Origin of the sequence: Paenibacillus sp. FSL W8-1187, assembly GCF_037965485.1 — a bacterium.
GTDB classification, from domain to species: Bacteria; Bacillota; Bacilli; order Paenibacillales; family Paenibacillaceae; genus Paenibacillus_O; species Paenibacillus_O pasadenensis.
This window is the reverse complement of the sequence record NZ_CP150181.1, coordinates 1,652,501-1,766,288: the sequence shown is the minus strand read 5'-3', so window position 1 is coordinate 1,766,288 and position 113,788 is coordinate 1,652,501. Positions and strand designations below refer to the sequence as shown.

At 63.4% G+C, this 113,788-nt stretch carries 99 protein-coding genes, 16 tRNA genes and 1 rRNA gene (2 of these 116 cut by a window edge); 24 read left to right on the top strand and 92 right to left on the bottom strand.

Annotated features, from left to right (window positions below; translation table 11 throughout):
* Positions 1–504, top strand: partial view of a type I phosphomannose isomerase catalytic subunit gene (locus NYE40_RS07705; protein WP_028599945.1) — the 3' portion only. The gene continues 471 nt to the left of window position 1, outside the view; the window shows 504 of its 975 coding nt (coding positions 472–975); its start codon lies off the left edge, out of view; the stop codon is at positions 502–504.
* 90 nt (positions 505–594) lie between these two features.
* Here NYE40_RS07705 and NYE40_RS07700 read toward each other — a convergent pair whose 3' ends face one another.
* On the bottom strand, positions 595–2,385 hold the full coding sequence (locus NYE40_RS07700; RefSeq protein WP_028599946.1) for a B12-binding domain-containing radical SAM protein: 1,791 nt from the start codon (positions 2,383–2,385) through the stop codon (positions 595–597).
* A 115-nt stretch (positions 2,386–2,500) separates the two neighbouring features.
* Positions 2,501–4,051, bottom strand: a complete 1,551-nt coding sequence (locus NYE40_RS07695; RefSeq protein ID WP_052333464.1) for a stalk domain-containing protein — start codon at positions 4,049–4,051, stop codon at positions 2,501–2,503.
* A 172-nt stretch (positions 4,052–4,223) separates the two neighbouring features.
* Here NYE40_RS07695 and NYE40_RS07690 point away from each other — a divergent pair, with 172 nt between their 5' ends.
* Positions 4,224–4,691, top strand: coding sequence for a cupin domain-containing protein (locus tag NYE40_RS07690; protein WP_028599947.1), 468 nt, complete (start codon positions 4,224–4,226; stop codon positions 4,689–4,691).
* Between the two features lie 115 nt (positions 4,692–4,806).
* On the opposite strand, the gene NYE40_RS07685 is transcribed toward NYE40_RS07690, so the two are convergent.
* Positions 4,807–5,916, bottom strand: coding sequence for a Xaa-Pro peptidase family protein (locus tag NYE40_RS07685; RefSeq protein ID WP_028599948.1), 1,110 nt, complete (start codon positions 5,914–5,916; stop codon positions 4,807–4,809).
* Positions 5,917–6,041: 125 nt separating this feature from the next.
* Here NYE40_RS07685 and NYE40_RS07680 point away from each other — a divergent pair, with 125 nt between their 5' ends.
* The 5 genes from NYE40_RS07680 (at position 6,042) to NYE40_RS07660 (ending at position 10,067) form a co-directional block, all read left to right on the top strand.
* Positions 6,042–6,245 (top strand): hypothetical protein, encoded by a 204-nt coding sequence (locus NYE40_RS07680; protein WP_146000521.1) that lies wholly within the window; start codon positions 6,042–6,044, stop codon positions 6,243–6,245.
* Positions 6,246–6,373: 128 nt separating this feature from the next.
* A complete protein-coding gene (map, locus tag NYE40_RS07675; protein ID WP_101808811.1) occupies positions 6,374–7,123 on the top strand; it encodes a type I methionyl aminopeptidase in 750 nt (249 codons plus the stop codon).
* 562 nt (positions 7,124–7,685) lie between these two features.
* Entirely contained in the window at positions 7,686–8,297 is a 612-nt protein-coding gene (locus NYE40_RS07670; RefSeq protein ID WP_101808810.1) for a methyltransferase domain-containing protein, read from the top strand.
* Positions 8,294–8,983 carry a response regulator transcription factor gene (locus NYE40_RS07665; protein WP_101808809.1) on the top strand — a complete coding sequence of 230 codons (690 nt, stop codon included), beginning with the start codon at positions 8,294–8,296 and terminating at the stop codon, positions 8,981–8,983. Before NYE40_RS07670 ends, NYE40_RS07665 begins: the two co-directional genes overlap by 4 nt.
* The gene (locus tag NYE40_RS07660; RefSeq protein WP_244912784.1) at positions 8,973–10,067 is read left to right on the top strand and encodes a HAMP domain-containing sensor histidine kinase; all 1,095 of its coding nucleotides are present in this window, start codon (positions 8,973–8,975) and stop codon (positions 10,065–10,067) included. Before NYE40_RS07665 ends, NYE40_RS07660 begins: the two co-directional genes overlap by 11 nt.
* 111 nt (positions 10,068–10,178) lie before the next feature.
* Here NYE40_RS07660 and NYE40_RS07655 read toward each other — a convergent pair whose 3' ends face one another.
* The gene (locus tag NYE40_RS07655; RefSeq protein WP_339279728.1) at positions 10,179–11,591 is read right to left on the bottom strand and encodes a S41 family peptidase; all 1,413 of its coding nucleotides are present in this window, start codon (positions 11,589–11,591) and stop codon (positions 10,179–10,181) included.
* Positions 11,592–11,769: 178 nt separating this feature from the next.
* On the opposite strand from NYE40_RS07655, the gene NYE40_RS07650 reads away from it, so the two are divergent.
* A complete protein-coding gene (locus NYE40_RS07650; protein WP_339279726.1) occupies positions 11,770–12,564 on the top strand; it encodes a Cof-type HAD-IIB family hydrolase in 795 nt (264 codons plus the stop codon).
* Positions 12,565–12,693: 129 nt separating this feature from the next.
* Here the strand turns inward: NYE40_RS07650 and NYE40_RS07645 are convergent, their stop codons facing one another.
* The 6 genes from NYE40_RS07645 to NYE40_RS07620 all read right to left on the bottom strand — a co-directional run bounded on the left by NYE40_RS07645 (position 12,694) and on the right by NYE40_RS07620 (position 18,729).
* A complete protein-coding gene (locus NYE40_RS07645) occupies positions 12,694–13,767 on the bottom strand; it encodes a sulfate ABC transporter substrate-binding protein (protein WP_028599952.1) in 1,074 nt (357 codons plus the stop codon).
* Between the two features lie 11 nt (positions 13,768–13,778).
* Complete coding sequence (locus NYE40_RS07640; RefSeq protein WP_028599953.1) at positions 13,779–14,843, bottom strand: ABC transporter ATP-binding protein; 1,065 nt, start codon at positions 14,841–14,843, stop codon at positions 13,779–13,781.
* A 1-nt stretch (position 14,844) separates the two neighbouring features.
* Positions 14,845–15,642 (bottom strand): sulfate ABC transporter permease subunit, encoded by a 798-nt coding sequence (locus NYE40_RS07635; protein WP_339279723.1) that lies wholly within the window; start codon positions 15,640–15,642, stop codon positions 14,845–14,847.
* Positions 15,639–16,454 (bottom strand): sulfate ABC transporter permease subunit CysT, encoded by an 816-nt coding sequence (cysT, locus tag NYE40_RS07630; RefSeq protein WP_101809446.1) that lies wholly within the window; start codon positions 16,452–16,454, stop codon positions 15,639–15,641. Before cysT ends, NYE40_RS07635 begins: the two co-directional genes overlap by 4 nt.
* A gap of 280 nt (positions 16,455–16,734) precedes the next feature.
* A complete protein-coding gene (locus NYE40_RS07625) occupies positions 16,735–17,367 on the bottom strand; it encodes a YigZ family protein (protein ID WP_339279721.1) in 633 nt (210 codons plus the stop codon).
* Between the two features lie 12 nt (positions 17,368–17,379).
* The gene (locus NYE40_RS07620) at positions 17,380–18,729 is read right to left on the bottom strand and encodes a glucose-6-phosphate isomerase (protein ID WP_101808802.1); all 1,350 of its coding nucleotides are present in this window, start codon (positions 18,727–18,729) and stop codon (positions 17,380–17,382) included.
* Between the two features lie 196 nt (positions 18,730–18,925).
* Here NYE40_RS07620 and NYE40_RS07615 point away from each other — a divergent pair, with 196 nt between their 5' ends.
* Complete coding sequence (locus tag NYE40_RS07615; RefSeq protein WP_127464401.1) at positions 18,926–19,861, top strand: NAD(P)-dependent oxidoreductase; 936 nt, start codon at positions 18,926–18,928, stop codon at positions 19,859–19,861.
* A 179-nt stretch (positions 19,862–20,040) separates the two neighbouring features.
* On the opposite strand, the gene NYE40_RS07610 is transcribed toward NYE40_RS07615, so the two are convergent.
* The 6 genes from NYE40_RS07610 to NYE40_RS07585 all read right to left on the bottom strand — a co-directional run bounded on the left by NYE40_RS07610 (position 20,041) and on the right by NYE40_RS07585 (position 26,671).
* The gene (locus NYE40_RS07610; RefSeq protein WP_028599959.1) at positions 20,041–21,006 is read right to left on the bottom strand and encodes a hypothetical protein; all 966 of its coding nucleotides are present in this window, start codon (positions 21,004–21,006) and stop codon (positions 20,041–20,043) included.
* Complete coding sequence (locus tag NYE40_RS07605; protein WP_043111629.1) at positions 20,996–21,529, bottom strand: sigma-70 family RNA polymerase sigma factor; 534 nt, start codon at positions 21,527–21,529, stop codon at positions 20,996–20,998. Before NYE40_RS07605 ends, NYE40_RS07610 begins: the two co-directional genes overlap by 11 nt.
* 246 nt (positions 21,530–21,775) lie before the next feature.
* Positions 21,776–22,093: a pyrimidine/purine nucleoside phosphorylase gene (locus tag NYE40_RS07600; protein WP_028599961.1), complete on the bottom strand. Its 318-nt coding sequence runs from the start codon at positions 22,091–22,093 to the stop codon at positions 21,776–21,778.
* A 174-nt stretch (positions 22,094–22,267) separates the two neighbouring features.
* The gene (gene tkt / locus NYE40_RS07595) at positions 22,268–24,286 is read right to left on the bottom strand and encodes a transketolase (protein ID WP_028599962.1); all 2,019 of its coding nucleotides are present in this window, start codon (positions 24,284–24,286) and stop codon (positions 22,268–22,270) included.
* A 137-nt stretch (positions 24,287–24,423) separates the two neighbouring features.
* Complete coding sequence (gene purU, locus NYE40_RS07590; RefSeq protein ID WP_028599963.1) at positions 24,424–25,323, bottom strand: formyltetrahydrofolate deformylase; 900 nt, start codon at positions 25,321–25,323, stop codon at positions 24,424–24,426.
* Positions 25,324–25,540: 217 nt separating this feature from the next.
* Positions 25,541–26,671: a deoxyribonuclease IV gene (locus NYE40_RS07585; RefSeq protein WP_028599964.1), complete on the bottom strand. Its 1,131-nt coding sequence runs from the start codon at positions 26,669–26,671 to the stop codon at positions 25,541–25,543.
* Between the two features lie 108 nt (positions 26,672–26,779).
* On the opposite strand from NYE40_RS07585, the gene NYE40_RS07580 reads away from it, so the two are divergent.
* The 3 genes from NYE40_RS07580 to NYE40_RS07570 all read left to right on the top strand — a co-directional run bounded on the left by NYE40_RS07580 (position 26,780) and on the right by NYE40_RS07570 (position 28,773).
* A complete protein-coding gene (locus NYE40_RS07580; RefSeq protein ID WP_028599965.1) occupies positions 26,780–27,217 on the top strand; it encodes a DUF2621 domain-containing protein in 438 nt (145 codons plus the stop codon).
* An 81-nt stretch (positions 27,218–27,298) separates the two neighbouring features.
* Positions 27,299–27,808: a hypothetical protein gene (locus NYE40_RS07575; RefSeq protein ID WP_127464402.1), complete on the top strand. Its 510-nt coding sequence runs from the start codon at positions 27,299–27,301 to the stop codon at positions 27,806–27,808.
* 56 nt (positions 27,809–27,864) lie between these two features.
* A complete protein-coding gene (locus tag NYE40_RS07570) occupies positions 27,865–28,773 on the top strand; it encodes a TIGR01777 family oxidoreductase (RefSeq protein ID WP_028599967.1) in 909 nt (302 codons plus the stop codon).
* On the opposite strand, the gene NYE40_RS07565 is transcribed toward NYE40_RS07570, so the two are convergent.
* The 12 genes from NYE40_RS07565 to NYE40_RS07510 form a co-directional block, all read right to left on the bottom strand.
* Positions 28,770–30,581 (bottom strand): DUF6382 domain-containing protein, encoded by a 1,812-nt coding sequence (locus NYE40_RS07565; protein ID WP_028599968.1) that lies wholly within the window; start codon positions 30,579–30,581, stop codon positions 28,770–28,772. The genes NYE40_RS07570 and NYE40_RS07565 overlap by 4 nt on opposite strands.
* Positions 30,582–30,644: 63 nt before the next feature.
* Positions 30,645–31,127 (bottom strand): A24 family peptidase, encoded by a 483-nt coding sequence (locus tag NYE40_RS07560; RefSeq protein WP_028599969.1) that lies wholly within the window; start codon positions 31,125–31,127, stop codon positions 30,645–30,647.
* A gap of 40 nt (positions 31,128–31,167) precedes the next feature.
* A complete protein-coding gene (locus NYE40_RS07555; protein WP_127464403.1) occupies positions 31,168–32,136 on the bottom strand; it encodes a hypothetical protein in 969 nt (322 codons plus the stop codon).
* A complete protein-coding gene (locus tag NYE40_RS07550) occupies positions 32,102–34,393 on the bottom strand; it encodes a hypothetical protein (protein WP_339279715.1) in 2,292 nt (763 codons plus the stop codon). The genes NYE40_RS07555 and NYE40_RS07550 overlap by 35 nt, the downstream gene beginning before the upstream one ends.
* 190 nt (positions 34,394–34,583) lie before the next feature.
* Positions 34,584–35,279 carry a hypothetical protein gene (locus NYE40_RS07545; RefSeq protein WP_339279714.1) on the bottom strand — a complete coding sequence of 232 codons (696 nt, stop codon included), beginning with the start codon at positions 35,277–35,279 and terminating at the stop codon, positions 34,584–34,586.
* Entirely contained in the window at positions 35,251–35,463 is a 213-nt protein-coding gene (locus NYE40_RS07540) for a Flp1 family type IVb pilin (RefSeq protein ID WP_101808789.1), read from the bottom strand. Before NYE40_RS07540 ends, NYE40_RS07545 begins: the two co-directional genes overlap by 29 nt.
* Before the next feature lie 35 nt (positions 35,464–35,498).
* Positions 35,499–36,389 carry a type II secretion system F family protein gene (locus NYE40_RS07535; RefSeq protein WP_052333468.1) on the bottom strand — a complete coding sequence of 297 codons (891 nt, stop codon included), beginning with the start codon at positions 36,387–36,389 and terminating at the stop codon, positions 35,499–35,501.
* Positions 36,390–36,402: 13 nt separating this feature from the next.
* Complete coding sequence (locus NYE40_RS07530) at positions 36,403–37,233, bottom strand: type II secretion system F family protein (RefSeq protein ID WP_339279711.1); 831 nt, start codon at positions 37,231–37,233, stop codon at positions 36,403–36,405.
* Positions 37,223–38,389: a CpaF family protein gene (locus NYE40_RS07525; RefSeq protein ID WP_339280030.1), complete on the bottom strand. Its 1,167-nt coding sequence runs from the start codon at positions 38,387–38,389 to the stop codon at positions 37,223–37,225. The genes NYE40_RS07530 and NYE40_RS07525 overlap by 11 nt, the downstream gene beginning before the upstream one ends.
* Positions 38,390–38,490: 101 nt before the next feature.
* Positions 38,491–39,618, bottom strand: a complete 1,128-nt coding sequence (locus tag NYE40_RS07520) for a hypothetical protein (RefSeq protein WP_339279710.1) — start codon at positions 39,616–39,618, stop codon at positions 38,491–38,493.
* 212 nt (positions 39,619–39,830) lie between these two features.
* Positions 39,831–40,490, bottom strand: a complete 660-nt coding sequence (gene fsa, locus NYE40_RS07515) for a fructose-6-phosphate aldolase (RefSeq protein ID WP_028599973.1) — start codon at positions 40,488–40,490, stop codon at positions 39,831–39,833.
* A gap of 173 nt (positions 40,491–40,663) precedes the next feature.
* A complete protein-coding gene (locus NYE40_RS07510; protein WP_028599974.1) occupies positions 40,664–42,457 on the bottom strand; it encodes a M3 family oligoendopeptidase in 1,794 nt (597 codons plus the stop codon).
* Positions 42,458–42,627: 170 nt separating this feature from the next.
* Here NYE40_RS07510 and NYE40_RS07505 point away from each other — a divergent pair, with 170 nt between their 5' ends.
* Both NYE40_RS07505 and NYE40_RS07500 read left to right on the top strand, forming a co-directional pair.
* Positions 42,628–42,852: a YycC family protein gene (locus tag NYE40_RS07505; RefSeq protein ID WP_028599975.1), complete on the top strand. Its 225-nt coding sequence runs from the start codon at positions 42,628–42,630 to the stop codon at positions 42,850–42,852.
* Entirely contained in the window at positions 42,849–43,082 is a 234-nt protein-coding gene (locus NYE40_RS07500) for a hypothetical protein (RefSeq protein ID WP_028599976.1), read from the top strand. The genes NYE40_RS07505 and NYE40_RS07500 overlap by 4 nt, the downstream gene beginning before the upstream one ends.
* Positions 43,083–43,160: 78 nt before the next feature.
* Here NYE40_RS07500 and NYE40_RS07495 read toward each other — a convergent pair whose 3' ends face one another.
* Entirely contained in the window at positions 43,161–43,880 is a 720-nt protein-coding gene (locus NYE40_RS07495; RefSeq protein ID WP_028599977.1) for a DUF2225 domain-containing protein, read from the bottom strand.
* Between the two features lie 33 nt (positions 43,881–43,913).
* Positions 43,914–44,309, bottom strand: coding sequence for a globin (locus NYE40_RS07490; protein ID WP_028599978.1), 396 nt, complete (start codon positions 44,307–44,309; stop codon positions 43,914–43,916).
* Between the two features lie 418 nt (positions 44,310–44,727).
* On the opposite strand from NYE40_RS07490, the gene NYE40_RS07485 reads away from it, so the two are divergent.
* Both NYE40_RS07485 and NYE40_RS07480 read left to right on the top strand, forming a co-directional pair.
* Positions 44,728–45,807, top strand: coding sequence for a nucleoside recognition domain-containing protein (locus tag NYE40_RS07485; RefSeq protein WP_028599979.1), 1,080 nt, complete (start codon positions 44,728–44,730; stop codon positions 45,805–45,807).
* A 94-nt stretch (positions 45,808–45,901) separates the two neighbouring features.
* Positions 45,902–46,729 carry an NAD kinase gene (locus NYE40_RS07480; protein WP_043111631.1) on the top strand — a complete coding sequence of 276 codons (828 nt, stop codon included), beginning with the start codon at positions 45,902–45,904 and terminating at the stop codon, positions 46,727–46,729.
* A gap of 136 nt (positions 46,730–46,865) precedes the next feature.
* On the opposite strand, the gene NYE40_RS07475 is transcribed toward NYE40_RS07480, so the two are convergent.
* Together NYE40_RS07475 and lipA are read right to left on the bottom strand one after the other, a co-directional pair.
* The gene (locus NYE40_RS07475) at positions 46,866–47,921 is read right to left on the bottom strand and encodes a YutD-like domain-containing protein (RefSeq protein ID WP_339279707.1); all 1,056 of its coding nucleotides are present in this window, start codon (positions 47,919–47,921) and stop codon (positions 46,866–46,868) included.
* Between the two features lie 31 nt (positions 47,922–47,952).
* Complete coding sequence (gene lipA, locus NYE40_RS07470; RefSeq protein ID WP_339279706.1) at positions 47,953–48,849, bottom strand: lipoyl synthase; 897 nt, start codon at positions 48,847–48,849, stop codon at positions 47,953–47,955.
* Between the two features lie 147 nt (positions 48,850–48,996).
* Between lipA and NYE40_RS07465 the strand changes: the two genes are divergently transcribed.
* The gene (locus NYE40_RS07465) at positions 48,997–50,022 is read left to right on the top strand and encodes a M23 family metallopeptidase (RefSeq protein ID WP_153783143.1); all 1,026 of its coding nucleotides are present in this window, start codon (positions 48,997–48,999) and stop codon (positions 50,020–50,022) included.
* A 144-nt stretch (positions 50,023–50,166) separates the two neighbouring features.
* Entirely contained in the window at positions 50,167–51,018 is an 852-nt protein-coding gene (locus NYE40_RS07460; protein ID WP_339279704.1) for an SDR family oxidoreductase, read from the top strand.
* 39 nt (positions 51,019–51,057) lie between these two features.
* Here NYE40_RS07460 and yunB read toward each other — a convergent pair whose 3' ends face one another.
* The 3 genes from yunB to NYE40_RS07445 all read right to left on the bottom strand — a co-directional run bounded on the left by yunB (position 51,058) and on the right by NYE40_RS07445 (position 52,997).
* Positions 51,058–51,798, bottom strand: coding sequence for a sporulation protein YunB (gene yunB / locus NYE40_RS07455; RefSeq protein ID WP_339279703.1), 741 nt, complete (start codon positions 51,796–51,798; stop codon positions 51,058–51,060).
* A gap of 365 nt (positions 51,799–52,163) precedes the next feature.
* Positions 52,164–52,541 (bottom strand): hypothetical protein, encoded by a 378-nt coding sequence (locus NYE40_RS07450; protein WP_052333472.1) that lies wholly within the window; start codon positions 52,539–52,541, stop codon positions 52,164–52,166.
* 27 nt (positions 52,542–52,568) lie between these two features.
* On the bottom strand, positions 52,569–52,997 hold the full coding sequence (locus tag NYE40_RS07445) for an Rrf2 family transcriptional regulator (protein WP_028599982.1): 429 nt from the start codon (positions 52,995–52,997) through the stop codon (positions 52,569–52,571).
* Positions 52,998–53,245: 248 nt separating this feature from the next.
* Between NYE40_RS07445 and NYE40_RS07440 the strand changes: the two genes are divergently transcribed.
* On the top strand, positions 53,246–54,685 hold the full coding sequence (locus tag NYE40_RS07440; protein ID WP_180968472.1) for a glycosyl hydrolase: 1,440 nt from the start codon (positions 53,246–53,248) through the stop codon (positions 54,683–54,685).
* A gap of 144 nt (positions 54,686–54,829) precedes the next feature.
* Here NYE40_RS07440 and NYE40_RS07435 read toward each other — a convergent pair whose 3' ends face one another.
* The 15 genes from NYE40_RS07435 to NYE40_RS07365 form a co-directional block, all read right to left on the bottom strand.
* On the bottom strand, positions 54,830–55,795 hold the full coding sequence (locus tag NYE40_RS07435) for an oligopeptide/dipeptide ABC transporter ATP-binding protein (RefSeq protein ID WP_028599983.1): 966 nt from the start codon (positions 55,793–55,795) through the stop codon (positions 54,830–54,832).
* A 1-nt stretch (position 55,796) separates the two neighbouring features.
* Complete coding sequence (locus tag NYE40_RS07430; RefSeq protein ID WP_028599984.1) at positions 55,797–56,771, bottom strand: ABC transporter ATP-binding protein; 975 nt, start codon at positions 56,769–56,771, stop codon at positions 55,797–55,799.
* Positions 56,772–56,780: 9 nt separating this feature from the next.
* Entirely contained in the window at positions 56,781–57,704 is a 924-nt protein-coding gene (gene opp4C / locus NYE40_RS07425; RefSeq protein WP_028599985.1) for an oligopeptide ABC transporter permease, read from the bottom strand.
* A gap of 18 nt (positions 57,705–57,722) precedes the next feature.
* Positions 57,723–58,676: an ABC transporter permease gene (locus NYE40_RS07420; RefSeq protein WP_028599986.1), complete on the bottom strand. Its 954-nt coding sequence runs from the start codon at positions 58,674–58,676 to the stop codon at positions 57,723–57,725.
* Between the two features lie 64 nt (positions 58,677–58,740).
* Complete coding sequence (locus NYE40_RS07415) at positions 58,741–60,501, bottom strand: ABC transporter substrate-binding protein (RefSeq protein WP_028599987.1); 1,761 nt, start codon at positions 60,499–60,501, stop codon at positions 58,741–58,743.
* A 192-nt stretch (positions 60,502–60,693) separates the two neighbouring features.
* Positions 60,694–61,602, bottom strand: a complete 909-nt coding sequence (locus tag NYE40_RS07410; protein WP_028599988.1) for a winged helix-turn-helix domain-containing protein — start codon at positions 61,600–61,602, stop codon at positions 60,694–60,696.
* A 157-nt stretch (positions 61,603–61,759) separates the two neighbouring features.
* Positions 61,760–63,511: an alpha-glucosidase gene (locus tag NYE40_RS07405; RefSeq protein ID WP_084137449.1), complete on the bottom strand. Its 1,752-nt coding sequence runs from the start codon at positions 63,509–63,511 to the stop codon at positions 61,760–61,762.
* 294 nt (positions 63,512–63,805) lie between these two features.
* Positions 63,806–64,657 carry a sugar phosphate isomerase/epimerase gene (locus NYE40_RS07400; protein ID WP_028599989.1) on the bottom strand — a complete coding sequence of 284 codons (852 nt, stop codon included), beginning with the start codon at positions 64,655–64,657 and terminating at the stop codon, positions 63,806–63,808.
* Positions 64,658–64,707: 50 nt separating this feature from the next.
* Entirely contained in the window at positions 64,708–65,742 is a 1,035-nt protein-coding gene (locus NYE40_RS07395) for a zinc-binding dehydrogenase (protein WP_240479047.1), read from the bottom strand.
* Between the two features lie 20 nt (positions 65,743–65,762).
* Positions 65,763–66,932 carry a Gfo/Idh/MocA family oxidoreductase gene (locus NYE40_RS07390; RefSeq protein ID WP_028599991.1) on the bottom strand — a complete coding sequence of 390 codons (1,170 nt, stop codon included), beginning with the start codon at positions 66,930–66,932 and terminating at the stop codon, positions 65,763–65,765.
* Entirely contained in the window at positions 66,929–67,912 is a 984-nt protein-coding gene (locus tag NYE40_RS07385; protein WP_028599992.1) for an ABC transporter permease, read from the bottom strand. The genes NYE40_RS07390 and NYE40_RS07385 overlap by 4 nt, the downstream gene beginning before the upstream one ends.
* On the bottom strand, positions 67,893–69,392 hold the full coding sequence (locus NYE40_RS07380; protein ID WP_028599993.1) for a sugar ABC transporter ATP-binding protein: 1,500 nt from the start codon (positions 69,390–69,392) through the stop codon (positions 67,893–67,895). The genes NYE40_RS07385 and NYE40_RS07380 overlap by 20 nt, the downstream gene beginning before the upstream one ends.
* A gap of 68 nt (positions 69,393–69,460) precedes the next feature.
* Positions 69,461–70,633, bottom strand: a complete 1,173-nt coding sequence (locus tag NYE40_RS07375; RefSeq protein ID WP_028599994.1) for a substrate-binding domain-containing protein — start codon at positions 70,631–70,633, stop codon at positions 69,461–69,463.
* A gap of 217 nt (positions 70,634–70,850) precedes the next feature.
* Positions 70,851–72,236 (bottom strand): extracellular solute-binding protein, encoded by a 1,386-nt coding sequence (locus NYE40_RS07370; protein WP_339279699.1) that lies wholly within the window; start codon positions 72,234–72,236, stop codon positions 70,851–70,853.
* Between the two features lie 58 nt (positions 72,237–72,294).
* Positions 72,295–73,728 (bottom strand): response regulator, encoded by a 1,434-nt coding sequence (locus tag NYE40_RS07365; protein ID WP_052333475.1) that lies wholly within the window; start codon positions 73,726–73,728, stop codon positions 72,295–72,297.
* 65 nt (positions 73,729–73,793) lie between these two features.
* Between NYE40_RS07365 and NYE40_RS07360 the strand changes: the two genes are divergently transcribed.
* A complete protein-coding gene (locus tag NYE40_RS07360; RefSeq protein WP_028599995.1) occupies positions 73,794–75,602 on the top strand; it encodes a sensor histidine kinase in 1,809 nt (602 codons plus the stop codon).
* A gap of 100 nt (positions 75,603–75,702) precedes the next feature.
* Here NYE40_RS07360 and NYE40_RS07355 read toward each other — a convergent pair whose 3' ends face one another.
* From NYE40_RS07355 to NYE40_RS07340, 4 genes are all read right to left on the bottom strand, one after another.
* Positions 75,703–76,869, bottom strand: a complete 1,167-nt coding sequence (locus tag NYE40_RS07355) for a Gfo/Idh/MocA family oxidoreductase (RefSeq protein WP_028599996.1) — start codon at positions 76,867–76,869, stop codon at positions 75,703–75,705.
* A gap of 68 nt (positions 76,870–76,937) precedes the next feature.
* On the bottom strand, positions 76,938–78,143 hold the full coding sequence (locus NYE40_RS07350) for a substrate-binding domain-containing protein (protein ID WP_028599997.1): 1,206 nt from the start codon (positions 78,141–78,143) through the stop codon (positions 76,938–76,940).
* Between the two features lie 487 nt (positions 78,144–78,630).
* Positions 78,631–79,434: an RNA methyltransferase gene (locus NYE40_RS07345; RefSeq protein ID WP_339279697.1), complete on the bottom strand. Its 804-nt coding sequence runs from the start codon at positions 79,432–79,434 to the stop codon at positions 78,631–78,633.
* Positions 79,431–80,114, bottom strand: coding sequence for a TrkA family potassium uptake protein (locus tag NYE40_RS07340; protein WP_028599999.1), 684 nt, complete (start codon positions 80,112–80,114; stop codon positions 79,431–79,433). Before NYE40_RS07340 ends, NYE40_RS07345 begins: the two co-directional genes overlap by 4 nt.
* A 133-nt stretch (positions 80,115–80,247) precedes the next feature.
* Here NYE40_RS07340 and sspI point away from each other — a divergent pair, with 133 nt between their 5' ends.
* Positions 80,248–80,472, top strand: a complete 225-nt coding sequence (gene sspI, locus NYE40_RS07335; RefSeq protein ID WP_028600000.1) for a small acid-soluble spore protein SspI — start codon at positions 80,248–80,250, stop codon at positions 80,470–80,472.
* Positions 80,473–80,583: 111 nt separating this feature from the next.
* Here sspI and NYE40_RS07330 read toward each other — a convergent pair whose 3' ends face one another.
* From NYE40_RS07330 to NYE40_RS07305, 6 genes are all read right to left on the bottom strand, one after another.
* Entirely contained in the window at positions 80,584–81,615 is a 1,032-nt protein-coding gene (locus NYE40_RS07330) for an aromatic ring-hydroxylating dioxygenase subunit alpha (RefSeq protein ID WP_228551350.1), read from the bottom strand.
* A gap of 12 nt (positions 81,616–81,627) precedes the next feature.
* Positions 81,628–82,710: a BMP family protein gene (locus tag NYE40_RS07325; RefSeq protein WP_339279696.1), complete on the bottom strand. Its 1,083-nt coding sequence runs from the start codon at positions 82,708–82,710 to the stop codon at positions 81,628–81,630.
* Between the two features lie 66 nt (positions 82,711–82,776).
* Positions 82,777–84,306 carry an ABC transporter ATP-binding protein gene (locus tag NYE40_RS07320; protein ID WP_101808772.1) on the bottom strand — a complete coding sequence of 510 codons (1,530 nt, stop codon included), beginning with the start codon at positions 84,304–84,306 and terminating at the stop codon, positions 82,777–82,779.
* A 33-nt stretch (positions 84,307–84,339) separates the two neighbouring features.
* Positions 84,340–85,275, bottom strand: coding sequence for an ABC transporter permease (locus tag NYE40_RS07315; protein ID WP_101808771.1), 936 nt, complete (start codon positions 85,273–85,275; stop codon positions 84,340–84,342).
* Complete coding sequence (locus tag NYE40_RS07310) at positions 85,272–86,435, bottom strand: ABC transporter permease (RefSeq protein WP_228551346.1); 1,164 nt, start codon at positions 86,433–86,435, stop codon at positions 85,272–85,274. Before NYE40_RS07310 ends, NYE40_RS07315 begins: the two co-directional genes overlap by 4 nt.
* Positions 86,436–86,487: 52 nt before the next feature.
* The gene (locus NYE40_RS07305; RefSeq protein WP_028600005.1) at positions 86,488–87,873 is read right to left on the bottom strand and encodes an amidohydrolase; all 1,386 of its coding nucleotides are present in this window, start codon (positions 87,871–87,873) and stop codon (positions 86,488–86,490) included.
* A 186-nt stretch (positions 87,874–88,059) separates the two neighbouring features.
* Between NYE40_RS07305 and NYE40_RS07300 the strand changes: the two genes are divergently transcribed.
* On the top strand, positions 88,060–89,754 hold the full coding sequence (locus tag NYE40_RS07300; RefSeq protein ID WP_194843299.1) for a PucR family transcriptional regulator: 1,695 nt from the start codon (positions 88,060–88,062) through the stop codon (positions 89,752–89,754).
* A 103-nt stretch (positions 89,755–89,857) separates the two neighbouring features.
* Here NYE40_RS07300 and NYE40_RS07295 read toward each other — a convergent pair whose 3' ends face one another.
* The 8 genes from NYE40_RS07295 to NYE40_RS07260 all read right to left on the bottom strand — a co-directional run bounded on the left by NYE40_RS07295 (position 89,858) and on the right by NYE40_RS07260 (position 99,062).
* The gene (locus NYE40_RS07295) at positions 89,858–90,967 is read right to left on the bottom strand and encodes a Gfo/Idh/MocA family oxidoreductase (protein WP_028600007.1); all 1,110 of its coding nucleotides are present in this window, start codon (positions 90,965–90,967) and stop codon (positions 89,858–89,860) included.
* An 8-nt stretch (positions 90,968–90,975) separates the two neighbouring features.
* The gene (locus NYE40_RS07290; RefSeq protein ID WP_028600008.1) at positions 90,976–91,659 is read right to left on the bottom strand and encodes a ThuA domain-containing protein; all 684 of its coding nucleotides are present in this window, start codon (positions 91,657–91,659) and stop codon (positions 90,976–90,978) included.
* 43 nt (positions 91,660–91,702) lie between these two features.
* Positions 91,703–92,899, bottom strand: coding sequence for a Gfo/Idh/MocA family oxidoreductase (locus NYE40_RS07285; protein ID WP_043111634.1), 1,197 nt, complete (start codon positions 92,897–92,899; stop codon positions 91,703–91,705).
* A 28-nt stretch (positions 92,900–92,927) separates the two neighbouring features.
* Positions 92,928–93,941, bottom strand: a complete 1,014-nt coding sequence (locus NYE40_RS07280) for a LacI family DNA-binding transcriptional regulator (RefSeq protein WP_028600010.1) — start codon at positions 93,939–93,941, stop codon at positions 92,928–92,930.
* A 135-nt stretch (positions 93,942–94,076) separates the two neighbouring features.
* On the bottom strand, positions 94,077–95,663 hold the full coding sequence (locus tag NYE40_RS07275) for a peptide chain release factor 3 (RefSeq protein WP_028600011.1): 1,587 nt from the start codon (positions 95,661–95,663) through the stop codon (positions 94,077–94,079).
* A 114-nt stretch (positions 95,664–95,777) separates the two neighbouring features.
* The gene (locus tag NYE40_RS07270) at positions 95,778–96,407 is read right to left on the bottom strand and encodes a cyclase family protein (RefSeq protein ID WP_028600012.1); all 630 of its coding nucleotides are present in this window, start codon (positions 96,405–96,407) and stop codon (positions 95,778–95,780) included.
* Between the two features lie 106 nt (positions 96,408–96,513).
* On the bottom strand, positions 96,514–98,070 hold the full coding sequence (gene zwf, locus NYE40_RS07265; RefSeq protein ID WP_101808769.1) for a glucose-6-phosphate dehydrogenase: 1,557 nt from the start codon (positions 98,068–98,070) through the stop codon (positions 96,514–96,516).
* 149 nt (positions 98,071–98,219) lie between these two features.
* Entirely contained in the window at positions 98,220–99,062 is an 843-nt protein-coding gene (locus tag NYE40_RS07260; RefSeq protein ID WP_339279690.1) for a hypothetical protein, read from the bottom strand.
* A 115-nt stretch (positions 99,063–99,177) separates the two neighbouring features.
* Here NYE40_RS07260 and NYE40_RS07255 point away from each other — a divergent pair, with 115 nt between their 5' ends.
* Together NYE40_RS07255 and NYE40_RS07250 are read left to right on the top strand one after the other, a co-directional pair.
* Complete coding sequence (locus NYE40_RS07255) at positions 99,178–99,639, top strand: hypothetical protein (RefSeq protein WP_339279688.1); 462 nt, start codon at positions 99,178–99,180, stop codon at positions 99,637–99,639.
* Positions 99,640–99,779: 140 nt separating this feature from the next.
* Positions 99,780–100,472 (top strand): hypothetical protein, encoded by a 693-nt coding sequence (locus NYE40_RS07250; protein ID WP_339279687.1) that lies wholly within the window; start codon positions 99,780–99,782, stop codon positions 100,470–100,472.
* Positions 100,473–100,576: 104 nt separating this feature from the next.
* On the opposite strand, the gene NYE40_RS07245 is transcribed toward NYE40_RS07250, so the two are convergent.
* The 24 genes from NYE40_RS07245 to NYE40_RS07130 form a co-directional block, all read right to left on the bottom strand.
* The gene (locus tag NYE40_RS07245; RefSeq protein ID WP_028600017.1) at positions 100,577–101,260 is read right to left on the bottom strand and encodes a response regulator transcription factor; all 684 of its coding nucleotides are present in this window, start codon (positions 101,258–101,260) and stop codon (positions 100,577–100,579) included.
* Positions 101,257–102,255, bottom strand: coding sequence for a sensor histidine kinase (locus NYE40_RS07240; RefSeq protein WP_028600018.1), 999 nt, complete (start codon positions 102,253–102,255; stop codon positions 101,257–101,259). Before NYE40_RS07240 ends, NYE40_RS07245 begins: the two co-directional genes overlap by 4 nt.
* A 178-nt stretch (positions 102,256–102,433) precedes the next feature.
* Complete coding sequence (locus NYE40_RS07235; RefSeq protein ID WP_028600019.1) at positions 102,434–103,141, bottom strand: PspA/IM30 family protein; 708 nt, start codon at positions 103,139–103,141, stop codon at positions 102,434–102,436.
* A gap of 4 nt (positions 103,142–103,145) precedes the next feature.
* A complete protein-coding gene (locus NYE40_RS07230) occupies positions 103,146–103,625 on the bottom strand; it encodes a PspC domain-containing protein (RefSeq protein WP_244912779.1) in 480 nt (159 codons plus the stop codon).
* 5 nt (positions 103,626–103,630) lie between these two features.
* Positions 103,631–104,302 carry a PspA/IM30 family protein gene (locus NYE40_RS07225; RefSeq protein ID WP_101808763.1) on the bottom strand — a complete coding sequence of 224 codons (672 nt, stop codon included), beginning with the start codon at positions 104,300–104,302 and terminating at the stop codon, positions 103,631–103,633.
* Between the two features lie 42 nt (positions 104,303–104,344).
* Positions 104,345–104,584, bottom strand: coding sequence for a hypothetical protein (locus tag NYE40_RS07220; RefSeq protein WP_244912778.1), 240 nt, complete (start codon positions 104,582–104,584; stop codon positions 104,345–104,347).
* 255 nt (positions 104,585–104,839) lie between these two features.
* Entirely contained in the window at positions 104,840–110,533 is a 5,694-nt protein-coding gene (locus NYE40_RS07215; protein WP_339279683.1) for a phosphodiester glycosidase family protein, read from the bottom strand.
* 708 nt (positions 110,534–111,241) lie between these two features.
* A tRNA-Leu gene (locus tag NYE40_RS07210) sits at positions 111,242–111,324 on the bottom strand.
* Positions 111,325–111,368: 44 nt separating this feature from the next.
* Positions 111,369–111,445: transfer RNA gene (locus tag NYE40_RS07205), tRNA-Arg, on the bottom strand.
* 18 nt (positions 111,446–111,463) lie between these two features.
* Positions 111,464–111,537 (bottom strand) — tRNA-Cys (locus tag NYE40_RS07200).
* 10 nt (positions 111,538–111,547) lie between these two features.
* A tRNA-Gly gene (locus NYE40_RS07195) sits at positions 111,548–111,622 on the bottom strand.
* Positions 111,623–111,625: 3 nt separating this feature from the next.
* A tRNA-Gln gene (locus NYE40_RS07190) sits at positions 111,626–111,700 on the bottom strand.
* Positions 111,701–111,709: 9 nt separating this feature from the next.
* A tRNA-His gene (locus NYE40_RS07185) sits at positions 111,710–111,785 on the bottom strand.
* A 5-nt stretch (positions 111,786–111,790) separates the two neighbouring features.
* Positions 111,791–111,864 (bottom strand) — tRNA-Trp (locus NYE40_RS07180).
* Positions 111,865–111,870: 6 nt separating this feature from the next.
* Positions 111,871–111,956: transfer RNA gene (locus NYE40_RS07175), tRNA-Tyr, on the bottom strand.
* Positions 111,957–111,966: 10 nt separating this feature from the next.
* Positions 111,967–112,042 (bottom strand) — tRNA-Thr (locus NYE40_RS07170).
* Positions 112,043–112,058: 16 nt separating this feature from the next.
* Positions 112,059–112,134: transfer RNA gene (locus NYE40_RS07165), tRNA-Phe, on the bottom strand.
* A 16-nt stretch (positions 112,135–112,150) separates the two neighbouring features.
* Positions 112,151–112,227, bottom strand: a tRNA-Asp gene (locus NYE40_RS07160).
* A 4-nt stretch (positions 112,228–112,231) separates the two neighbouring features.
* A tRNA-Met gene (locus NYE40_RS07155) sits at positions 112,232–112,308 on the bottom strand.
* Between the two features lie 8 nt (positions 112,309–112,316).
* A tRNA-Val gene (locus tag NYE40_RS07150) sits at positions 112,317–112,392 on the bottom strand.
* Positions 112,393–112,462: 70 nt separating this feature from the next.
* Positions 112,463–112,537, bottom strand: a tRNA-Glu gene (locus NYE40_RS07145).
* Between the two features lie 5 nt (positions 112,538–112,542).
* Positions 112,543–112,633, bottom strand: a tRNA-Ser gene (locus NYE40_RS07140).
* Between the two features lie 3 nt (positions 112,634–112,636).
* Positions 112,637–112,712, bottom strand: a tRNA-Asn gene (locus tag NYE40_RS07135).
* Between the two features lie 85 nt (positions 112,713–112,797).
* Positions 112,798–113,788 (bottom strand): 23S ribosomal RNA (locus tag NYE40_RS07130); it runs 1,951 nt beyond the window's last position.

Sequence of the window (113,788 nt, the reverse complement as noted above, 5' to 3'; positions counted from 1 at the left end):
GAGACGATGCAGGAGGTCGAGGTGAAGGCGGGCGACGCGTTCTACATCCCGGCCGGCACCGTGCATGCGCTGTGCGCCGGCGTCGTCGTCGCGGAGATCCAGCAGAACTCGGATACGACGTACCGCGTCTACGACTACAAGCGCCCGGGCCTGGACGGCCAGCTGCGCGAGCTTCATGTCGAGGACTCGCTCAACGTCATCGCCTACGAAGGCGCCGGAGCGACGCGCATGACGACGGACGGCGCGCAGCCGGGCAGCTGGCTGACGATCGCCGAGTCCCCCTACTTCCTCGTCGACAAAGGCGTCGTGCGCGGTCCGTGGGAGCTGACCGTATCGCCGGACAGCTTCGTCATCCTCGTCATCGCGGAAGGCTCCGGCTCCATCGCCTGGGGCGACGGGCAGTCGCAGGAGGTCAAGGCCGGCGAATGCTTCCTGCTGCCGGCGACGCTCGGCTCCTGCACGCTGGACGGCGAGCTGACCGTGCTGCGCAGCCTCGTGCCATAAGCTTTTGCGAATGCATGCCAAAAAGCGTGCCGGATGGAAATCCGGCACGCTTTTTTTATATATCCAGCTCGCTCGAATGCCGAGCAGGCGCTACAGAGCCGCAGCCGTCCCGCGAGGGAGCCGCAGGCTGAACGCGCGCCCTCCCCGCTTGCCCTCCGTCCCGTACAGGACGACGAGCAGCGTCTCCGCTTCGCGGCTGAGCGAGCCGTCGTGCAGATAGCGCTCCAGATCGAACGGCAGCCGCTCCACGACCGCGTGCTTCTGCAGCTCCTTTTCGCCGAGGCCGAGCCGCGCGAACTCCGCTCCCGCCTCCTCCGGCGCATCCGCGAGCCGCTTCATCCACCCCGCCAGCTCGGACTTGTCCATGCCGAACTCCCACCACACCTTGCGCGGCTTGTGGTTATGGCCCAGGAAATAATCCAGCTTCATTAGGCCGAGCACGACGTCCAGCTCCATGCCGCGCGGCGCCTCGTCCGAGAGCAGGAAAGCCCGCAGCCGCGCGAACAGGTCCTCCAGCTGATGGCCGATTCGCTCCCAGCCCTGGCGCTCCCAGAAGTCGCCGAACCGCTGGAAGAAGTCGAACGCGGAACCGAAGACGCGGTCGATCAGATGGAGCAGCGTATGATCCATGCGATGCGCGTTCCAGTATTTTTCCAGCACGTCCTCGACCCGCTTGATGCGAATCAGATCCGAGAACGGCATGAGGCTGTTGCCGAGAATCTCGTAGGGCGCCTGATCGGCGTACACATAGCCGTACTTGTCCGCGTCGCGCCGCAGCCCCGTTCCGCGCAGCATCTTGAGGAAGCCGAGCTGCAGCTCCTCCGGCCGCAGCGCGAACACGTCGTTGAACGTCTTGCGGAACGTGTCATAGTCCTCATGAGGCAGGCCGGCGATGAGGTCGAGATGCTGGTCGATCTTGCCGGAGTCCTTAACCTTGGTCACCGTGCGCACGAGCTTGTTCCAGTTTTGACGGCGCTCGACCGCCAGGTTGGTGACGTCGTTGGTCGACTGCACGCCGATCTCGAAGCGGAAGATGCCCGGCGGAGCGTGCTCCGCCAAATAATCGAGCACCTCCGGCCGCATGATGTCGGCCGTGATCTCGAACTGGAACACGCAGCCGCCGTGGTTCTCGATCAGGAACTTGAACATCTCCAGCGCGTAGTCGCGCTTGATGTTGAACGTGCGGTCGACGAACTTGATCGTCTTCGCTCCTGCCTCGATCAGATAAAGCAGGTCCGCCTTGGTCCGCTCGATGTCGAAGTACCGCACCCCGACCTCGATGCTCGACAGGCAGAACGAGCAGCTGAACGGACAGCCCCGGCTCGTCTCGAAGTAGACGACGCGGTTCGCGAGCGACTCCCGATCCTCGGGGAAGCGATGAGGGCTAGGCAGCTCCGCCAGGTTCAGCTTCGGCCGCGGCGGGTTGACGACCGTCTCCTGCGCGCCGTTCTTCACGCGCCGGTAAGCCGCACCGAAGACGAGATGGTACTTGCCCTCGCCCTCGATCTCCTGCAGCAGATGATGGAGCGTCTCCTCGCCTTCGCCGTGGATGATGAAATCGACCTCGGGCAGCTTGTCCAGCCACTCGCCCGTGTCGTAGCTGACCTCGGGACCGCCCATGACGATGCGCACGTCCGGCATGATCTTGCGCAGGACGCGGATCACCTTGATCGTCTCCTCGATGTTCCAGATGTAGACGGAAAAGCCGATGACCTGCGGCTGCTTGGCGTACAGGTCCGAGACGATGTTCATGACGGGATCCTTGATCGTATATTCCGCGATCTCGATCGGGAAGTCCTTCTCGCAGTAAGCCTTCAAGCAGCGCAAGGCGAGCGAGGTATGGATATATTTCGCGTTCAGCGTGGCTAGAACGACGTTCATGACGGCAACCTCCTTCAAATCAACGTTCATGATACCGCAATCCTCGCCGAAAAGAAACAGCCGCCCGGGAAGTCCCGGGCGGCTGAAAGAAAAATAAGTGCTCCAAGTCAAGAAGTCAAGGGTGAAGGCGGATCAGCAGCTCGTCCTGGAACTGCACGTCGAGAATCGAATACCGCACCTGCCATTTGCCGTCCGGCAGCGCGGAGACGGCGCCGGCCTCATAGTCGCGAGGCTCGAAGCCGACTTTTTTGGAATAGAACAGGTTCAGCCGGATCTTGTCCTTGGGCAGCATCCGATGCAGCTCATGCGCCGTATTGGCCGCCCAGATCTGCAGGTTCTTCTGCATCTTGGACCCGTAGTAGTCATAAAAATCGGTGTCGATGTCCGCCGACAGCTGCAGCCAGCCGTCCGCGTCCCGCTTTGCGGTCCAGCCCTTGAGCTTCAGCTCGCCGTCGCTCGCCGACACGCTGTCGAACTGCTTGGCCAGCAGGCTCGCGATCTCGTCCTCGGACGCGCCGACGAGCGTCTCCGGCAGCGTCGGCTTCAGGAAGCCGACCTTGGCCGGATCGATGGCGGCGGTTCGGATCAGCTCCACCGCATCCTCGGATGCCACGGCGAAGTTGAGGTCGGCCGCCGTATCCTCGTAGCCGGACGTCGTCAGGCCGATCAGCTCGCCGTACTGGTTGAACAGGCCGCCGCCGGAGCTGCCGTGGTCGATCGGGGCGCTGATCTGGTAATAGATGCTGCCGCCATCGTAGCCGAAGTTGCTGACGACGCCGACGGACACCGTGTTCTGGACGCCGAGCGGACTACCGATGGCGACGACCGGATCGCCCTTCTGCATGTCGTCGAAGCTGCCGAAGGTTACGGGATCGAGATCGAGCTCATCCTTGGTCAGCACGATCGCCAGATCGACCTTCTCGTCGTAGGCGGCGACGCCGACGATCGGCAGCGAGCGGCCGTCGTTGGTCTTGACGAAGCCGGACTTGGCATCCTGCATCACATGCAGGTTCGTCAGCACGTAGCGGTCGCCGACGACGACGCCGCTGCCCTGCCCGTAGTCGGTCTGGATGAGAACGACGCTGTCGTCGTTCTTCGCGACGATCTGGGCGGTCGTCAGGCGGCGCGCCTCGCGGGCCTTCTCTTCCCGCTGAAGCCGCTCCTCGAACTGCGCCTCCTCGGATTGGATGCGCACGACGCGCGCCGCGGCATCCCAGCGGACGGCGGCGCCGAACGCCTCCGAGACGAAGCGGATCGGCACGTACGTCACGCCGGAGCGCACCGTCGCCGGCGCGTCGAGCTTGACGCTCTTGCCGTTGACCGCCGCGTGGGAGGCGCCGATCTGGAGCGTCAGCGTCAGATAGCCGCCGCTGCTCGCGATGACGGTGCGGGTCGTCGGCTCCCAGGTGACCGTGGCGCCGAGCGCCTTGAACAGATCCTTCATCGGCACGAGGATCGTGCCCTTGCTCTGGATCGGCTGAGCCTGCAGGCTCAGCTTCTTGCCGTCGAGCGTGACGGAGATCGCGGCGGCCTTGGCTGCCGGCGCCTGGACGGCGGCAGGCTGGGCCGCCGCCGGGGAGGCTCCGGACGCGAGCAGGGCGACAGCCAGCACGGGCGCGGCCAGCGCGGACAGGCAGCGGACGGGACGAATCTTAAAGCTGGTCAATGGTCGGGATCCCTCTTTTCAAGTACAAGCCGAACGTACCGGTTTATACGAAACTTCCCGTATTCTACCATCCGTTTAGAAGAGTTGTCCACGGGAACAAGCCCGCGTTTGGAATCCTCGCGGCGCGCATGCTATAGTGAAGCGAGTCCAACGCGAAGAGGAGAATCCTGCCATGACCCAAACATCCAATCTGTCGCCGTATGTCGGGCTGCTCGGCATGGAGCGGCATATCGAAGGCGGCTGGTTCAAGGAAATGTGGAAAGCTTCCTACCAGATCCCGCATGAAGTGCTTGGCGCCCCTTATTCCGGCGCGCGCGCCGCTGCCAGCTCCGTCTATTTCCTGCTGCATCCCGGAGAGGAGTCGGCATGGCACAAGGTGCTGTCCGACGAGCTGTGGCTGTTCCACGCCGGCGGCCCGCTGGAGCTGACGCTCGGCGGCCACGGAGACAAGCCGGAGGAGCAGCAGAAGCTCATCCTCGGCCTCGACATCGCAGCCGGCCAGTCGCCGCAGGCGCTCGTGCCCGCCGGCGCTTGGCAGACGGCCCGTCCGCTCGGCGACGAGCCCGTATTCGTCACCTGCATCGTCGCCCCGGCGTTCCACTATGACGACTTCACGCTCGTCGTCGAGGCGGACAGCTAGCGCTTGCGCCGCAGACGGAGCGGATTTTCCGCCCCGACAACAAGGGACGACCCCGATTCTCCTATCGGGGCCGTCCCTTTTGGCATGCCGTCCCGCGCTCGCCTGCGCGCCCGGCCTAAAGCCGCGTCAGCTCCTTCGGATACGAGGTCAGCACCTGCGCCTCGCCGTCGTCGCCGATATAGATATCGTCCTCGATCCGCACCCCGCCCAGCTCGGGAATGTAGACGCCGGGCTCGACCGTGAACAGCATGCCGTGCTGGATCGGGTCCGAGTTCTCTCCGTGCACGGACGGCTGCTCGTGGATCTCCAGCCCCATCCCGTGGCCGGTGCGGTGGGTGAAATAATAGCCGAATCCTTCCTTCTCGATCGCGGCCCTCGCGGCCCGGTCGACTTCCTGGAGCGGCCTGCCGGCGCGCGCGGCGGCGATGCCGGCGAGGTTGGCTTGAAGCACGGCGTCGTAGATCCGAAGCTGCGACGCCGAGCCTTCGCCGAGGATGAAGGTCCTCGTAATGTCCGAGCAGTAGCCGTCCTTGAACACGCCCATGTCGATCAGGAGAAAGTCGTTCTCCTGCAGCTGGTAGCTGCTCGAGCGGCCATGCGGCAGCGCGCTGCGCACGCCCCCGAGCACGCTCGTCTCGAACGCCGGCCTGTCGCCGCCGAGCCCCCGCATGCGGTACTCGATCTCCGCGTTCAGCTCGAGCTCCGACACGCCGCGGCGCACCTTGGACACCGCCTCCTGCAGCACCTGCTCGGCGAGCGCGACAGCCGTCTTGACGCGCTCGATTTCGTCCGCGGACTTGAACAGCCTCAGGCTCATGATGAGCGGACCGGCGTCCACGAAGTCCGCCTGCGGGTAGACGGCGGCCATGCGGACGAAGCTCGCATGCGTCAGATGAGAGCTCTCGACGCCGATCCGCCGGGCAGCGGAAGCTCCGCAAAGGCGTTGCAGAAGCTCATACGGGCGATCCGTGTCGCCGACGGCCGCAAGCCGCTCCACGCTCGCCGCTCCGCGGGCGCTCTCCTCGTCGAGAGCGGGTACGAACAGCGTATAGCCGTCCATTCCCGGCTCCGCCACGAGCGCCATGAACCGCTCGTGCGGATCGCTGTAGAAGCCGGTCAAATAATAGATCGTCGCCGGCGAGGTGAAGATCGCCTTGTCGAAGCCGGCCGCCTTGACCGCTTCCTTCACGCGCAAATACCTCATTTTAAAGGGAGATTGGCTCATCGTCTCTCGGTTGCCTCCTGTCAGCCGCCCAGCGGCTGGGGTTGTCGCATTATTGTACCATATCGCCCCTGGGCGTGGAGTAGCCGTAGTCCGCTCAGGGCAAGGTAAACCAAGAGGTGATGGCGATGAACGATACGGCAAGGAATGGATTGCTGTTTTTGGGAGGCTTTCTGAATGTCGGGGTGATCGCGACGATCGTCGTCGTCGTGCTGCTCATCCTGTGGAGCCGCAAGCGCGGCGACCGCAAAGGGGAAAGCTACTTGAGCGACGACCATATGCGCAAGGTCGAGCCCGCGCCGGCGAAGGACGAGAGCCGGGACAGAGGCTGAGCGCGCAAAAGCTAGGGACAGTCCGGGCCGCAGACGCGGCCTTTTTTCATGCGGTCCGCCCCGCAGTTGACCGGAGCAAGGCTGGAGGAGTAACGTTAGAGGCAAGTCAACGAAAGCGAGGAACCGCCATGTCCATACCGATCCGAACGCCAGAAGAAATCGAGCAGATGCGCCGGGCCGGCCGTATCGTCGCCGAGTGCCATCGCCGCATCGGCGCCATGATCCGCCCCGGCGTGACGACGATGGAGATCGAGCGGATGGTCGACGCCTACATCCGCAGCCAGGACGCGATCCCCTATACCATCGGCTACAACGGCTATAAATACGCGACCTGCGCCTCCGTCAACGACGTCATCGCGCACGGCTTCCCGAGCGACGCGCCGCTCGCGGACGGCGACCTGGCGACGATCGACATCGTCGCCCAGGCGGACGGCTGGATCGCCGACTCCGCCTGGACGTACGCGGTCGGCACGCTGCCCGAGAGCTCGCGCAAGCTGATGCAGGTGACCAAGGAATGCCTCGACATCGGCGTCTCCCTCGCCCAGCCGGGCAACCGCATCGGCGACGTCATGCACGCGCTGCAGAAGCATGCCGAGCAGAACGGATTCTCGGTCGTGCGCGACCTGCTCGGCCACGGCGTCGGGCGGCAGCTGCACGAGGAGCCGAACTTCTCCCACGTCGGCAAGCCGGGCAAGGGCTTCCGCCTCAAGGAAGGCATGGTGCTGACGATCGAGCCGATGATCAACGAGGGCAAGCTCGAGATGTTCATCGAGACCGACGGCTGGACCTGCAGGACGATGGACGGCAAGCGCTCCGCGCAGTTCGAGCATACGATCGCGATCGTGGAGGGCGGGCCGATCGTCCTGACCGAGCAATGATCCGTCCGGCATCCCGCTCCACCCGAGCAAGCCGTCAACCGGCGTGTCCAGCGTGCAACGGAATGCAATCAGCTAAGGAAATATGCCCGATCAGGGAGCCGCGCGTCGCGCGGCTCTTTTTGTGCTGCCGCCGCAAGCGCCTGGCTCTCCCCTGACGTAGAGCTCAGAAATTCTTCAGAAAGCTCTCCGTTCGTTTCTAAGAACTCTTCGGTAAGATGAGTCTCGTCGAGCCCGGAAGAGGCCGATTGAAGCATTCGGGAGGGATGACGGATGATCAGCGCCGACCTGCCGGCGCCAGCGGCCGATCCTATGGCGAATTCGCCTTGTGGTCCTATGCCAGCGCCGCCGTCTGGACGGGTCTGATGTTTTCGATTGGCTACGCGGCAGGAGATACCTTCTGAGCCTGTCCGCCCGCATCCATGCGGAAACGGCAGCGATCGCGATCCTCGTCCTAGCGCTGATTTTCGTGCTCCGGAAGCTGCGTCGGACCGCTGCGGCGCGGCGCGGATGGCGGATGGACAGGCCGGAAAATGAGAACGATACGCGAAAGGGGAAGTTGCCTATGAGCGAACTAAGCGGATATCAGCAGACGCTGCATTTCATGCAGCAATTCTTTGAATCGCCGAAACAAGTCGGGAGTCTCGTGCCGAGCTCCCGCTTCCTGGCCCGCAAGATGGCGGAAGCCGTGCCGTGGGAAGAAATCGCGGCCATCGCGGAACTCGGAGCGGGAACAGGCGCGATTACGCGAGAAATTTCGCAGCGGTCCAAGCCTTCCGCGCAGGTGCTGCTGTTCGAGAAGGAGAAGGGGATGCGGGAGCGTCTGGCACGGCGGTTCCCGGATTATCGCGTATTCGAGGATGCCGGCCGCCTCGATTTCGCGATGGCGCAGGCCGGCATCGCATCGTTGGACGCCATCCTGAGCGGCCTGCCTTTCTTCAACTTTCCCCGGCAGATGCGCAAGGCTCTCCTGGACCAATGCTTCCAGGCGCTGAGGCCGGGCGGCTGGCTGATCGCGTTCCAGTACTCGCTTCAAATGCGCAAGCCGCTCGGCAGCCTGTTCGCCATGGATCGGATCGAATTCGAGCTCCGCAACTTTCCGCCCGCATTCGTCTATGTCTGCCGGAAGGAAGAGAATCTCCCGGATTCGGATAAGAGAGCGGGGGAAAGCGAATGAGCAACCGAATCCTGGTCGTCGATGACGATTCGGAAATCCGCGACGTCATCCACGTCTATCTGCGCAACGAAGGCTTCGAGGTGCTCGAGGCCGCTGACGGACGACAAGCGCTGGAGCTGCTGAAAACCAATGAAGTGGGGGTCATCATCCTCGACGTCATGATGCCGGTCCTGAACGGCATCCAGACCTGCATCCGGATCCGGGAGACTTCCATGACGCCGATCATCATGCTTTCCGCCAAGGAAGAGGACATTGATAAGATCAACGGGCTTTCGACCGGGGCGGACGATTACGTCACGAAGCCGTTCAGCCCGCTGGAGCTGCTGGCGCGGGTCAAGGCGCAGCTGCGCCGGCAGACGTTCCTGGCCAAGGATGCGTCCAGCTCTTCCGTGCTGACCGCGCAGGAGCTGTCCGTCGACAAGGACCGGCATGCCGTCACGCTGTCAGGCAGGGACATCGCCGTCACTCCGCTGGAATTCGCCATCCTGGAGCTGCTTCTCTCGCATCCCGGGCAAGTGTTCAGCGCGAACCGGATCTACGAACGGGTCTGGAACGAGCCGTCCGGACATTCCGAAAATACGGTCATGGTTCACATCCGCAACCTGCGCGAGAAGCTGGAGGATGATCCGCGCAAGCCGCGCTACATCAAGACGGTATGGGGAGTAGGATACAAAGTTGAAAAATAGCTTCTGGTCCCGCTTTCTCGGTCGCCGGACGTTCCGCATGAACCTGCTCTGGACGGTCGGGCTAAGCCTCGTCATCGCGCTCGCGGTCGGCATCGCCGTATCTTTCAAAGTCAATAGCCTGTCGAACGGATACAAGTACAACTATATTACGATGATCGTTCTGGTCTCCTCCTTCATGATCAGCTTCCACCTCATGACGAAACGGATCATCCGGGACTTCACCGCCATTTCCCAGGGCATCGAGCGGATGGCAGAGGGCGGCTTGAGCGTGCGCATCTCGATGGACCGGGAGGATGAGCTGGGACGCGTCGCATCCGGCATCAATGCCATGGCGCAGCGGCTGGAAGCGCAGATCAGCAAGGAACGGCAGCTGGAACAGTCCAAGATGGAGCTGATTACAGGCATCTCGCATGATCTGCGCACGCCGCTGACCAGCATCATCGGCTATGTGGACCTGCTGCGGAGCCGATCGTACCGGGACGCCGACGAGCAGCAGCGGTTCATCGACAATACCTACAGCAAAGCCGTTTACTTGAAGTCGCTTATCGACGATCTGTTCGAGTATACGCGTCTTTCAGGAGGAGCCGTGCCTCTGCGCCTGCAGAAGGTCAGCATCAGGGACCTCTTGGAACAGATGGCGTTCGAATTCGAGCCTATCGCCAAAGAGAACCGCGTGGAGCTTGCCTCCTCGCTTGGCCAGGCTGAAGCGTCCGCCACCATCGATATCGAGAAATTCGTCCGAGCGGTCGAGAATCTGCTCATGAACGCGCTGAAGTTCTCGCTCAAGCCCGGTACGATCAGGATTCGGTTGAAGGAAGAAGACGGCTTCATCTCGGTGATCGTGGAGAATCGGGGCGAGCCGATCACGGAGGAGCAGGAAAAGCATCTGTTCGACCGCTTCTACAAAGCCGACGACTCCCGCAGCACCCCGCGCATCCAAGCCGGAGCGGGCCTCGGCCTCTCCATCGCCCGGAGCATCGCGCAGCAGCACGGCGGGGACATCGCACTGAAGCATCAACGGGGCTTCTTTGCCTTCGAGCTCCGATTGCCGAGGGGAAAAGACCCCCGTTTCAAGACGCTCTGAACCTGAGCCTGCCGCTACGGACAAGTCGGCTAGATGCATCCGTGCAAAACCGCTTGGCCATGAAAAAAACACGTCCCGAGGGACGTGTTTTTTCATGGCTTCCGAGGCGCCTCAGCTGCCGCTCGCGGCCTTGAGCGCCGCCTTCATCTGCGGATCTTCCTGCTGCAGCTTGTCGCGCAGCTTGGCCATTATCGCGTGGGACGTCTTGTCGCCGACGACGCCTGTCGCCTCCAGACCGTTGTCCCGCTGGAAGCTGCGCACGGCCTCCGCCGTCTGCTTGCCGAACACGCCCGGAAGCGGGGCCGCCGGATAGCCGAGCGCCTGCAGCATCGTCTGCAGCGTCTTGACGTAATCGCCGTAGTCGCCCTGCTTGCTCTCCTCGCCCGCCGGCAGCATCGGCAGCGTCGCATAGGACGGCAGGTCCACCTTGACGTCCGGCTCGACGCCTTTTTTGTGGATCGACTGGCCGCTCGGCGTCTTCCACTGCGCCTCGGTCAGCTTGAGCACGGACTTGTCGTTGAACTGGCCGAAGCTCTGCACGATCCCCTTGCCGAAAGTCGTCATGCCGACGACCGTTGCTCCGGCCGATTCCTTCAGCGCCGCGGCGAGCACCTCGCCGGCGCTGGCGGTCTGGCCGTTGACGAGTACCGCGATCGGCAGCTCGAGCTTCGTCTTCTGCTTGGAGTAGTACTTCTGCACCTTCTTGTCGTCCTTGTAATCGACCTCGAGGATGAGCTTGTCCTTCGGAACGAGCCGGTTCGCGATCTCGATCGTCGGCGTCAGCAGTCCGCCCGGATTGGAGCGGAGGTCGAGCACGAGCCGGCTCATGCCCTTGTCCTGCAGCGCCTTGAGCGACGTCTCGAACTCCTTGGCCGTCGACTCCGCGAAGCGCGAGATCGTAATCCGGCCGACGCCGTCCTCCAGCAGCTCATGCGTCACCGTCGTCACCGGGATCGGCGCCCGCGTCAGCTCTACGGTCAGCTGCGGCCCGTCGGATCTGGCGAGCGTCACCTTGACCTTCGTGCCCTCCTCGCCTCGGAGCAGCGCGACCAGCTTGTCCATGCTGATGCCCTTGACCGGAGTCCCGTCGACCTGGACGATCTCGTCCCCGGTCAGCAGGCCGCCCTTCTCGGCCGGCGTATCCTTGATGACGGTATCGACCAGATAACGCCCCTCCTCCTGCCGCACCTGCACGCCGATGCCGACGAACTCCGGCTGGTAGCTCTGGACGAAGTCCTGGCCCTCGCTGCCCGGCAAGTAGACCGAATACGGATCGTCGAGCGAAGCGAGCATGCCCTTGGTCGCTCCGTTCAGCAGCGCCTCCGGCTCGGCTCCGAACAGGAAGTCCTTGTTGATTTCCTTATAGGAGGCGTTGAAATTGGCGAAAACCTTCTCCTTCAGCACCGGGTATTGGACGAGCATCGATATCCTGCCCGCTCCGAAGCCGACGATCAGCGCCGCCGCCGCTCCCAGTACGCACCATGTCGCCAGCCGCTGCCTAGCGGCCGTTCCGCGCTCTCTCATGACTGATCTCTCCGCTTCCGCCCGAAGGCCTCAGTTTCTGTATCCCTTCACTTTATCTCATTTGGCAGGCGCGTTCAATTTTGCCGGCTCGGCGCGGCTTGTCGCCCTGCGCCGGCGTCCGGTACAATGAGAGGGATCAAGCTCGCGGCCCGGCCGAATAGAGACAGGAGAGAAACCGATGTACAAGCTGATTGCAATCGATGTGGACGACACGCTGCTGAACGACGATCTGGAGGTGACGCCCGCGACGCGCGACGCCCTGGCCGCCGCTCTGGAGCGCGGCGTGACGGTGACGCTCGCGACGGGAAGGATGTTCGCCTCCGCCCGCCAGGTCGCCGAGGGACTGGCGCTCAACGTGCCGATCATCACGTACCAGGGCTCGCTCGTGAAGACGCTGCTGGACGGCCAGGTGCTCTATGAGCGCTATGTGCCGGCCGATGCGGCGGCCGAGCTGGACCGCTTCTGCACGGAAAGGGGACTGCATCTGCAGCTGTACGTGGACGACCGGCTGTACGTGCGCGAGGACAACGACAAGGTCAAGGCCTACGCGCGCCAGTCCAATATTCCTTATGTCGTCGAGCCGGACTTCGGCTCGCTGCTGAGCCGGTCGCTGCTCAAGATGCTCGTCATCGACGAGCCGGCGCTGCTCGATCGCATCGCCGCGGAGCTGCAGCCGCTGCTCGGCAGCCGCATGCACATCACCAAGTCCAAGCCGCATTACCTGGAGTTCATGCACAAGGAAGGCACCAAGGGCCATGCGCTGCGCTTCATGGCCGAGCATGTCGGCTGCTCGCTGGACGAGACGATCGCCATGGGCGACGCCTGGAACGACCGCGAGATGCTGATGGAGGCCGGCCTCGGCGTCGCCATGGCCAACGCGCAGCCCGCGCTCAAGGAGCTGGCCGATTACGTCACGCTGTCCAACAACGAGGACGGGGTCGCCCATGTCGTGGAGAAGTTCATCTTGAGCTGATAGGCTTCGGCAAATGAAAAATCCAGGCCAGCCGGAATCGTTCCGGCTGGCCTGGATTTTTTGCGGGTTCAGCGGGTTCGAGCCTCGCCTCGGGCTGGGCTCTGCAAGCCAGGCCCGGGGCCATGGCGATCAGATGCCGGCCAGCACCTGATACCAGATGCCGCGCTTGGAGTACAGCTCTTTTTTGACCTGCGGCCAGCCTCCGAGGTAATGGATGTCGAACAAGCCGGGCGGAGTCGTATAGCTCGCTGCCGCCTCCGCTGCGGCCTGCGGCTCGACGGGACGGAAGCCCTGGGTGCCCAGATACCGCTGCGTCTCCTCGCTGCGCAGGAATTCCAGGAACGCCTCCGCCACCTCGCGCGTCCCGCGCTTGTCGACGTTGCGGTCGACGACGGCCGCCGGATTCTCGATCAGGATCGTATCGTCCGGGATGACGATGTCGTAGTCGACGCCCTTGGCGATCCGGGCGAGCAGCTCGTTCTCGTAGGTGACGATCGCGTCGCCCACGCCATACTCGAACGCGGCCATCGACGCGCGCCCGCTTTTGTCGAGCGACTCGATGTTCGCATGCACGCGCTCCAGGTAGCCCTTCGCGTAGGCCGGATCCTTTTGGCCCGTCTCGCGCTCCGATTGCTTGAGCCCCGCCCCGTAGATGGCGTTGATGTCCCACTGGGCGCCGCCGCTCGTCTGCGGATTCGGATAGAGCACCTTGACGCCGGGCTTCATCAGATCCTCCCAGCCGCGGATGCCGAGCGGGTTGCCGGCGCGCGTGCCGATGACGGCGATCGACGTCGTGATGTTGCCCCGGTAAGGCCCCTCCCGCCAGTCATGCTCGATCAGCCCTGCGTCGCGGATGCGCTGCAGGTCGCCCTCCATCGCCAGCACGGCGACGTCGGCCTCGAAGCCGCCGATGATCGCGCGCGCCTGCGTGCCCGACGCCTCGTACGACTCCTGAAAGACGACCGTCTGTCCGGTCTGCTCCTTCCATTGCTCCTTGAACCTCGGCAGCAGCTCGGCGAACACGTCCTTGACGACCGAGTAGGCGCCGATGACGAGCGTCACATCTCCTTGCGCAGCCGCCGGATCGGCCTTCGGGGCGGCCGATCCGGAGCATCCGCTCAGCAGTCCCAGCAGAAGCAGCAGGCTGCCGGCTATCCCGCCCGCCCTGCGAAGGGAAGGGGTTCGGGTCCGATTCGTTGGCATCGCATTCTCCCTTAGATGATGACAGGCATCGGATCGACTTTGAGCTTGTTCTCCATGATCCAGCTGTCGGATTCGTTGAACAGATAGGCGCGGTGGATGAGGATGTCGACCGGATCGCCCGGCTTCAGCACATCCTTCTCCAGCGAGCGGTAGGTGATGAGGCGGATGTCGCCGATCTCGAGCTCGACCATCCACTCGCTGCCGCGGAAATGGATATGACGCACGACGCCGCGCATCGTCGCCGAGGCGAGCGTAATCTCGCCCGGCTTGCCGATCTCGATGTACTCCGGACGGATGAGGCCTCTCGTGCCGGTCCAGGCGGCCGCTTCCTCGAAGCCGTGCAGCGCGGCGACGTTGTCCACCGTCGTCGACTCGCCGATGAATTCGGCGACGAACTGCGTCTCCGGATTTTTGTATATCTCCCAAGGCGTGCCCTTCTGCTCCAGGCGGCCCTTGCTGATGATCATGATCTCGTCGGCGACCTCGATCGCCTCGTCCTGGTCATGCGTGACGAAGATCGACGTGATGCCGACGCGCTCGATCATCTCCTTGAGCCATGTGCGCAGCTCGGAGCGGATCTTGGCGTCGATCGCCGCGAACGGCTCGTCGAGCAGCAGCAGCTGCGGCTCCGGCGCGAGCGCGCGGGCGAACGCCACCCGCTGGCGCTGGCCGCCGGACAGCTGGGCCGGATAGCGATGCTCGAAGCCTTTGAGCCCGGTCAGCTCGATCAGGCTCTGCACGCGCTCGCGGATCGCATCCTTGGGCAGCTTCTTGACCTTGAGGCCAAAGGCGACGTTCTCGAACACGGTCATATGCTTGAACAGCGCATAGTTCTGGAAGACGAAGCCGATGCCCCGCTCCTGCGGCGGCAGGTCGTTGACGCGCTTGCCGTGGAAAAGGATGTCGCCGGCGGTCGGAGCCTCCAATCCCGCGAGCATGCGCAGGATCGACGTCTTGCCGCCGCCGCTCGGTCCGAGCAGGCCGATCAGATGGCCTTTCTTGATGCCGAAGCTTACGTCCTGGACCGCCTTGAAATCGCCGAACGACTTGCTCAGCCCCTTGACCTCGATATGCATGTCAATGCACTTCCTTTCGCTTTTTCGCCCATTCCATCAGCAGCAGCAGCCCGACGGAAAATGCCGCCAGCACGAGCGCCACGCCGTTCGCGGCCAGTACGTTGAAGTTCTCTACATCCTGATAGACGAGCGTCGTCGCCGTCTGCGTCAGGTTCATGATGTTGCCGGAGACGACGAGCACGGCTCCGAACTCGCCGAGCGTGCGGGCGACCGTCAGCACGACGCCGTAGATGACGCCCCAGCGGATCGACGGCCAGGTGACTTTCCAGAACGTGTACCACGAGTACGCGCCGAGCATCGTCGCGGCCTCCTCCTGCTGGCTCCCGATCTCCTGCAGCACCGGCATCACCTCGCGCACCATGAGCGGGAACGTGACGAACAGTGTCGCGATGACCATGCCCGGCAGGGCGTAGACGATCTTGATGCCCGCCCCTTCGAGCAGCGCTCCGAGCGCCGTGTCCGGTCCGACAAGCAGCACGATCATGAGGCCGCCGATGACCGGCGAGACGGCGTAGGGCAGGTCGACGATGCTGTTGAGCAGCCCCTTGATCCGCGGATGCAGCCACGCGGCCCGCACGAGGTAGATGGCCAGCATGACGCCGAAGACGGTGTTGATGAGCGTGACGAACACGACGATGATGCCGGTCATCATGAGCGCATGGAGCGCCTCCGGGCGCAGCAGCGCGTCCAGCAGGCCAGAGACGCCGTCCTCGAGGGAGCCTGTCGCGATCTTGACGAGCGGCACGACGATCAGCAGCGCGAAGACCGCATAGGTCAGTCCGATCCACAGCCTTCTCATGTGCGCTTCCTCCTTCCCTGCACGAGGTTGATACCCCACAGGATGAGGAAGCTGAGCGTCAGCAGCAGCACCGATACCGCCGCGGCCGCCTGGGTGTCGTCGCTCTCGATCTGGCCGAAGATGTACACCGAGGCGACGAGCGTGCGGCCGGGAATGTTGCCGGCGACGAGCACGACCGCGCCGAACTCCGCGAGCGCCCGCGAGAACGCCAGCATGCCGCCGCTGACGATGCCGGGCAGCATCGTCGGCAGGATGACCCGGAAGAAGGTGCGCGGCCGGGAAGCGCCCATCGTGTAGGCCGCCTCCTCCTCGGAGGCGTCCATCTCCTCCAGCAGCGGCTGCACGCCGCGGATGACGAACGGGAACGTGACGAACACCATCGCGATGACGATGGCCGGCTCGTGGAAGACGATCTCGAAGCCGAGCTTCTCCGCGGCGAGCCCCGCCCAGCTGTTCGGACCGAGCAGCAGCAGGATCATGAGGCCGCCGACGGCGGTCGGCAGGGCGAACGGCAGGTCGACCAGGCTGCCCAGCAGCCTGCGCCCGGGAAAGCGGTAGCGGATGAGCACCCAGCCGATCATCGTGCCGAGCGCGACGTTGATGAGCGCCGCAAGCACGGCCAGCCGGACCGTCAGCAGCACCGCCTTCCAGGCGATCGGATCCGCCACGCTGTCGGCGAAGGCGCCCCAGCCGAGCGAGAACGACTGGACGTAGATGCCGAAGATCGGAAGAATGACAAGAAGAAAGAAGTAGAGCAGGATCGCCGATCGAAAGCCGAAGCTCCACCAGCTGCTGCGAAGCCTGATGTTCACGTTGCCGGACAACCTCCTAAGCTCGTGCCCACGAAGGTACGATTCTTTGCGCTAATCGGATTTCAATATTCCCATTAAGTTACTTGGTATTAACGCTACTGTACCAGAGTCACCGCGATTCCGTCAATGCGAAAAAGGTCGGTTTACTCGGAATAAGGCCGCTTTCCGGCCCGACGCAAAAAAGCCGCTCCCTCGCCTGCGGGCAGACGGGGAACAGCTTATGGGGAGGACGGCGCAACGAGCGCCGCCCGATGCATGAATTCAAGCGCGGGACGGCCGGTCAGTCCTCGAGCGCGACATAGATCGTCTCGCCTGCGGAAATTGCGGCCTGTCCCTGGGTCAGGTCGGTCATCCAGTCGATGAAGCGATCCGACTCGGCGGCTGGCGGCAGGCAGCGGACGACGACGCGGTCGGTGAAGTCGACGCCGCCGACAAGCACGCCGCGGGCATGCAGCTCGTTTTCCAGCTTGCCGTACCAGGTATAGTCGACCTCGACGGCAATCTCGCGATGCAGCACGTTCGTGATCGCGCCGGCCGCCTCGATGGCGGCGACAGCGCCGTCCGTGTAGGCGCGGATCAAGCCGCCGGCGCCGAGCATGATGCCGCCGAAATAGCGGGTGACGACGATCGCGACGTTTTTGAGGCCCTGATGCTTGATGACCTCAAGAATCGGCTTGCCGGCGGTGCCGCTCGGCTCGCCGTCGTCGGACGCTTTTTGATGCTCGTCCCGCTCGCCGACGACATAGGCCGAGCAGTTGTGCGTCGCGTTCCAGTGGAGCTTCTTGATCTCCTCGATGAACGCGATCGCCTCGGCCTCGCTCTCCACCGGACGTCCGTAGCCGATGAAGCGGGACTTCTTGATGACGATCTCCTTGGAGCCGGGCTCCCGGAGCGTGCGGTAGCGGTCCAGCATCGAGCCGTCCGCCTACAGGCGGGCTTCCAGCTCGGCCTTCTCCTTCTCGTAGCCGGGCTTGCCGAGCAGGGCGAACATGTTCTTCTTGTACGCCTCGACGCCCGGCTGGTCGAACGGATTCACGCCGAGCAGGTAGCCGCTGATGCCGCATGCCTTCTCGAAGAAGTAGACGAGATAGCCGAACGTATACGGCGTCAGGTCGGCGATGTTCACGACGAGGTTCGGCACCTGGCCGTCCGTATGCGCGAGCAGCGTGCCCTCGAACGCCTTTTTGTTGACGAAGTCCATCGTCTTGCCGGCGAGGAAGTTCAGGCCGTCCAGATCGTCCGGATCGCTGCCGATCGTAATCTGCTCCAGCGGCTCTCCGACCTGGATGACCGTCTCGAACAGGTTGCGGTTGCCTTCCTGGATGAATTGGCCCATCGAGTGTAGGTCGGTGGAGAAGTCGACGGCCGCCGGGAAGATGCCCTTGTGGTCCTTGCCCTCGCTTTCGCCATACAGCTGCTTCCACCACTCCGAGACGAAGTGCAGGGACGGCTCGTAGTTGACGAGGATCTCCGTCGCCTTGCCCTTGCGGTACAGCGCGTTGCGCGCCGCGGCGTACTGGTACGCCTCGTTCTCCGCCACGTTCGGGTTGGCATATTCCTTGGAAGCGTCGGCCGCGCCCTGCATCATGGCGTCGATGTCGATGCCGGCCGCGGCGATCGGCAGCAGGCCGACCGCCGTCAGCACGGAGTAGCGTCCGCCGACGTCGTCCGGAATGACGAACGACTCGTAGCCTTCCTCCGTCGCGAGCTTCTTGAGCGCGCCGCGGGCCTTGTCCGTCGTCGCGTAGATACGGCCGCGCGCCTCTTCCTTGCCGTATTTCTTCTCCAGCTGCTCGCGGAATACGCGGAACGCCAGCGCCGGCTCCGTCGTCGTGCCGGACTTGGAGATGACGTTGATCGACCAGTTCTTGCCCTCGAGCGCCTGCAGCAGATGCGTCACGTACGTCGAGCTGATGTTGTTGCCGGCGAAGAACACCTGCGGTCCTTTGCGCTCGCCGCTGGGCAGCACGTTGTAGAACGAATGCGACAGCATCTCGATCGCGGCGCGCGCGCCGAGGTAGGAGCCGCCGATGCCGATTACGACAAGCGCTTCGGAGTCGGAGCGGATCTTGTCCGCCGCCTTTTTGATGCGGGCGAACTCTTCCTTGTCGTATGCGGTCGGCAGGTCGATCCAGCCGAGGTAGTCGGAACCGGCTCCGGTTCCGTTATGAAGCTGCTCGTGGGCCAGGCGGATCGGGCCCTCCAGGTTGTCGATCTCGTTTTGGCCCAGGAATCCGAGCGCCTTGCTGTAGTCGAAGCGGATCGTTTTGCTCATGACGAAAAATGCCTCCTTCAAGTTCGGGTGAGAGCACCCGTCCATACTCGCGTCCGGCCGCCGGGGCCGGTCCCGTTCGCCTTGCGGCATGTCCTAAGGATACTGGATGCGGCTGGCGAAAACAAGCAACCCCAGACCCCTTTCATGGAAGCTTCACGAACGCTATGGTAGACTGAAAGAGATGCTTCAGCGCTCGATGAACTTTCGAAGAAAGCAGGTGTTTCGCATGACTTTATCCATCGCTTTTATCGGCCTCGGCACGATGGGCTCGCCGATGGCCGCCAACCTCGTCCGCAAAGGCTTTTCCGTCGCCGTCTGGAACCGTACGCCGGGCAAGGCCGAGGACCTCAAGGAGCTTGGGGCCGCGGAAGCCGGATCGCCGGCCGAGGCGGTCCGCGCGGCCGACGTCGTCATCACGATGCTCAGCAACGACGATGTCGTGCGGGAGCTGTACCGCGGCGAGGGCGGCATCCTGTCCGCCGTGCGTCCCGGGACGGCTTTGATCGACCACAGCACGATCTCCCCCGCGCTGGCGCGCGAGCTCGCGTCCGCGGCGGCGGAGACGGGCTGCGGCTTCCTCGACTGCCCGGTGACGGGCAGCAAGCCGGCCGCCGTATCCGGCACCCTCGTCTTCATGGCCGGCGGCGAAGCGGAACTGCTGGAGCGCGTCCGCCCCGTGCTGGACGCGATGGGCACCAAAATCGTGCATCTCGGCCCGTCCGGCAGCGGCTCCGTCGCCAAGCTCGGCCATAATGCCATCGTCGCGATCAACAACCTGGCTCTGGCCGAGGGCTTGTCGATCGCGGTCAGCGGCGGCCTCGAGCCGGCCAAGTTCCTCGAAGTCGTGCGCGCCGGCGGCGCCGGCAGCAAGGCGGCCGAGCTCAAGTCGTCCAAGCTGCTGGAGGGCGACTACAGCGTGCAGTTCTCGCTGGCGCTCATGCTCAAGGACCTGCGGCTCGCCTCCTCCTTGTCGGACGGCCTGAACGTGCCGACGCCGATGCTCGAAGCCGCCAAGAGCCTGTTCCAGGCCGGCAGCGCGGCCGGCTACGACCAGGAGGACCTGATCGCGGTCGCCAAGCTGTACGAGCAGTGGATCGGCCAGCCTCTCGGCGAACGGCCGGAGAACGGCTGATTGCCATGACGAAGGGCTGAACGCTCCGTCCGGACATCCGGATCAGGCGCTCAGCCCTTTTTCTTTTCACCGATAGGAGGCCAGCGGCCCTTCGAAATAAACGATATGCGCGATGCGGACATGCAGCGAGCGGTCGGCCAGATGTGAGGGGAGGCGCGTCCCATGCATGCCGAGGCAAGTCACGGCTTTTCGGGCAGCAGCCTGATCTCCTTGCCGTCGGCTTCATAGCGGTAAGTCGTCCCCGTGCTCGGATCGGTGATCGCTCCCGTCCGTTCATCCAGCTCCAGCCGGAAGGTAGAGGACCTGTCCAGGGCATCCTGCACGCTGGCCGCCTTAGTTCCGTCCACATTGCGTTTGTAGATCATGATGCGGTTGGATGGTTCCGTCACGATCAGCTCCGGCTCCCCGTCGCCATCGATATCCGTCTCCTGCTCGAGCTTTTTCCCGACAGGGAAAAAGACGCGAATCTGTTCCTGGGAACGGTCGATCCAGAGCGAGCAGGGCTTTTTTTCCTCGCCCCATCCGCATTTGCCTTCCAGCTTGAATGCAGAGTCTCCATAAAAGGAGGTCGGTACGATGTCGAGCTCGTTGGAAGCATGCTTGCCGACCTCGAAAACCCTCTCCTCCGGCTCTCCGCCCGCCCCCATCAGCTGAAAGCCGTTCCCGCGGCTCGTATAGTCATTGACCGTCTGCTCGAACGCGATCGTCCTCGCTCCCTCCTGCCACTCGGAAGCCTCCGTGATCTTCACGGCTGACAGCGGGATGGGCTGGACGCTATGCGGCATGAAGACATTCAGGACAGCGCCCACTTCCGTCTCTTCCAATCCGCCCTGAAAATGAAGGGGCTTGCCCGCAGAGGAGGCGGAGCCCTCGGAAGCGGCTGCCTGCGGCTGCGCCTTCCCGTCTGCTTGCCAACGCTTCTCCAGCTGAAGCATGAGATCCGGCTGAACCGACAGCAGCACCAGCAAGGCTGTCATCGCTGCCAGCGCAGCTGCTCCCGCGACCGCAAAGAGGCTTGGCTGACGCCGCGCTGATGGCCGATCGGCTGCTTGCCGGAGCACCTGCTTCTTCATCTCCGCCGTGAACCGCCCCGAGGCGCCGCCGTCGGCAGCTTCCCCATACCAATCGGGAATGTCACTGTTCATCGTTCCTTCGCCTCCATTCGCTCTCTACCTTGCGCCTGGCACGGCTCAGGCGGGACTTGACCGTGCCGACGGACAATTCCAGCGTCGCTCCGATTTCCTTCAAGCTTAGACCGTGGTCCAGCTCCAGCAGCAGCGCTTCCTTGAGCTTGAACGGCAGCTTCAGCACGATCTGTCTCAGCTCTCCTGCCGCAGCCGCATCGAGATAGGAGGATTCTGCCGAACAGGCGCTTCCTCCGCCGTCAACCCGGGCGAACAAGATGATGCGTCTAAAATAGGCGGAGCGCAACTCGCTCAGCGCCGTATTCCGCGCGATCGCGAACAGCCAGGTGCGCATGGACGACTGGCCTCGATACCCGTGCAGGCTACGGTACGCCTTGAGGAACGTTTCCTGGGAAACATCGCCTGCCAGCGCATGGCTCCTCGTCAAGGCAAGCGCGTAGCCGAATACGGCGTCGCCATGCTCGTCCATCAGCTTGGCCAGCTTTTCTCGATTCTCTGCTTCATTCCGCTCCGACTCGCTCAAGCCCGATTCGGATGGAGGTTCGTTGCCAGGCTTGGCGCGAAGCCGGCTGTCATTGCCTTTTCGCCATGCGTAAGGACTTGCCGTGCCCTCTTTGCCGATTCTCCTCACCTCCTCGTCGCTTAGACTCGGCCCGATATCCAAAGGTTCCCTCGTAATCCAAAATAATTAAGCGAACGCCAAAAAGGCAAGCCGTCCGTAGACGGCCTGCCTTCGTTTTCAGAAGAGATCAGGGAAATGAGGGCGTTTCTACTCTTGGATATAGCTGCAGCAATAATCCGTCACGCGGCTCACGACGAGCTTGAACTTCGCATTTGCCGGCACGGTGAACTCGCCTTCGCCTTCGATCGCGATCCATTCCTCGCTGCCCGGCAGCTGGACCTTCAGGCCGCCGGCCAGAATCTCCATGATCTCCTTGCTGTCGGTACCGAACTCGTATTCGCCGGGCAGCATGATGCCGAGCGTTTTTTTCGTTCCGTCCGGGAACAGGACGGTACGGCTCGTCACCTTGCCGTCGAAGTAGATGTTCGCCTTTTTGACGGCGGTGACGTTTTCGAATTGGGACATGAATTCGTGCTCCTTCGGGTGGTAGTGGTTCGACTCTTTACCGCTTTAGCATACCACAACAATGGATCAAGAAAAAGCCGGAAAAGGCGGGGAGCCTTCTCCGGCATGTTGCAGCGGAACGCCGCTGATCTCCATGAATATCCGGGGGATCGTGCCGACGGAAAGGTCTGCCGCTTACAGCAGCTCTTTGACCTTGGCGACGACGTTCTCCACCGTGAAGCCGTATTCCTTGATGACGCGGTCGCCAGGGGCGGAAGCGCCGAACGTATCGATGCCGAGCACCGCGCCGCCGTCTCCCGTGTAGCGATGCCAGCCGAACGGATGCGCCATCTCGATCGCGAGACGGGCTTTGACGTCCGGCAGCAGGACGGAATCGCGGTACGCTTTGTCCTGGCTGTCGAACAGATCCCAGCTCGGCATGCTGATGACGCGGACCTGAATGCCTTCGGCCGCGAGCGCCTTTTGGGCGGCGACGGCCAGCTGCACCTCGGAGCCGGTCGCCAGCAGCTGCGCCTGCGGCTTGCCGCCCTGCGCGTCGGAGATGACGTAGGCGCCGCGCTTGATGCCCTCGCGAGCGTTCTCGGCCGTGCCTTCGAGGATCGGCAGGTTCTGGCGCGTCAGCACGAGCGCGACCGGATTCTTCTTGTTCTCGAGCGAGTACGCCCACGCGGCGGACGTCTCGTTGCCATCGGCCGGACGGATGACCGTCAGGTTCGGAATGACGCGGATGCTCGCCAGCTGCTCGACCGGCTCATGCGTCGGGCCGTCCTCGCCGACCGCGATGCTGTCATGCGTCAGCACGTAGGTGACCGGCAGGCCCATGAGCGCCGCCAGCCGTACCGCCGGACGCAGGTAGTCGGTGAAGACGAAGAACGTGCCTCCAAAAATCTTCATGCCGCCATGCAGCGCGATGCCGTTCATCGCGGCGGCCATGCCGAACTCGCGGATGCCGAAGTAGATGTTGCGGCCTGCATAGTTGCCCGGCTTATACACGTCGATGCCTTTGAGATGGGTCATCGTGGAGCTTTCCAGGTCGGCGGAGCCGCCGGCCAGGGCAGGAACGTTCTTGGCGAGGCCGTTCAGCGCGTTGCCGGAAGCGACGCGAGTCGAGACCGCCTTGTCGGACGGCGAGTAGGACGGCAGATCCGCGTCCCAGCCTTCCGGCAGGTCGCCGCTGACGGAGCGCTTGAACTGCGCGGCCAGCTCCGGATACGCCTGCTCGTACTTGGCGAACTTCTCGTCCCATGCGGCATTGGCCTGCTCGCCTTTTTGCTTCACTTCCGCGAAGTGCGCGCGGACTTCGTCCGGCACATAAAACGGCTCTTCGGAAGCCCACTCGTAGAACTTCTTGGTCAGCACCGTCTCTTCGGCGCCGAGCGGGGAGCCGTGCGTGCCGCCATGGCCGCCCTTGCCGCCCTTGTTCGGGCTGCCGAAGCCGATCATCGTCTTCACTTCGATCAGCGTCGGCTTGGACTTCTCGGCCTGGGCCGCGGCGATGGCCGCCGCCAGCGCGTTCAAGTCGTTGCCGTCCTCGACGCGCAGCACCTGCCAGCCGTAGCCGTCGAAGCGCTTGGCCACATTTTCGGAGAAGCTCAGGCTGAGCTCGCCGTCGAGCGAGATGTCGTTGGAATCGTACAGCATGATGAGCTTGCCGAGCTGCAGATGGCCGGCGAGCGAGGCGGCTTCATTGGAGATGCCCTCGGAAAGGTCGCCGTCGCCGCAGATTGCGTACGTGTAGTGGTCGACCAGCTCGAGGCCGTCCTGGTTGTAGACGGCGCCGAGATGAGCTTCCGCCATCGCCATGCCGACGGCCATGCCGACGCCTTGGCCGAGCGGTCCCGTCGTTGCGTCGACGCCTGCCGTATGGCCGAATTCCGGGTGGCCCGGCGTTCTGGAGCCCCACTGGCGGAAGCTCTTGAGGTCGTCGATGGAAAGATCGTACCCGGACAGATGGAGCAGGCTGTACAGCAGCATCGAGCCGTGTCCTGCGGACAGCACGAAGCGGTCGCGGTTGATCCAGGTCGGGTTGGAAGGGTTATGGGTCATCGTCTTGGCGAACAGCTGGTAGCCCATCGGCGCAGCGCCCATCGGCATGCCCGGGTGGCCGGAGTTGGCTTTTTCGACCGCGTCGATGGAAAGCGTGCGGATCGTCGTAACGGAAAGCTGGTCAATCGTAGCTTGGCTGATGGCCATGAAAGAATCTCCTCCTAGTTTCGGCGGTTCAAGCGTGTCGCTTCATGTGAAATATTGTACCACTGCCGCATGAGCAAATGCCATCATCCGGCCCGAGCGGCCGGATGAAGGTTTCATGAATGATGGCGCCGCTAGGGCTAGCCGTGGAAGACGACCGTCTTGTTCTGATGGACGAGGATGCGGTCCTCGGCATGCCATTTGACCGCGCGCGCCAGGACGACGCGCTCGATCGTGCGGCCGATCCGCTTGAGGCTCGGCACGTCGTCGCGATGGCTGACGCGCTGCACGTCCTGCTCGATGATCGGGCCTCCGTCCAGCTCCTCGGTCACATAATGCGCGGTCGCGCCGATGATCTTGACGCCGCGGTTGTAGGCTTGGGCGTACGGCTTGCCGCCGACGAACGCCGGCAGGAACGAGTGGTGGATGTTGATGATGCGGTTCGGAAACTGCTCGATCACCTTCGGCGACACGATCTGCATGTAGCGAGCCAGCACGATCAGGTCGGCGCTGCGGCCGATCGTCTCCAGCTGCTTGCGCTCCGCCTCCGCCTTGGTGTCGGGCGTAATCGGGATATGGTGGTAAGGGATGCCGAACGATTCGACAAGCCCGCGCATGTCGTCGTGATTGCTGATGACCATCGCGATCTCGACGTCGAGATCGCCGGCCTGCCATTGCCAGAGCAGCTCCAGCAGGCAGTGGTCCTCCTTGGAGACGAAGATCGCGAGGCGTTTCTTGCGGCTCGCGCGGAACGTATGCCACTTCATCTCGAAGCGGTCCGCCACGCGGCCGAAGTCCTCCTGCAGCACCGGCAGCTGGGCGTCCATGTCGGCCAGGTCGAACTCGAAGCGGATGAAGAACATGCCGCCTTCGGGATTCATCGTATACTGATCGGATTGGACGATGTTGGCTCCGTGCTCGTAGAGGAACTGGGACACAGCGGCGACGATGCCCGGCCGGTCCGGACAGGAGATAAGCATGCGGGCGCGACCGGATGAGGGCGCGTCTCCGGGCTGGAGGGATTGATAGGAATGAGGCATAGGGGTCGTTTCTTCCTTCCATGTTCAAAATAAGGGCTTGCAGATGCCGCCGCTGCGGCGGCCATGAAGCGCAAGCGAACTGCATAACGCCTCCGCGCTAAAGCGGGCGGCCGAAAGAGAGGCAGGTCCAGCCCGTCCGCATGGGACGGCTCCGGGCCTGCCGAGCAAGGTCTTCGGACTGGATGACGAGCTTGCAAGCTGCTGCCTTTGTTTGCGATCAGGCGTTGACGAGCGCCTGCTTGCCGGCGAACCAGTACGTGATCAGCTGGTTGAGCTCTTCCTCGGCCGTATCGCGGAAGTCCTCTCCCGCTTCGCGCACGAGGTCGTACAGCCGCTCCATCGGCTCGCGGGGATCGGCCTTGCGCGCCTTGGCGTCGCTTTTGATCGTATCCCATACCGACAGCACGTACGTGCGGCGGTCGATGTCCTGCTTGCCGAGGAAATGATGCAGCCGCTCCAGCTGGTCGAAGAAGCGCTCGCCGAACCGCTCCAGGCCGTCTCCGCGCAGCAGCGCGATCTCCGCCTCATACATCGGGCGCTGCTTCTTTGGATCCTTGCCGATCCACGGCGTCTCGAGGATGAACGGACGCCCGGCCAGCGCCTCGTGCCGCACGATCCGCTCGATCGCGTCGTAGCCGAGCCAGCCGGAGCCGATCGGCGTATGGCGGTCCTTGTGGGAGCCGATCGGATTTTTCGTATCGTTCACATGGACGACGGCCGCCTTGTCAAGGCCGACGATGCGGTCGAACTGCTGCAGCACGCCGTCCAGGTCTCCCGCCAGGTCGTACCCCGCGTCGTGCATGTGGCAAGTGTCCAGGCAGACGGTCAGGCGATCGTTGTTCGACACCTTGTCCATGATCGCGGCGAGCTCCTCGAACGTGCGGCCGATCTCCGTGCCTTTGCCGGCCATCGTCTCCAGCGCGATGTTGACGTCGGTCTCCTCGACGCCGGACAGCACCTCGTTCAGTCCTTCCGCGATGCGGTTGATGCCGAATTCCGCGTCCTTGTCGGTGTACGCGCCTGGATGGAGCACGATGTTGCGGACGCCGATCGCATGCGTGCGGCGGATTTCCTCCTGCAGGAAGCGCACGGCGAGCTCGAACGTGTCTTCCTTATAAGAGCCGAGATTGATGATGTAAGGAGCGTGGACGACGATCTCGCCGATCCCGGCGCCTTCCATCAGCTGCTTGCCTTCTTCGATATATAAGGATTCGATCGGCTTGCGCCGCGTGTTCTGAGGCGCGCCGGTGTAGATCATGAACGAGCTGGAGCCGTAGGAGATGGCCTCCTGAGCGGCGGTGACGAGCCCCTTGTCGCTGAAGGAGACGTGGGAACCGATTTTGAGCATGCTTCGTGGCCCCTTTCGGATGTGGTGAAAACAATTAGTCTTATTCTACAAGGTGCGTCGAAATAAATCTAGGAATCGGCTATAATTTGGAGTGAGGTGACACCGTTCATGCCCCACATTCCAGACTGGTTCATGTATTTCATCGTTTTTTGGGCTTTCGTCATGGTCGGCTCGATGGCCGTCGGAGGCTTCTTCATGTTCCGCAAGTTCCTCAAGGTGCTGCCTAAACGCGACGGCAAGTCCAAGCTCGACTGGCAAAACTATTGGGTCGAGCGCAGCCGGGACATGTGGACGGACGACTCCAAGGAGCTGCTCGACGAGCTGGTCTCGCCCGTTCCCGGTCCGTTCCGCGACATCGCCCGCCACTCCATCGCGGCGCGGATCGGACAAGTCGCCGTCGAGAGCGGCGCCAGCGAGGTGACGCGGAACCATTGCATCGAAGGCTACATCCGCGCGACGCCCAAGCGGGACTACCGCAGCCTCGTCACGTTCCTGGACAAGCGGGGCATCGACTACTCCGCCTACACCCATCTCCTGAACCGCTGAGCGTCCGTCGCCGGCAGATTGGCCGGCAGCTGGTCCGGGTAAGGAAAAGCACAGGAAAAGACGACCTTGGAGGTGCTTGCCATGAACCTGATGACAGCCCGCCGCTCCGGCGGCAAAAGAAAAGCCAGCCTCGCGCCCGCGAGCCTGGCCTTGATGTCGATGCTGATGATCGCCGCAGGATGCGGCGTGAAGGAAATGCCCGCGGACAACGCGGCCAACGCGACGACAGGAAGCGGCATCGTGGACAGCTCGTCCGACGTGTCTCCCGACTCCGTCGGCGAGCCGGTCGCCGAGGCGACGCCAACGCCCGGCAACTCCGAAAAAGCCGCTTCCAGCGGCGATCCTGTGACGCAATCCCAGGAGCAGCAGGCGTCCGGCACGTTCAACGGCCTCGCGGACGGCCATTCTGTCGAGATCAAAACCGATACCGATACCGTCGTATTCCAGGCCGGCTCCGAGCTTGTCCAGCAGATGCAGGCGTTCGATCAAGGAACGACCGTCGATTACACCTACATCGTGAAGGAAGTCGACGGAGGCACGGACGGCAAGATCAAGCAGCCGTGGCTCGTCTCCATTAAGGAAGCTTCCTGAGGCGAGCCGCCGTCGGCGCTTAAGACGCAACAGATCGAAGAACGGAGGAGTCAAGGATGAAGATCGTCATCACCGGAGGAACCGGCTTCATCGGCCGAGCGCTCGTCGAGCGCCTGTCCCGTGCCGGCCACTCCGGCTGGATCGTCTCCCGCAGCTCCGCGAAAGCTCCCGGCACCGCTCCGAACGGCGCTGGGAGCTTTCGCGTTGTCGGATGGGATCGGCTGGAAGAAGATCCGAGCGAGCTTGCCGGCGTCGAAGCCATCGTCAATCTGGCGGGGGAGCCGATCAGCCAGCGCTGGACGAATAGCGCCAAGAAGCGGATACGGGAATCGCGGATCGAGACGGCGGCCAAGCTGGGCGCGCTGCTGGAACGGGCCAAGGCGGATCCGCAGGTGCTCGTGCAGGCGTCCGGAGTGAATGCGTACGGGTTTTCGGAGTCGGCTTCGTTCACGGAGGATAGCCCGACGACCGACAGCGACTTCCTCTCCTCCGTCGTGCGGGACTGGGAGCAAGCCGCGAAGCGCATCCCAGCCCGGCGGCGAGCGCTGCTGCGCTTCGGCATCGTGCTCGGCAACGGAGGCGGAGCGCTGCCGAGCATGCTTCTCCCGTTCCGCGCGATGGCAGGAGGACCGGTCGGAAGCGGCCGGCAATGGATGTCATGGATCCATCTGCAAGACCTGACTCGCCTTATCGTCCACGCTTTGGAAAATGACAGCCTCTCGGGTCCGATCAACGCGGTGTCGCCTGAGCCGGCTCGCAACGAGCAGTTCGGCCGCGCGGCAGCCCGGGCGCTTGGCCGCCCCTACTGGCTGGTCGCCCCTTCGCTTCCGCTCAAGCTCGCGCTCGGAGAAATGTCCGAGCTGCTGCTTAAAGGCCAGCGGGTCCTCCCCGACAAGGCGCTGCAAAGCGGCTTCCGCTTCGACTTCCCTGAAATCCAGCCAGCGCTGGACGACCTGCTCCGCTAGCCGCGAGGAGAGTCCAGCCGCACCTCATATCGGGATCCGTCCCGCCCGGCAAGCTGGAGGACGTCGCCGTCCTCCAGCTTGTAGCTTTTATAAGGGATCATCGCTCGGCCATTAAGCGTCGTGCCGTTTCTCGAGCCGAGATCCTTGGCCTCGCAGGAGCCCGCCCGGCACTCCAGCTCGACATGGCGGCGAGAAACGCCGCTCGTCTCGTCCGTCCACTCTGCGGAATCCGAAGCGCGGCCGATCGTATGGCGTCCCGGCATCAGGGCGAAGCTGTCCTTCGCTCCGCCGCGAGTCCGATGGACGATGCCCGCCGAAACGGCGGCTCCGCCCTGCCGCTCCCGCTCTTCTGCCCCGCCGAGCCAAACGGTCGGCTCGGACGCGGGAGGCCGGGCCGGTGTCGGCCGAATCTCCTCCGAAGCTCGGTCCGAGACCGATCGAGGCGGATCCTGAAGCGCATCCTGAAGCGGGTTCGGATGGACGCTCCATCTCCACGGCTCCGCCTCGTCCGGCCCTGATCCGCCCGGCTCTGCCATCTCGAGCGCCCAGCGCTTGTCCCGCTTGAGCGCCAGCGGGCCGGAGTCCGGCTCGAATGCGGCTGGATGGCTTTGCTCCCAGGACGGTTCCTGCGGTCCGCCCTTCTTGCCCTTCCAGATCCAGACGATCGCGGCTGCTGCGAGTGCGAGCGTGCCGAGGCCGATCATCAGGTTGGAGCTCGTCGGCTCCTCCCAATAGAGCATCTTCCAGGGAAGCGCCGCCGCCGCCAGCACGGCGAGGATGACGATGCCCCGGTTCAGCGGTTTTGCCTCTTGGCCGGACGGCTCCGGTGGATGGAGCGATACGGGCTCCAGCTGCAAAGGCAGCAGCGCGTCCGAGGTATGAAGGCCGGGCTTGCGTCCGCCCGGGGATGCTCCCGGCTTCTCCGCCGGACGGATCCGCTCGTCCTGCTGGGTCAACCGCGCCGGAGCGGCGAGGAAAGGCGCAGAACTTGCGGTCGATGTCGATGGAGCGGCAGATGTCGATGGAGCGGCAACGGAAGTCGCTGGCGCGGCAGATGTGGATGGAGCGGCAACGGAAGTCGCTGGCGCCGAGAATGCCGGCGCCCTGGAAGCAGGCGGCTCCGCAAGCGTGGGCCGAACCGCCGCTCCCTTCAGACCGGCCGCGCTTCCCGCCGCATGCGGCGCAGGCGCCGCCACGCCGCCGTTCCCGGGTCCGATCATTTCTCCTGCCCCTTTGCCGCCGGCGCACAGTTCCAGCAGCGTCGCCTTCAAGCTGGCCATCGAGACTTGCTCGTCGCCGAGCGCCTTCAGCAATGCCGGCAATCCGGCATCGACCTCCCGGATCGCGCCTCCGCAAACGGCGGCCAAGGCAAGCAGCCGGCTGCGCAGCGGGAGCTCCGAAGGCCGATGCTCCGAACGCATCGGCATATAGACGAGGCCGCTATCCATCCATGTCTCGCCGACAAACAGATAGGACTCATCCAACAGAAGATTGTCCGGTTCGAGCAGGCAGGCGCGGCACTGCTCGATCGCCGAGACGACGCCATAGAGCAGCGAGTACAGCTCCTCCGGCCGCTCCATTCCGTCCGCAAGCCGCTGCTTCAGCATCTTGCGGCCCGTCAGCCGATATCTCAGCCTGACCTCCCCGTTCATCTCCTCCCAGCCGATCGGAAGCAGTCCCGGCACTTGAACCTCCTCCAGCATCGCCAGCTCGATCTCCTCCAGGTCGCCGCGCCCGATTCCGCCTGGTCGGGACAGCACGAGCTCATGCTCCCGATTCCATTCAAAGTCCGCTATGATCTGACGCATCGCGCGTCCTCCTTTTGCTTTGTTCCGAATCCAATTGCTTTTGAGCCGCAGGCGATCAAGCTTCTACTCGCCCAGCAGCAGCATCGCCAGCGCTCCCGGCACGACGGCCAGCATGAACGGAAACCGGGACGGCGCGCGGCTCGCCGGCTCGTTGTCCGGAGGGGCCTCATGACGCGCGCGCATGAAGCGGCGCGCGCGGACGGCCAGCAAGTATCCGGCTCCGCCGATTCCGCCGGCGAGCATCGAGTACAGCAGCAGCTCAAGCACGGCGGCCGCTCCCGTCCAGGCTCCGATCGCCGCGAACAGCTTGACGTCTCCGGCTCCGATGCCCTGCAGCAAATAGAGCAGCGCGAGCGGGATGAAGCCGGCGGCCGCCCCGAGCGCCGATTGGCCGAGTCCGGCTCCCCCTTCCGCCGCTGCGTGCGCCAGCAGCCCGGCGACGAAAAAGCCTCCGGTCAACGCGTTCGGAATGCGCATCGTACGGATATCGCTCCAAAAAGCGAGCGCGAGCAGCAGCCCGGTCGCAGCTCCAGTCCAAACCGGCATCGCTCTGCCTCCTTTCGCAAATGAAATCAACCCGATCCGGCTAAGGCTTCTTCTCGACATGGAAAGGCATCGTCGCGCTTCCTCCATCGGAGCTGGTGACGATCACCTCCCAAATGCCCGGCGTCGTATTGCCTGATACGAGCCAGGTCCAATCGACTCTGCCGAGCGAGTCGGCCGTCTTCGTGCCGACATGACGGGAGACGCTGCTTCCGCTTTTGTATCGGACCTCGAGCGTCACCTGCGCTCCGGGGGACGCGACAGCGGTCAGCGTTGCTTTCCTGCCCGGACGGGCCGGAACCGGCGTCAAGCCCGTAATCCGAACGGTTCCTTCCCCGGACTCGACATCGCCTCCGCCCATCGCGGCCACCGCATCTGGAATCCAGGCCCGTTCTTTCGCCCATCGCCGCAGCACGAGCCTTTCGTTCGTGAACGGCACCCGGATCGGAAACTCGTACTCGGCCTCCAGCAGCAGGAAGCCCTGCTCCCGAGTGTCGAGATCGGGCAAGCGGACCGCGGCCAGCCGGACATGTCCAGCGTCCAGCCCGGCCTTCTCCGCCTCCCGGAGAAGCAGCGGCTCCAGCGCCGTTCTTGCCGCCGCATCCGCAGCCTGCTGCATCACGGGCTTCCATTCGCCGCGCAATACGGATTCGGCGAGCGGTCCGGCCGGCTCCGGCAAGCGGCCGGCCACCGACGCCGCCGCCTCTCGCCAGCCGGGCAAAGCCGCATCGACGCCGCTCGGACTGGCCGCGCTTAACGCCGCCGACGCTTCCTGCTGCAGCAGCAGCGCCGGTCGTATATGGGAGGCGATCAGCCGGGCCGAGCTGTCCGCAGCCCGCTGCAGCGCCGTTTCTGCGGCAGACAGCTGCAGGAATACGGAGAGGAACACGAGCAGGAGCAGGAAAGCCGGAACGACGAGCGCCGCCTCCAGCACGATCGAGCCTTCGCGTCCGCGAAGCAGACGCTTGGCCGAGCCATCAATAAGACCAGCCGGCAATCGATGTCGCTTCATATTTCCCTCCTGTCACCTGACCGTCAATCGCTCCGGCTCGTCCGGCAAGGCGGACCAAGCCGGGCAAGAACCAGAGCGGGATCGAGCCGGTCAGCGCGACCGACATTCCCGTCGGAACCCGCTCCAGCCTCGCCCCCGTCCGATGCTCGATGACCGCCGCCATGCGGCTGAGCGGCTTGTCCCCCGTACCGTGCGTCAGCATGAACAATCGCAGGTAATCCAAATAGCCGAGCCGTACCGGCGCGTACTTGGACAGCTCCGCCTCTCCCGTCGCGCCGAGCTCGCGCAGATCGCCCAGCGCATGCTGCAAGCCGTAGACGCCGGCCATGGCGAGCACGAGCAGCGGATGGCCGGCCGCCCGGCTGGCGATCAGCCCCTCCATCGTGCGGATCGCCAGCCTCAGCGCGAACAGCTCGCCGTATGCGGCTCCGAGATTGGCCGCCGGATTGGCGAAGCCGTAAAGAATATATTCCAGTTCCTGATGATCCAGCGAAGTCAGCTCCGACGACGCTTCTTGCGAGCTCCCGCCGACGAGCAGCGTCTGCAGCCGTCTCGGATCCATCGAGGCGAAGCGCCTGGCGCCGTATTCCGCCATCAGCAGACGCTCGCCTCCGGCGGCCAGCAGCGATTCCAGTCCTCCCAGCACCCCGCCGCCCGTCTCCTGGGCACTGGCGATCGCCTCGTCCGCCGCATCGGCTTCATCGGAGGCTGCCGACCTCCCGCTTGCCGCTTCAGCCCCGGCGGCGGCCGATCCCTCCGTTGACGGCCGCTCCGATTTTTCCTGGCCGCCTGCAGCTCCCTCGCCCTGACCGCCGTCGTCCTGCTGCCGAAGCGACTCGTTGAACGCCCGATTCGCTTCGGCCAAGCGCTCCACCTGGGCGAATTCCTCCAGCTCGGCTTCCGCGGCCTTCATCCGTTCGAATCCGTCCAGCATCTCCTTAGCCTGCTTCCAAAGGCTGCCCGCCTTTTTCTTCTCGGCTTCCCGGAGCTTCTTGCTGCCGTCCGAAGCCTCCAGCTTCGCCTTCAGCCGCTGCAGCTCTTCGCCTGGGGAAACGTAGGCTTGCCAGTAAAGCTCCAGCTTGTCGGCGAGCAGGACGGCATCGCCCCGAAGCAGCGGCACATCCGCCAGCGACCGCCGCTGCACGGCCTGCTCCAGCCTTCTGCCTGCGACCGACGCTTCGGCCGCGAACGCGCGCAGCCGCTCTCCTTGCCTTCTCAGCGCCGCCTCGGTCTCTGCAAACCAGCTTCTGCCGAGCAGCAGTCCGGACAGATCCGCAGCAGCTCCCGCCTGAGGTTCCGATCCGGCCGGAGGCGAGGCAGCGGCCGGCGAGGCGGCCGCCAGCCGTTCCAGCTCCTGCTCCGCCTGCAAGGCAAGCTCGAGCTGCTGCAGCGCCTCTCCGATCAAGCGATCATGCTGATCCGCTGAGGCGGCGAGCCCGAGCAGGCGTCCCGCCGTCTCGGCTGCAGCCGCTTCGTAGTTCTGGATGGAAGCCGTGTTCAGCATCGGCGGAGTCGGCAGCGGAGCGGCCGGCATGCCTTCCTTGGCCGGAGGAACTGCCAGCAGCGCCGCTTGGTAGGCCGCTTGGGCGGCTTCATCGGCGGCCAGCCAAGCGAGGTACGAGCCGTAGCCGTCCGCCGACTCCTTGAACGTGGCTGCCTGGCCGCGTCCAGGCAGCGGGACGAGTCCGTCGCTGCCCGTTTCCCGGACCACCTTTGCGGCAGCCTCCCCTAGGCTCAGCATTTCGGCCAAGGCGCTTTGCCGCTTGTCGAAAACCTTTTCCGACTGCTGAAGCGTGCCGATCTCCTGCGCGGCCTGCTTCATCGAGCCGCCCACCGGCCGCAGCTTGTCGATCAGCTCCAGCGTCAGGTCGATCGGACCTTTGATCTTCATCTCCTGCTCGATCTGGCGTCGAAGCACAGGCCACTCGCCAAGCATGAGAGCCGGCTGCGCCGACGGCTCGCCGAGCTCAAGCTGGAGAAGATCGATTCGACGACTCAGGCCGTCTTTCTCGCTCGGCAGCAGATCGGAGAGCCCGCCTCGAGCGTCCGAGACGTCCAGCGCCTCGGCCGCGAGCTGCGCGGCATCGGTCCCTCCGCGGCCGAACAGCCCGTAGCGTTCGTACAAAGGCTCGTCATAAGCGGCCAGCACCGAGCGGACCGACGAGCCGGCAAGGCTGTCGAGCTTGTATTGGAAAGCGGCGATGCGGGAGTAGTCGATGAGGAGCGCCATCAGCAGCAGGACAGCCGACACCGTCATGCAGGTCCAGATCGTGACCGCTCCGTGCGCCGAGCGGAAGCCTGCTCGGCCAGCCTCCTGGACCGGCCGCTTCTGTCGCCAAGAGCAGCCGCAATGCGTGTCAGCCAGGTGCCTGCACCCGCTTATACCGCCTCCCCATCGTCGCCTGCCGGCTTCGCCGCCCGGCCGCTTGAACGCCGAAGCCAGCCGTCTATGGACGGCCCGAAGCATAGTCGGTCAGCGCCTTTCCCGCCGAAGAAGGCTGCACGTCGCGGGAGGAGCGGAATTTGGCCGTATAATAACGAGCCAAATCGACGCTGCGGATGAACTCGACCGGATCGGTGACGACAGCCGATGCCCGAACAGCGGGAACGAGTCCTTCCGCTGCCGCAATCGGCAAGCGCAGGCGGCTTTCCGTGCGCCGGTCCAGTCCATCCCTGCGATAGGCCATCTCGCCGACGAGCCGCGGGGACAGCCTGACCGCCGCCTTGCCGAGCTTGGCCGCGGCCAGCGAGCCGTCAGACGAAGGGCTTTGCGATGCCGGCAAGGCGATCGTTTCGACAGCCTCGTCCTCGCCTGCGCCAAGCCCGAGCAGCCCCTGCAGCAAGCTGTCCTGCGACAGCCGCCAGTACAAGCCGTCGTCTTGTCCGGCCGGAGGCAGGCCGGACTGCTCCCGCTTGCTGTTGTCCCAATGCAGGGAAGCCGCGTCCGCAGCGCGGGCCGCTCCGCTTTGCAGCACGCTGCCCTGGAAGACGAACAGCGCGGCGAGCATCCAAGCCAGCGTCGCGGCCAGCAGCAGCGGGAACACCGAGACCGCCTCCAGCGCGAAACTGCCCTCCGTTCCGCCTGCGAGCCGCTTCAGCAGCCGCGCGCTTCCGTCATTCGAAAATCTTGTTCGCCTGATCATCGGCTTTGCCCATGAGGTTGTTGATGAGATCGATGATCCATTCCTTGAAGATGAGGGCGATGATGATGACGACAGCGATAATGAGGATGATTTCCAGAGTGCCCAGTCCTTCTTCCGAACGTGCGAAGCGCTTCAGCGCGTCATGCAGACGGCCCTTCGGCTGCAGCCATGCGTTTCGTTTCATTGTCGATTCCTCCAGTAAAATAGATTTAGAATCGGCTACCCGCCCATGAAGAGGATAGCCGGCGCTCCGACCAGCATCATCAGGATGAAAAAGATGCCGACGAGCGGAAATACGAGTCTCGAGGAAGCCTCCTCGCCCCTGGCGCGCGCCGCGCTGCGGCGCTTGTCCCAGAGGGGGATGGAGATTTCCTTCAGCGCGAGGGAGAGCTGGTCGCCTCCCCGGCGGTGATTCAGCAGCAGCACGGTTGCGAATACCGAGGCCTCCTGCACCGAGCAGCGTCGGCTGAACGACTCGAGCGCCGCGCTGAACGGATGGCCGCTAGCCAGCAGCTGGACCGTCCTCGCCAGCTCCAGATGCAGCGGATCGTCCGCTCTGCCCCGAGGCGGCCGCTCGGCGCAGCGGGCGAGCGCCCTCTGCACCGTCTCGCCTGCGCCTACGAGCAGGGTGAGCTTGCCCAGCAGATCGGGCAGCCCGAGCAGCAGCTCCTGCTTCCGCCGCTTCGCCTTGGCCTTGATGTCGCGAATCTTGCCCGCCGGCAGCGCCAGGCCGGCGAAGACGCCGAGCCAGGCGATGAGCGGCTCGCCCGCCGCCGCGGCGACGAGCCAGCCTCCCGTCGCCGCGGCATAGCCTCCTGCAACGGCCGATGCGGCTAGACGCCTCGTATCCACCGCCGTCCAGCTCTCTCCTCGGAGCGGCACGAGCAGCGCATGCAGCGCCGCAATCCGATCCTCGGCCGCCTGCGGCATGCCGTGGCGCGCGGCGAGCCGTAGCAAGGCTTCCCCGCCAAACAAGCGGCCGATCCGCTCTCGGTCCCTCGTCCTCATTGCGGACCAGGCCGTATTCCATGCCTTGCGCCAGCCGAGCGTCGCCGCCGCCATCGCGATCCAGGCAAGCGCCATCGTCGCAAAACCCCATCCATATCCCATCCGCTCCACCTCCTCACAGCCGAATGTCCATGATTTTCAGCATCAGCCAGCCGCAAGCGGCGAACAGCAGCAGCGCGGCCGTGATGAGGACATACCCCGCTGCGCTGGCATAGAGCGGCGCCATGTAATCCGGAGCGGCCAGATGAAGAAAGCCGAGAAAAGCGAACGGCACGCCCAGCATAATGCGCGACTCGAATTTCTTTTGGGCGATCAGCACCTGAATCTCCTGATTGACCTCGATCCGCTCTCCGATCAGCTGGGAGGTGCGGCGCACGATCTCGACCAGGTCGCCTCCAGTGCGCTTGCAGGTCGTGAATACGTCTGTGAACTGCATGATCTCGTCGACGCCGGAACGGGCGGCAAAATCAAGCAGTCCCGACTCCAGCGTCTCTCCGTTCGCGCAGCGGCGGCGGATGCGCTCCAGCTCCAGCAGCAGATCCGTGCTGGCCCCCGTGTAGATGAGCCTGAGGTCGCCGATCGATGCGAACAGCGCATTTTCGACCGAACGGCCCGCCGCCAGCGAGGAGGAGAGGGAGAACAGCATTTCCTTGAAGTGGATCCGAAGCCTCTCCTGCCGCTTGACGCGGACATGCTCCCGATAGAGCGATGGCGCCTTGATGCCGGCGAGCGAGAATAGCAGGGCGATCAAAACATTCAGATAAAACAGATATGCCGCCGCAAAAACAAGCGCGGCTCCGGCCGCGAAGGCGAGCAGGAACTCGCGGCGGCTCAGCTCGTATCGGCTGTAGTCGGCGCCTGCTCCGGCGGATGCCGGCTGCGGCCGATCTCGGCCTGCCGGCCAGCCGATCCGCTCCAGCCAGAGCTGCGCGCGCTCAATCGCCATCGTCCCGTCCCTCCTTGGCGGAGGCGCCGCTGGCAGCGAAGGGTTCGCCGCCGGCGCGCTCCCACTTGTCGCACCGCCGCAGCTCCGCCGTCGTGCGCCGAAGCATCGCCGCGCCGTCCGGCCCCGCCTCGTAGCGGTAAAGCGGCTCCAGCCGAATCTCCCCGCCCTCGATGCCGGCCAGCTGGGAAATCTCCAGCACCTTGCGCGAATGGTCGCGCATCCTCGACAGATGCACGATGACGTCCACCGCCGACAGAATCTGCTGGCGGATGGCCGCTACCGGAAGCTCCGCCGCCGCAAGCACCATCGTCTCGAGTCGGCTGAGCATGTCCTTGGCGCTGTTCGCGTGGCCGGAGCTCATTGAACCGTCATGGCCGGTATTCATCGCCGCCAGCATGTCCGCCGCCTCCTCGCCCCGCACCTCGCCGACGATGATCCGATTGGGACGCATCCGCAGCGAAGCCCGGATGAGCTGACGCATCGGCAGCGCGCCCTTGCCCTCGGTGTTGGCGTTGCGCGTCTCGAGGCGCACGAGATTCGGCACCTGCAGCTGCAGCTCGGCGGAATCCTCGATCGTGACGACTCGTTCCTCGTCCGGGATGGAGCGGGACAGCGCGTTGAGGAAGGTCGTCTTGCCGCTGCCGGTGCCCCCGCTGATGAAGATGTTGAACCCCGCGCGCACGAGCGTGCGCAGAAATCCGGCCGCGTCTTCCGTGAGGCAGCCGCAGGCGACGAGTCCGTCCATCAGCAGCGGCCGCTTCGGAAATTTGCGGATCGTCACGACCGGTCCCGACAACGACGCCGGCGGAAGGACGATGTGCACCCGCGACCCGTCGGCGAGCCGCGCGTCTACGATCGGCGACGATTCGTTGACGACGCGGTTGACCTGAGCCACGATCGCCTGGATCAGGTCCTCCAGCCTCTCCCGGCTCTCGAACTGTTCGCGGAGCGGCTCGACGCGGCCCGCTCGCTCCGCGAACAGCTGACGATGCCCGTTGATCATGATTTCCGTGATTGAATCGTCCTTGAGCAGCGGCTCCAGCACATCCAAGCCGCGGAACGAATGGAAAAGCTGCCGCACGAGCCGCAGCCGCTCGCTGGAAACGAGGCGGACGCTGCCCTCCCAGCGGTCGACGGTCCGCTCCACCGTCCGCATCAGCTCGTCGTCGCCGATCTCGCCGCCGGCATCGATCGCGGCCCGGATCTGCTCGCGCAGGCTCGCAGCTATATGGCCTGCCGGCCTCGCCGCCGGTCCGCTCATGGCCGCACGCTCCTCTGAGCCGCGCAGCCGAGACGCTCCAGCAGCTCCCCCGCCGCCCGGATGTAAGCCGGCGAGGCCGACTCGGCGAAGCCGATGCCCGGATCGTAAGGAAGCTCCGCCGCATAGGGCGGCAGCAGATCGTCGTCGTCCCTGACCTCGTCCTCCTCCGTCAGCGCCCGCGGCCTGACCCGGCTCCGGACGCGAAGCATCCTGCTGCGCGCGGCGGAGGCCGCAGCAGGATGCCGCGCCGCGGCGGCCTCGAACGCCAGCCGGGACTTGCGCCTGGCGGCGGGCGAAGGCTCCGAGAGCCAAACGACTGCATCGCTCCGCTCCAGCACCGCTGCCGCCGCTTCGTCCAGCAAGCTGTCCATATCGGCGACGATGAGCTCGTACATGCCGCTGCCCGCCACCGCCTCCAGCAGGCGCGCGGCATCATCGCCGGTCATCGACTGCCGCTCCTCGGGACTCGGCGCCTCGCCGATGTAGTCCGTTCCCATTCGCCGGCTGTATCGGCGCACGCCCGCCAGCTGGGCGGGAAAGTCCGGCTTGTCCGCCTTGAGCGCGTACAGCAGCGCCTCGATCCCCTCCTCCGCGGGCTCTCCCGGCTCGCGCAGCTGCAGCCCGGAAGCGTCGAAGCGCTCCAGATTTAGATACAGCGCGCGATGCCCGCGCTCTCCGGCCAACCGCGCCAGCCAGAGCGAGCAGGTCGTCTTGCCCGCCCCTCCGGCAGGATCGCAGACGGCGATTACGGATGCCCGCCCGCCTCCTCCGCCCTGCAGCCGGACTGCGCCTCTGCCCGCATGCAGCGCCTCGATGGCGGCCAGCAGCTCCGGCACCGGCTGGTACTGGAGCAGCTCGGGCAATCCGCCGCCTTCGCCGCGGCGCCGGACGAATGCCGCGGCCGGAATGCCGGCGGGAAGCTCGCCCGCCTGCTCCAGCAGCGACGGCTGGGCCAGCACCAGATGGACGGCATAGCCTCCTTTCAAATAATGGCGCAGCGAATCGCCGGTCGTGCAAGCCGTCATTCGCCACCGGCTCCCGAACGGCGAATCCCTCACGCCGGCCGCCAGCCTCCGCATGTATTCCGATTCTGCCGCCGCGACGACAAGCTCAAGCCTGGCCATCAGGCCGATCCCTCCCTGGACGCGAAAAAGCACCGCAAACAAGCAGATGTTCTGCTCGTTTGCGGTGCTTCCGCAAGGTCATTCGATTGAATTGAGTCGACTATAGCATGGCCCGGAAGAGGCGGTCAAGCCTCATTTCTGGAATAAATGCCCTTTTTCCGAAAGGGACGTTAGGGAGATATCGACATCCAGAATCTGCTCTAGCGGCCGGATCAGCCCTTGGCCAAGGACGCCTGCATTTTGTTCCAATCGGCCGTGAAGCGCTCGATGCCGATGTCGGTGAGCGGGTGCTTCCAAAGCGTCGGCAGGAGCGAGCCCGGAATCGTGGCGATATGAGCGCCGGCGAGAGCCGCCTCCTTGACATGCTCCAGGCTGCGGATGCTGGCGACGATGATCTCCGTCTGGAAGCCGTAGATCTTGATGATGGCAGACAGATCGCGCACGAGATCCATGCCGGTCATGCCGATGTCGTCCAGACGGCCGACGAACGGACTGATGAACGTCGCGCCCGCTTTTGCGGCCATCAGGCCCTGGGCGACGGAGAAGACAAGCGTCACGTTCGTCTTGATGCCCTTCTGCGCGAGCGCGTGGGTGACGTACAGGCCGTCTTCGGTGAGCGGCACCTTGATGACGACGTTGGGCGCCCATTCGGCGATCTCGAGCGCTTCCTTGAGCATTTCGTCGCTGGTCGATCCGGTCACCTCGGCGCTTACTGGACCCGGCACGATCCGGCAGATTTCCTGCACGACTTCCTTGAAGACGCGGCCTTCCTTGGCGACGAGCGTCGGATTCGTCGTCACGCCGTCCACCAGGCCCAGCTTGGCGACGCGCTTGATTTCCTCTACATTGGCGGTATCCAGAAAGAATTTCATCGGCTCGCTCCTCCTCGATCATTTCCTAGGAAATAGATTCACTTGAAGCCCTTCCTGTCGACAGAATACGCTCCATGCCGACCGGTTTCAACCCTCTTTATGGAATCTTCATGTATCCTGGCCAAGCTTCATCCAACCTTCAGACGGCCGTCATCGCGAACTGTCGCCGAGGCTTATTCGGTCAGCTCGAGGAATTGCCGGATGTCGTCGCCCGTAAGCGCCACGGCGCTGCGCCAGAAATCCTCCTGCTGCAGGTTCGCGCCCAGATGCTTGAGCGCAAGCTCCTCCACCGACATGCTGCCCGTGTCGCGCAGCAGGCTGACGTACTGCTCGGCGAAGCCGGGACCGGCCTGCTTGGCGCGGGCGTACAGGCCGGCGCTGAACAGGTAGCCGAACGTATACGGGAAATTGTAGAACGGCGTGCCCGTGAAGAAGAAATGCAGCTTCGCCGCCCAGAAATGCGGATGCGCCTCGCCGATCGCGTCGCCGTAAGCCTTGCGCTGGGCCGCCTCCATCAGCTCGTTCAGGCGCTTGACCGACACCTCGCCGCTGCGGCGCTCCTCGTAGAAGCTCAGCTCGAACAGCAGGCGGGCGTGGATGTTCATGAAAAAGGCGACCGCATTCTGGATCTTCAGCTCCAGCAGCGCGATCTTCTCTTCCTTGGACTCGGCCAGCTCGAGCTGCGACTGGGCAACGATAATCTCCGCGAAGGTCGAGGCCGTCTCGGCGACGTTCATCGCGTATTGCTTGGAGAATGGAGGAAGATCTTCCATGACGTAGGAATGGTAGGAGTGGCCGAGCTCATGCGCCAGCGTGCTGACGTTGTCCACCGTGCCGGAATACGTCATGAAGATGCGCGTCTGCCCTTTGACCGGGAACGAGGCGCAGAAGCCGCCGGGACGCTTGCCGGGACGATCCTCGGCCTCGACCCATCCTTCCTTGAGCGCCATCGCGGCGAACTCGGCGAGCTTCGGATCGAAGCGGGCGAACTGCTCCTCGATCTGCCGGCAGGCGTCGTCGTAGGAAATCTTCGTCGTGCTCGAGCCGAGCGGAGCGGTGACGTCATGCCAGTCCAGCCGCTCGACGCCGAGCAGCTTCGCCTTGCGCTCGAAGTAGCGAAGCAGGTCCTTCTTGCCTTCTTCGATCGCCGCCCACATCGCGTCCAGCGTCGCTTGCGTCATGCGGTTCATCTTGAGCGGCTCCTTGAGCACGTCGCCCCAGCCGCGCTTGTCGTACAGCTTCAGGCGGAAGCCGGCGATATGGTTGATCGTGTCGGCGCACAGCTGCGCGTGCTCGGACCATTCGCGCTCCCATTCGGCGAACGCTTCGACCCGGACGCCGCGGTCGGCGTCGGTCAGGCGGTTGAACATCTGGCCGGCGGACAGGATCTCCTCGTTGCCGTCCTTGTCCTTCGCCTTGAATTTCGCGCGGGATACGATGGTGTTGTACAGGTTGCCCCAGGCATGATAGCCGTCCACCGCCAGATCGGCCGCAAACGCTTCCAGCTCGGGACGAAGCTTCTCGCGGGCGTTCTGACGGCGCTCGCTCAGATAAAAGCGGACCGGAGAGGACTGGACCCAGCTCTCCCAGATCGAGTCCGGCGTGCGGCTCATCAGATCGTCGAACCGGGTAAGGGCGATCGTATAGTCGGCCTCCAGCGACTGGATGCGCCCGTTGAGCGAGGCCGCTTCCTTGTCATGGACGTTGGCCGCGAGCAGGCAGCCGACGAAGCTGTCCGTCTGGCCGAGCCGAGCGGCGATCGATTGAGCGGATTCGGTCCAGCGGTCCAGCTGCTCTCCGCTTGCCCCCGGCACGCCCTCCGAGCCCGACGCAGCCGTCAGCTCCGCGTTCAGCCGGGCGATGTCGTCCGAGATTCCTTGCAGCTCCTGCTTCAGCTCGGGCGACGCGGACCCGCCAGGGTAAAAGACCTCCAGGTTCCAATTCAGCGGATAGACGGATGTTGGCATCGTTTCAAATCCTCTCCTTCCGGCCTCGCCGCAAGCCCGTTCTCTCGAAGGGCGGCGGCGCCGCGCGTTGCGCGGACTTGTCCAGCCGTGTATGCTACCATTATAGCTCGCGCCGCTCGCCATCCGCCACCGGAACGACAGCGGCGCTACTTCGGCAAGGAGGAACCGACATGTCCAGACCGCTGCCCATATCCGCCGACACGGCCGTCAAGCTCGCCAAGCAGCTTGGCGTGCCGCTGGAGCATCTCATGCATATGCCCCGCCATATCCTTCTCCAAAAAATGGCCGAGCTGGCCCGCGCCGAAGGCGCCGACAGCCAGGAGAAACCCGCTGCCGCCGCAGGTCCCGAGACGGCCGGCGCCCCGTCCGAACCGGAAAAGGACGAGGACCGATGATTCCGTTCGAATGCTCTTGGCCTTACGATGTCCAGATGAAGGATGTCCTGGCCGGCTGTCCGTTCTGCGGCCGCGACAACGTGCTGCTGCCGCTGCGCCCGTCCGACCTCAAGACGATCGCGGAAGGCGCGAAGAAGCTGCTCGTCTTTCCGTGCTGCCATAGCCGGGTCACGGTGCTCGACGCCGACAAGGACTATCTGCTGATGGACGTCCCCGTACGCAGCCTGTAGCCGCAGCCCCGCCGGGGACGACAAGCCAAAAAAGCGTTCCCTGCGAAGAGGCTCTCTCGCGGGGAACGCTTTTTCGGTTCATGACGAGACGGCTGCGGCTCCGCCCTCGGCAGCGCCGTCGGCGATCCACTCGGGAACGGCCCCGGCCGTCTGCTCGCGGATGAACTGCCACTGGCGGCGGCTCGCCTGGATCATCGCCGCGTCCATGATGGACGGATCCTGCACGACGCGGGAAAACCAGCGCACCGCCTCGCGCGGCTCGTCCAGGCGGCGGTGCAGCTCGCCGATCAGGTACATGAGCTTGGCGTCGTTCTCCACATGCTCATGCTCGAAGACGGACTTGTACGCCTCGAGCGCATGGCGCAGGAAGCGCCGCTCCTGCTCCTCCTCGCGGCCGTAGCGGTGCAGCCAGGCGATATGATGCAGCAGGCCGGCGATGAGCCGCGCCTTCTCGCCGATCGCCTGGGCGCTCAGAAGCGCGAGCTTGTAGCAGAGCAGCGCCTGCTCCCTCGTCCTCTCGCCGCTGAAGCTCCTCGGCTTCCAGGAAGGGCCGATCTGCTCGAAATAAGCTTTTTTCTGATCATGCCTCAGCTCGCGCGAGCCGTTCTCCGTCGTCGCGTAGCCGCAGCGCGGGCAGACGCGCACGACATAAAAATCCGCGTTGACATCATGCTTGTAGTAGCAGCAAAAGTCCGTGTCGGACGAGACCGCCCGCTTGAAGCTGGAACGGACGCGGGCGGTCGGATACTCGGATTCGCAGCAGGGACAGGATACGACCGATTCATATAGCGGCTCCATGCGCGAAACATCTCCTTCTCGGTTGTCGGGCTCTTATTCCGTATCGTCCTGGCCGTCGCTGTTCACGAAATGGTAGGCGGGACCGGACAAGCGGTCGATGACGAAGCTTCTCAGGTCGTCCGGCATGCCGATCTCCCTCGCCGCCGCATCCATGCAGCCGAGCCACGCGGCCGCGTGTTCGGGGGTGATGCGGAACGGCAGATGGCGGGCCCTCATCATCGGATGGCCGTGCTCGTCCGAAAACAGCGGCGGACCTCCGAAAAACTGGGTCAAGAACTGGATTTGCTTTTCCATGACCGGCGCCAGATCGTTTTGAAACAACGGGGCAAGCCGCTCGTTCTGAACGACTTTAGGATAAAAGGCATGGACGAGCCTCGTGATCGTCTCCGCTCCGCCCATGAGCTCGTACGGACTGCTCGGTTTATTCATCGGTAAGGAAACCTCCATTTATTAGGTCGAACGGTCTATGAGGAAAGAACTACTCCGTCACGGCTAGAAAGCGTTTTCCCATGAAAAAATGCCCGCATCGCGGGCATTCGGATAAGTGGTGGGAACAAGCTTCAGCTTTCGTAATCTTCTTCACCGGGAGCCATGAGGGACTCGCGAATCACATACACAAAAGCGCAAACCAGAATGCCTGCGACAACACTCATTCTCCATCACTCCAAGCCGTTTAGAGTAATGCTATTGTACCATAAAGAAAACGGAATGCCAGCCCTTTTTGCAAGCGTTTTCTATCTTTTTTAGATTTTTCTGACAACGGTTTGTCCTTCTGATTCCCGCGCTTGTCTCATACAATGGATCAAGCTTTCCTGTCCCTCATCCCATCCGAAGGAGCGCCCCGCCCATGAGCCGCAAGCTGCTTCATCCGTCGACCGTCACCGCCCTCTGCGCCGCCCTGCTCATGGCGCTCATGGCCTTTTATCCCGCTTCCGTGCTGGCCTCGTCCCTGCGCGGCCTTTCGATCTGGTGGGAGGTGCTGTTCCCCGCCCTCTTCCCGTTCTTCGTCCTGTCGGAGCTCATGCTCGGACTCGGCATCGTCCATTTCGCCGGGAAGCTGCTCGACCCCGTCATGCGGCCGGTATTCCGCATACCGGGAAGCGGAGGCTTCGTGCTGGCGATGGGCTATCTGTCCGGCTATCCGGTCGGAGCTCGCCTGGCGTCCCAGCTCTGGGACCAGAAGCTCATCTCGCGGGTGGAAGGAGAGAGGCTCGTCGCGGTCACGACGACCTCCGATCCGATCTTCCTCATCGGCGCCGTTTCGGTCGGCTTCTTCCACCAGGCCGCGATCGCGCCCGTGCTGGCGGCCGCGCACTACGGCAGCAGCCTCGCGATCGGCTTCCTCATGCGCTGGCACGGCCGCGGCGAAGCGGAGGAGGCTGCTCCCGAGCCGATGCCGCCCCGCCGCAACTCGTCCGCCCGCAAGCGAGGCGGCATCGGCTCCGCGCTGAAGGCGATGCACGAGGCGAGGCTGCTCGACGGCCGCCCGTTCAGCGTGCTCGTGCGAGATGCCGTCCAGTCGGGGCTGCGGCTCATGATTGTCGTCGGCGGGCTGGTCGTCGTGTTCTCCGTCCTCATGGAGCTGCTCCGCGAGACGTCGCTGCTCGGCCTGCTGGAAGCGGGACTCGGCCTCGTGTTCGAAGCGTTCGGCGGCTCGGCCTCCTCCGCCGCTCCGGTCATCAGCGGCCTGTTCGAGGTGACGCTCGGAGCCAAAGCCTCCTCCGAAGCGAGCCTCGCGCTCCTCCACCGTACTGCGCTCGCCGCCTGGGTGCTCAGCTGGGCCGGACTCTCGGTCCACGCGCAGATCGCCAGCCTCGTCAGCCATACCGGCATGCGGTACCGGCCGTTCCTGCTCGCCCGCTTCCTGCACGGACTGCTCGCCGCCGGCATGGTATACGCCCTTTGGGGCTGGATCGGTCCCGGATGAGCCGCTCCCGACAGAGGCCGCCGTCATTGTGTTCGCCCGCGATTTCCGCTATCATTTGGGTATCCTGATTGATTCGGAAGGAGCGCCTGCGTTGTTGAACTATGTGGTATTGAGCCGAGGCGACCGGCTGTCCAACGAGCTGACGGAACGGTTTCACCGGCTGGCGGCCGGACGCGGATTCATCCGCAACGACAAGAAACCGGACATGGTCATCTCCATCGGCGGAGACGGCACTCTGCTTCATGCCTTCCATACTTATCTGGAGCGGATCGAGGAGGTCGCCTTCGTCGGCGTCCATACCGGCCATCTCGGCTTTTACGCCGACTGGCAGGCGGACGAGCTGGAGGAGCTCGTCCGCATGATGGCCGAGCAGCAGCCCAAGCTGGTCCACTATCCGCTCGCCCAGATCGAGCTCGATACGCCGGAGGGAACGACCGGCTATCTGGCGCTCAATGAGTTCACCCTCAAGGGCGTGGACGGCACGCTCGTCGTGCAGGTGAACATCAACGACGAGCCGTTCGAGATGTTCCGCGGCGACGGCATGGTCATCTCGACGCCGACCGGCAGCACCGCATACAACAAAAGCCTGAACGGCGCCGTCATCCATCCGTCGATCCCGTCGCTGCAGCTGGCGGAGATCGCCTCGATCAACAACCGCGTCTATCGGACGCTCGGCACGTCGGTCATTCTGCCGCAGCATCATCACTGCGATCTGCTGTCCAAAAAAGACCAGCGGCTGCTGCTGACAATCGATCACCTGAACATCCAGCGCTCGGACATCCGCTCGATCCGCTGCAGCGTCGCCGAGTCGCGGGTCAGCTTCGCGCGCTATCGCCCGTTTCCGTTCTGGAACCGCGTGCGCGACGCCTTCATCGACACGAACGATTCCCAGCCTCAGCCCGACTCGCGGTTTCCGGGCTGAACGGCCGCAGCTCCCGCGGGACATGCGCCGGACAGGACAAGCCGCGCAAGGCGCCATGAAAAAGGGACGTGCACGAGCTTGCGCTCGTGCACGTCCCTTTTTGCCGCTCTCCTGCATCCGCCGAGCCAGCTAATCGCTAGCTGCCGGACGGTCCGCCGGGTCCCGGACCGGCTGGAGGCTGGCCTCCGCCGGCCTGCGGCTTGCGGCGGCCTCCCTGCGGACGCTCGCCGCCTTGTGGACGCTCGCCGCCACCCGGACGCTCGCCGCCCGGACGCTCGCCGGCTCCGCCTTGGCGCGTCTCGCCCGACTGCTGCTGCGGCGCATGCTCGCCGCCCGAGCCGCTGCTGCGGCCGCCGCGCCGATGCGAGCCGCCTCGACGGCCGCCGCCCGAGCTCTGCGGCGGCCGCTCGCCGCGGTCGGCACGCGGCGTCTCGCCCTGCGCTTCGCGCGCCCGCTCGCCTCCCGGCTCGCGCTGCCGCTCCGAAGCGGCGGAAGCTCCGCCCTGGTCGCGGCGCTCCCGCCGCTCGCGCTTCTCGCCGCCGCCGGGCGAAGCCTGCTCGCGCCGGTCGGAGCCGGCGGAGGCATGCTCCCGCCGTTCGCCGCGCCGCTCGGAGCCGCTCGAGGCATGCTCACGGCGCTTGCCGCCATGCGGCCCTCCGCCGCCCTGGCGCTTGCCTCCGCCTGTCCGGCCGCCCTGCGGCTGGCGGCGCTCGCCAGCGGCAGCCGCTTCGGCCTCGCCATCGGCCGCCGAGTCGCCCGCCGCTCCGCGCTTCGAGCCGGAAGAGCGGTCCGCCCCGCGCCGGCGGTCGGCGGCCGGAGGACGGCTGTAGCTGTCCTCCTCGAAGCGCCGCACGCCCGGCACGATGACGATGTCGCCGGCCGCCGGCTGCTCCGGCGGAGCGTCCGGATCGGCGGATGCCGGCTCCTTGAGCTCCATCACGAAATACGCGCAGCCGAAGTTGCAATACTCGTTGATATATTCCATGAGGCTGGAATAGGACGTGTCCCGGTTCGCCTTCGGATGGCCGTCGCGGTAGAAGCCCTTGAGCCGGAGCTGGCTGTATCCCCAGTCTCCGACGATATAGTCGTAGCGCTCCAGCACGTCGCTGTAGCGGTCCCGGAATACTTCGGCGTTCCAGGCGGTCTTGTGTTCATGGATCAGCTCGTACTTCTTCGTTCCGACAAAGATCACCGGTAGCCCTCCTAGCGGCCCGGGCGGCCGGTCATACTCCGGATGCCGCTCCTGCTGTAGATTTGACCTGTTCATGCGCGTGGTACGAGCTGCGCACCATCGGTCCGGATTCGACGTGGCTGAAGCCGCGCGCGAGGCCGTCTTCCTTCAGCTGCTTGAACTCGTCCGGATGGACGTAGCGCGCGACCGCCAGATGGTTCGGCGACGGCTGCAAATACTGGCCGAGCGTCAAGATGTTGACGTCGACCGAGCGCAGATCGTCCATCGAAGCGATGATTTCCTCGTATTCCTCGCCGACGCCGAGCATGATGCTCGACTTGGTCGGAATCGACGGAGCCATCTCCTTGGCCCGGCGCAGCAGCTCGATCGAGCGCTTGTACTTTGCCTTGGCGCGGACCCGGTCCGACAGCCGCTCGACCGTCTCGATGTTATGGTTGAGGATATCGGGCTTGGCGTCCATCACGATCCGCAGCGACTCCTCGTTGCCGAGGAAGTCGGGAATGAGCACCTCCACGCTGCACAGCGGCAGGCGGGCGCGGATCGCCTTGATCGTCGCGGCGAAGATCGAAGCGCCGCCGTCCTTCAGGTCGTCGCGCGCCACGGAAGTGACGACGCAGTGGCGCAGGCCCATCTGCTCGGCCGCTTCGGCGACCCGCTCCGGCTCCTGCAGGTCGAGCTCGGTCGGCAGACCGGTCTTGACGGCGCAGAACCGGCACGCGCGCGTGCAGATGTCGCCTAGAATCATGAAGGTCGCGGTGCGGTTGGCCCAGCATTCGTAGATGTTGGGGCAGCGCGCTTCCTCGCAGACCGTATGCAGCGTCTTGGAACGCATCATATCTTTAAGCTCGGCGTAGTGGCCGTCGGTCTGAAGCTTGATCTTGAGCCATTCCGGCTTCGGCAGCTTCGGTTTGGGAGCTCTGGTGCTCATGGAATCCCCTGCTTTCGCTTTCTGTCGTTCGGTAGAAAAAAGGGCGTAAAACCTGACCTCCATTATAACATGTTTCGGATAAAATCCAATCGGAACGCAGAACCTACGGGAGCGAGCTCAAGTTCCCGGCGGAGGTGGACATTAGCAATGAAGAAATGGATGGCCCTGACGGCTGCGGCGATGCTGCTCGGCGCCTCGCTCGGTCAGCCGGCGCACGCGGCTCCCGCATCGGAAGCGGACGCGAAGGAGGCGGGAGCGCCGGAGCAGCGCCGCGCCGCCTACGGGCAGCTCTCCCTCATGACGGGACTGGATTGGGAACAGATCGCCGCCCTCGACCAATACGAGCGCACGCTGCGCAAGGCGCGGCCCAAGGCGCGCCCGAAGCTCGGCTCCTGGGCCGGCCTGTACGCTTCGCCGGAGCAGTGGAGCGGAGCGACGAACCCGGATCCGAGCGATCGCAATCCGGATTCGATCCGCTTTTTCGGCGGCATCGGCCGCGACGGCGACGGCGACGGCAAGGCCGATCCGAGCAGCGACATCGACCTGCTCTACGCCCAGGCGTCGGCCGTCGCGCGCTTCGGCGGCACGGCAGACGACTTCTCGATCGGCGTCTGGGAATTCTACCACAATCAGCGCGCCGTCCAGCGGGTCAACCAGTTCACGCTGCTGTACCGCACGTTCGGACGGCTCGATCTCGACGGCAGCGCCTTTCCGGTGCCGGTCGGGACGGACTACTCCTATCGCAGCACCTGGGGAACGGCCCGCGGCTGGGGCGGGCATCGGACGCACGAGGGCACCGACATCTTCGCCGGCCACGGCCTGCCGGTGCGCAGCACCTGCTACGGCGTCATCGAGAACATGGGCTGGAACGCCTACGGAGGCTGGCGCATCGGCATCCGCGACCTCGACAACCGCTACCATTATTATGCGCATCTGTCCGGCTTCGACAAGTCGCTGCGCAGCGGCATGACGGTCGAGCCCGGCCGCACGCTCGGCTGGGTCGGCAGCTCCGGCTACGGCAAGCCCGGCACGTCCGGCAAATTCCCGCCTCATCTCCACTACGGCATCTATCGGGATCGCGGCATGATCGAGTGGGCGTTCGACCCTTATCCGCTGCTGCGCCAGTGGGAAAAGGCCGAAGCGAAAGCGAAGAAAGCCCGCCGCGGCCGCTAGCGGCGCCGCAGCCCTTTCGGCAAGCCTCGTCAGCCTCAGCCCGCATGATCCGAGCCGCCCTCATGCAGGGCGGCTTTTTGCTTTCTCCCCTTCCCCGGAGTAGGATAGGAGCGATAGATGATAGTTGCCAAAGGAGGCTAAAGGATGGCTTCGTCCCCCAGCATCGTCTGCATCACCGGCGCCTCATCCGGCATCGGCCTGGCCACCGCGCTCCGCCTCGCCGGCGAAGGCCGCGCCGTCTATGCCGGCACCCGCCATCCCGAACGGGATCAAGCCGCCTATGCCGGCACGCCCAACCTGACGTTCCTGGAGATGGAGGTGACCGATCCCGCCTCGCTCGAACGGGCCTTCCGCCGCATCGACGAGCGTCACGGCAAGCTGGACGCGCTGTTCTGCAACGCCGGCTACGGCATGCTGCGCACGTTGGAGCAGGCCGACATGGAGGACGTGCGCCGGCTGTTCGAGACCAATGTGTTCGGCGTCATGAGCACGATCCGGGCGGCGCTGCCGCTGCTGAAGCGCTCCGACAACGGTTATGTGCTGGCCACCTCCAGCGTCGGCGGCCTGGTCGGACAGCCGTTCAACGAGCTGTATTGCTCCAGCAAGTTCGCGCTCGAAGGCCTGCTCGAAAGCCTCGCGACCTATTACAAGCCCGCGTTCAACATCGATGTCACGCTGATCGAGCCGGGCGCCGTCGCGACGTCGTTCTCCGGCACGGTCATGGAGCAGGTGTCCCGGACGGGCGGCATCCCCGAGGATGAGTACAAGCCCCTATTGACCCGCTACCTCGACCGGTTCGCCTCGCGCACGAGCGTGCCGCAGACGGGCGAGGACGTCGCCGGCATCGTGTCCGCCCTGCTCGACATGGAGGAGAAGCCGCTGCGCGTGCGCACCTCGGAGGCGGCCGAGGCTTTCGCCCGCTTCAAGACCATGCAGGATCCGGACGGCCTTCAGGGGCTCCGCAATACGCGCAGGCTGCACCTGGATCTCGAGTAGGCAAGGCATTGTACGACGAAACGACCCGAGAGAAGGCCCTCAAGGGCTTTCTCCCGGGTCGTTTTCCGTTTGGTCCGCGCTATTGCCGGGCGGGGCCGCTCCCGATCCCGCGTCCGCGCCGCTCGAGGGCGGCGGCAGCGTGAGCGCGGGCGCGGCCGCCGCGCTGTCTCCGATCGGCTTGCCCTTGCCGTCGTAATAGTACATCGGCACGTCTCCGACGACCATCAGGTAGGAGATCGGAATTTCCGTATCGACCGTCTGCGAGGCGGCATTGAACGGAATGATGACCGACAGCTCCGTGTGGATGCGCATGTAGACCTCGACGAGGATCATGTTGATGCCCGCATCCTTCTGCCTCGTGCTCAGCTCGACCTTGGCATCGCCGATCGGCTCGAATCGGATCGGCACGCGCGGGCCGAACGAGGCGAGCAGCGCGCTGTCCAGCGCTTGCCCGATCGGCACGCCCTCGCGGAAGCTCTCGCTTTCCTGCAGCGTATGCTGCACCGTCTGGATCGTCTGCGCCGTGATCCTCATATGCTCGTTGTAGTTCATCATGAAGCCGCTCACCTTGCCGGAGGCGTCCATCTTCCACTCGATCAGGTTCTCGAGCTTGGCGCCCGAGGCGACCTGATCGGTGATCGCCTTGTTGATCGCCTCCGTCATGATCTGCTTCACCTTGAGCTGGGCGATCCGCATGAGCGGCGGCTGCAGCTCGCGTTCCAGGTAAAAATAGCCGTTGAGCGTCCCGAACGCCAGCAGCAGCGCGATCGTCAGCAGCATCCATCGCCAGCGCCTGCGCCGCGTCTGGCGGGGGCGCCCAGCATCCCCGGCGAGCGGAGCCGCCCGGCGGCTCCGCGAAGAAAACAGCGGGCGGGGCCGCAGACGTCCGGACCCCGCGCTCCGGCTCCCGGAAGAAGCGGAGCGGGACAGCCTCATCCTCCGGACCGGCCGCATCGGCAGCGCCGGCAGCCGCCAAGGGGCGCGTCTTTTTCCCCATCTCGCCATGCGTTTCCCTCCTCGGACGAACTCGCTTCCCTACTCATCGTATGCGGACGGCGGGCTCGTCAGAAGAAGCCAAAAAAACCGGTCCGCCATCATGGCGGACCGGCTGCAAAAGGACAAGCGCGTCCCCGGCTGCGGCCGGGCTAGAGAATGGACGAGATGCGGTTGACCGGCATTCCGTTCGAACCGCTCTTGCCCGGCTCCGCGTCCGCGGTCCGGGCGCGCTCCGTCAGCTCGCGGAACCAGTCCTCGTCCCACGTCAGGAGGGCAAGCTCGATCAGCGTCCGCAGCTCGCCGGCTCCGGCCTGCTGGCCGTGCTCGGACAGCTTGCGCACCTTGGAGGCGCGCGCGCCGACGCGCTTGCCGACAATCCGCTCGCGGTCGCTCTGCGTCACGACGATCCGGTAAAACCCGACCGGATCCGCCGCATCGACATACCCGATGAATCTCTCGTCCATGACGGTGACCCCGCTTACCCAGTCCCCGATCTGAATCGCTTCCATCCCCGTTTCCATGCTCATCTGCCATTCCTCCCGCCGTTAGTCGCTTCAGGTCGACGTCTCTTCCGCCTTCACGCGCTGCAGCACGTCGCGGATGGTCATGCTCTCCAGATGCTGGAGCAGCTTGGCCTCCGTTTCCGTGAAAATCTCATCCATCACCGCTTCCATGCGGCAGGCGATCATGCAGTCTCCCACCTCGCCGCCGGAGCACCAGCCCGGCTTGATCGAGCCGAACGACGTCGCCGAATAGATCTCGGCCAGCGTCGTCTGCTCCGGCAGCCGCTCCAGCAGGTAGCCCCCGCCGATGCCTTCCTTCGTCCCGATATATCCCTGCTTGCGAAGCAAGCTCATCACCTTGCGTATCCGCGACGGATGGGTGTTCACGTTGCGGGCGATGGCATCGCTCGTCGCCATCCGATCCGGCCGGCTGGCCAGATAGACCAGGCTGTGGACCGCGATGGTAAATTCGCTGTTCATCCGCACGCTCCCTTCCTTTCCCGCCGTACTGTTATTTTAATGGTAACAGTTGCCCGCGTCAATCGTTTACATCGTTTGTTCAATTTAAATAAACTTATTGAATTTTATTTCTAAATATTTATAATGGGTGTTGAAAGCGAATTCATTTCCAAGCGAAAGGGGCGATGCCCGCTTCGGCGCCGTCAGCGCCGGCCGCATCACCGCATGCTCCGCCAGGCATCATCCATCACCTTATTTCAAGGAGGCCCATGATGAATCGACTGACGCTGCCCCGCCCCCGCTCCATTCTGCTCCTTGCTCTCGCCGCCGTGCTGCTGTCGCTGCTCGTCCTGCTCGCCCGGCCCGCCAAGACCGAGGCGGCGATCGTCAACCTCGCCTACAACCGCCCCGTCACCGTCTCCAGCACGGAGAGCTCCGCTTACGCCGGCGCCTATGCGGTGGACGCCAACGGCAACACCCGCTGGTCCTCGGCTTACAGCGACCAGCAGTACATCATCGTCGACCTCGGCACCGCCCGCCCGCTCACCGGCGTGAAGCTGCGCTGGGAGGCCGCGTATGCGAAGGGCTTCCAGATCCAGACGTCGAACGACAACTCCACTTGGACGACCGTCTATTCCAACTACAACGGCGTCGGCGGCGTAAACGACATCAGCTTCACGGCCACCGTCCGCTACGTCAAGATGTACGCCTTCCAGCGCGCGACCGCCTACGGCTACTCGCTGTACGAGTTCGAGATCTACGGCGACAACGGCCAAGGCGGAGGCGGCAGCGAGCCGGTGTCCGCCGTCAAGCAGCGCATCCTGAGCTACTTGAACAATCTCGGGGGCAAGACGATCGTCGGCATCGAGAACAAGTTCAACAACACCCCGCGCAGCGACAGCGACCGCGTGGCAGGCATCGCGGGCCGCACGCCGTCTCTGTGGGGAGGCGACTTCGGCTTCGGCAGCCTCGCGCTCGACAACCGCTGGAACATGATCCAGGAAGCGAAGAACCAGTTCAACAAAGGCGCTCTCGTCACGCTCATGTACCATCCTTGCGCGCCGACCCGCGACGAATACTGCAGCTGGGACGAGATCGGCGGAGCGAACCCGGCGAAGCTGACGTCGGCCCAGTTCACCCAGCTGACGACGCCGGGCACGAGCCTGTACAACAGCTGGATCGGCCGTCTCGACACGCTCGCGACCTATTTGCAGGACTTGGAGAACAACAACGTCGTCGTCCTGTTCCGTCCGCTGCATGAGATGAACCAATGCGTGTTCTGGTGGTCCTGCCACAAGGGCTCGAACGGCTCCGCCAAGCTGTACCAGATCACCTACGACTACCTGACGCACACGAAGGGGCTGGAAAACCTCATCTGGGTGTGGAACGTGCAGGACTTCTCCAACCTGAGCACGGAAATCTCCGCCTACAACCCGGGCAGCAGCTATTTCGACATCGCTTCGCTCGACGTCTACAATACCGGCTACACGCAGAACAACTACAACACGATGCTCCAGGCGTCCGGCGGCAAGCCGATCGCGATCGGCGAATGCCAGTTCATGCCGTCCGCCTCGCTGCTCGCCAGCCAGAACAAGTGGATCTACGCGATGTTGTGGCCTGACTTCATCGAGGAGAACCGCAGCACGCTGCCAGGCATCTATGGCGCCTCCAATGTGCTGACGCTCGACGAGATGCCGGGCTGGCGGTGACGCTCGGCGATAGGCCGGGCTGGCGCTGACCTGCGCGCTTCGCCTTCCCCGATAAGCATGGCCCTCTCCGACGCCAAAAAGCGCCCCTCTGGAAGCCGTCCCGGACCCATCGTCCGAAAACGGCCCCGAGGGGCGCTTCTCTTTTCATGCCAGATGGCAGGCGACCTGCCGTCCGCCGCCTGCGGAGCGGAGCTCCGGCGCCTCGTGGACGCAGCGCTCCACGGCGAACGGGCAGCGGGTATGGAACTTGCAGCCGGAGGGCGGATTCGACGGGTCGGGAATGTCGCCCTTCAGCACGATCCGCTCCCGCTTGAGCTTCGGGATCGGGATCGGCACGGCGGACAGCAGCGCCTTCGTATACGGATGCAGCGGCGAGCGGAACAGCTCCTCGCGCGGGCCGGTCTCCATCATCGAGCCGAGATACATGACTCCAATCCGGTCGCATAGATGCTCGACGACGCTCAGGTCATGCGAGATGAACAGATAGCTCAGCCCTCTCTCCTGCTGGAGCCGTCGGAACAGGTTGATGATCTGGGCCTGGATCGATACGTCGAGCGCGGATACCGGCTCGTCGGCGATGATCAGCTTCGGATCGAGCGCGAGCGCGCGGGCGATGCCGATCCGCTGCCGCTGGCCGCCCGAGAATTCATGCGGCAGCCGGTCGGCCTGATAGGCGGACAGGCCGCAGGACTCCAGCGCCTGCAGCGCCTTTTCCCGGACATCCGCCTTGCTCGCGAGGCCATGGTCGAGCAGCGGCTCGCCGATCGCGTCTCCGACCCTCACCCGCGGGTTGAGCGAGCTGTACGGGTCCTGGAAGATCAGCTGCAGCTTCGGACGCAGCTGGCGCAGCCGCTCTCCGTGCAGCGCATGCAGATCCTCGCCCATGAAGCGGATCGTTCCGGCCGTCTTGGCGGCGAGGCGCACGATCGACTTGCCGACCGTGCTCTTGCCGCTGCCGGACTCGCCGACGAGGCCGAACGTCTCTCCCTCGCGGATCGTCAGGCTGATGCCGTCGACCGCCTTGACCTGCCCGGTCGTCCGTCCGAGCAGGCCCGACTTGATCGGAAAATAAGTCTTCAAATCCTCGATTTCGAGCAGCGCCTCACTCATGCTATCCCTCCTTCCCGTGCAGCCAGCAGGCCGCCTGCTGATCGGAGCCGACCGGCGCAAGCGGCGGCTCCTGCCTGCGGCATCGATCCATCGCGAACTCGCAGCGGTCCGCGAACGCGCAGCCGGCGCCAAGCTCGAGCGGATTCGGCACCTGGCCGGGGATCGAGTACAGCTCCTCCCGCACCTGGCCGAGCACCGGCTTGGAGCGCAGCAGTCCTTGCGTATACGGATGCCGCGGCTCGCGGAACAGCCGCTCGACCTCCCCTTCCTCGACAACCTTGCCCGCATACATGACGATCACGTAGTCGGCCATCTCCGCCACGACGCCAAGATCATGCGTGATGAGCAGCAGCGCCATGCCGCTCTTCGCCTGCAGCCCGCGCAGCAGATCGAGGATCTGCGCCTGGATCGTCACGTCGAGCGCCGTCGTCGGCTCGTCGGCGATGAGCAGCTTCGGCTTGCAGGAGACGGCGATCGCGATCATCACCCGCTGCAGCATGCCCCCGCTCAGCTCATGCGGATAAGCGTCCGCGATCTGCTCGGGACGGCTGATGCCCACCTCGCGGATGAGCTCGACCGCTCGGCGCATCGCTTCCTTGCGGCCGAGCCGCAGATGCTCGCGCAGCGGCTCGGCGATCTGGCGGCCGATCGTCAGCACCGGGTTGAGCGAAGACATCGGCTCCTGGAAGATCATCGACAGCTCATGCCCGCGCAGCGTCCGCAGCTCCTGGCGGCTCATGCGCAGCAGGTCGCGCCCGCCGAAGCGGACCTCGCCTCCGGCGACCTTGCCGGACGGCCCTTCGACGAGGCCGAGCACCGACATCGCCGTCATGCTCTTGCCGCAGCCGGACTCGCCGACGATGCACACCGTCTCGCCCTCTCGGACACGCAGGCTGACGCCATCCACCGCGCGCAGCACGCCGGCCTCGGTCTGAAAATGGGTCTGCAGCTCCCGTATGTCTAGCAGCGCTTCCATCGACTCCACCTACCTTCTCTGCTTCGGATCGAGCACGTCGCGCAGCGCGTCGCCGAAAAGATTGATCGCGATGACGGTCGCGAAAATCGAGAAGCCCGGCGGAATCCACAGCCACGGCCGCTTCTCGAAGTCGATCATGTTGTTGGCCGCGTCGATCATGTTGCCCCAGGTCGGCGTCGGCGGCGTCACGCCAAGGCCGAAAAAGCTCAGCACCGACTCGCTGAGGATCGCCCCGCCGATGTTGAGCGTGGCGATGACGATCAGCAGCGGCACGAGATTGGGCAGCAGATGCCCCAGCAGCCTGCGGCGGCCGCGCAGGCCGAGCACGGTCGTCGCCTGCATGAATTCCCGCTCCCGCAGGCTGAGGATCTGGCCGCGCACCATGCGCGCCAGCCCCGGCCAGCCGACGACGGCGAGCATGATCATGACGATGTACATGCGCGAGTCGGGCGGAACCTTCCACTCCGAGAGGAGCGCGCCGGCGATGAACAGCAGCGGCAGGCTCGGAATGGTGAGCAGCAGATCGGCCAGCCGCATGATGAGCTGGTCGACGATGCCGCGATAGTAGCCCGCGACGATGCCGAGCAGCGCGCCGAGCGCGACCGACAGCCCCATCGAGGCGAGGCCGACCGTGAGCGAAATGCGCCCCGCCTGCAGCACGCGCGTCAGCACGTCCCGCCCGAGCGCGTCCGTGCCGAGCCAGTGCGACGCGCTCGGCGGGCGGTTCATTTGCGCCATGTTGATCTTGTTGTCCGCATAGGGCGAGAACAGCGGCCCGAGGAAGCAGGCCGCGAACATGAGCGCGACGACGAGGAAGCCGGACACAGCCAGCTTGTTGCGGATCAGCCGCCGCGCCGCGTCGCCCCAGATCGAGGACCGCTTCGACCGGCCTGCGCCGGGCTGGACGGCGAGCCTTCCGTTAGCCACTGACATAGAAGAACCTTCCTTCGGTTACAGGTTGACGCGGGGATCCGCGATGCGATAGAGCAGGTCGGACAGCAGCGTGCCGACTACGGTGAGCACGGCGATGAACATCGTGAAGCCCATCAGCAGCGGATAGTCCCGCAGGCCGAACGACTTCATGTACAGCTGGCCGATGCCGGGCCAGTTGAAGATGCTCTCGATGATGAGCGAGCCGCCGAACAGCGCCGGCAGCTCGAAGCCGACCAGCGTGATCGCCGGCAGCAGCGCGTTGCGCAGGGCATGGGTGAACAGCACCTTCCTCTCCGGCAGCCCTTTGGCTCTTGCCGTGCGGATATAGTCCTGCTTGATGACGTCGATCATGTTGCTGCGGAAGTAGCGGGTCAGCGAGCCGAGCCCGAGCAGCGTCATGACCGCGGCCGGCAGCGCCATATGGTCCGCGACCTCCAGCACGTACGCCCAGCCTTCCGCGTTGCTGCCGGTCGTCGTCATGCCGCCGGGCGGCAGCCAGTGCAGGTCGACGGCGAAGATCTTGATGAGGAACAGGCCGATGAAAAACGACGGGATGCTCATCGCCGCGAAGATGAGCACCATGACGAGCGAGTCGAACCAGGAGTACTGGCGGTAGGCGGCAAGCACGCCGATGACGACGGCGAGCAGCCAGGTGAAGAACGTCGACACCGCCGCCAGCAGGAACGAATTCCAGATGTAGTCCTGGAACAGCGTCAGCACCGGCTTCTGCTGCGCCAGCGAGATGCCGAAGTCGCCGCGGAGCGCGTTGCCCATCCAGGTCAGATAGCGGTCGAGCAGCGGCTGGTCGAGCCCGTAGATCATCCGCAGCTCCGCCTTGCGCTCCGGCGTCAGCTTGATGTTGCCGCTGATGAAGTCGCCGGGCGTCAGCGCGTAGAGGGCGAAGATCAGGAACGAGGCGGCCAGCAGGATGAGCAGCATGTAGCTCAGCCGCCGGATCAGATAAGTGCTCATGGCTTCTCCTTCCGAAAAGGGATTTCCCCTGTCCGCGCCAGTCGGACAGGGGAGAGATCCAGGCTTATTGGACGTCCTTGAGCGACCAGTTCGGCAGGCTCACAGCCAGGCCGTAGAACGGACTGATCTCCAGGTTCTCGATGCGGCCGTTGTAGGCATAGACGCTTTTGCGATAACTGGTGAAGATGACGGGCAGCTCGTCGTTCAGCAGCTGGAAGATCTCCTTGTACACCGCTTTTCGCTGCTCGATGTCGGTCGTCGCCAGACCTTTGTCGTACAGCTCCTTGAAGGCGGCGTTGTCGAAGCCCTTGATCTCGCCGTCGACGAACTGCGCGAGGCCGTCGGCAGGATCGGTCAGCATCGGCGTGGAGAAGGAGACGAGGTCGTAGTCTCCGCCTTCGACCTTCGAGACGAGCGAGTTGAAGTCGGCGAAGATTTCCGGCTCGAACTGGATGCCGAGCGCGGTGTAGTTCTCTTGCGCTACGGCGATGAAGATGTCGGTGTTCTTGCTTTTGGAACCGAGGTAGTGGATCTTCAGCTTCTGGCCGTCCTTCTCGCGGATGCCGTCCGAGCCTTCGGCCCAGCCGGCCTCGTCCAGCAGCGCCTTCGCTTTTTCGAGATCGTACGGGTAGGCGTTGATGCCTTCCTCCGTGTAGGCCCAGGAGGTGAGCGGAGAAGGAATGTTGGCCACTACGCCGGCTCCCTGCTGCGCGTCGACGTAGATGCTCTGCCGGTCCAGGCCGTAGGTCAGCGCCTGGCGGACCTTCTTGTCCTGCAGCGCCGGGCGCTCGAGGTTCACCTGCAGGTAGCCGTAGGTGCTCGGCGTATACGGCACGATGTTGACGAAGCCGAGCGCCGACAGCTTGTCGATGTTCTCCTGCGTGGCGCTGAACGAGGCGTAGTCGACCTCGCCCGTCTCGAGGTACTGCCAGGTGTCGCCCTCGGACGTCTTATAGATGAAGTGCGGCGTCTTGGGCTTCTCGCCGAAGTAGTGCTCGTTGGCCGTGAAGCGCACTTCCTGGCCGGGGATGAATTTCTCCAGCTTGTACGGACCGTTGCCGAGCGGGCTCGAGCTCAGCTGCTTCATGTACCCGAGATCGCCTTGCTTGTAGTCCTTGCCGTAGTAGGCCTTGGAAAGGACGTCGCCGCCGAGCAGCACGAGCGCGGCCGCGTTCGGCTTGTCGAGCGTGACCGAGATCGTCTGCGGATCCTTCACCTCGATGCCGGATACGGCAGCCGCCGTCCCGTCCTTGTAGGCTGCCGCCCCCTTGATGCCGAGCGCGGGAATCTGCGAGTCGCCGTCGTAGGACTTGTCGTTCAGGATCGTCCAGGTGAAGGCGACGTCGTCGGCTGTCAGCGGCGAGCCGTCGCTGAACCTCAAGTCAGGCCGCAGATGGAACGTGTAGGTCAGGCCGTCCGGGCTGGCTTCCCATTTTTCCGCGAGGCCCGGCGTGGGCTCGCCCTTGTCGTCCACGAGCACGAGCGAGGTGTAGAGCAGCGAGGAGACGTTGCCGTCATAGCCGCTTTGCTGGAAATAGGGCGTGAACGCGCCGCTCGGATCGACGAGTCCGACGATGATCGTATCCGTCCGCTTTTTGGCCGCTTCCGGCAGCTTGGACAGGTCGGACGCCACAATGGCGCCTTCCGCTTGCGCAGCCGCAGCGCCTGCGCTGTCCGCCGCGCCTGCGTTTGCCGCCGGCGCGCTGGCCGTCGGAGCCGGAGAGGCTGATGCTCCGTCGTTCTCCGCGGCTCCGTTGGAGCAGGCGGACAAGAACAGCACGCTGGACAGCAAAATGGTTGAAGCGAACCCTACCCTGTTTTTCATGGCTTCCTCCCGCTCAATCGAATGATTTAATTCCGATTGATTAAGTATGTTTTTTGAATGAATATCCCCATTATAGGAGCCTCTATCGGTTCTGTAAATAGAGAACTGTTAAAAAATTCTGTGGTTAGAGAATGAAATAAAAAAGCCCTTCCTCCGAACGACGAACGATCGTCGAGTCGGGGGAAGGACTTGTCAGCCTTCGATATACGCTTTCAATGCAGCCTGCATCCGTTCCAGAGCGCCCTTCCGCAAGCTGTAGACGGTCAGCGTCTCGCCTTCGAAATGGGCATGGATCAAGCCTGCGCTGCGAAGCTTGCCGATATGGTCGTGGGTGATTCCCTTGGACAGCTGCAGGTGGCGGACGATCTCGATGAAGCTGCGCGGACCGCCGTGCAGGAAGCGGAGAATCTTGAGCCGGCTCCGCTCGCCGAGACTGCGGATGATCCGGAAGTCATGGGCGGAGAGGAACTCGTCCTCTCTCAGATCGATCCGGGCGGCATAATAACAGATCGTCATGCGCCGGAAATGGAAGATGACGTTGATCGGCTGGAAATGCATCTGCGGAATGAGGACGAGCTCGCGCAGTCCGTCGATCGGCTCGAAGCGGAGGCCGTTCGTCGTCTCGTCCACATACTTGTCCAGATCGTCGGCATCCGCCAGCGCCGTCCTGCGCTCGCGGCAGACCGCTCCCAGCCGGACGATCGCCTCCCGGTCGACGCTGCGGAAGTACTGCTCCTCCCAGCGCTCGAAGACGGAGGCGGTCAAGTCGCGGAACGCCGCCATATCCTTGGGAAACTGGCTGCAGTACGGCGCGAGCCGCTCGTACAGCTCTCCCGCCCCTTGCCCGCGCAGCCAAGCCGCGAAGCCTGAGGCATCCTCCGCCGGGCTGAGATGCACGAGCAGGAACGTCAGCTTCCAGTCGGCGTTGATCGCCAGCTCGTCCAGCAGCTCCGCGAACTGCGGCTCCAGCCTTGCCTTGACCTCTGCCGCCCACGCCGCCGGGAGATCGAGCTTTTTGTGGGACTGGCGGCAGATGTAGGCATGTAGGCTGCTCATCGCCTCGTGAAGCGGCTTGAATGTGATCGTTATGTCATAAGTCATAGCTGCACGCCCTTCTGCCCTCTAGCCGTTAGAGTCTTTGGGCGTAATTCTACACGACCCGACGACGGTTCGGCAAGGCTCCGGTCCTCCTCGCGCCGCGGCCCAAGCCAAAAAACGTCCGCGGGTCCGCGGACGTTGATGGTGCTTAGGCTCTAAGTCAGATCGTGCCGACCGCTTCCGAGCTGCCGTCCTCTGCGGACGGCGCAGGGCTGTCCGAGCCGGCGACAGGCGCGAGCCGGTAGACGCGCGACTCGTACGGCTTCAGCGACAGCTGCGCGATCGGCGCCTCGGCGTCGGCCAGCTCGCTCGCGAGCAGCAGCTCCGTGCGGCGGCCCTCCAGCTCGCCGGCCAGCTCCGCATGGGCATCCGACGAGCTCAGGTTGCAAAGCACGAGCAGCTTTTCGCCGTCCAGCGTCCGCGTGTAGGCGTAGATCTGCGGATGGTCGTCCAGGACGAGATCGTACGTGCCGTAGACGAGCGCCTCATGCTCCGTCCGCAGGCGGATGAGCCGCTTGTAGTGATGGTAAATCGAGTCCGGGTCGTCGATCGCCTGCTGCACGTTGATATGCGTGTAGTTCGGATTCAGCTTGAGCCAAGGCTCGCCCGTCGTGAAGCCGGCTTGGTCGTCCGCGCTCCACTGCATCGGCGTGCGCGAGTTGTCGCGGCCGGTCTTCCAGATGACGCGCATGACGTCCTCATGGCTCTTGCCGTTCATCGTCTCGTAGCGGTACAGGTTCTTGATCGCGACGTCGTTGTAGTCCTCGATCGACGGGAACTGCACGTTCGTCATGCCGATCTCCTGCCCCTGGTAGATGAACGGCGTGCCCTGCATGAGGAAGTACATCGTCGCCAGCGTTTTGGCCGACTGCTTCCAGTAGACGCCGTCGTCGCCCCAGGTGGATACGGAGCGCGCCTGGTCGTGGTTCTCGAGGAACAGCGCGTTCCAGCCGCTGCCCTCCAGCCCTTTCTGCCAGCGCGTCAGCGTCTCCTTGAGCGAGGCGAGGTCGAGGCCGCCCTCCGGGCTGCGGTTCCAGAGGCCGAGATGCTCGAACTGGAAAATCATGTTGAAGGCGCCCTTGCGCTCGTCGACCCATGCCTCCGCATCGTCGGCGGTCACGCCGTTGGCTTCGCCGACGGTCACCGCCTCGGGATGCTTGGCGAGCGTCTCTTCCTTCAGCTCGGCGAGGAAGCGGTGGATGCCCTCGCGGTTCATATGCCCGTCGAAGCTCGGCACGTACGGCAGCCCTTGCGGGTTCGGCAGGTCCGGGAAGCCTTCGACTTTCTTGATATGCGAGATCGCGTCGACGCGGAAGCCGTCGATGCCCTTGTCCAGCCACCAGTTGACCATATCGTACAGGTCGCGGCGCACGGCGTCGTTTTCCCAGTTGAGGTCGGGCTGGCGGCGCGAGAAGATGTGCATGAAGTACTGGCCGGTCTTGTCGTCGAACTCCCACGCCGGGCCGCCGAAAATGCTCTCCCAGTTGTTCGGCTCGGCTCCCGTCTCGGCATGCGGATCGCGCCAGATGTAGTAGTCCCGCTTGTCGCTGTCGCGGGAGCTGCGCGACTCGATGAACCACGGATGCTCGTCGGACGTATGGTTGATGACGAGATCGAGGATGAGCTTCATGCCGCGGGCATGCGTCTCCTCCAGCAGCCGGTCGAAGTCCGCCATCGTGCCGAACTCTTCCATGATGTCCTGGTAGTCCGAGATGTCGTAGCCGTTGTCGTCGTTGGGCGACTTGTAGATCGGACAGATCCAGATCAGCCCGACGCCGAGCCCCTTGAGATAGTCGAGCTTCGAGATGATGCCGGGGATGTCGCCGATTCCGTCGCCGTTGCTGTCCATGAAGGACCGCGGATAGATCTGGTAGGCGACCGCTTCCTTCCACCAGCGGATGTTATGCGTCATTTTATCCATCACCCTTTTGATCGTTGTTTTCGTTCAAGTTGTTCAAACGTTTGCATAACTCATGATAGCATATTCCGTAACGTCTGGCTTCTGTTTTTTGAGTCTATCTTTTTCCTTCCTGCTCCCAGTATGAACCGGTTCCTGGGTATTTAGACCGCGAGTTTTAACGGCGCCTGGAGCGACGCATGAAGTCCGGCTTGCGGATTACCCGCCTGCAGAAAAAAGCCAAGCCCGCAAAGGGCCTGGCATATTCGTGTGCAAAGGTTCAACGGCCGTTTTAGAGACCGCTTGTGGCTATCCCATTTTCCAGTCGATTTTGTCCATGATGGCCTTCAGAGAGCGGATATTCTCCCTGGCGTACCAATCCGGCTCGGATTGGCGGCTGTGGAAGCCGATCTCGGCGGCGAGATAACCGCCGTAATTGATGTCCTTCAGTGCTTGCAGCACCGCTTCAAAATCGCCCCGGCCGTGTCCGGGCGGCAGACGGTCGCTGTCCGAGATATGGACATGGTGCAGCTTGTCGCCCATCCGGTACACATAATCGCTCGGCACCTCATTACGGTACAGGGCATGGATCGTATCAAACATCAGCTTCACGTTGTCGTGGCCGGACTGCTCGGCCAGAAGGATCGCGTCGTCGGCGGATTCGATCAGGTTGCTGTCCGTCGGCGTCGGCTCGATCGCGAGCGTAATGCCCAGCTCCTTCGCATACGGCGCAATTTTGTCGAGCGCTTCAAGACTGTAGCTCCAGGCCTCCGTCTGCGACGTGCCGAATACGACCCAGCCGGCCACATAGATGACGGTCGGGCACTCCCAGTCGTGGGCCAGCCGCAAAATGTCCTTGTAATGCTCCACGACCCAGGCGCGCTCTTCCGCTACCGGCGAGCTCGGGTTGTTGCCCGGTCCGCCGCCCGGCGCCGGAAGCATCGACGAGACGGCGAGCTTCTCCTTGCGCAGCAAGGCGAGGATGTCGCGGCGGCGCTCGGCGGTCAGATGTGCGGGCCAGGCATGGGGACTGGCGCAGCCGATCTCAATCGCGTCATAGCCGAAGCCGGCAATGCGCCGGATCGTCTCCTCCAGCGGATACGAAGGAACCCACACGGGGAAGCTGCTGTACACCCAGCTGTTAAACGAAAGTCCTTTCATTCAAAACACGTCCTCTCGGAAAGATCGTCTTGCTGTTCAGGTCGCCCGCTTCAGTCCCAGACAAAGACCGCTTTCTCCGTCTTCCGCTCGTCGAACAGACGGAACGCCGTCTCGGCTTCCCCGATCGGGAACGTGTGGGAAACGAGTTTCTCCACCGGAAGGCCTTTCTCCATGATGAAACGCGTAATCTCGTCATATTCAAAGATGGGAAAATACCAGGAGCCCATCACGGTGACTTGCTTGCGGATCAGCTGATTGCTGGGATGGATCGTCAGTTCGCGGCATTCACCGATGAAAGCGGCGCGGCCGTGCGGCCGCAGGACGTTCAAGGCCGCGTTTTCCGCGTGCGGGCTGCCGGAGCAGTCGATCGCGGCATCGGCGCCGCGGCCGCCCGTCATCTCCATCACTCGCGCCAGCACATCTTCCTTGCCGTTAATGACATAATCGGCGCCCAGTTCCTTCGCGACCTCCAGCCGTTCGTCCAGCATGTCGACGGCGATGACGGTCGCACCGAGCCCCTTCGCAACCATGACGCCGGCGCCGCCCATCGGGCCCATGCCGAAGATGACCAGCGTGTCGCGGCCGCTGATGGCCAGCCGCTTCTGCGCGTGATACAGCGTACCGACCGCATCGGTAGATACCGCTGCCACCAGGTAACTCATGCCGTCAGGGATACGCATGCAGTTCTCGACCGGCACGACCATGTAGTCCGCGTCGCCGCCGTGCTGGTCGAAGCCGATGCATTTCCATTCCGGACAGAACATCCGGTAGCCGCTCTTGCAGTGCGCGCATTCGCCGCAGCCGACGGCGAGATACACCGCCACGCGGTCGCCTTCCTTGAAGCGGGTTACTCCTTCGCCTACCTGCACGATTTCGCCCGCCGGTTCATGGCCGGGATGGATGCATCCCGACTTCGTCGCTTCGCCTCCGACCACCGCATCGCTGCCGTAGTACAGGCTCATATCGCTGCGGCAGATCGCAGACGCCTTCATCTTGATCAGCACTTCACCGCCGCCCGGCGACGGAATCGGCACTTCCCTGATTTCGACCTTCTTGTCTCCCGGAAAAACAACCGCCTTCATCATGATGATTCCCTCCTTGGGGGTTAAGTTTTTACGCGTATCCAGCGTTCCTCTTCGTGGCTCTGAAGGATGGCTTCGGTAATGCACATGGACAAGTGCCCGTCCTCAAAGGTAGCGAAGTTCGGCCGATCCATGCGCGGATCCTTGCCGTCGCGGATGAAGGCATAATATTGAAGCATCATGTTCTTCAACGAATCCGGCCAGCCTTCCGTATGCCCGCCGGGGTGGTGGATCGATGTCCGGGCTTCCTCCAGGAACAGCGACGGATCCGCCATCAGCACCTCGTTCGATTTGTCCCGGTGACCGATCCAAAGGCTGGCCGGCTCCTCTTGCTTCCAGTACGCCGACTTCCGGTTTCCGTTCAGCTCGAAGCTCAGCGCATTTTTGCGGCCCGCGCTGACTTGGGAAACCGTAAAGGAGCCCCTGCCCCCATCCTCGAACCGGACAAGCACCGTCGCGCAATCCTCGGTGCTGACAGGCATCTCTTCATAGGCGGTCTCGCCGCCGTCCGTCTGCAGGCCGAACGTTGCACCGCTCGCGATCGGCTTTTTCCGGAACGGGTGGACCGTCCATAAATCCGCAAAGACGGCCGTAATCCGCTTGCCCGTCACATACTGCACCGTATCGCACCAGTGCGAGCCGATGTCTGCGACTGCCCGCGACCGTCCGCCGACTGCTTGGTCGAGCCGCCAATTGTAGTCGGTATCGAACAACAGCCAGTCCTGCAAATAGCTGCCGTGCACGAGATGAATCGGGCCAAGCTCGCCTTGCTTTACCATCTCGGCCAGCTGCTTCATCATTGGATATTGCCGGTAGTTGAAATTGACGCCGTGCACGACGCCGCGTTCGCGCGCCAGGCGCAGCAGCTCTGCAGACTCGCGGCTTGTCATCGCCAGCGGCTTCTCGGACAGCACATGCTTGCCCGAAGCGATAATCGCTTTGTTGATCTCAAAATGAAGGTGGTTCGGCGTGCAGTTATGCACGACGTCGATGTCCGGATCGGCCAGCAGCGCCCGGTAATCGCCATAGGCAAGCGGCACGCCGAGCTGCGCCGCTTTCTCGCGCGCCTTCTGCTGCCCCTCCTGGGCCACAGCAACCACTTCGACGAATTCGAGCCGACGCATGGCCTCAATATGCGCCGGGCCGATAAAACCGGTTCCGATGACGCCCGCCCGAATTTTGGGGGCCGTCATTTTTTGATCGCCTTTTTGCCGAACATCACGGCAAGGATGATGATCAGGCCCTTGATCATCATCTGCTGGGAAACGTCGAGGCCCATGATGATCAAGCCATTGTTGATCGTTCCGATCATGATAGCGCCGACGACCGTTCCAATGATCGTGCCGACGCCGCCGAACAGGCTCGTGCCGCCGAGAATGACCGCGGCGATGACCGAGAGCTCGTCGCCTTCGCCGAAGGAGAATCGGCCGGCGTTCATCCGGCCCGCATAGAGAAGCCCTGCCAGACCGGCCATCAAACCGGTGCCAAGGAAGACGAGCAGCTTGATCCGCATCGTCTTGACGCCGGAGAAGCGGGCGGCGGTCTCATTGCCGCCCGTGGCCAGCGTCTGTCGGCCGAACGACGTTTTGCGCAAAATCACGTGTGCGATGATCGTGAACACGAGCGTCCAGATGAGCAGAACCGGAATCGGGCCGATATCGCCCGCACCGAAAATAAAGTTGAACGTGTCGCTCACGATCGGCACCGGCGCCGTGTCCGTGACCCACATGGCAACCCCCTTGACCGCCCCCATCGTACCTAGCGTCACGAGGAAGGAAGGGATAGCCGCCTTCGTCACCAGCATGCCGTTGACGAGCCCGACAAGAACGCCGGTTCCGAGTCCGGCGACGAGACCGCCGATGACGCCGAAGCCATGCGACACCGCCAGGGCGCCCGTCAGCGAAGACAAGGCGGCGATGGAGCCGACAGAGAGGTCGATCTCGCCCGTGCTGATCACGAATGTCATCGCCAGACCCATCAGCGAGATGGTCGCCGTCTGCCGCACGATATTGAGCAGATTGCCCGTCGTCAGAAAGCCGTCCGAATACAAGGTAACGGAGAAGTAGATGAGCACGCCGATGAATGCGATATAGACGATATAGTTGCGCCAGTCAAAGCCCTTGAGCCCCGCAAACGGAGCCGGTGTTGCCGGATTAATACCCTTGGATGGCATACTGAAGCTCCTCCTCTGTGTGGATGTCCTGCCGCTGCAATTCCTTGATAAGCCGGCCTTCGTGCATGATCAGCACCCGGTCGCTGAGCGCCAGCAGCTCTGGCAATTCGGAGGAAACGACCAGTACTGCTTTACCGCTCTCCGCCATTTCGCGGACGATGTCGATGATTTCGGTTTTGGCGCCGATGTCGACACCGATTGTCGGCTCGTCGAGCAGAAGAACTTCCGGATCGTTCGCCAGCCATTTGGCGAGAACGATCTTTTGCTGGTTGCCCCCCGACAGCAGGTTGCTCGTTTTGAAAATGCTGTCCGTCTTGATCTTCAGCCGTTCGACCATTCGCTTGCTGACGTCGTTCGCTTTGCGGTCGTCAAGCCAGAGACCCTTCTTCATCTTGCGGATGACCGGCAGGATCATGTTGTCCCGCACGCTGTGCTGCAGCACCAGACCTTGCACGCGCCGATCCTCCGGGATGAGCGCAATGCCCGCGTCAATGGCATCGGTCGCGCTGCGAATCACGCGCCGTTTGCCGCCGATGCGGATTTCGCCGCCGTCCATCGGATCAATACCAAAAATGGTGCGAAGCAGCTCCGTCCGCCCGCTTCCCATTAGGCCGGCAATGCCGACAATTTCGCCGGGTCGGATGCTCAGGCTCACGTCGCGGACGCGTTCGCCTGAGGAGACGCCGACAAGCTCCAACACTGGCGCCGCTTCCTTCGCATAGTCGCGCTCCACCCATTCGAACGCCTTATTGAAAGACTTTCCGACAATATGCTGGATCACCGTCTCAAGGTTTGTCTCCTTGATCACTTCCGTCGTGATTTTACGGCCGTCCCTTAGAATCGTGATCCGGTCGCAAATTTTGAAAATTTCGTCCATCCGGTGCGAAATATAAATAATGGCATAACCTTTAGCCTTCAGCTTTTCGATGAACGAGAACAGCACTTCCGTCTCCGTCTTTGTCAGCGACGAGGTCGGCTCGTCCATAATGAGCACTTGCGCTTCCTGCGACAACGCTTTCGCGATTTCGGTCATCTGCCAATAGCCGACGCCGAGGCTCTGCACGACATCGTCCGGCTTGATGTCAACGCCCAGGTCGTTCAAAAGCTTCGCCGTCCGGATTTTGTTGTCCCTGTCATCCAGCAGCCTCATCGCCGTCTTCGTCTCGCGCGTCAGAAAGATGTTTTGTGCAACGGTGAGCGTCGGAATCAGACTGAACTCCTGGAAGATCATCGAGATATTGTTCGCCCTCGCGTCTTCATAACTGTGAATCGCAACGGGCTTGCCTTCGATCCGGATTTCGCCTTTGTCTGCGGAATACACGCCGGTGAGAATTTTCATAAGGGTCGATTTGCCCGCCCCGTTGCCGCCCATCAGCGCATGAACCTCGCCTTTGTTCACCGAGAAGCTGACATCGTCAAGAACCGTAATGCCGTTAAACGCCTTGGAAATGCTCGTCATCTCCAGCACGGGTTGATCCATTCGCATTCACCTTCTTTATGGGATGGCGAAAGGACGCCAAGGAGCGGCCTTCCGCCTGATGCTGCTCCTTATTGCTTCAGCGCGTTCTTCACGCTGTCCGGGGCGTCCTGACCGTAAATCAGCTTCCAGCTGTCGAGCACACTCTCTTTCGTCACCTTGATTGCCGGGGACGCGACGTAGGCGGGAGCCTGTTTACCCAGCAGCGCGTAGCCCGCCAGAATCGCCTGCGCCACGCCCTGGTCGTAAGGCAGCTGGGCGCCGAGACCGCGGACGATGCCGTCGGACGCAATCGAAATCGCCACGTTCGTGCCGAGGTCGACCGTCGTTACGATCAGATCGTTCCGCCCGGCCGTCCGGGCGGCCGCCATAACGCCTTCGGCCGGCACGTCCCATGGGGCAAAGATGCCCTGAATGTCAGGATGGCGCGTCAGCATCGCCGAAGCGACCTCCTCGCCCTTGTTCGGATCCGTAATGCCGCCCCGAGCAACGATTTCGATGTTCGGGTATTTTTCCTTCATTCGCTTCTCAAAGGCGTCCGAGCGGTTCTTCGTGACAAAGAAGTTAACGTCATGGAAGACTACTCCCACCTTCCCCTTGCCGCCGAGCTTCTCGGCCATGATGTCCGCAGCGAGCGCTCCGTTGCCGTAGTTGTCGCCCGATACGATGCTGATGTAATCTTTTCCGGGCTCCATGCCCTGCGCCGCGCCGTCCATAAACACGAGCTTGACGCCCTGCTCAACGGCTTTCTTGTAGGAGCTGGCCATCGACACTGCATCGACCGGAACCGAAATCATGACGTCGGGCTTCTTCGCCAGCACCGTCTCGATGTCGTTCACCTGCTTCTCTGCTTTGAACTGGGCGTCCGTTAGCGCCACTACCTTGATGCCCATCCGCTCAAAGGTGTTCTTCATGGCGCCGACGGCTGCATTCATGTAATCGGTGCCGGAGTAATGCATGACGATGGCGGCCGTGTAATGGCCATCCTTAATCTTCTTGAGATCGTCCTCGGCGAGCTTCAGTTCCTTGGCGGACACCGCCTTCTCCCCGTTCGGACCGATGTCCTGAACCGGCAGGTCCGGGATGTTCGGATTGATCGTAAGCGGTCCGGATGCTTCCTCGCTGTAGTTTTTGGAAGCGACCTCCTCCGCCGACGTATTTGTTTTTGCCGAGCCGCAGCCGGCCAGCGCCAGCCCGCTGACGAGCAGAACCGCGATAACGGTTGTCCAAGACTTTCTCTTCATTTTGCTTCCCCCGCTCTTTCGCCAGTATGTCGAATCGGACACTCGCGAACGATTCGTAACCTGAGTATATCGGGAGCGAGGGAACGGCTGTAGCCGACGATTTTAACCCCACGGGGGGAAATTTTTAGCCGGACAATTCTGGAAAAGAACCTTTCTTAGCGACAAAAAAACCGGGTTCGCAAACGATTCGCGAACCCGGCGCAACCCGGCACTCCATTCAATAGCCTTCCATGATCATCCATTGCGAGGCGGTGTCCGCCGCATGGTCCAGCGCCGCCTTGGCCGATTGCCTGCCGGACAGGTAGCTCTGTACCGCGGTCTGCACGGCTTCGGACAGCTGATTATAGTTCTTGATGCGCGGCCGGCCCACGCCGACGCGCAGCGACGCCCCCAGGACGTCGTAATATTCCCGATGAGACGCATCCGGCAGATGCCGCGCCTCCTCATAGGCCGACATGCGCGTCACATGGTGACGGTATTTCAGATAGCCCTTCTGGGCCTCGGCCCCCGTCAGGTAAGCGGCGAGATCGAAGGCCGCCTGCTTCTGCCGGGAGTACCTGTTGACGGCCAGTCCCCACGAACCGAAGTGGGGCCCCCGGACGATCGTGCCGTTTTGTTCCACGCCGGGAAACATGAACGAGCCTACCTGACCGTGCACCTTAGGATTCAGCTTCATGTCGTGATAATTCATCCCCATCGCCGTCTGCCCGTAACCGAAGGCAATCTCCACCTCGTCCCAGGTGTACCCCGTTACGCCCGGAGGCGTCACCTTGTTCTTGAAAATCCAATCTCCGTAAGTCTCCAGCGCCTTGACCCCAGCCGGCGAGTTGAAGACCGGGCTTAAATTCCGGTCGAACAGCTCCCCGCCGTACACATTGAGGAACGATTTGAAATCGACGAAATTGGCTTCGCTCATGCCCGCCATCAGCGTCGTGCCGTACAGGTCGATCGCTCCGTCCCCGTCCGTGTCGCGCGTAAAGAACCGAGCGAGGTCGAGGTACTCGTCCAGCGTCTGCGGCACTTCGAGCTCGCGGCCGTACCGCTCCCGGAATGCGGCGCGGTTGGACGGATCAAGGAACAGATCCTTCCGATAGCTGACGGTCAGCACATTGGACTGAATGGGCAGGCTCCAAATATCGAAGCCGGCGTTTTGAACGCGGTCCACGTCGACGACATCCATGGCAGGCGGCTGCTGGCGCGACTGAATCGGATCGAAGACAGACGTATCCAGAAATACCTTGGCGATAAAATCGTCGACGCGAATCGGCGGATCCGCGCTCCGGATGTAGGCGGACAGCGGTTCAAGATGAGAAAGGATACGCGGCATCCAAGGCGTATCAACGGCCATAAGATCATACTGGTCGCTCTTCCGCGCAAACTCTGAAAACACTTTTTCCTGCAGACTGTTGTACGGAAACGTATCGACTTCAACCGCTTGGCCGGTCATGGCCTGATAGCGCTCGGTCGCCGGAATGACGGCCTCCGAGCCGGCTTCAACCGTTGCATACAGCACCCGCAGCGGCCGCTTCGCCGGGAGCTGCTCCTCAAGCCCGCCGCCGGCTGACTGGCTGCACCCTGCGAGCAGCAGCGAAGCAGCCAGCAACGTTCTCCATCCGACTCGCAATCGTTTCATCCCGGCTGTCCCTCTTCCGCATGGCATCCTAATGATGATCCTCCGGCCCCCCGTCGATTCCGTGCTGCTTGCGGAATTCGGAAGGCGAATAGCCGAATTCCCGTTTGAACAGGCTTCTGAAGTAGGCATGGTCCGCGTAACCGGTCTCCTCGGCGATTTCATTGATTTTTTTTGAGGTTCGCAGCAGACGGTCCTTGGCCTGCATCAGCCGTTTGCGCGTCAAGTAACGGACAAAATTAACCCCCATCTGCTGTTTGAACATCCGGCTCAGCGTGACGGGATGAACGTTAACCGCCTCCGCAACCGCCTCCAGACTGACATTCATGTCGTTGGAATTCTCGATGAGCGCCAAAGCCTGCTGGAACCAGCTCCCCACTGGCTGCTCCCGCTCGGCGCGCTCCTGCCGCTCCACGTCCTGAAACGCCTTTACGCCGCCCAGAACGATACGCCGCAACCGTTGCTGAAGCTGTTCCCAGGAGACATGGTTCGACACCCATTGCTGCCAATAGCGCAGCGAATCCTCGTCGACGATGAACATGTCCTTCTTCGTCAGCCCTTCATCCAAAAGCGCCATCAAATAGGCGCACTGGTGCTCCAGAGCGTTATAATCCAGCTGGCCGAGGCAATCCATCCATTCGCCGAATGCAAGCTCCAATGGCGCGTACTCGCCGCCGCGCGCGTGAAGGACGATCCGCTGCCGGCAGGCATCGGCCCGACGCCCCCATTCCCTGTCCGAGCGAACGCCATAATCCGCTGCCGCCGGACGCGGATGGAAAAACATGCGGGATCTGTGCTTCCGGTACTCGGCAAGCAAGGAAGGGAGGAAAGCCGCCTTTTCCCGGAAGCCGCCGGATGCCGGCTCTACCGTCGTGCCGATGACCGCCCCTTCCGTTCCGTCTTTCAACGCGAAGGTAAATACAAGGCCGGTTTCACCGTTAGATGGGCTTGTTGCCGATCCCGGGTCCACAAAGGAGATCGCCTTCCATAGCCGCTCGTCGAACCAAATTCCCGCTTCCTGCGGCGCAATCCCGAAACCGGCCAGCAAGGGAATGCTTGCCGCTTCGATTCGTTGCCGCACGTCCTGGAGCAACGACATTTGCAAGGAGGTGCGAATCTTCTCCACGATTTCTCTGAGTTGTGCGCGATCCGCAGGCTTCAGCAGATAGTCCGATGCTCCATATTGAAGCGCTTGCCTCGCGTATTCAAAATCATCGTACCCTGATATAATGACCACATGCATGGCCGGGTAACTGGCTTTCAGCCGTTTGAGGATGTCAAGCCCCCCGATCTCCGGCATGCGAATATCCAGGAAGGCAAGATCGGGACGCACCATATCCATTCGCTCCAACGCCTGATGACCGAATTCGGCGTCAAATATTTCGTCGTCCGGAAACAGCGCATTCAGCTTTTGGAGAATGCTCATCCGGACCTCCTGTTCGTCGTCGACGACGCAAATTTTCATAATCGGACTTGCTCCTTCCGGCCAACCTGAGCTGGAGTACGTCACACGCCAGGAGGAAGCCTTACGTGACCCTGCCCGCCTTTGTCATGCGTATCGTAAACCGGCTTAGTTTGAAATTCAAGCTGTTTGTGTTGTTGATCCTGATATCCATCATCCCAATTACCTTGGTCGCTTATAACTCCAATACGTTCATGTTCCGCTCCGGAACGGCGTATTCCGGTTCCATCTCATCGCAATACGTGGATTTCGTATCGACAGAGTTGAACGCCTATCTCCAGAGCCTGAATCAGTCCTTCGACCCTCTCTTCAGCACACCGGCCTTCGTTCATTACATGGGCACGCCAGACAGCTTTCTGAAGGAGCAGGCAGAGGATCTCATGCGGTTCCGCCCGCTCGTCCGGAGCTCGCTGCAATTTCATCCCGAGGTGATCGGCGTACTTTACTTGGACCGCTTGGGAAAGGCGTACTTCGACTCCTATCAACGGCAGCTCGATCCGGCTTATTCGTTCGGCGAAGACCCGTGGTATCAGAAGGCGTTCCGGATTAACCGGAATTCGTTGAGCGAGCCGCATTCCATGCCATACGTGCTTTACAGCAAAGATACGACGTTCTCTTATATCCGGCCCATTCTGGACACGGATACCGGCGTAACGCGAGCCGTTTTCGTCGTGGAAATCCAAGAGAGCCGGGTCAAGGGCATGCTCCGGGGCGAGCAGACCGGCCGCCCGGGCCAGGTGATCCTGATGCACACCCGAACCGGTGCCACCGTATCGGAGACGCCAGTCGACTCCGGCGTCATGCGCGATTTCCAAACGGCGCTGGCCGGTCACGCCGGGTCGAAGCAGCCGTTCCTTTTTCGCTCCGGTCAGACCGAATACCAGGCCAGCTACGCCGCGCTTGCCGACAGCCAGTGGCTGGTCGTCTGGACCGCGCCCCTGAATACGATCCATAAAGCGGTGCGGCAGACGGTTCAACTGTCGCTGCTGATTGCGGTCCTCAGCCTGCTTACAGCACTGATCGTTGCGTTTCCGGTCATGAGCGTCATTCTTCGTCCGCTGGACAAGCTTAAGGCCGGCATGCTGAATCTGGGACACGGCAAGTATGTGCCGATTCCGCAGGGAAGGCGGTATGACGAGATTGGCTATCTGATCCGCAGCTTCAACCAGACGCTGGAGAAGCTGCAGCGGATGGAGCGAGAGGTGTACCAGGCCAACCTGCGGGAAAAGGAGCGCGAGCTGCTGCAGCTGCAGGCTCAGATCAATCCGCATTTCCTGTTCAATACGCTTGAAACGATCGATTCCTATGCTTCCCGGAACAACGGCGAGGCGGTCGGCGAGATGGTGCAATCGGTCTCGCGCATGATGCGGCATACGGTCCGGAACGATGACGGCTGGGCGCCGCTCCGTGAGGAATTGGATTATATCCGGAATTTCCTGACGATCCATTACTACCGCAACGGCCGGGACTTGAACGCCCGCTTTGACATCGATCCTGCGGCCATGGAGGTGCCGGTCATGAAGCTCAGCGTTCAACCGTATATCGAGAACGCGATCAAATACGGCTGGAGCCCCAACATGACGACGGACGAATTCAAGCTTATCGTGAAGGTGTCCCTGCAGGAGAATCGCCTCGTGATCGACATCCAGGATACGGGCACCGGCATGCCGCCGGACGTGCTTCGCCGGATCCGGCAGCTGATCGCGCAACAAGGCGAGTCAAAGGATCCGTATTTCCGGTCGCATACCGGCGTGCGCAACACCTTCCGCCGGCTGTTCCTCGTTTATGGCAGCGAAGCGGAGGTCGCCGTCGAAAGCGAGCCCGGCGCGGGCACGCGGTTCCGGTTCCGGATACCAGCCGGACGATCGGATCGTTAAGTATCCCTTCGCGATAAACGACAAAGAGGCAGCCCCGAACGGAGATTCGTTCGGGACTGTCTCTGCTTCATGATCTCGTGTGTTCCGGGAGCGTTACTCGTTACTCGACGGTTTTGACCCATGTGCCGCTTTTTGCGGAAGCTAGGATCGCATCGGAAATGACATGGATGCGATAGCCGTCGTGGAAATTCGGAGATACGTCGGTATCGTTGACAATGGCGGAGATGAAATCATGCGCTTCGATAATTTTCGTCTCGCCATAACCGATGCCAAGTGCCGGAATCGGCCAAAGCGCCGGGCCGTTCGGATGCGCCGGGCCCGTATAGATCGTCCGGAATCCGCGACGGTCGTCCGGATCGTCGGCGAAGCAGACCTGCAGCTCGTCGCGGCGTTCGTAGTTGAACGCGATGGAGCCTTTTTCCCCATGGATTTCGAACGTCAAAAAGTTGTTGCGTCCCCATGCGTTGCGCGTCGCTTCCATGCTGCCGACTGCACCGTTCTCGAACCGGAGCAGCGTGCTGATCTCGTCGTCGACGTCGACAGCCTCCTTTTTGACCTCGCCTGAAGCCTTCACGGTTCCCAGCTTATCGACCGGCCCGGATGATACCGGCCGTTCCTTGATCCACGTCTGGGCCGTGCCCATGACCTCGGTAATTTCGCCCACCAGATAACGGGCAAAATCGATGACGTGGGTGCCGATGTCGCCCAGCGTGCCCGATCCGGCGACGTCCTTCCGGAACCGCCAGGACAGCGGCGAATTCGGATCGGCCGACCAGTCCTGCAAATAGGTCCCGCGGAAGTTCAACACGCGGCCAATTGCCCCTTCTTCGATATATTTCTTCGCCAGCGCGACAGCCGGCGTCCGACGGTAGTTGAAAGCAACCATATGCTTTACGCCCGCTGCGGTAACGGCATCCAGCATCTGCTTGGCTTCCTCGGTCGTCCGGGCAAGCGGCTTCTCGGAAATGATATGCTTGCCTGCCTTGGCTGCCGCGATCGCGATTTCGGCGTGCGTATTGTTCGGCGTCACAATGTCGATGATGTCGATGGATGGATCCTCGACCACTTTTCTCCAGTCGGAAGCGTAGCATTCGAAGCCGTAACGGGCTGCCGCTTCCTGCGCCAGGTCGTCCCGAATATCCACGACGGTCTTGCGAACCGGAATGGCCGGTGCCGGCCAGAAGAACATCGGCATCCCTGCATAGGCGAGCGAGTGGGCCTTGCCCATAAACCCGCCGCCGATCATTCCAACATTTAATGTGCGCATATGCCATTCTCTCCTTCTCTGTCTGTATCGGTTTGGTAGGGACGGAACTTCCGCTTCTGCTTATACGCCTATTTTTGGGCCGCGTCCTGGATCGTTTTGGGCGCATCCGCATGGTAAACGGTCTTCCACGAATCCAGGATGTTTTCCTGATGGACGGACAGCGCCGGAACCGCAACATAAGGAGGCGTCTCCTTGCCGAGCAGCGCATGGGCAGCCAGGATGGCTTCCGCTACGCCTTGGTCATACGGCAGCTGGGCGCCGAGCCCCTTGATCATGCCGCCTTTGGCGATTTCCAGGGCAACGTTCGTGCCGAGATCGATCGTGGAAATGGCGAGATCGGTGCGGCCTGCCGAACGGGCGGCGGCCATGGCGCCTTCAGCCGGCACATCCCATACGACGAACATGCCCTTCAGCTTGGGGTGCTTGGTCAGCATCGCCGCGGCTACTTTCTCGCCGTCGTTCGGACCTGCAATGCCGCCGCGCTCGACGATATGAATATTCGGATACGATTCCTTGATCGTCTTCTCGAACGCTTCGGTGCGCTGCTTCGTCACGAAGAAGTCCGCGTCGTGGAAGATCACGCCAATGTCGCCTTCTTCGCCGATCGCCTTGGCGAGAATGTGTGCGGCTTCTACGCCGTTGCCGTAGTTGTCGGCGGAAACGACACTCACATAATCCTGGCCGGCCGTTAGACCTGCGGCTTTATTGTCCATGAAGACGAGCTTGACGCCCTGGGCAGCCGCCTTCTTGTACGCACTTGCCGTAGATACGGCGTCGACCGGAATGCTCACGAGAATATCCGGCTTCTTGGCCAGAATCGTCTCGATATTGGCGACCTGCGTTTCCGCCTTGAAGTTCGCGTCAGTCGTGGCTACGATCTCGATGTTCATCTTGGCGAACGTATCCTTCAGCCCCTTGAGCTGAGCGGCCGACCAGTCGTTGCCGGCATAGTGCATCGAGATCGCTGCCGTAAAGTTGCCTTCCTGGACCTTTGCCAGCTCCTCCGGCGATAGCGACAACGTCTTGGCCGAGACAGCGCTTTCGCCGTCTGGACCTTTGCTCAGGATGTCCTTGTCCGGCAGGTCCTGATTAATGGTGATCGGACCGTCGACCGGGCCAGCCGTATCCGGCGTTGTGTTGGCCGCAGTATTGGATGCCTGGTTGCCCGACGCCTCAACGGCGTTATTCGAATTTGTTGTCGAGCCTCCGTTGCCGCAGGCAGCGAGAAGGAACAGGAAAACAAGCATAGTAGACAGCAGGGTCGTTCTTTTCATGGCTTATGGCCCCCCATTCGGTTTTTAATCATGTTCTATTGCCAAAAGAAGCGCAGCTTTCCTCCCTCCCCCTTTTGATGACAGGACCTTCAATTTTCTGCAGCGCGACAGGCGCGGCTCGCATCTAAGCCAAGTATAAAAGGCATTTTGAACCGGAATAAGCAGAATAAATTAGCCGGAAGCGCGGGTATTTTTAGCGTCGGCTATTTCGCGCGACTATGACCCGAAGGCAAAAAAAATAGCCTCGCAGTCGACGGCGCTCCCCCCGAAGGACGTCCGCGCCGACATGCCGGGCAGCGTCGTGCTCATCTGTGCAGCCATCTATAAACAAAGGAGGGCAATGCCCAATTGGCATTGCCCTCCTTCTTGCATCGAAAGTTGCTCAGGCCGCTAATCGCGATTGAACAACATGTCTTGATGCGAGCCCATCGTTTCAGCTGGCGACAAGCGAAAACCTGCAACGCATACGCTTTTTCCCGTCCTTCGCCTAAAACTCCCGCTGCCGCATCGCCTCGTACAGCACGATCGTGGCGGCCATCGCCACATTGAGCGATTCGCTGCGTCCCTTCATCGGGATCAGGACGCCGTAATCCATCTGCTGCAGCGACAGCGGCGACAGTCCGTCGGCCTCGCTGCCGAGCAGCAGCCAGGTCGGCTCCGTCAAGTCGCACTCGTACAGCCCGCGCGCCGCCTGCAGGCTCGTGCCCGCGAGCTTCATCCCGCGCGACCGCGCCTCCGGCAGCAGCTCGGCCAGATCGCCCTCCAGCACAGGCAGATGAAACAGCGAGCCCATCGTCGAGCGCACGACCTTGGGGTTGTACAGGTCGACGCAGCCTCGGCCCAGCACGACCGCGTCGGCTCCGGCCGCGTCCGCGCTGCGGATGATCGTGCCGGCGTTGCCGGGGTCGCGCACGCCGTCCAGCACGACGACGAAGCCGCGCTCGCGGTAGAGCGCCGAGCGGTCCGCCGACGGCTTGTCGACGACGGCGAATGCCGGCGGCGGCGAGTCGGTGCCGGCGCACTTCGCGACGACGGCGCGCGAGGCCGCGACGAGCTCGACGGCCTTGCCGTAGAGGCGCAGCGGCTCCGCCAGCTCCGGCGGCAAGCCCCGTTCCGCGTCGTAGACGACGGCGCGCACGGCGGCTTCGCAGGAGAGCGCCTCAGCGATCATATGCGGCCCTTCGGCGAGGAACTGGCCGAGCCGGTCGCGATGCTTCTTTTCCTGCAGGGAGGCCCATGCCTTGACCTTGGGATTGGCGGTCGAGGCGATCGTCAGCGGCGCCTCGATCACCGGCTCTTCACCTCGCGCGTCACGGCGAACTCGACCTCGAGCCGCAGCAGATCCTTGTTGGCGCCGACGATGACGAGCACGTCGCCGCTGCGGATGACCTGATCCGGCATCGGCGTGATGTCCATCTTGCCGCCGGCCTTGATGCCGAGCACGTTGCACTGGTACTTGGCCCGGATGTCGAGCTGCTTGATCGTGCGGCCGAGCATCGCGTCCGGCGCCTCGAACTCGATGATGCCGTGCTCCGGCGTCAGCTCGATGAAGTCGAGCACGCTCGGCGAGATCAGATGATGGGCGACCCTCAGCCCCATGTCCCGCTCCGGATAGATGACGCGGTCCGCGCCGATCTTGCCGAGCACCTTGCCGTGCAGCTCGTTCTGCGCCTTGACGATCAGCTGCGGCACGCCGAGATCCTTGAGGATGAGCGTCGTCAGGATGCTCGCCTGGATGTCCTCCCCGATGGCGACGACGACGACGTCGAAGTTGCGGATGCCGATCGCGCGCAGCGCCTCCTCGTCGGTCGTGTCGGCCGATACCGCATGGGTGACGATCGGCGCCATGTCCTGGATCCGTTCCTCGTCGCTGTCGATGGCGAGCACCTCGAAGCCCATCTCCGACAGCGCCTGGGCGACGCTTGAGCCGAAGCGGCCCATGCCGATGACGGCAAACTGCTTTTTGCGCATGCCTTACCTTCCCGCCTTTCCAATCCGCTCTGATGGCATCCATTATAGCATACGGCAGGCGATTTCCCGAATGTCCGCGGCCCGGGACGGACAACCTAACGGAGATCCGAATTCAAGGAGGAATGAGCAAGCGATGAGCCAATTCAACCTGCGAGAGGCGATTACGCAGATCGTGCAGGACAAGTCCGAAGGCGAGCTGAGCGAGATCATCCGGGATTCCATCGACAGCGACGAAAAGGCCCTTCCGGGCCTCGGCGTGCTGTTCGAGATGATCTGGAAGGACAGCGCGGCCGCCGAGCAGCAGTCGCTCGTCGGCAAGCTGCACGGGCATCTGCACAGCCAGTCGCAGCAGAGCTGATCTTTCCGCCTTGCCGCATGCCGTCCGGCTTGCGAGCGTTCCGGCCTATTGGGCCGAACAAGCCCCGACAGCCCCGTTTTCGCGACCTCCGCGAAAACAGGGCTTTTGGAGCTAGGCCATGCAGGTGCGCATGCCCATGCCGGCGATCCATTTCCGATAGGCGACCGACAGCTTGTCAGCCTTATGGTTCAGCTCGGCCTGCAGGTCAAGCGGCAGCAGCTCCGGCTTTTGCGTCTCGATGATCCACTTGTCCTGCTCGAATACCGTATCCTGGAAGTCGATGAAGCTCTGATCGTCCACGTCGAACGCATAGTTGCGCGATACCGGCATATAGACGAGGCACTCCTTCTCCGACACCGGCAGCACCGTCAGCATGATCCACAGCGTCTGGCCGGTAGCCGCATCGCGCTTGGACAGCCGCGCGGCCAGCGGACGGAACACCTCCTTGACGTACACATAGGTCGTGCCCTCGGCATGCTCCGAGCCGGAGTGGGCGACCGGCTGGAAAATCGGCACATCTCCGGTGTAGACGCGCCCCTCCTCGCGGTACACCTCGAAGTCCGGCAGCTCCGCATAATCGGGATGGCCGAGCAGGCCGCCATGCACATACATCAGATGGGCGAAGTCGGTGAAGTTCTCGATGACGCGCGTGCCCGCCGCGTTCACGCGGTAGGGACCGCAGACGAGCGGCCGATATTCCGCCGTCTCGAATTCAGCGAAGTCGGGCAGCTCGGCGGCCGGCTCGCCGATGCACACCCAGACGATGCCGTATTTTTCGCGCGCCTGATATTTGACCGCCCTGGCGCGCGGCGGGATGCGGTCGTCCTTGCCTTGCGCCGGGATGCACACGCATTTGCCGTCGGCATCGTACTTCCAGCCATGGTATGGACAGACGAGATCGCGGTCGTTCTCCACCCAGCCCTTGGACAGCATCGCCCCGCGATGGACGCACAGGTCGCGCAGCGCATGCACGCCCCGCGACGTGCGGTAGACGGCGACGCGCTCGCCGAGCACGATGACGGACAGAGGCTTTTGCTGCAGCTCGGCCGCCGAGCAGGCCGGATGCCACTCATGCTCCAGGACGCCGTCCTTGAGCGGCGCCGGATCGGCGTAGTTCGAGGTGTTCGGGATTGTCATGCTCATGGTCTCTTCCTCCTATTGTTCGTTCTTGACCTGCAGCTCGCCGCTATGGAGCGAGACGAAGACCGCCTCGATCTTGTCCTTGACCGCTTGCGGTATGCTCGATTCAAAGCCGTGGTACGGACTCAGATACACGGCGCCTTCCTTGACGCCCAGCATCTTGGGCTCCGCTTTCATGCGGCCTTCCTTGATGTCCTTCACGACCGACGCCATCGCCGCCGGGTAGTCCTGGATGACGCTGACGGCGACCGTGTCCGGCGCGAGCGCATTCAGATCGACATTGGAGCCGATCGACAGCACGCCCTTCTGCTTCGCCGCCTCGATGCCGCCGTTGCCGGCCGCGTTCGCATTCGCCATCACGACGTCCGCGCCTTTTTCGATCATCGAAATGGCCGTCTCCTTCGCCTTGGCGATGTCATCGTTGCTGCCTGTCATCGCCGTGAACACCTCGATGCCCGGCACGGCCGCCTCCGCGCCCTCCTTGAAGCCGGCGACGGAATTGGTGATCGGCGGGATGTCCGTGCCTCCGATGGCGGCAACCTTGCCCGACTTGGACAGCAGCGCGGCCGCCGTGCCCATCAGATAGCCTTGCTCGCGGTTGTTGATGCTGATCGAGGCGACGTTCGGCTCCTGAGAGACGGCGGCGCTCGTCACGAGGAACCAGGTGTCCGGGAATTCCTTGGCGATCTCCATCATCGGCTCGGCGTATTCGAATCCATGGCCGATCACGACCTGAAAGCCGTCCTGCGCATAGCCGCGGATGAACTCCGCCGCGTCGGATTGCCCGACCTTCTCCGAATGCTGGGTATCGGCTCCGAGCACATCCTTGATCTTCAGCAAGCCGTTGTAGGCGACGCTGTTCCAGCCGTTGTCGTTCACCGCTCCCGGCGTCAGCAAGGCGACCTTGAAGCCGCTCTTGCCCGCCGCTTCCGCTTCCGGCTTGGCAGTCGTTCCGGCCGCCTTGTTGCCGCCGCATCCTGCCAGCAGCAGCGTCAGCGCCAGCAGCAGCGCGATCAGCCGCGACGTCCTCATGCGGCTCCGCTTGCCGAGCCGCTTCCTGCCGTTTTCCTGCTGCTTCATTCCGTATGCCTGTTCCATCTCATCGACCCCCGTTTTGGTTTGAAATGAACCTCCTCCAGCCGCGAGCCGCGCCCGCCTGAACGGTCAGCCCTCCATGCCGGCCATCCACATGCCGATCCGGCCCGCGTCGAACTCGCCGCGCTCCAGCTGTCCGAGCAGCCGGCCCTGGTACATCACCGCGATGCGGTCGGACAGAGCGAGCAGCTCCTCCAGCTCCGTCGACAGCAGCAGCACGGCGCAGCCGCGCTCGCGCTCGGCGAGCAGCCGCTCGCGCACATGCTCGGCGGCGCCGACGTCCATGCCCCGCGTCGGCTGCATCGCCAGCAGCAGGCTCGGCTCCAGCATCAGCTCGCGCGCCAGCACGACCTTCTGCTGATTGCCTCCGGACAGCGCCCGCACCGGCTTGCTCAGACCCGGCGTCCGCACGCGGAACGACTGCACCGCCTGCTCCGCGGCCTGGCGGATTTCAAGCCGGCGCAGCAGCCCGAAGCGGCTGAACGGAGCGCTGCGATAGGACTTGGCGATCAAGCTTTCGCCGATAGTCAGATCGAGGCACAGCCCCTCGCGATGCCGATCCTCGGGGATGTAGCCGACCCCGAGCTCCGCCAGCCGCCGCGGATTGGGCCGCTCCAGGCGCTTCCCGCCCAGCTCCACCTCGCCGCTTGCGATCGGCAGCAGGCCGAGCAGCGCCTCGCACAGCTCCCGCTGGCCGTTGCCGTCGACGCCAGCGATGCCCAATATCTCACCCTCCCGCAGCTCCAGCGACACCCCCTGCAGCGGCTGGCCTTCCGGCGCCGGCGCATGCACCTCCTTCATCTTCAGATGCGTCTGCCCTTGCCGGCGCGCCGTCCGGTTCGAGACCGGCTTCAGCTCGCGCCCGACCATGAGCGCGGCCAGCTCGGAGGCGCTCGTCGAAGCGATGTCCCGGCTGGCGACGAGCTGGCCGGAGCGCAGCACGCTCACCCGGTCGCAGACGCTCATCACCTCCTGCAGCTTGTGGCTGATGAATACGATCGTCTTGCCCTGCTCCCGCAAGCGGCGCAAAATGACGATCAGCTCCTCCACCTCCGGCGGCGTCAGCACCGCCGTCGGTTCGTCGAGAATAATGAACTCGGCTCCGCGATACAGCGTCTTGACGATCTCCACGCGCTGCTGCTGTCCAACGGACAGCTCCTGCACCTTGCGCCGGGGATCGATCCGCAGTCCGAACCGCTCCGACAGCCGCTCGATGTCGCGGCAAGCCTGCCGCTTGCGGAACAGCGGACCGCGACCCTGCTTCAGGCCGATCATTACGTTTTCCGCCGCCGTCAGCGCCGGCACGAGCATGAAGTGCTGATGCACCATGCCGATGCCCGCTCTCATCGCCGCGCGAGGCGAATCGAAGCGGACCGGCGCTCCGTTGAAGAGGATCTCGCCCTCGTCCGGCTCGATCAGCCCCGAGAGCATGTTCATGAGCGTGCTTTTGCCGGCGCCGTTCTCGCCGAGGATGGCGTGGATCTCGCCGCGTCGGATATCGAGGTCCAGCCTGTCGTTCGCCGTGAACGAGCCGAACCGCTTTGTCAGTCCGCGGGTGGCGAGCATGCTTTCTCCCGCCGCTTTGCCGTTTGTCCGCATGGCGTTCCCTCCTTATCTAGGCTTCGAGCAAGCTCAGGCGCGGTTGGCGGCGCTTTTGTACGGCATGGCCGTCGCTGCCGGCGCCCGTGTCCGGCCCGAGAACCAGGATAGGGCGAGCATCGTCAGCACATACGGGAAGAGGAGGAGCAGCTGGTACGGAATCTCGATGCCGAGCGTCTGGAAGCGCAGCTGCAGCGCGTCGGCAGCGCCGAACAGCAGCGAGCTCGCCGCCGTGCCCCCTGGCGTCCAGCGGCCGAAGATGACCGCGGACAAGGCGATGAACCCTCGCCCCGCCACCATATTTTCCGTGAACTGGTTCAAGATGCCGATCGACAGCGCCGCCCCCGCAAGTCCAGCCAGCACGCCGCCGATGGCGCAGCACTGGTAGCGGATGCGATGCACGCGCACGCCGAGCGTATCGGCGGCCAGCGGATGCTCGCCGACCGCACGCACGCTGAGTCCCCAGTTCGTCCGATACAGGACGAGGCTGACGGCCGGCAGCAGCAGGAAGGCGAGATAAGTCAGCGCATTGTGCTGGAACAGCAGCGGTCCGACGACCGGCAGATCGCTCAGCAGCGGAACCGGCCACGGCTGCAGGCTGACCGCCTGCCGCGCTTCCGTGCCCATGCCGAGCAGGCTGCGCCCGAAAACGGTCGTCACGCCAAGGCCGAGCAGATTGAGCGCGGTGCCGATGATGACCTGGTCCGCTCCGGTCGTGACGACGAGAAAGGCGAACAGAAGGCCGATCAGGCAGCCCGCGGCAGCGCCGGCCGCCAGTCCCGTCCAGGCGCTGCCGCCGGCGGCCGAGCCGAGCACCGCAGCCAGCGCGCCGATCAGCATCATGCCCTCCATGCCGATGTTCAGGATGCCGCTGCGCGCCATGAACAGCACGCCGAGCGAAGCCAGCAGCACGATCGCGGACAGCCGGATTGCCGCCGCTGCGTAGTTGATCCATACGTCTGCGCTCATGCGCCTTCCCCTCCTAGCTTGGAATCGATAGCCGCGCTCTGTCCGGGTTGCCCGGATTGCCCGGAGTGCCCGGATTGCTCCGCCGACCGCCGGCCGACGAGCCGCGCGACGATCGTCCGCTTCACCCCGGCCAGCCAGTAGCGGTTGCAGAGCAGCAGGATGATGAGCACCGCCTGGATGACGTAGACGAGAGAAGTCGAGGCGCCCGTCGCGCGCTGCATCGCGTTCGCTCCGCTGCGCAGTCCGCCGAACAGCAGCGCCGACAGGATGTTTCCGAGCGGATGCGCGCCTCCGAGCAGCGCGACCGCGATGCCGTCATAGCCGAAGCCCGGGGAAAAATTCTGCAGCAGCCGATGCTGCACGCCGGCGATCTCGACCCACCCGGCCAGACCGGCGAAGCCGCCGCTCGCCATGAGCACAAGCACGGTGTTGCGCCTCACCGGCATGCCCATCACCTCGGCCGCCCGCCGGTTCGAGCCGGCAGAGCGGATCTCGTAGCCCCATGCCGAGCGATGCAGCAGGAGATAGGCGATGAGCGCCGCGCCCAGCGCGACGAACACGCCGGCATGCAGCCGCGAGCCGAGCAGCCTGGGCAGCTCCGCCGCCAGCGGAATCGCCGCCGTCTGCGGCAGCGACCCGCCGGCATCGCGCAGCGGCCCCGTCACCATGTAGCTGACGACGTACAGGCCGACATAATTGAGCATGATCGTATTGATGATCTCGCTTGCTCCTCGGCCGGCCTTGAGCGCTCCGGCGATGCCGCCCCAGAGCGCCCCGCCCGCCATGCCGCACAGCAGCGCCAGCGGCAGATGCAGCCAGCCCGGCAGCGGCGGCAGCAGCAGCGCCGCCGCCGTGCCGGCGAGCGCTCCGGCGTAGAGCTGGCCTTCGGCGCCGATGTTGAACAGGCCGCAGCGGTAAGCGAAGCTGTAGGCGAGCCCCGTAAGCAGCAGCGGCGTCGCCTTCACGAGCGTTTCCTTGATGCTGTCCGCGCTGCCGGCCGCCCCCTCCCACAGGACCGGATAGGCCGACCAGGGCGAGATGCCCGCCGCCGCCATCACCGCCGCTCCTGCCGCCAGCGCCCCGGCAAGCGCCAGAGCGTAAAACAGCGCTTCGACGAGCAGCAGGAGGGCTTTTTCACGGGCCGTGCCCTTATCTCCCAAATGGATGACCCCCTTCTATGGATCTTCTGTCGATCTCGCCTCCGATCCGGCGTCAGCCCCGCTGGGCGTAGGCCGGATAGGAGGCGGCCAGCCGGCTTCGCAGCCGATCAACGCGGCTCTGGGCGCGGCGGATCACCTCCGCCTCGTCGACGAGCGTGCAGCGGCCGCCGCTGACGACGACGCGTCCGTCCACGAGCACCGTGTGCACATCGTTGCCGTTGGCGTTGTACACGAGCGCCGAGGAGATGCGGTGCACCGGCGCGATATGCGCCTTTTGCAGATCGACGATGACGATGTCGGCCTTCATGCCCGGCGCGAGCTTGCCTAGGTCATGCTCGCGGCCGAGCGCCTTCGCTCCGCCTCTCGTGCCGAGCTCCAGCACCTGCATCGGCGGCAGCACGGTCGAGTCCATCCGATCCAGCTTGTGCAGGCAGGCGGTGAACTTGAGCACCTCCAGATTGTCCTGGCAGTTGTTGCTGCCCGGTCCGTCCGTGCCGAGCGCGACGTTGATGCCGGCCTCCAGCATGTCCGGCACTCTGGCGACGCCGGAGGCGAGGTACAGGTTGGATACGGGACAGTGGATGACGGACGCGCCCGCATCCCGGATCAGCTCCAGCTCGCGGTCGCTGAGCCAGATGCCGTGGACGACCTGGGTCGACGGCCCGAGCAGGCCGGACGCCTCGACCAGCTCCAGGTTGCGGAGGCCGAAGCGCTCCAGCGTATTTTCAATCTGGCTGCTCGTCTCCGCGACATGGATGTGGGCGATGAGCCCGCGCTCGCGGCTGAATCGGCCTGCCCGCTCCAGGAACTGCCGCGAGCAGCCGTACAGATTGAGCGGCCCCATCGCGATCCGCAGCCGGCCGCCCGCCTCGCCGTCCCAGCGCTCCAGCGCCTCCTCCGTGCGGCGGAAGATGTCCTCCTCCTCCTCGCGCAGCCGCTCCTCGTAGCTCAGATCGACTCCGCCCCGCGCCAGATAGCCTCGGATGCCGCTTTCGCGCATCGCCTGCAGCACGCCGTCCGTATTGCCTTCAAACGTATGGATGTAGTGATGGTCCATGATCGTCGTCGCGCCGGACTTCAGGTTCTCGATGCAGCCGATCATCGCCGCCAAATAAAAATCCTCTTCTTCCATCGCCAGCGAGCCCGGCCAGATCACCTGCCGCAGCCAGTCGGACAGCCGGAACTCGTCGGATACGCCGCGCAGAAACGTCTGGAACAGATGCGTATGCCCGTTGACCAGCCCCGGGATGACCGCCATCCCGCCCGCATCGATGATCCGTTCGGCCCGCGAGAGCAGCCTCGCCTCGCCTTCCTCCAGCGGCCAGCGGCCGACCTCGACGATCCGGTCGTCCTCCACCAGCACATATCCCGGCTCCAGCAGCTCTCGGCTGTCGTTCATCGTCAGGACGGAGCCGTTTCGAATCAGTATCGTGCCCATCTGTCTCCACCCCGTTTATGTCATGTTTTCTAACATTATTTGACTTGAAACTAGCATAATGGATTGCTCCCCTTGCTGTCTTTGGTTATACTTAACGAAAAAATAGAGCCCCCTTGGCTCGAATGACCAAAGGAACTCTCGCAGGATTGAATATCTGACATATATATGACGAGGGGAAGAAGGACGATGAGGATCGGAGATCTGATTGATGCGCCCGTGCTCGGCAGCTCCCGGCTCATCGGCGGCAAGGGCGGGCTCGACCGGATGGTCGCCAGCGTCAACATGATGGATTCGCCGGATATTTTTGACTTCCTGAAGCCGAATGAGCTGCTGCTCACGACCGCCTATGCCGTCAAGGACAAGCCGGAGATGCTGCTGCGCCTCATCGAGGAGATGGCCCGGCTCGGCTGCGCCGGCCTCGGCATCAAGACGAAGCGCTACTTCGACCGCATGCCGGCCGGGCTGCAGGAAGCGGCGGACCGCCAGCAGCTTCCGCTGCTGGAGCTGGGGCTGGACTGCTCGCTGGCCGATGCGGTGCAGCAGCTGATGGGCCGCATCCTGCAGTTCCGCACGGAGGAGATGCGCTATGCGCTGCTCGCCCATCGCCAGCTGACCGAGCTCGTCATGGAAGGGCGCAGCCTCCAGGATCTGACCGAGGCCGTCGGCCGCCTGATCGGCCTGCCCGTGCTGCTGCTCGGGGTCGAAGGAGAGCCGCTGGCGACGTCAAGCATCGGTGCGGGCGGCGCTTGGCCCGCTGACTTGATGTCCAGCGAGCGGCCGTCCTCCGGCACGGGCGAGCCGCTCGGCAGCTCTATTTTCCGGAGGCTGCGCGAGAGTCAAGGGCTCTCCTCCCTCCGCCCGGTCTATTTCCCGCTGGATCGCCACGGCTCCAGCTGGTCCGGCGTGCTCGCCGCGCCGATCCATACGACCCAGCTCCAAGGCGGGCTGCTGGCCTTATGCCGCGACGGCTCTCCCGACGAGATGGTCTACCAGACGCTGGAGCAGGCGGCGAACGTCGCCAGCTTCGAGCTGCTCAAGACGCTGGCCGTGCGCGAGCGCTCGCGCCGCTACAAGCATGACTTCCTCTCCGATGTCGTCGACGGGCTGATCGTCCAGGAGGACGAGATCGCGCGGCGGGGCAGCGTCTACGGCCTGCAGCCGTTGCAGCCCTATGTTTGCGTCGTCATCAAAAAAGACCCGCCGTCCGACCTGATGGCCGGGGGCGAGTCGAGTCCGCAGCGGATGGATCGGCGCGAGCGGGACGCCTTGTACGAAGCGGTCAAAAAAGCCGCGCGCTCCGCCGGTCTCGGCGGGCTGCTGTTCGCCAAGCAGGACGGCCTGGCGATGATCGAGCCTTGCCGGGCAGGCGGAGCGAGCGGACTGGAGCCGCTGCTCGGCTCGCCGCTGCAGCGAGCCGTCGGCCAAGCCGCGGAAGCGCTCGGCGCCGGACTCAGCTGCGGCATCGGCAATCCGGCCGAGACGCTGAGCTTTCTTGCGCGCTCTTTCCAGGAAGCGCAGGACGCCTGGCAGTCCGGCCTGCTCGGTGGCAAGCGGCGCTTCATCCAGTTCAGCCATGTGCGCGAGCTGCCCGAGCTGCTGCGGATGCTGCCGCTCCAGGAACGCCGCCGCTTCGTCGCCGAGACGTTCGGCGCGCTCGATCTCGCCGAGGAGAGCGAGGAGCTGCGCCGGACGCTGCGCGCCTACTACGAGCATCACGGACGTATCGCCGACACCGCCAAGGCGCTGTTCGTCCACCGCAATACGGTCATCTACCGGATCGCCAAAATCGAGCAGCTGAGCGGACGCTCCCTGCGATCTCCGGCGGACAGCCTGCGCTTCCGCACCGCCTTCCAGCTCGAGGAGCTGGACAAAACCAACTAGGCCGGGCGCGGCAGCTGCCGCATCCGGCCTTTACCCTTCCAATTCCGCGCGCCGGCGATTCCTTCCGCCAATCCGCATTCGCCGATCCGCGCTGCGGAAGCCGTCAGCCTGCCGCCGCGCCGTCCTCCGGCTGCAGCTCCGGCATCGGCTCCGGCCGCTCGCAGCGGCTGCGCATGCGGTAGCGGATGCCCGTTGCCGCCGCGTCATGGATGCCATGCATCGCCTCCAGCACATGCGCCGCCATGTCGCCGCTCGCGCGATGAGGCCGCTCCTCGCGGATCGCGCGGGCCAGATCGGCGACGCCGATGCCGCGATTGTTGTCCGTATAGCCATGCGTCAGCGGGATGCTCTCGAAGCCCGGCGAGCCGATCCGGCGCAGCTGCACGTCTCCGCCGAAGCCGTTCGGATCCGGCACGAGCAGCGTGCCCTCGGTGCCGTAGATCTCGATCGGCGGAACGGTCGTGCCTCCCGGGGTGTCGAAGCTCGTCACGAGCGTCGCTACCGCCCCGTTTTCAAAATCCAGGACGCCGGCCAGATGCGTCGGCACCTCGACCTGGATGAGCGTGCCCTTTTTCGGCTCGCTGCGGATCAGCCGCTCGGCGTGAGTCGTCACGGCCGAGCCGGTGACCGAAGCGATCGGACCGAGCAGCGTCACGAGCGCGGTCAGGTAGTACGGCCCCATGTCGAACATCGGGCCTCCGCCTTGCTTGTAGTAGAACTCCGGATCCGGATGCCAGCTCTCGTGGCCTCCGCTCAGCATGAACGCCGAGGCGGCGACCGGACGACCGATCGCGCCTTCGTCGATCAGCCGGCGACAGGTCTGGATCGCTCCGCCAAGGAACGTCTCCGGAGCGCCGGCGATGCGCTTGCCGGTGCGGCGCGACGCTTCCTGCAGCGCGAGCGCCTCCTCGCGCGTCACCGTGATCGGCTTCTCCGCGTAGACATGCTTGCCCGCCTCCAGCGCCTGCAGGCTGACCCGCGCATGCGAGGCCGGGATCGTCAGGTTGACGACGATCTCTACCTCCGGATCGGCCAGCAGCTCCTCCGCCGTGCCGGATTTCGGCACGCCGTACTCCGCCGCGCGCTCCGCGGCCCGGGCCGGATCGAGATCGGCGCAGAACACGAGCTCCGTTTCTTCATAAGCCAGCAGATTCTTGCAATAGATGCGGCTGATGTTGCCGCAGCCGATGATGCCGACCTTCGCCTTCCGCATGCTTCCGCTCATCGCGTCGTCTCCTCCTGAGCCGTCCCGGCTGCCGCTTCCCGAGACGCTTGTTTTCCTTCTGCCGCCCACAGCATGCCGCGCCGCATCAGCTCCAGCACCTGCGGCATCTCGACGATGTTCGCCTGATGGCCGAGCGTGCAGTGATAGACGCGTCCTGCGCCCCAGCCCTTCGTCCAGACGACCGGCATCTCCGTCTCGCCGAACCGGGTGATCGCATGGACGTTGATCGCCGGATCGACATGCATGTAGTACTTCTCCGAGGCGACCTCGATCGTCCCGATGCCGGACGTCAGCGGATCGTCCGCGTCGACCATCTCGACATCGTAGCGGACGCCGTCGTTGCCCGGATGCGCGACCCACTGGCCGCCGACCATGTACTGATAGTCGACCTCCTGACGGAACGCGTCCGACATCCCGCCGTGGCAGCCGGCCAGCCCGCAGCCGGCCTGCACCGTCTCGAGCAGCGGCTTCAGCTGCTCCTGCTCGATCGTGCCCATCGTCCAGATCGGCACGATCAGGTCGAGCGACGCCATCAGCGCCGCATCCTTGAAGCTGTCCAGCGTATCCGAGACCTTCACCTCGAAGCCTTCGCCGCGAAGCACGCCGGCCAGCAGCTCCGCCACCTCCGCGGGCTGATGGCCGTCCCAGCCGCCTTGCACGATCAATGCCTGTTTATTCATTTCTTCTCTTCCCCTCTCCCGGTTCCCGATCTTCCGCCGCCGTTCAGCCTTGCTCCATCTCCGCCAGCTTCACCCAGCGGCGCTCCTCCACGGAGCGCTCCACCGCCTCGAGCACCTCCTGGCACTTGACGCCGTCCACGAAGCTCGGGCTCGGCTGGCGGTCTTCCGCGACCGCGCTCATCAGCTCCAGCATCTCATGCGTGAACGTATGCTCGAATCCGATCGTATGCCCGGCCGGCCACCAAGCCTCCGAATAGGCGTGGGCCGCATCCGTGCACAGCACCCGCCGGAAGCCCTGCACGTCCTCCGCATCGTCGGCGAAATACACCTCCAGCTCGTTCATCCGCTCGAAGTCGAAGCGGACGCTGCCCTTGCTGCCGTTGATCTCGAACGAGTTGGTGCTGCGATGTCCCGGCGCGAAGCGCGTCGCCTCGAAGCTGCCGAGCGCCCCGTTCGCGAAGCGCGCCAGGAACAGCGTGGCGTCGTCGACCGTGACCGGGCCGCGCGGCGCATCCGCGGACGCGCCGCCCTTCGCGCTCAGCCCGGACATTTCCGTCGGCAGCGGACGCTCCTTGACGAACGTCTCGCTCATGCCGACCACCTCGTCGAACTCTCCGACCAGATGGCGGGCCAGGTCGATCAGATGCGCCCCGAGATCGCCATGCGAGCCCGAGCCGGCGATCTCCTTTTGCAGCCGCCATACGAGCGGGAAGTCCGGATCGACGATCCAGTCCTGCAGGAACCACGCGCGGAAATGATAGATGCGTCCGAGCCGCCCTTCCTCCACAAGCTTCTTCGCCAGCTTCACCGCCGGCGAGAAGCGGTAGTTGAAGCCGGTCATATGCTTGACCCCGGCATCCTCGGCCGCCTTCAGCATCGTGCGGGCATCCGCCAGCGAGAGCGCCAGCGGCTTCTCGCAGAACAGATGCTTGCCCGCGTTCGCCGCCGCGACCGCGATCTCCAGATGCGCGTCGCTCGGCGCGTTGATGTCGATCAGATCGAGATCGTCGCGCTCCACCAGCTTGCGCCAGTCCGTCTCCAGCTCCCGCCAGCCGAGCTGAGCTCTCGCCGTCTCGGCCGCGGAGGCATCACGCCCGCACAGTACGGCCATCTCCGGCAGCAGCGGAGCGCCGCCGAAAAACATCGGCAGCGCCCGATAGGCGTTGCTGTGCGCCTTGCCCATGAACTTGTAGCCGATCATGCCGATCCGAAGGGTGTTCTTCACTTCCGCTTGCGCCATATGCCTCTCCCCGTTTCGCTTGAATTGGTCAATTCCGCTCGACATCCCGCTTCAGGCTCGACTCCCGCACGACGAGCCGCGGCGGCAGCTTCCCGTCCGGCCGCTCCAGCTCGCCGAGCGCCATCCTCGCCGCCAGCCGGCCCATCTCGTAAAAGCTGGCCGAAACGCTCGTCAGCGCCGGCTGCGTCAGCCTCGCGCCGTCGGAATCGTCGTAGCCGGCCAGGCCATAGTCCCGGCCGGCTTCCAGCCCGAGCTGCCGCATTCCTTGCAGCAGGCCGATCGCCATGCGGTCGTTCGCCGCCGCCAGCGCGTCGGCCTCGCCGCTGCGAATCAGCCGAGCCGCAGCGTCAGCCATCTCCAGCCCGCTTTTGCGGCTATAGTTGCCGACGAGCGGCTCGAGCCGCTCCGCGCCGGCGGCGCTCATCGCATCGCGGTAGCCGAGCAGCCGGTCGCGGCTGTTGGAATAATCCGGCGGACCGCCGACAAACGCCGGACGGCTCCAGCCCTGCTCCAGCAGATGCGCCGTCGCCAGCCGGCTTCCTTCCCGATGATCCGCCTCCACGGTCCGCTGCTCGAGCCCTTCCATCCGCTGATTGACGAGCGCGTAGGCATGCCCGTCCCGCTCCAGCTCCAGCAGCGCCTCTCGCTCCTCCTCGCCGTCGCGGGCGCCGAGCACGATCAGGCCGCCGACCTTGCGCTGCCGGAACAGCAGCCCGTATTCCCGCCGCTCGTCCGGGCTGCGCTGCAGCAGCAGCAGGTCGGAACCGAGCTCCCGCGCCGCCTCGCTGATGCCGCCGAGAATTTCCGAGAAATAATACGTCGAGAACAGCTGCACCTTGGGCAGGTACGGAAGCACGACTCCGATATTGCCGCTGCGCCGCTTCGCGAACTGCCGCGCCAGCTCGCTCGGCACGTAGCCCAGCTCGCTTGCCGCCTGCAGCACCCGCTCGCGGGTTTTCGGCTTCACCGCCTCGGATCCGCTGAACACCCTCGAGACCGTCGCCTCGGAAACGCCCGCCTTGTCCGCTACTTGCTTCCTCATCGCAAAACCATCTTTCCGCTTCTTCTTGGACCCTCTGATGCCATCATAATGTACGCGCGTTCATTCTAACGCGAAGCGCTTTCAGCTGTCAATGCGAAATCGCGACATCGAGCGAGCGCAAAAAAAACCGCTCCATTAAGGAGCGGTCTCGAGGAATTTCGAGGTCGGATTTTTGTCCATGGCCGTGCGCATCGCGTACTCGTTCTCGAAGAGCGCGACATAGTTGCCCTTTTTGTCCTTCACGAGCGTCGAGTTGATGCGGTACTTGGACGGATCGATATTGTCGTCGACGATCCAGCGGGCGAACTGGAACGGCATCCGCTGCAGGATGACGTCGACGCCGTACTCGCCCTTCATGCGGTATTCGAACACCTCGAACTGCAGCTGGCCGACGACGCCGAGAATCGTGTCCTCGAAGCCGCCCGCCGTCGTGAACACCTGGATCGTGCCCTCTTCGGTCAGCTGGTCGAGGCCCTTCTCGTACTGCTTTTTCTTGAGCGCGTTCTTGATGGATACCTTGGCGAAAATTTCCGGCGAAAACGTCGGCAGCTCGTCGAACTCGAGCTCCTTGGTCATCGCGAGCGAGTCGCCGATCCGGAAGATGCCGGGATCGAACAGGCCGATGATGTCGCCCGGATAAGCCGCCTCGACGATGTCGCGGTCCTGGGCGAGGAACTGCTGCGGCTGGGCGAGCTTGATGTCCTTGCCCATGCGCACATGCTTGACGCTCATGCCGCGCTCGAAGCGGCCGGAGACGATGCGCAGGAACGCGATCCGGTCGCGGTGCGCCGGATTCATGTTGGCCTGGATCTTGAACACGTAGCCGCTGAACTTCTCGCTCGTCGGCTCCACCGGTCCGCTCGTGCTGTTGCGCGGCGTCGGCTTGGGCGCCAGCTGCAGGAAGTTCTCCAGGAACGTCTGCACGCCGAAGTTGTTGACCGCGCTGCCGAAGAACACCGGCGTCAGCTCGCCGGCTCGCACCTTCTCGAAGTCGAACGGGTCGCCCGCGACATCGAGCAGCTCCAGGTCCTGCTCCAGCTGGTCGGCCAAATAGTCGCCCGCCATCTCGCGGATGACCGGATCGCGGAAGCCGCCGACCTTGCGCACCTCGATCGTCGAGTGGTCGTTGCCCTGGAACAGCTCGACCTGGTCCTTCATGCGGTCATAGACGCCGCACAGCTCGCGGCCCATGCCGATCGGCCAGTTCATCGGCACGCTGCGGATGCCGAGCACGCGCTCGAGCTCCTCCATCAGGTCGAACGGGCTCTGCCCTTCGCGGTCCAGCTTGTTGATGAACGTGAAGATCGGAATGCCGCGCCGGCGGCATACCTGGAACAGCTTGATCGTCTGCGCCTCGACGCCCTTGGCGACGTCGATGAGCATGACCGCGCTGTCCGCGGCCGTCAGCGTGCGGTACGTGTCCTCGCTGAAGTCCTGGTGGCCCGGCGTATCCAGGATGTTGACGCGATGCCCTTTGTAATCGAACTGCATCACCGAGGACGTGACCGAGATGCCGCGCTGCTTCTCGATCTCCATCCAGTCGGAGGTCGCGTGCTTGCTTGCCTTGCGGGCCTTGACGGACCCCGCCTCGCGGATCGCGCCGCCGAACAGCAGCAGCTTCTCGGTCAGCGTCGTCTTGCCGGCGTCAGGGTGGGAAATGATGGCGAACGTCCGCCTCTTGTCGACTTCGTGTTGAATCTCTTCCATAAGTTGCTTCGTCATTGACTTCTCCTTGCTTCGTGCAATTTATCGTCAGGCTCCGACTTGTGCGTCGCTCTCCGTTGGCGGATGGCCGGAAAACTCAGATCGGATGCAGCATCGGCTTGTTCCCCTCTGTCATGAACCGATCAGCAGCGCCCGCGCGGGCGCGGCCTCGATCCCGCTCAGCTTGAGCGGAGCGATGACCATGAAGTAGGTTCCGGCGGCGACCTCCTTGAGCCTGAGGCCCTCCACAATCAGGATGCGGTTGCGGAACAGCAGCCGATGCGTCGGAAATTCCGGCTGCGAGCGCTCGATGCCGAGCGCGTCCGTGCCGATGCCTCGAACCCCTACTTCAATTAAATACCGAGCGCCATCTTCGCGCAAGTAGATAAAGTCGTCCTCGAACGTTTCCGTCTCGGAGTTGATCGTCTTGAACAGCACCCAGTCGCCCCGGACGAGGCCGAGCGGCTCCAGATCGGCGCGTCCGATGCCGTCGCGCACGGCCGTCAAGTCGACGACCCGCGCGCTTCCCACCAGCTCCTCGAGGCCGATCGTCTCGATCGTATCGCCGTCCGCCAGCATATGCAGCGGAGCGTCGAGATGCGTGCCGGTATGGAGGCCGAGCCGCAGCTCGGATTCGTAGACGCCGTCCTTGTCCGGAGGATGCGGGCTGAGCGTGCGCAGCTCCGGCTGCTTTTCGGGAGCGCGGCCCCATACGGCCATGCCGGGCTGGACCGTCATGGAGATGTCGTAGATCTTGAACATAGGAATCCCCTTTCGCGAGAAGGAATAGACGGGCCAAAACGCCTCAAATCCTGTCCGGATGCCCGAACAGGATTGGAATGGCGATGGATATGAAAAATCGGTCGAATCAGCTGCCGCCGCCGCTGATCCAGACGACGTTGTCTTCGGCCTGGCCGTTGACCGGCCACCAGAAGAATCCGTCCTGCTGCAGCAGGCGATCCGCTTCTTCCGGCCCCCAGGAGCCGGCCGCATACGAGCGGAGATCGCCGTCGGACTCGCGCCATGCGGCGGCGATGCGGTCGACGAACGTCCAAGCGGCCGCGACTTCGTCCCAGCGGGTGAAGTATGTGGAGTCGCCGCGAGCGGCGTCGTAGAGGAGCAGCTCGTACGCTTCCGGCGTATTGATGCCGATCTGGCAGCTTTGGCAGAACTCCATCGCGACCGGCTGCACCTCGTTGTCGGAGCCCGGCCGCTTGGCGTTGATCTTGAGGTAGATGCCCTCCATCGGATTGACGCGTATGACGAGCAGGTTCGGAGCGAGCTGATGCCGCTTGGCGAACAGCACGTTGTCCGGCACGTTTTTGAACTCGATCACGACTTCCGTCGTCTTGACCGGCAGCCGCTTGCCCGTGCGGATGTAGAACGGCACGCCCGCCCAGCGGAAGTTGTCCACAAACACCTTGGCGGCGAAGTACGTCTCCGTCGTCGACTCGGGATCGACCTTGTCCTCCTGCCGGTAGCCCGGCAGCTCCTTGACCTTGCTGCTGCCTGCGCGGTACTGCGCGCGCACGACGCGCTCGCGCACCTCGTCGCTGCCGGCGAACTGGCGCAGCGAGCGGAGCACCTTGACCTTTTCGTCGCGCAGGCTCTCCGGATGAAGGCGTCCCGGCGGCTCCATCGCGATCATCGTGATCATCTGCAGGATATGGTTCTGGCCCATGTCCCGCAGCGCTCCGGAGTGGTCGTAGTAGCCGCCGCGCTCCTCGACGCCGACCGTCTCCGACAGCGTGATCTGCACGTTGGCGATATGATTCTTGTTCCAGAGCGGCTCGAACATCTGGTTGGCGAAGCGCAGCACCTGGATGTTCTGCACCATCTCCTTGCCGAGATAGTGGTCGATCCGGTACACCTCTTCTTCCTTGAACACCTGGCTCAGCTGGCTGTTCAGCTCGCGCGCCGACTTCAGGTCATAGCCGAACGGCTTTTCGATGACGAGCTTATGCCAGCCGGCGGACTCGAGCAGCCCTCCGTCCCGCAGGTTGAACGAGACCGGACCGAACAGCTCCGGCGCCAGCGCGAGGTAGAACAGGCGGTTGCCGTTGATGCCGAACTTCTGGTCGAGCTCGCCGGACAGCCGGTTCAGCTCGCGGAAGCCGTCCACGTTGTGGATGTCTAGCGGCATGTAGACGAAATGATCGGCGAACCGGCTCCACAGCTCCGGATCGGACGGCTTGTACCGGCAGAACTCCTGGATCGACTCGAATATGTCCTGGCGGAACTGGTCGTTGTCGCGAGGACGGCGGGCGAGGCCGACGACCGCGAAGTTCTCCGCCAGCTTGCCTTCTTTATATAGAGAAAAGAGCGCCGGGAACAGCTTCCTCCTCGCCAGATCGCCTGTGGCTCCGAACAGATAGTAGACCGCGCCTTCGGCGGCTGTCAGTTCCTGTTTGTTAGAGTAGTTCATGTTCCTCATTCTTTCGTCATGAATTTGGTTGGATCGGTTCGATATGGTATGTAGTGTATCATATCGTGCAGGGCGCGGCTATTGATCTCACCCAATCTTCATGGGCCCTTCACGTTCGGCAAGCATCGAAGCATGGCGGCTGCGTCCGCCTAGGGCCGGCCGGCCTCGCCCGTCAATAAAGGCACGCCGATCGTGATGGCTGCGCCTGGTTTGTTTCCCGGCTTGGACTGCGCCAGCTGCAGGTTCGCCCGCTCCGAGCCATCATCAGCCTCCAGGCTGACGGAACCCTCCAGGCGGTCGGTGGCGTAGGTCGACACGATCGTCGCCTCGTCCTCGTACTTGTCCAGCCGCCGCGCCTCGGCAGCGGCGAGGATGCGCTCGGCGCTGTCCTCCCGCAGCCCTTTCCCGCTTGCCTGAATCGACAGGAGCGCGGCCGCGTCGTCCACGCCGGCGCCGCGCAGGACGCCGAGCACCCGCGCTTGCGCGCGCTCCAGCGACGGCTTGGAAGCGGGCTGCGCCGCTGCCAGCCGGATGACGGCTTCCATCTCTCCTTCCCCGCTGCCGCTCCGCAGCGCGGAGACGAGCCAGCGGCCCGTTTCGTCCGTCCGCTCCGCTTTCCATAGAATGCCCGATTCCGCTCCCCTTTCATCCGTGGAAGGCACGGAAGCTGCATCGGCGCCGGCCAGCTGCGTCCGCAGCTGCTTCGCCTGCGTCTCCGTCAGCTCCGGGACGAGCCAGCGAAGTCCCCAGCTGCCGCCGGCCGCTCCGCCGCTGAACTCCGCATCGGCCCATTGCCAGAGCCGGCCCAGATCGCCCGGCGACGCCGACACGAGCTGGCTCGCGCTCGCCGGCTTGTCGGGCACTCCCCACCCTGGCGTCCCCGCCCCGCGGGAAGACGAGTAGAGGGCCAGCACGGCGAGCAGCAGCGCCGCCGCTCCCAGCCCGAAAGCCTGCCTGGACCGCCGTTTCCGCTCCAAATCGTTCGCTTGCATCCGATCCGCTCCTTTCGGATGATCCGAATTGGGTGTTTGACCATGCGCATTCGCCCGTAGGTGAATATACTGCATCATCCCATCCCCACTTCGGTCAGAAAGGATGATTGGCAGCATGGAACCGATTCGACCGCTTCACGAAGACCACATCAAGCAATTTTGCGGCATGCCCGTATGCATGATCCTGAAGGACGGCACGCGCCATGTCGGCATGCTCACCGCCTGCCGCGACGGCCATATTTTCTTGAACGGCGGCGAGGAGCATCATGACCGCCGCTTCCTCTCCGCCGGCATTTCGGCCGCCAAGACCGCCAAGCCGCCTAAGGTCAAGGGCAAAAAAGTCAAGGCCGCCAAGTCGGCCGATACGGAGCCGGAAGCCCATACGCAGGCTTTTCCGTTCCGCCCCGGCTATCCTTACGGCCCCGGCGCGGCCGAGGGAGGAGCGCAGGGCTTCGGCTATCCGGGCGGTCCCGGCGGTTATCCCGGCGGCTACCCTGGCGGATTTCCGCCGTATGGCTTCGGCGCGGCGATCGGCGTCAGTCTGGCCGCCCTGGCCTTTCTGCTGCTTCTCATCTGATACGGAGCTGGACTCGGCCGGCTCAGCGCGGATCAGCCTGCTTCCTTTTCGAAAAAAAGGGAGCAGGCAGTTTGGCGCGTCGATCGATCCGGGTAAAAGAGGGAAAGCATTCCATTCCGCATCAGGAAGGAGGACCTCCCATGCTCCAGCCCTTGCAACGGATCTTCCCTCGCCGCTCGATCGAGCGGACAGCGCCGATCCAGCCCGCCTCCATCCGTCCGGAGACCTCCGCGCCCTCTGGGGCTCCGGACTGGAGCCTGCTCTATGGAGAAGCAGGCGGTCATATGAAGAGAGCGCTCGCGGAGGCCGCTTCCTGGTCGGAAGCGATGGCCGCTCAGCTCCTGGACATCCACCGCTTGCGGGAACGCCGCCGCCATCTGGCGGACGGCAGAAGCGTCCTGGACGTCCCCGGCCTTGGAGAGGCCGTCCGCAGGCTTGAGAGCGGATGGAACTCGCTGCTGCTGCTGGGCTTCCGCTACAGCGCGACGTTGAGCGATGACGTTGAAGCGGAGCTATGCCGCCTGGCTGCGCATCCTGCCGCCGCAGCAGCCGGATTCCAGCCTGCCGAGGCTGCCGGGAAAGGGAGGCTCCAGCTCGATTCGATCGCCCTGCGCCGCCTGCTCGACGAGCGGCCGGACTCCGTGCTCCGCGCTCTGTTCAGCGCGGAAGGCCTGCTCCCCTGCGCCGAGGACATCCTGACCGGGCTGCTGGCGCAGCCGTCCCGCTCGCTGCTGAGCGACGCGCTGACGCTGCCCTATACGCAGTACAACGAGTATGGGACGCCGGGCAGCTTCCTGCCGCCGCAAGGCTGGCGGCTGCACGAAAGCGTCTAAGCCCCGCTCGCGCGAAGCAGGCGCCGCCTCTTTGTGAGCGGGGCAGGCGCCGCTTCGGCGCGGGCGTCGGCCATGCGGCCCGCCCGCCTGTCGCCCGCGCCGGTTCAGTCGAGCGCCAAATCATGCTTGTGCGCGTAGATCGCGGCTTGCGTGCGGTCCTCTACGCCAAGCTTGTTCAGCACGTTCGTCACATGGAACTTGACGGTCTTGATGCTGATGAACAGCCGGTCGGCGATGTCCTGGTTGGACAGCCCCTGGGCGACCAGCTTGAGCACGTCCATCTCCCGCTCCGTAAGCTCCTCATGCGGAGCTTTTTGCGCGGACGGCTTCGGCTGCCGGAAACGGTTCATCATCTTGGCCGCCACCTGCGACTCCAGCACGGACTGTCCGCGGGACGCGGCCCGGATCGCGTCCGCGATCTCGCCGGCGCGCGACGTTTTCAGCAAATAGCTGAACGCCCCCGCCTCGATGACCGGGTACAGCTTGCTGTCGTCCAGATAGCTGGTCAGCACGATGACCTTCGTCTCCGGCAGCTGCTCCATGATCTGCCGGGTCGTCTCCACGCCGTCCATCTCCTCCATGACGAGATCCATCAGCACGACCTCCGGCTTGTAGGCCATGGCCAGGCGGACCCCGTCCTTGCCGTTGCCCGCTTCGCCGACGACCTCGATGCCGTCCTCGGTATCCAGCACCGCCGCCAGTCCGATCCGCACCATCTCATGATCGTCGACCAGCAGCACCCGGATCGCCGATGCCTCCCGGCCTTCGACGTCTAACGCTCTGCTCATGCTCCTATCCCCTTTCCATCCTCGAGCGGCACCCACATCTCGATCGCGGTGCCCTCGCCCAGAGCCGTATTGACGGCGATCCGTCCGCCCAGCTCATGGATGCGCTCCTCCATCGTCAGCAAGCCGTAAGAGGCCTGCTTCTTTTCTTCCAAATCGAATCCGATTCCGTTGTCGGTGAAGCTCAGCTTGGCCATCGATCCGTCCCGTCTCAGCGAAATGTCCATCTTGGTCGCCTTGGCATGCCGCAGCGTATTCGAAAGAGCCTCCTGCGCGATGCGGAACAAATGGTCCTCCGCATTGGGATGGAACAGCAGCGTCCGATCGACCTGGATGCTGATCTCCATCGGCACCTTCGCCTGCAGCTCCGACACGAGCCGCTCCAGCGCCTGCGCCAAATCCTTGCCGTCGAGATGGACCGGCCGCAGATGAAGCAGCAGCGCCCTCATCTCGGATTGGGCGACCGCCGCCATCTCCTCGATCAGCTGCACTTGGCGGCGCGCCCGTTCCCAGTCCTTTTCGATCGTCCGGCTGACGGCGGTAGCCGTCATGGAGATGGCGAACAGCTGCTGGCTGACCGCGTCATGCAGCTCCCGAGCGAGACGCTGGCGCTCTTCGATGACCGCAGTGAACTTTACCTGCTCCTGCCATTCCTCGCGCTCCTGCTCCTCTTGCTCGTCTTGCTCGTCGTGATCCTTCGCCGACGGAATCGTAATCGTCTTGCGCCGCGCCCCCTGCTGCTGATTGAGCTTGCGCAGCGCTTCCTTCAGCTTGCTCGTCTGCACCGAGCTCTTGAGCGCGGCCGCCGCCATCGCGACCGCGATGATCGACAGTCCGTACAGAGCGGCCTTGCCCTGCAGCGCGAAAAACTCCACATACCCGAGCCCTTGCAGCAAAATGAGCAGCAAGCCCAGCAAAATGAGCAGCCACAGCAGAATTTCCATTCGGTTGCGGCGGCTTGGCTCCCGTTCGCTGCCCGGAGGTTTCTTGGCGGACAATTCAGCTCCCCCTCTCTTTCTCTACTTTAACGCTTCCCGAGCTGTCGGAACAAGCTCATGCCGTCGCAACGAAGCCACTCAACCAAAGAAAAGCCCCGAACCGTCAGCTTCAGCTGTCCGGTTGGGGCTGCCGCAGGACGAGCAGCCGCGAGTCTCGGCCCCCGTTCCGCCTGTCGTCCTAGGATTCCGTCGACGTCGGCTCTTCCGCCGGCGGCGTCGGATTCAGCTTGTTCTTGAGCAGACGCAGCTGCTCCTCGACCTTGAGCTGGTTCTCCGGCTTCGTCTCAGAGCGATAGCCGCCGGTTCCTTGACCGTAAGGCGTGCGGAGCACATCGGCTTCCGCCTCCAGGCGAAGGATCTTCTCCTCCATGCGGCCGAAGCCGCGGGAAGCGGTGCCCGAGTCGATATGGCCGACGGAAGAGCTCTGGGACATCTGCTTCTTGGCCTTGGCCATTTGAGCGCGCGCCGCCAGCTCGTTGCGCTTGTTGCGCAGCTGGTAGAATTCGTCCTTCATGCCGTACAGCTGATGCTTCAGCTCATCGGCCTGAGCTTTGGCTTCCGCATGGAGGCGGCTGAATTCCTCGGTCTTCTCGTCGAAGTACAGCTTTTCCTCCAGCATCGTGCGGGCCAGATCCTCCTGTCCGGAGCGCAGAGCCGCCTCGGCCTTGCTGTCGCGGTCCGCCGCGCTGCGCTGAGCTTCCTCGTAGCGCTGCTGCATGCGGCGCTCGTTCGCCATCTGCTTGGCGACGGTGACCTCCGCCTGGTGGATCTCCTGCTCCATGTCGCGCAGGTACTGGTTGAGCATGATGACCGGATCCTCCATCTTGTCCAGCACCTCATGCATCGAAGCCTTCGTAATATCCTTCATCCGTTTGAAAATACCCATGTTGTCATTCTCCCTTCTCGTATTTCGCGAGTTTGGCTTTCAAATCGTCCAGCTCCTTGCGGAGCGCCTTTTTCTCCAGATCGTCCATCATTTTGTCCAGCTCGGACGCGGTCGGCTCCGAAGCGTCCTTCCATGCCGGATCATGCGCGCCGGCGCCGAAATGCGGCGGGTTGCGGTACGGGCCGCCGTGAGGACCCTCCTGGCGTCTGCGCGGATCGAAGCCGTAGCCTTGCTCCGGACGCTGCGGGCCGCCGTATCCGCCATAGGATCCGTAGCCTCCGGGCGGGTAGGAATCGTAGGGCGGCTCCTTCGGAATGACGAGCGCCGCCAGAATGTAGACCACGATCGCAGCTCCGCTCGTGCAGATCGCCAGGATGATGATCAGGATGCGGAGCAGATTGACATCGACGTTGAAGTAATCGGACAATCCGCCGCTGAGCCCGGTCATGATCTTCTTTTGTCTGGACCGGTAAAGTTGCTTCATGTCGGTCAGCCTCCTTGTCCTAGCTTCCGTTTGAGCTGCTCCAGCTCCAGCTCGACTTGGGGATTGCCGACTCCGCGCTGCGGACCGGCGTAGTCGGGGCCGCCCTGCCTGAGATCGCGCAGGCTGCGGGCTTCATGCTCCAGGCCGCTGATGCGGTCGTCCAGGCGGCGGAACATGCCCTCCGGCTTGCCGCTGGAGCCGACCGCGCCATAGCGCGAGTTCATGCGCTGCTGCAGCTTGAGCGATTCCATGCGGGCCGAGTAGTATTCCCGCTTGTCGTATACGATCTGATACTCGCTGCGCATCTCCTGCAGCGTCTTTTCCAGATCCTCCATGTTGAGCCGGCTCTGCTCGTACAGGTCGCGGTATTGGGCGGAGCGTTCCTCGGCCGAAGCCTTTTCGTGAAGGGCGATGCGAGCCAGCTGCTCTTCTCCGGCTTTCAGCGCCGTCACCGCTTGCTGCTCTCTCTTTTCCTTCTGCTGCTCCGCCTGGAGCCATTGCATTTTCAGATGCTGGCCATGCGTCGAGTACTGGGCGTGCAGCCGTTCGGACTGAATGATCTCCTCCCGCGTCGCCCACAGGAACTGGTCGATCAGCTTGACCGGATCCTCGGCTTTTTCAAGATGCTCGTTCAAGGTTGCGAGCGTAATGTCGCGAACTCTTCTGATGATGCTCATCCATTCTTCCTCCTTAGCAGGCGCTTATGATGCGATATCCGGTCAGTAAGTACGTCCTTCTTTGAGCTTCGATACGCCCCATGCGATCAGGCCGATCGCCAGCAGCAGCAGGAACAGGCCAGACAGCTTGCCGAGCAGGATGATTACGCCGATAAAGGCGAGAATGCCGCCGATCAGCCGATTGCCGTTGCGCCATCCGATGTAGCCGAGGCCGATCAGGATCAGAGGGAACAGCAGCGAGACGACCCAGCTGATCAAATGTCCGAGCCCCAGGAATTTCATTGCGACGAGCACCCCTGCCGCAATCAAGACTAAGCCTACCGTCGAATTCTTTTTCATCGTTGATTGTCACCGCCTTCCGGACCTTTGGTCGTTTTCTTCATGTCTTTATTCTAGGTCAGACGCGCATTTCCCAAAACGGACCTCGGAACGTTTCTCGACCTGGACTCAGGTCGGGGGCTTCCTCCACCCGCTGTCCGGGGGCTTCCCGGACCTGGCAGGACAAGCAGAAAAGGCGCCCCGGCGGGCGCCCCTTCGTCAATCCTGTTCGATCGCCTCCAGCAGGTCCAGGAGCCGCTGAATCAAAACGACCGCCTCGGCCCGCGTCCCGCTCGCGACCGGCAGGAACCGGCCGTCGCCGGCCCCCTCGATCAATCCGAGCGAGTCAGCCTGGCCGATCGCCTGCTTGGCCCAAGCCGCCAGCTTGGCCGTATCGCGGAAGCCCGCGTCCGCTGGCGCGTCCGGGAGCGGCCGCTCCGTTCGATGCGCGTAGGCGCGGACCAGCATGGCGGCCATTTCCTGGCGCATGATCGCACGGTCCGGCTCAAACCGCCCGGCAGCCGAGCCCATCGTCAGTCCAGCCTGCCGGGCCTGCGCGATCTCGGCGGCATGCCAGCTGTCCGGCGAAACGTCCGCATAGCCCGCTTCTCCGTCGCTCGGCTCCAGCCTTAGAGCGCGGGCCAGCATCGCCGCGAACTCGGCGCGGGTCACGCTCCGCCCCGGCTCGAACGCCTGTCCGCCAACGCCCTGCACGATCAGCCTCGCCGTCAAGGAATGGATCGCTCCCTCGGCCCAATGGCCGGCCTTCACATCCGTATAGGACCGTTCGAATAGAAGCATTCCGTATACGCCGGCTTCCTCCAGCTTCATGGAAGCCCAGGAGCCTGCCGCGGCCCCTTCGAAGCGAAGCGTTCCATCCGGCAACAGCCGATAAAGGCCTGTCCGCTGAGGATACGTTCCTTCCTGAAGCAGCTCCACTCCGATCGGCTGATCCGATACGGCGATCGTCCGGCCGTCTTGGCCGACCAGCGCCAGCGACCATTCCCGCAGCTCGCCCGCGGCCTGCACCCGGGCGTTGTAGCGTACCGCGGCGGCGGCCAGCAGCTTTTCCGCATCCTGCGGGAGGGATGTCAGCACGAGGCTCGCGCCCGCGGCGGCGGATTCATCTCCCGGCAGCCGGCTCTGCAGCTTGCGGAGCGTGTCCGCTGGAATCGAGACGCGGATCCGGCTCGATTGGATCTGCAGCGTCCGCCCGTCCAGCAGCTCGCCAACCCGGTCCGGGAACGCGATCCGGCTTGGCCAGTCCGAAACGCTCACGACGACGCGGCTCTCCTCCTGCCCCGCTCCTCGCAGCTGTTCTTCCGTCAGCACCAGCACATCCGACGACGGCGTCGGCGTCGGGGTCGGGTCGCCGCCTGGACGCGGCGTCGGCGATGCCGGAACGCTTGGCGCTGGAGTCGGATCCGGGCTCGGATCCGGACTCGGGCTCGGCGTCGGCGAAGGCTCCGGCGAAGGCGATGCCGGGCTTGCAACCTCCAGCTCGTACCGGTCTCGCCATTCTCCGTAGACGGCGGTCACGACCGTCCGGCCGGCTCCGACCGCCTTCAGATAGCCGTCTTGGACGATCGCCACGGACGGATGGTCCGTGCCGTACTCGACTCCCTTCAGCTCATAACGAAGCCCGTCGCTGTATACCGCTTCGGTAACTAACACGGCGCTTTCTCCCGGAGCCAGCTTGCGCGGTCCTTGGAGCCGGATCGACGCGAGCGTCGGCTCCTTCTCCGTCACTTCCAGCTCGTAGCTCGCCGTCAAGCCGCCATGCTCGGCCTGCACGACAGCGCGGCCTGCCTGCAGCGCCGTGACGATTCCGTCGCGGTCGATTGTCGCGACCCGCTCATTCGAGCTGGAGTACGCGACGCCTTCCCGAATCGCTTGCACGCGGCCGGAGGCGTACACCGCCTCGGTCACGACGGCATCCGTATCTCCCGGCTTCAGCTGCAGCTTGCCCGTCAGCCGCAGCGAGGCCGGCTTCTCCGCCTCGCGGCTTGGAATGCGCAGCGTGTCGACGATGCTTCCGTCCTGCTTTTTCGCCGTCAGCTGGATCTCCTTTTCGCCGATAACGATCGACGTATAGATCTGCTCGTCTCCATCAAAAATCTTCTCCTGCCACATGCGCTCCGTCCAGGCATAGAACTTCGGTCCGGAAGAGCCGCCGATGACGTAGCGGGTGCCGTCCTCTTCCGCCGCGATCTGCCCGCCCCTCATCGGATAGCTTCTCATATAGATGTGGTCATGGCCGTTCAGCACGAGGTCGACCTCATGCTTGTCGATGACAGGCACCCACAGCTGCTGGACCTTCTCATTCGAATAAATGCTGCCGTAAGGACCTTGATGGAACACGAGCACCGTCCATTTCGCCTCGGAGCCGGCCAGGTCGCGATCCAGCCATTCCGCTTGCTCCTTGAGCCCGGCATCGGCCTGCTCGGTATCGAGGACGACGACATGGGTATCCTTGATGTCGAAGGAATAGCTCGTTCCCCGAGCTGCCGAAGCCCCGTTGTCCGGCGTCTGGAACTGCGCCCGGAAGTCGCCGCTTCCGTTCGTGCCCATGACCTCGTGATTGCCGATGACCGGCACGAGCGTCGTCGTGCGGAGCGCTTCGCCGGCTTCGCTGAACCACCAGTTCCACTGCTCCTGCTCAAAGCCTTTGTCCACCATATCGCCGGCATGAAGGATCAGATCCGCATCCGGCACGTCCGCCAGCGCCCGCTTGAGCGTATCGCCCCAAAGCTTGAAGCCGGCCTGATCGCCCGCCTGCGAGTCGCCGAAAAACAGCAATCGAGTCGTCGCTCCCTTGTCCCCGCTCGTGCGGAACGAGCCTTCGGAGCTCCAGGCTCCGTGTCCGTCTCCGACCCGGTAGGCATACTCGGTATCCGGCTCCAGACGGGCGGACCGAGCCCGGTGCAAGCGGAGGGTGCCGTCGTTGTCCGTCGTATACAGGCTCGACGTTCCTTCGATCCGCTGGACCGCGCCTTTATCGAAGCCCTCGAACGCCTCCCGCTCCGCCAGCTCGACGACCGTGCCCTTCGTCTCCGGGGACGTCTGCCAAGCGAACAGCCGCTCCGTCGCGGCGTCCTCTCCGACCGTGACATTTACATTTTGCGGCGCCGAAGAGCCTGCCGGTGGCGCGACCGTATAGCGCAGCAGCGCGCTGTACGATGTGCCCGACACGGCTTGCAGCGTGTAGGTTCCCGCCTTGGCCGCAGCTTCGAGGCTGCGGATGATGCCGCCCTCTTCTGCAGAGCCGTCGCTCACTTCAATGCCGTTCAAGAGCAGCCTCGCATCCGGCACCGCCGCCCCTTGCCTCAGGACGGTGAATTCCGCAGGCTCCCCAAGCGCGATCTCATGCGGCTGCCAAGCCAAGGAAAGCTCCGGACGCACGACCGCCTCAATGTCCGGTCCGGCGAATTCGATCGTCTTGCCTTCGCCTTCCGTCGATCGGACGGAGCCCGACTCGAAGCGGATTGCAAACGGACGCGCCAGCTCTCCCTTCGCTTCCTCCAGCGTGTGGGGACCGATATAGCCGCTGTCCACCGTGTACAGGATCGAGGCGATCGGATCCTCATCGGACAGTCCCGCCTCATGCAATTGCTTGAAGTTCAAGCGAACTACGCCTTGTTCCTCGTCTATCGTCGTCTCCAGCTGCTGCTCCGACACCTTGTCGGAGCGCCGCACCTGCAAGCCTCCGGCCGCATTCGGATCGAAGCGGAAGGCGATATGCCCTTCCATCAGCTTGGACGCTTTTTCGGCCCGAACCTCCACCGCGTAGGTTCCGCCAGGATGAAGTTCCTCCGAAGTGCCATATTCGTAATACGGCGAGCCCAGATTGACGCTGAAAGACCAGGTTTGGATCGTCTGGTTGCCGGCCAGGTCCCGGACCGCCACTTTGACCTTATGCCGTCCTTCCGCCAACGGCTCTCGCGGCTTGTAGGAAATCTCGCCCTTGGGAGGGTACAAGCCATGCTCGACCTTCTGGTCATCGACATAGACCCGGATCGACTCCGGATCGATCAGCGTCGTTCCCGGATGCTGGACCGGATCGTAGCCGGCATCTTCTGCCGTCACGGAGATCATCGGCGTCGCCGTGGACACTCTCTCATTGGCAGCCGGCGAAGCCTTTAGGAGCGCCGGGGGCTCGCGGTCCTCTTCCAGCGGACCGTAGACGGCGCGGATGTCGTCGATGTAGAGCGTGCCTGCCGTTTTGTTCGTATTTTTCGTCTCCATATATCGGACTGGCATGTCCATCGTGAACGGAAGCGTCTTGCCCTTCGGCACCGCGGCTTCGACATAGCGCCAGCCCGTCCAATCGACGCCGATTCCTTGATCGGTGAAGTCGATCGCCACCGCCGCGTTGTTGCCGTCCCTCAGCTGCCCGCGCAGCCAGTGCTTCTTTCCGTCTCCGTATACCCACATGCTGATTTTTTCCGGGTAGCCCGGCACCTGGATCCGCGTCTCTTGAGATACGGCGCTCAGATAGGCCCCTGACGTGCCGGTTTTGCCTGTGAAGTCGTAATCCAGCTTGAGCGACTTCTGCCCGCTGCGGACGAAGTCGGGATCGGACGTCTCGGCGATTTCCACCGAATTGAACGCGGCGCCGGATGCCTGATACGCGGACAAGCCCTGCTCGAACGTCTCCAGCAGAGCCGGCGGAACGCCGACGCTGACGTCCATGGTCGCTTCGATGCCGCTGTAGCTGGCGACGATCTTGCCGTGCACGCCCGTTTCTTCCGCAGCGGCAAAGACCCCCTCCGCGTCGATCGTGCCGATATCGCCTTCCACTCTCCACTGCAGGCTCCGGTTGTCGGCTTGGATGACCTGCCCGTCTCTCAGCGCCCGAACAGCGAGCTTTTCCTTGGCCCCGCTGGAAAACGTCCTCGCCTTGTCGGGGAACTCCAGGCCGGTCAAGACGTCCACTACCTCGACCTGAGCCGTACCGCTCGCTTGCCCGGATGCCGCTCGGACCAACCCGCTGCCCGCGCTCGTCCCCGCCTGGAGCTTGCCGTCGCTTCCGATCGTTCCGATTCCGCCCTCGCTGCTCCAGACAGGCTCGCCTGCCATTGGAGCAGGATGGCCGTTCTCATCCACGCCTGCGGCTGTGAAGGCCAGCGACGAGCCGGCCAAAATCCGCTCGGCCGAAGGCTGTACCGCCAGACTCGCCGCGATCCCGGTTTCTGGCGCCGTGCTGACAAGCAGCAGCCCATTGCCGGTCTTGCGCTCGAACCCGTCCGATCCGCGGTTCATCATGACCGCTTTAGATGTTCCCGGCATGCGGGCAATAAACGTCGATGATCCTCCCCCGTCCAGATTCATCGCCTGCACGATGCCCATATCCTTCATCATGCCGCCCAGTTCGGTCGTCTCGACGCCCTCGCTGAAGCCAGGCGCTCTGCCGTCGACCTCGAACAGGACGACGCTGCCGTCGGCCTTGGTGCCGATAGCGGTCCGTGGATGGACGCCTGCCGGACCGACGTCGGCTTGGACGACGCCATCTTTTACGAGCGGTCCGGTTCCGCCGATGATCAGCTCCGCCTCCTGCCAAGGACCGTCCAGCAGGAAAGAAGCGACGACCTCGTCTCCTGCCTTAAGCCCGGAGGCAACGGCTCTTGCCGTTCCGGACGCGGATAAGACGACGGTTCCTTCCGTCAATGCCGTGTCGCCTTTTCCCGTTCGGACTTCGGCAACCTGGAGCTTGACCTGCTGTCCGCTTTTCACTTCCCCTTCCCGTATCGTCAGCACATATTCGTCCCCGTCGGGAGAGGTATGAGTCGATTGAGAATAGTCCGATGTATAAAAGACCAGCTGATCGACATCCCGATGACGGTTGATGCTCGTGAGCTCATAGGAGCCCCCCTTGATCTCGATCATTTTCGTCAGCTTCGGCGAGCCGTACAATGAACGGCCGTCCCTCGTGAGACCGAATGCATAGGGCGAAATGCCGCTATTGAGAATCCGGCCTTCATCGACAAAGAGCCCGTTCGGTACGCCCGTAGCAAAGCCGGATATCTCATAAAAATCGCCGTTGATGCCAGCGACGACACGATTCCCAGGCTTATCCGCATAGGCTGCCATCTCGGTCACGCCCTTCATTCCGTATACTTTTCCGTCCTTCAGTCCGGCCCGCAGCTCAAGCCCGTCCGTTCCGGGACGGAACGAGACGGCATGGATCTTCTGTCTGCCGCGCTGATCCTCTACATCCTGCCAGACATACCGAGCGCCTGGGACCAAGTCCAGCTGCCGTGAATCTACAATGCGGCCATATTGAGGCTCTAGCTCAGCGGAAAAAGCTTGAAAAGCCCACGTTTGCTGCAGCAAGGCTACGATCAGAAACGCAACCAGAATCGAATAGCCGGATCTGCTTCTTGCCCTCATTTTCAATCCCCCTTAGAAACGAATGATTTCCTGTTCCTCTTTGTGATGGCTATGTCTTCCTCCAGCCTAACCGGCGAGTATCAACTCCTCATCATTTGAATATAAATTTCATATTAATATTTCAAATTTAACTTTTATTTCATAATTTTAATTCCATTGACCTTGCCGAAGATATCCTACGAAAAGCACAAAAAACCCTTAGGAAATTTTTCCTAAGGGTTTCATTCGTGATGCTGGTGAAGGGACTCGAACCCCCACTCCGTCTCCGGAAGCGGATTTTGAGTCCGCCGCGTCTGCCATTCCGCCACACCAGCAAAGATAAACGTACAAGAGCTCTTAAAATAAAAAAATCCGCTTGTGGCGTGCCCTAAGAGATTCGAACTCCTGACCTTTTGATTCGTAGTCAAATGCTCTATCCAGCTGAGCTAAGGGCACACATCAAGCAAAAAAGAATGGAGGCGCCACCCAGACTCGAACTGGGGGTAAAGCTTTTGCAGAGCTTTGCCTTACCACTTGGCTATGGCGCCTCAATAAAAATGGAGCGGAAGACGGGAATCGAACCCGCGACCCTCGCCTTGGCAAGGCGATGCTCTACCGCTGAGCCACTTCCGCAAATGGCTGGGGATTCAGGGATCGAACCTGAGAATGACGGAGTCAAAGTCCGTTGCCTTACCGCTTGGCTAATCCCCAACAAACACATGGGGCGATCGAGGGGAATTGAACCCCCGAATGCCGGAACCACAATCCGGTGCGTTAACCACTTCGCCACGATCGCCATGCTGGCAGGGGCAGCAGGAATTGAACCCACACTAACGGTTTTGGAGACCGCTGTTCTACCTTTAAACTATGCCCCTATAAACTGGTGGAGGATGATGGATTCGAACCACCGAACTCGTCAGAGAACAGATTTACAGTCTGCTGCGTTTGGCCACTTCGCTAATCCTCCACGGAAAAGCTGGTGCCGCCGAGAGGACTTGAACCCCCAACCTACTGATTACAAGTCAGTTGCTCTACCAGTTGAGCTACAGCGGCGTATTCAATTTTCAAATGGTGGCTCGGGACGGAATCGAACCGCCGACACAAGGATTTTCAGTCCTTTGCTCTACCAACTGAGCTACCGAGCCTAACATTTTTAGAAAATGGCGGAGCTGACGGGATTCGAACCCGCGGTCTCCTGCGTGACAGGCAGGCATGTTAGGCCTCTACACCACAGCTCCGTATTGGTTGCGGGGACAGGATTTGAACCTGTGACCTTCGGGTTATGAGCCCGACGAGCTACCGGACTGCTCCACCCCGCGATAGTTCATGGTGGAAGCTGAGGGGATCGAACCCCCGACCCTCTGCTTGTAAGGCAGATGCTCTCCCAGCTGAGCTAAGCTTCCATAACAATTACAACAGCTTGTATTAATATACCTTAATTCGATATCCAATATCAAGCCATCGAAAGAAAAATGGTGACCCGTAGGGGATTCGAACCCCTGTTACCTCCGTGAAAGGGAGGTGTCTTAACCCCTTGACCAACGGGCCATATCTGGCGGAGAGCGAGAGATTCGAACTCTCGATACGCGATTAACGTATACACGATTTCCAATCGTGCTCCTTCGACCACTCGGACAGCTCTCCAGATGGCTCCCCGAACAGGACTCGAACCTGTGACAACTCGATTAACAGTCGAGTGCTCTACCAACTGAGCTATCAGGGAATATGAAGCGATGGGATGCTTCAGGACTTGCGCCCTGAAAACTGGATCGAACGAAATGCCGTGCTGACCGGCTGTTCTTGCTAAGTAGGATAAGCCCTCGACCGATTAGTACTCGTCAGCTGCACACGTTGCCGCGCTTCCACCTCGAGCCTATCGACCTGGTCGTCTTCCAGGGGTCTTACATACTGGGAAATCTCATCTTGAGGGGGGCTTCGCGCTTAGATGCTTTCAGCGCTTATCCCGTCCGTACGTAGCTACCCAGCGGTGCTCCTGGCGGAACAACTGGTACACCAGCGGTACGTCCATCCCGGTCCTCTCGTACTAAGGACAGCTCCTCTCAAATTTCCTACGCCCACGACAGATAGGGACCGAACTGTCTCACGACGTTCTGAACCCAGCTCGCGTACCGCTTTAATGGGCGAACAGCCCAACCCTTGGGACCTACTTCAGCCCCAGGATGCGATGAGCCGACATCGAGGTGCCAAACCTCCCCGTCGATGTGGACTCTTGGGGGAGATAAGCCTGTTATCCCCAGGGTAGCTTTTATCCGTTGAGCGATGGCCCTTCCATTCGGTACCACCGGATCACTAAGCCCGACTTTCGTCCCTGCTCGACTTGTTGGTCTCGCAGTCAAGCTCCCTTATGCCTTTGCACGCTTCGAATGATTTCCAACCATTCTGAGGGAACCTTTGGGCGCCTCCGTTACATTTTAGGAGGCGACCGCCCCAGTCAAACTGCCCGCCTGACACGGTCCCTTCACCGGCTTCACGGTGACAGGTTAGAACTCCGATACGATCAGGGTGGTATCCCAACGGCGCCTCCTCCGAAGCTGGCGCTCCGGATTCCTAGGCTCCCACCTATCCTGTACAGATCGTACCAAAGTCCAATATCAAGCTGCAGTAAAGCTCCATGGGGTCTTTCCGTCTTGTCGCGGGTAACCTGCATCTTCACAGGTAGTAAAATTTCACCGGATCTCTCGTTGAGACAGCGCCCAAGTCGTTACGCCATTCGTGCGGGTCAGAATTTACCTGACAAGGAATTTCGCTACCTTAGGACCGTTATAGTTACGGCCGCCG

Coding starts and splice junctions, on each gene's coding strand:
- NYE40_RS07700 (WP_028599946.1), bottom strand. CDS start 2,385: ATGAACGTCGTTCTAGCCACGCTGAACGCGAAATATATCCATACCTCG.
- NYE40_RS07690 (WP_028599947.1), top strand. CDS start 4,224: ATGACCCAAACATCCAATCTGTCGCCGTATGTCGGGCTGCTCGGCATG.
- NYE40_RS07685 (WP_028599948.1), bottom strand. CDS start 5,916: ATGAGCCAATCTCCCTTTAAAATGAGGTATTTGCGCGTGAAGGAAGCG.
- NYE40_RS07680 (WP_146000521.1), top strand. CDS start 6,042: ATGAACGATACGGCAAGGAATGGATTGCTGTTTTTGGGAGGCTTTCTG.
- map (WP_101808811.1), top strand. CDS start 6,374: ATGTCCATACCGATCCGAACGCCAGAAGAAATCGAGCAGATGCGCCGG.
- NYE40_RS07670 (WP_101808810.1), top strand. CDS start 7,686: ATGAGCGAACTAAGCGGATATCAGCAGACGCTGCATTTCATGCAGCAA.
- NYE40_RS07665 (WP_101808809.1), top strand. CDS start 8,294: ATGAGCAACCGAATCCTGGTCGTCGATGACGATTCGGAAATCCGCGAC.
- NYE40_RS07655 (WP_339279728.1), bottom strand. CDS start 11,591: ATGAGAGAGCGCGGAACGGCCGCTAGGCAGCGGCTGGCGACATGGTGC.
- NYE40_RS07650 (WP_339279726.1), top strand. CDS start 11,770: ATGTACAAGCTGATTGCAATCGATGTGGACGACACGCTGCTGAACGAC.
- NYE40_RS07645 (WP_028599952.1), bottom strand. CDS start 13,767: ATGCCAACGAATCGGACCCGAACCCCTTCCCTTCGCAGGGCGGGCGGG.
- NYE40_RS07640 (WP_028599953.1), bottom strand. CDS start 14,843: ATGCATATCGAGGTCAAGGGGCTGAGCAAGTCGTTCGGCGATTTCAAG.
- NYE40_RS07635 (WP_339279723.1), bottom strand. CDS start 15,642: ATGAGAAGGCTGTGGATCGGACTGACCTATGCGGTCTTCGCGCTGCTG.
- NYE40_RS07625 (WP_339279721.1), bottom strand. CDS start 17,367: ATGCTGGACCGCTACCGCACGCTCCGGGAGCCCGGCTCCAAGGAGATC.
- NYE40_RS07620 (WP_101808802.1), bottom strand. CDS start 18,729: ATGAGCAAAACGATCCGCTTCGACTACAGCAAGGCGCTCGGATTCCTG.
- NYE40_RS07615 (WP_127464401.1), top strand. CDS start 18,926: ATGAACTTTCGAAGAAAGCAGGTGTTTCGCATGACTTTATCCATCGCT.
- NYE40_RS07610 (WP_028599959.1), bottom strand. CDS start 21,006: ATGAACAGTGACATTCCCGATTGGTATGGGGAAGCTGCCGACGGCGGC.
- NYE40_RS07600 (WP_028599961.1), bottom strand. CDS start 22,093: ATGTCCCAATTCGAAAACGTCACCGCCGTCAAAAAGGCGAACATCTAC.
- tkt (WP_028599962.1), bottom strand. CDS start 24,286: ATGGCCATCAGCCAAGCTACGATTGACCAGCTTTCCGTTACGACGATC.
- purU (WP_028599963.1), bottom strand. CDS start 25,323: ATGCCTCATTCCTATCAATCCCTCCAGCCCGGAGACGCGCCCTCATCC.
- NYE40_RS07585 (WP_028599964.1), bottom strand. CDS start 26,671: ATGCTCAAAATCGGTTCCCACGTCTCCTTCAGCGACAAGGGGCTCGTC.
- NYE40_RS07580 (WP_028599965.1), top strand. CDS start 26,780: ATGCCCCACATTCCAGACTGGTTCATGTATTTCATCGTTTTTTGGGCT.
- NYE40_RS07575 (WP_127464402.1), top strand. CDS start 27,299: ATGAACCTGATGACAGCCCGCCGCTCCGGCGGCAAAAGAAAAGCCAGC.
- NYE40_RS07570 (WP_028599967.1), top strand. CDS start 27,865: ATGAAGATCGTCATCACCGGAGGAACCGGCTTCATCGGCCGAGCGCTC.
- NYE40_RS07565 (WP_028599968.1), bottom strand. CDS start 30,581: ATGCGTCAGATCATAGCGGACTTTGAATGGAATCGGGAGCATGAGCTC.
- NYE40_RS07560 (WP_028599969.1), bottom strand. CDS start 31,127: ATGCCGGTTTGGACTGGAGCTGCGACCGGGCTGCTGCTCGCGCTCGCT.
- NYE40_RS07555 (WP_127464403.1), bottom strand. CDS start 32,136: ATGAAGCGACATCGATTGCCGGCTGGTCTTATTGATGGCTCGGCCAAG.
- NYE40_RS07550 (WP_339279715.1), bottom strand. CDS start 34,393: ATGACGGTGTCGGCTGTCCTGCTGCTGATGGCGCTCCTCATCGACTAC.
- NYE40_RS07545 (WP_339279714.1), bottom strand. CDS start 35,279: ATGATCAGGCGAACAAGATTTTCGAATGACGGAAGCGCGCGGCTGCTG.
- NYE40_RS07540 (WP_101808789.1), bottom strand. CDS start 35,463: ATGAAACGAAACGCATGGCTGCAGCCGAAGGGCCGTCTGCATGACGCG.
- NYE40_RS07535 (WP_052333468.1), bottom strand. CDS start 36,389: ATGGGATATGGATGGGGTTTTGCGACGATGGCGCTTGCCTGGATCGCG.
- NYE40_RS07530 (WP_339279711.1), bottom strand. CDS start 37,233: ATGGCGATTGAGCGCGCGCAGCTCTGGCTGGAGCGGATCGGCTGGCCG.
- NYE40_RS07525 (WP_339280030.1), bottom strand. CDS start 38,389: ATGCGGACGGTGGAGCGGACCGTCGACCGCTGGGAGGGCAGCGTCCGC.
- NYE40_RS07520 (WP_339279710.1), bottom strand. CDS start 39,618: ATGGCCAGGCTTGAGCTTGTCGTCGCGGCGGCAGAATCGGAATACATG.
- fsa (WP_028599973.1), bottom strand. CDS start 40,490: ATGAAATTCTTTCTGGATACCGCCAATGTAGAGGAAATCAAGCGCGTC.
- NYE40_RS07510 (WP_028599974.1), bottom strand. CDS start 42,457: ATGCCAACATCCGTCTATCCGCTGAATTGGAACCTGGAGGTCTTTTAC.
- NYE40_RS07505 (WP_028599975.1), top strand. CDS start 42,628: ATGTCCAGACCGCTGCCCATATCCGCCGACACGGCCGTCAAGCTCGCC.
- NYE40_RS07500 (WP_028599976.1), top strand. CDS start 42,849: ATGATTCCGTTCGAATGCTCTTGGCCTTACGATGTCCAGATGAAGGAT.
- NYE40_RS07495 (WP_028599977.1), bottom strand. CDS start 43,880: ATGGAGCCGCTATATGAATCGGTCGTATCCTGTCCCTGCTGCGAATCC.
- NYE40_RS07490 (WP_028599978.1), bottom strand. CDS start 44,309: ATGAATAAACCGAGCAGTCCGTACGAGCTCATGGGCGGAGCGGAGACG.
- NYE40_RS07485 (WP_028599979.1), top strand. CDS start 44,728: ATGAGCCGCAAGCTGCTTCATCCGTCGACCGTCACCGCCCTCTGCGCC.
- lipA (WP_339279706.1), bottom strand. CDS start 48,849: ATGAGCACCAGAGCTCCCAAACCGAAGCTGCCGAAGCCGGAATGGCTC.
- NYE40_RS07465 (WP_153783143.1), top strand. CDS start 48,997: ATGAAGAAATGGATGGCCCTGACGGCTGCGGCGATGCTGCTCGGCGCC.
- NYE40_RS07460 (WP_339279704.1), top strand. CDS start 50,167: ATGGCTTCGTCCCCCAGCATCGTCTGCATCACCGGCGCCTCATCCGGC.
- yunB (WP_339279703.1), bottom strand. CDS start 51,798: ATGCTGCTGACGATCGCGCTGCTGCTGGCGTTCGGGACGCTCAACGGC.
- NYE40_RS07450 (WP_052333472.1), bottom strand. CDS start 52,541: ATGAGCATGGAAACGGGGATGGAAGCGATTCAGATCGGGGACTGGGTA.
- NYE40_RS07445 (WP_028599982.1), bottom strand. CDS start 52,997: ATGAACAGCGAATTTACCATCGCGGTCCACAGCCTGGTCTATCTGGCC.
- NYE40_RS07440 (WP_180968472.1), top strand. CDS start 53,246: ATGATGAATCGACTGACGCTGCCCCGCCCCCGCTCCATTCTGCTCCTT.
- NYE40_RS07435 (WP_028599983.1), bottom strand. CDS start 55,795: ATGAGTGAGGCGCTGCTCGAAATCGAGGATTTGAAGACTTATTTTCCG.
- NYE40_RS07430 (WP_028599984.1), bottom strand. CDS start 56,771: ATGGAAGCGCTGCTAGACATACGGGAGCTGCAGACCCATTTTCAGACC.
- opp4C (WP_028599985.1), bottom strand. CDS start 57,704: ATGTCAGTGGCTAACGGAAGGCTCGCCGTCCAGCCCGGCGCAGGCCGG.
- NYE40_RS07420 (WP_028599986.1), bottom strand. CDS start 58,676: ATGAGCACTTATCTGATCCGGCGGCTGAGCTACATGCTGCTCATCCTG.
- NYE40_RS07415 (WP_028599987.1), bottom strand. CDS start 60,501: ATGAAAAACAGGGTAGGGTTCGCTTCAACCATTTTGCTGTCCAGCGTG.
- NYE40_RS07410 (WP_028599988.1), bottom strand. CDS start 61,602: ATGACTTATGACATAACGATCACATTCAAGCCGCTTCACGAGGCGATG.
- NYE40_RS07405 (WP_084137449.1), bottom strand. CDS start 63,511: ATGACGCATAACATCCGCTGGTGGAAGGAAGCGGTCGCCTACCAGATC.
- NYE40_RS07400 (WP_028599989.1), bottom strand. CDS start 64,657: ATGAAAGGACTTTCGTTTAACAGCTGGGTGTACAGCAGCTTCCCCGTG.
- NYE40_RS07395 (WP_240479047.1), bottom strand. CDS start 65,742: ATGATGAAGGCGGTTGTTTTTCCGGGAGACAAGAAGGTCGAAATCAGG.
- NYE40_RS07390 (WP_028599991.1), bottom strand. CDS start 66,932: ATGACGGCCCCCAAAATTCGGGCGGGCGTCATCGGAACCGGTTTTATC.
- NYE40_RS07385 (WP_028599992.1), bottom strand. CDS start 67,912: ATGCCATCCAAGGGTATTAATCCGGCAACACCGGCTCCGTTTGCGGGG.
- NYE40_RS07380 (WP_028599993.1), bottom strand. CDS start 69,392: ATGGATCAACCCGTGCTGGAGATGACGAGCATTTCCAAGGCGTTTAAC.
- NYE40_RS07375 (WP_028599994.1), bottom strand. CDS start 70,633: ATGAAGAGAAAGTCTTGGACAACCGTTATCGCGGTTCTGCTCGTCAGC.
- NYE40_RS07365 (WP_052333475.1), bottom strand. CDS start 73,728: ATGAAAATTTGCGTCGTCGACGACGAACAGGAGGTCCGGATGAGCATT.
- NYE40_RS07355 (WP_028599996.1), bottom strand. CDS start 76,869: ATGCGCACATTAAATGTTGGAATGATCGGCGGCGGGTTTATGGGCAAG.
- NYE40_RS07350 (WP_028599997.1), bottom strand. CDS start 78,143: ATGAAAAGAACGACCCTGCTGTCTACTATGCTTGTTTTCCTGTTCCTT.
- NYE40_RS07340 (WP_028599999.1), bottom strand. CDS start 80,114: ATGCGCAAAAAGCAGTTTGCCGTCATCGGCATGGGCCGCTTCGGCTCA.
- sspI (WP_028600000.1), top strand. CDS start 80,248: ATGAGCCAATTCAACCTGCGAGAGGCGATTACGCAGATCGTGCAGGAC.
- NYE40_RS07330 (WP_228551350.1), bottom strand. CDS start 81,615: ATGAGCATGACAATCCCGAACACCTCGAACTACGCCGATCCGGCGCCG.
- NYE40_RS07325 (WP_339279696.1), bottom strand. CDS start 82,710: ATGGAACAGGCATACGGAATGAAGCAGCAGGAAAACGGCAGGAAGCGG.
- NYE40_RS07320 (WP_101808772.1), bottom strand. CDS start 84,306: ATGCGGACAAACGGCAAAGCGGCGGGAGAAAGCATGCTCGCCACCCGC.
- NYE40_RS07315 (WP_101808771.1), bottom strand. CDS start 85,275: ATGAGCGCAGACGTATGGATCAACTACGCAGCGGCGGCAATCCGGCTG.
- NYE40_RS07305 (WP_028600005.1), bottom strand. CDS start 87,873: ATGGGCACGATACTGATTCGAAACGGCTCCGTCCTGACGATGAACGAC.
- NYE40_RS07300 (WP_194843299.1), top strand. CDS start 88,060: ATGAGGATCGGAGATCTGATTGATGCGCCCGTGCTCGGCAGCTCCCGG.
- NYE40_RS07295 (WP_028600007.1), bottom strand. CDS start 90,967: ATGCGGAAGGCGAAGGTCGGCATCATCGGCTGCGGCAACATCAGCCGC.
- NYE40_RS07290 (WP_028600008.1), bottom strand. CDS start 91,659: ATGAATAAACAGGCATTGATCGTGCAAGGCGGCTGGGACGGCCATCAG.
- NYE40_RS07285 (WP_043111634.1), bottom strand. CDS start 92,899: ATGGCGCAAGCGGAAGTGAAGAACACCCTTCGGATCGGCATGATCGGC.
- NYE40_RS07280 (WP_028600010.1), bottom strand. CDS start 93,941: ATGAGGAAGCAAGTAGCGGACAAGGCGGGCGTTTCCGAGGCGACGGTC.
- NYE40_RS07275 (WP_028600011.1), bottom strand. CDS start 95,663: ATGACGAAGCAACTTATGGAAGAGATTCAACACGAAGTCGACAAGAGG.
- NYE40_RS07270 (WP_028600012.1), bottom strand. CDS start 96,407: ATGTTCAAGATCTACGACATCTCCATGACGGTCCAGCCCGGCATGGCC.
- zwf (WP_101808769.1), bottom strand. CDS start 98,070: ATGAACTACTCTAACAAACAGGAACTGACAGCCGCCGAAGGCGCGGTC.
- NYE40_RS07260 (WP_339279690.1), bottom strand. CDS start 99,062: ATGCAAGCGAACGATTTGGAGCGGAAACGGCGGTCCAGGCAGGCTTTC.
- NYE40_RS07255 (WP_339279688.1), top strand. CDS start 99,178: ATGGAACCGATTCGACCGCTTCACGAAGACCACATCAAGCAATTTTGC.
- NYE40_RS07250 (WP_339279687.1), top strand. CDS start 99,780: ATGCTCCAGCCCTTGCAACGGATCTTCCCTCGCCGCTCGATCGAGCGG.
- NYE40_RS07245 (WP_028600017.1), bottom strand. CDS start 101,260: ATGAGCAGAGCGTTAGACGTCGAAGGCCGGGAGGCATCGGCGATCCGG.
- NYE40_RS07235 (WP_028600019.1), bottom strand. CDS start 103,141: ATGGGTATTTTCAAACGGATGAAGGATATTACGAAGGCTTCGATGCAT.
- NYE40_RS07230 (WP_244912779.1), bottom strand. CDS start 103,625: ATGAAGCAACTTTACCGGTCCAGACAAAAGAAGATCATGACCGGGCTC.
- NYE40_RS07225 (WP_101808763.1), bottom strand. CDS start 104,302: ATGAGCATCATCAGAAGAGTTCGCGACATTACGCTCGCAACCTTGAAC.
- NYE40_RS07220 (WP_244912778.1), bottom strand. CDS start 104,584: ATGAAATTCCTGGGGCTCGGACATTTGATCAGCTGGGTCGTCTCGCTG.